Source organism: Bradyrhizobium sp. WSM1253, assembly GCF_000244935.1.
GTDB lineage: Bacteria > Pseudomonadota > Alphaproteobacteria > Rhizobiales > Xanthobacteraceae > Bradyrhizobium > Bradyrhizobium canariense.
The window spans coordinates 5,636,149-5,747,460 of record NZ_JH600073.1 but is presented as its reverse complement, the minus strand read 5'-3'; the positions used below and the strand labels follow the sequence as shown (position 1 = coordinate 5,747,460).

Annotated in this window: 83 protein-coding genes, 11 pseudogenes and 1 riboswitch (1 of these 95 only partly in view); of the genes and pseudogenes, 28 read left to right on the top strand and 66 right to left on the bottom strand. The window is 58.7% G+C overall.

All coding sequences use genetic code 11. The features are described 5' to 3' along the window. Positions 1 to 583 (top strand): transposase (locus BRA1253DRAFT_RS45405; RefSeq protein ID WP_245285978.1); only part of this gene is annotated, 583 nt, incomplete at its 5' end. A gap of 507 nt (positions 584 to 1,090) precedes the next feature. Here the strand turns inward: BRA1253DRAFT_RS45405 and BRA1253DRAFT_RS41870 are convergent. The 3 genes from BRA1253DRAFT_RS41870 to BRA1253DRAFT_RS28375 all read right to left on the bottom strand — a co-directional run bounded on the left by BRA1253DRAFT_RS41870 (position 1,091) and on the right by BRA1253DRAFT_RS28375 (position 5,279). After that, entirely contained in the window at positions 1,091 to 2,110 is a 1,020-nt protein-coding gene (locus BRA1253DRAFT_RS41870; RefSeq protein ID WP_007600090.1) for a hypothetical protein, read from the bottom strand. A gap of 729 nt (positions 2,111 to 2,839) precedes the next feature. Then, positions 2,840 to 4,231 (bottom strand): PLP-dependent aminotransferase family protein, encoded by a 1,392-nt coding sequence (locus BRA1253DRAFT_RS28380; protein ID WP_007600089.1) that lies wholly within the window; start codon positions 4,229 to 4,231, stop codon positions 2,840 to 2,842. A 115-nt stretch (positions 4,232 to 4,346) separates the two neighbouring features. Continuing rightward, positions 4,347 to 5,279 (bottom strand): hypothetical protein, encoded by a 933-nt coding sequence (locus BRA1253DRAFT_RS28375; RefSeq protein WP_007600088.1) that lies wholly within the window; start codon positions 5,277 to 5,279, stop codon positions 4,347 to 4,349. 1,271 nt (positions 5,280 to 6,550) lie between these two features. On the opposite strand from BRA1253DRAFT_RS28375, the gene BRA1253DRAFT_RS28370 reads away from it, so the two are divergent. Further along, positions 6,551 to 7,450 (top strand): dihydrodipicolinate synthase family protein, encoded by a 900-nt coding sequence (locus BRA1253DRAFT_RS28370; RefSeq protein ID WP_007600085.1) that lies wholly within the window; start codon positions 6,551 to 6,553, stop codon positions 7,448 to 7,450. A gap of 216 nt (positions 7,451 to 7,666) precedes the next feature. Here BRA1253DRAFT_RS28370 and BRA1253DRAFT_RS45905 read toward each other — a convergent pair whose 3' ends face one another. The 3 genes and pseudogenes from BRA1253DRAFT_RS45905 to BRA1253DRAFT_RS28360 all read right to left on the bottom strand — a co-directional run bounded on the left by BRA1253DRAFT_RS45905 (position 7,667) and on the right by BRA1253DRAFT_RS28360 (position 10,176). After that, positions 7,667 to 7,966 carry a transposase gene (locus BRA1253DRAFT_RS45905; protein ID WP_256375809.1) on the bottom strand — a complete coding sequence of 100 codons (300 nt, stop codon included), beginning with the start codon at positions 7,964 to 7,966 and terminating at the stop codon, positions 7,667 to 7,669. Next, positions 7,918 to 8,837, bottom strand: a pseudogene (locus BRA1253DRAFT_RS28365) (transposase). Before BRA1253DRAFT_RS28365 ends, BRA1253DRAFT_RS45905 begins: the two are co-directional and overlap by 49 nt. 370 nt (positions 8,838 to 9,207) lie before the next feature. Next, the gene (locus BRA1253DRAFT_RS28360) at positions 9,208 to 10,176 is read right to left on the bottom strand and encodes a hypothetical protein (RefSeq protein ID WP_035994076.1); all 969 of its coding nucleotides are present in this window, start codon (positions 10,174 to 10,176) and stop codon (positions 9,208 to 9,210) included. A 1,509-nt stretch (positions 10,177 to 11,685) separates the two neighbouring features. Here BRA1253DRAFT_RS28360 and BRA1253DRAFT_RS28355 point away from each other — a divergent pair. The 5 genes and pseudogenes from BRA1253DRAFT_RS28355 to BRA1253DRAFT_RS28335 all read left to right on the top strand — a co-directional run bounded on the left by BRA1253DRAFT_RS28355 (position 11,686) and on the right by BRA1253DRAFT_RS28335 (position 20,209). After that, a complete protein-coding gene (locus tag BRA1253DRAFT_RS28355; RefSeq protein ID WP_007600081.1) occupies positions 11,686 to 13,119 on the top strand; it encodes an MATE family efflux transporter in 1,434 nt (477 codons plus the stop codon). Between the two features lie 1,142 nt (positions 13,120 to 14,261). Continuing rightward, entirely contained in the window at positions 14,262 to 15,512 is a 1,251-nt protein-coding gene (gene ectB, locus BRA1253DRAFT_RS28350; RefSeq protein ID WP_035995452.1) for a diaminobutyrate--2-oxoglutarate transaminase, read from the top strand. Next, positions 15,512 to 16,348 carry a 2OG-Fe(II) oxygenase gene (locus BRA1253DRAFT_RS28345; RefSeq protein ID WP_007600078.1) on the top strand — a complete coding sequence of 279 codons (837 nt, stop codon included), beginning with the start codon at positions 15,512 to 15,514 and terminating at the stop codon, positions 16,346 to 16,348. The genes ectB and BRA1253DRAFT_RS28345 overlap by 1 nt, the downstream gene beginning before the upstream one ends. A gap of 261 nt (positions 16,349 to 16,609) precedes the next feature. Beyond that, a pseudogene (locus BRA1253DRAFT_RS28340) lies at positions 16,610 to 17,648 on the top strand (IS5 family transposase). Between the two features lie 923 nt (positions 17,649 to 18,571). Next, a complete protein-coding gene (locus BRA1253DRAFT_RS28335) occupies positions 18,572 to 20,209 on the top strand; it encodes a class I adenylate-forming enzyme family protein (protein WP_007600072.1) in 1,638 nt (545 codons plus the stop codon). Between the two features lie 155 nt (positions 20,210 to 20,364). On the opposite strand, the pseudogene BRA1253DRAFT_RS28330 reads toward BRA1253DRAFT_RS28335, so the two are convergent. Next, positions 20,365 to 21,654 (bottom strand): annotated as a pseudogene (locus tag BRA1253DRAFT_RS28330) (cation:dicarboxylate symporter family transporter). Between the two features lie 572 nt (positions 21,655 to 22,226). Between BRA1253DRAFT_RS28330 and BRA1253DRAFT_RS45400 the strand changes: the two are divergent. Together BRA1253DRAFT_RS45400 and BRA1253DRAFT_RS28320 are read left to right on the top strand one after the other, a co-directional pair. Continuing rightward, a complete protein-coding gene (locus BRA1253DRAFT_RS45400) occupies positions 22,227 to 22,442 on the top strand; it encodes a hypothetical protein (protein ID WP_245285977.1) in 216 nt (71 codons plus the stop codon). Positions 22,443 to 22,540: 98 nt separating this feature from the next. After that, positions 22,541 to 23,064, top strand: a pseudogene (locus BRA1253DRAFT_RS28320) (transposase); the annotation flags it as partial. Between the two features lie 452 nt (positions 23,065 to 23,516). On the opposite strand, the gene dctA reads toward BRA1253DRAFT_RS28320, so the two are convergent. Next, complete coding sequence (gene dctA, locus BRA1253DRAFT_RS28315; RefSeq protein ID WP_035995447.1) at positions 23,517 to 24,812, bottom strand: C4-dicarboxylate transporter DctA; 1,296 nt, start codon at positions 24,810 to 24,812, stop codon at positions 23,517 to 23,519. Between the two features lie 539 nt (positions 24,813 to 25,351). Continuing rightward, a complete protein-coding gene (locus BRA1253DRAFT_RS28310; RefSeq protein ID WP_007600069.1) occupies positions 25,352 to 26,566 on the bottom strand; it encodes a TlpA disulfide reductase family protein in 1,215 nt (404 codons plus the stop codon). 628 nt (positions 26,567 to 27,194) lie between these two features. Here BRA1253DRAFT_RS28310 and BRA1253DRAFT_RS28305 point away from each other — a divergent pair. Together BRA1253DRAFT_RS28305 and sugE are read left to right on the top strand one after the other, a co-directional pair. Further along, entirely contained in the window at positions 27,195 to 28,085 is an 891-nt protein-coding gene (locus BRA1253DRAFT_RS28305; protein ID WP_007600068.1) for a radical SAM/SPASM domain-containing protein, read from the top strand. 91 nt (positions 28,086 to 28,176) lie between these two features. Then, positions 28,177 to 28,491, top strand: coding sequence for a quaternary ammonium compound efflux SMR transporter SugE (gene sugE / locus BRA1253DRAFT_RS28300; protein ID WP_007600067.1), 315 nt, complete (start codon positions 28,177 to 28,179; stop codon positions 28,489 to 28,491). A gap of 672 nt (positions 28,492 to 29,163) precedes the next feature. Here sugE and BRA1253DRAFT_RS41865 read toward each other — a convergent pair. The 6 genes from BRA1253DRAFT_RS41865 to BRA1253DRAFT_RS28270 form a co-directional block, all read right to left on the bottom strand. Further along, positions 29,164 to 29,685, bottom strand: coding sequence for a thermonuclease family protein (locus tag BRA1253DRAFT_RS41865; protein WP_007605661.1), 522 nt, complete (start codon positions 29,683 to 29,685; stop codon positions 29,164 to 29,166). 433 nt (positions 29,686 to 30,118) lie between these two features. Next, positions 30,119 to 30,871 (bottom strand): energy-coupling factor ABC transporter permease, encoded by a 753-nt coding sequence (locus BRA1253DRAFT_RS28285; protein WP_007600065.1) that lies wholly within the window; start codon positions 30,869 to 30,871, stop codon positions 30,119 to 30,121. A 1,561-nt stretch (positions 30,872 to 32,432) separates the two neighbouring features. After that, positions 32,433 to 32,963, bottom strand: coding sequence for a hypothetical protein (locus BRA1253DRAFT_RS28280; protein ID WP_245285976.1), 531 nt, complete (start codon positions 32,961 to 32,963; stop codon positions 32,433 to 32,435). A 572-nt stretch (positions 32,964 to 33,535) separates the two neighbouring features. Beyond that, positions 33,536 to 33,832 carry a ferredoxin family protein gene (locus BRA1253DRAFT_RS41855; RefSeq protein WP_007600062.1) on the bottom strand — a complete coding sequence of 99 codons (297 nt, stop codon included), beginning with the start codon at positions 33,830 to 33,832 and terminating at the stop codon, positions 33,536 to 33,538. A gap of 40 nt (positions 33,833 to 33,872) precedes the next feature. Further along, positions 33,873 to 35,180, bottom strand: coding sequence for an FAD-binding protein (locus BRA1253DRAFT_RS28275; protein ID WP_007600053.1), 1,308 nt, complete (start codon positions 35,178 to 35,180; stop codon positions 33,873 to 33,875). A gap of 11 nt (positions 35,181 to 35,191) precedes the next feature. Next, on the bottom strand, positions 35,192 to 36,307 hold the full coding sequence (locus tag BRA1253DRAFT_RS28270; RefSeq protein WP_007600052.1) for an electron transfer flavoprotein subunit alpha/FixB family protein: 1,116 nt from the start codon (positions 36,305 to 36,307) through the stop codon (positions 35,192 to 35,194). Positions 36,308 to 36,730: 423 nt separating this feature from the next. Between BRA1253DRAFT_RS28270 and BRA1253DRAFT_RS44590 the strand changes: the two genes are divergently transcribed. Further along, positions 36,731 to 37,318: a hypothetical protein gene (locus BRA1253DRAFT_RS44590; protein WP_198288265.1), complete on the top strand. Its 588-nt coding sequence runs from the start codon at positions 36,731 to 36,733 to the stop codon at positions 37,316 to 37,318. Between the two features lie 136 nt (positions 37,319 to 37,454). Here the strand turns inward: BRA1253DRAFT_RS44590 and nifW are convergent, their stop codons facing one another. The 4 genes from nifW to nifH all read right to left on the bottom strand — a co-directional run bounded on the left by nifW (position 37,455) and on the right by nifH (position 40,169). Further along, positions 37,455 to 37,787 (bottom strand): nitrogenase stabilizing/protective protein NifW, encoded by a 333-nt coding sequence (gene nifW / locus BRA1253DRAFT_RS28265; protein ID WP_007600046.1) that lies wholly within the window; start codon positions 37,785 to 37,787, stop codon positions 37,455 to 37,457. A gap of 50 nt (positions 37,788 to 37,837) precedes the next feature. Beyond that, positions 37,838 to 38,014 carry a hypothetical protein gene (locus BRA1253DRAFT_RS43775; RefSeq protein ID WP_157158627.1) on the bottom strand — a complete coding sequence of 59 codons (177 nt, stop codon included), beginning with the start codon at positions 38,012 to 38,014 and terminating at the stop codon, positions 37,838 to 37,840. Between the two features lie 469 nt (positions 38,015 to 38,483). Continuing rightward, positions 38,484 to 39,212 carry a nitrogen fixation protein NifQ gene (locus BRA1253DRAFT_RS28255; RefSeq protein WP_007600045.1) on the bottom strand — a complete coding sequence of 243 codons (729 nt, stop codon included), beginning with the start codon at positions 39,210 to 39,212 and terminating at the stop codon, positions 38,484 to 38,486. Between the two features lie 66 nt (positions 39,213 to 39,278). Continuing rightward, positions 39,279 to 40,169, bottom strand: a complete 891-nt coding sequence (gene nifH / locus BRA1253DRAFT_RS28250; RefSeq protein WP_007600043.1) for a nitrogenase iron protein — start codon at positions 40,167 to 40,169, stop codon at positions 39,279 to 39,281. A gap of 530 nt (positions 40,170 to 40,699) precedes the next feature. On the opposite strand from nifH, the gene BRA1253DRAFT_RS28245 reads away from it, so the two are divergent. Then, positions 40,700 to 41,254, top strand: a complete 555-nt coding sequence (locus BRA1253DRAFT_RS28245; RefSeq protein ID WP_007600041.1) for a peroxiredoxin — start codon at positions 40,700 to 40,702, stop codon at positions 41,252 to 41,254. A gap of 124 nt (positions 41,255 to 41,378) precedes the next feature. Here BRA1253DRAFT_RS28245 and BRA1253DRAFT_RS45900 read toward each other — a convergent pair whose 3' ends face one another. From BRA1253DRAFT_RS45900 to BRA1253DRAFT_RS28200, 11 genes are all read right to left on the bottom strand, one after another. Beyond that, positions 41,379 to 41,501, bottom strand: coding sequence for a hypothetical protein (locus tag BRA1253DRAFT_RS45900; protein WP_256375808.1), 123 nt, complete (start codon positions 41,499 to 41,501; stop codon positions 41,379 to 41,381). Between the two features lie 1,545 nt (positions 41,502 to 43,046). Continuing rightward, positions 43,047 to 43,313 (bottom strand): hypothetical protein, encoded by a 267-nt coding sequence (locus BRA1253DRAFT_RS28240; protein WP_007600038.1) that lies wholly within the window; start codon positions 43,311 to 43,313, stop codon positions 43,047 to 43,049. Between the two features lie 10 nt (positions 43,314 to 43,323). Continuing rightward, entirely contained in the window at positions 43,324 to 43,683 is a 360-nt protein-coding gene (locus BRA1253DRAFT_RS28235) for a hypothetical protein (RefSeq protein ID WP_007600036.1), read from the bottom strand. Positions 43,684 to 43,694: 11 nt separating this feature from the next. Then, the gene (locus BRA1253DRAFT_RS28230; RefSeq protein WP_007600034.1) at positions 43,695 to 43,934 is read right to left on the bottom strand and encodes a nitrogen fixation protein NifZ; all 240 of its coding nucleotides are present in this window, start codon (positions 43,932 to 43,934) and stop codon (positions 43,695 to 43,697) included. After that, positions 43,931 to 44,251 (bottom strand): nitrogen fixation protein NifZ, encoded by a 321-nt coding sequence (locus tag BRA1253DRAFT_RS28225; protein WP_007600033.1) that lies wholly within the window; start codon positions 44,249 to 44,251, stop codon positions 43,931 to 43,933. Before BRA1253DRAFT_RS28225 ends, BRA1253DRAFT_RS28230 begins: the two co-directional genes overlap by 4 nt. A 126-nt stretch (positions 44,252 to 44,377) precedes the next feature. Next, positions 44,378 to 44,602 (bottom strand): 4Fe-4S binding protein, encoded by a 225-nt coding sequence (locus BRA1253DRAFT_RS41845; RefSeq protein ID WP_007600032.1) that lies wholly within the window; start codon positions 44,600 to 44,602, stop codon positions 44,378 to 44,380. A 15-nt stretch (positions 44,603 to 44,617) separates the two neighbouring features. Next, the gene (gene nifB / locus BRA1253DRAFT_RS28220; RefSeq protein WP_007600031.1) at positions 44,618 to 46,171 is read right to left on the bottom strand and encodes a nitrogenase cofactor biosynthesis protein NifB; all 1,554 of its coding nucleotides are present in this window, start codon (positions 46,169 to 46,171) and stop codon (positions 44,618 to 44,620) included. 859 nt (positions 46,172 to 47,030) lie between these two features. Then, positions 47,031 to 47,255 carry a putative nitrogen fixation protein NifT gene (gene nifT / locus BRA1253DRAFT_RS28215; RefSeq protein ID WP_007600030.1) on the bottom strand — a complete coding sequence of 75 codons (225 nt, stop codon included), beginning with the start codon at positions 47,253 to 47,255 and terminating at the stop codon, positions 47,031 to 47,033. After that, positions 47,252 to 48,463, bottom strand: a complete 1,212-nt coding sequence (gene nifS, locus BRA1253DRAFT_RS28210) for a cysteine desulfurase NifS (protein WP_007600029.1) — start codon at positions 48,461 to 48,463, stop codon at positions 47,252 to 47,254. Before nifS ends, nifT begins: the two co-directional genes overlap by 4 nt. After that, positions 48,464 to 48,757, bottom strand: a complete 294-nt coding sequence (locus BRA1253DRAFT_RS28205; protein ID WP_007600028.1) for a NifU family protein — start codon at positions 48,755 to 48,757, stop codon at positions 48,464 to 48,466. A gap of 39 nt (positions 48,758 to 48,796) precedes the next feature. Beyond that, positions 48,797 to 49,117 (bottom strand): iron-sulfur cluster assembly accessory protein, encoded by a 321-nt coding sequence (locus BRA1253DRAFT_RS28200; RefSeq protein ID WP_007600027.1) that lies wholly within the window; start codon positions 49,115 to 49,117, stop codon positions 48,797 to 48,799. Between the two features lie 324 nt (positions 49,118 to 49,441). Here BRA1253DRAFT_RS28200 and BRA1253DRAFT_RS28195 point away from each other — a divergent pair, with 324 nt between their 5' ends. Then, entirely contained in the window at positions 49,442 to 50,032 is a 591-nt protein-coding gene (locus BRA1253DRAFT_RS28195; RefSeq protein ID WP_007600026.1) for a hypothetical protein, read from the top strand. Positions 50,033 to 50,263: 231 nt separating this feature from the next. On the opposite strand, the gene BRA1253DRAFT_RS45390 is transcribed toward BRA1253DRAFT_RS28195, so the two are convergent. The 15 genes and pseudogenes from BRA1253DRAFT_RS45390 to BRA1253DRAFT_RS28120 form a co-directional block, all read right to left on the bottom strand. Next, positions 50,264 to 50,542, bottom strand: coding sequence for a hypothetical protein (locus tag BRA1253DRAFT_RS45390; protein ID WP_035994071.1), 279 nt, complete (start codon positions 50,540 to 50,542; stop codon positions 50,264 to 50,266). Between the two features lie 127 nt (positions 50,543 to 50,669). Beyond that, positions 50,670 to 51,417, bottom strand: a pseudogene (locus BRA1253DRAFT_RS46265) (Asd/ArgC dimerization domain-containing protein); the annotation flags it as partial. Positions 51,418 to 52,169: 752 nt separating this feature from the next. Beyond that, on the bottom strand, positions 52,170 to 53,330 hold the full coding sequence (locus BRA1253DRAFT_RS28185) for a TlpA disulfide reductase family protein (RefSeq protein ID WP_007600025.1): 1,161 nt from the start codon (positions 53,328 to 53,330) through the stop codon (positions 52,170 to 52,172). Positions 53,331 to 54,315: 985 nt separating this feature from the next. Further along, the gene (fdxB, locus tag BRA1253DRAFT_RS28180) at positions 54,316 to 54,600 is read right to left on the bottom strand and encodes a ferredoxin III, nif-specific (protein WP_007600024.1); all 285 of its coding nucleotides are present in this window, start codon (positions 54,598 to 54,600) and stop codon (positions 54,316 to 54,318) included. 13 nt (positions 54,601 to 54,613) lie between these two features. After that, entirely contained in the window at positions 54,614 to 54,814 is a 201-nt protein-coding gene (locus tag BRA1253DRAFT_RS28175; protein WP_007600023.1) for a CCE_0567 family metalloprotein, read from the bottom strand. A 7-nt stretch (positions 54,815 to 54,821) separates the two neighbouring features. Continuing rightward, positions 54,822 to 55,292 (bottom strand): NifX-associated nitrogen fixation protein, encoded by a 471-nt coding sequence (locus BRA1253DRAFT_RS28170; protein WP_035995434.1) that lies wholly within the window; start codon positions 55,290 to 55,292, stop codon positions 54,822 to 54,824. Between the two features lie 15 nt (positions 55,293 to 55,307). After that, positions 55,308 to 55,697, bottom strand: a pseudogene (gene nifX, locus BRA1253DRAFT_RS28165) (nitrogen fixation protein NifX); the annotation flags it as partial. A 22-nt stretch (positions 55,698 to 55,719) separates the two neighbouring features. After that, positions 55,720 to 57,102, bottom strand: coding sequence for a nitrogenase iron-molybdenum cofactor biosynthesis protein NifN (nifN, locus tag BRA1253DRAFT_RS28160; protein ID WP_007600021.1), 1,383 nt, complete (start codon positions 57,100 to 57,102; stop codon positions 55,720 to 55,722). 5 nt (positions 57,103 to 57,107) lie between these two features. After that, positions 57,108 to 58,751 carry a nitrogenase iron-molybdenum cofactor biosynthesis protein NifE gene (gene nifE, locus BRA1253DRAFT_RS28155; RefSeq protein ID WP_007600015.1) on the bottom strand — a complete coding sequence of 548 codons (1,644 nt, stop codon included), beginning with the start codon at positions 58,749 to 58,751 and terminating at the stop codon, positions 57,108 to 57,110. A gap of 115 nt (positions 58,752 to 58,866) precedes the next feature. Beyond that, positions 58,867 to 60,426, bottom strand: coding sequence for a nitrogenase molybdenum-iron protein subunit beta (gene nifK, locus BRA1253DRAFT_RS28150; RefSeq protein ID WP_007600014.1), 1,560 nt, complete (start codon positions 60,424 to 60,426; stop codon positions 58,867 to 58,869). Positions 60,427 to 60,507: 81 nt separating this feature from the next. Continuing rightward, positions 60,508 to 62,010 carry a nitrogenase molybdenum-iron protein alpha chain gene (gene nifD / locus BRA1253DRAFT_RS28145; RefSeq protein ID WP_007600010.1) on the bottom strand — a complete coding sequence of 501 codons (1,503 nt, stop codon included), beginning with the start codon at positions 62,008 to 62,010 and terminating at the stop codon, positions 60,508 to 60,510. A gap of 1,526 nt (positions 62,011 to 63,536) precedes the next feature. Next, on the bottom strand, positions 63,537 to 64,001 hold the full coding sequence (locus BRA1253DRAFT_RS43770; RefSeq protein ID WP_157158626.1) for a hypothetical protein: 465 nt from the start codon (positions 63,999 to 64,001) through the stop codon (positions 63,537 to 63,539). 345 nt (positions 64,002 to 64,346) lie between these two features. Next, positions 64,347 to 64,559 carry a hypothetical protein gene (locus BRA1253DRAFT_RS28130; protein ID WP_007600007.1) on the bottom strand — a complete coding sequence of 71 codons (213 nt, stop codon included), beginning with the start codon at positions 64,557 to 64,559 and terminating at the stop codon, positions 64,347 to 64,349. 22 nt (positions 64,560 to 64,581) lie between these two features. After that, positions 64,582 to 64,980 carry a helix-turn-helix domain-containing protein gene (locus BRA1253DRAFT_RS28125; RefSeq protein WP_245285974.1) on the bottom strand — a complete coding sequence of 133 codons (399 nt, stop codon included), beginning with the start codon at positions 64,978 to 64,980 and terminating at the stop codon, positions 64,582 to 64,584. A gap of 202 nt (positions 64,981 to 65,182) precedes the next feature. Further along, a complete protein-coding gene (locus BRA1253DRAFT_RS28120; protein ID WP_157158625.1) occupies positions 65,183 to 65,629 on the bottom strand; it encodes a hypothetical protein in 447 nt (148 codons plus the stop codon). 1,836 nt (positions 65,630 to 67,465) lie between these two features. On the opposite strand from BRA1253DRAFT_RS28120, the gene BRA1253DRAFT_RS45375 reads away from it, so the two are divergent. Both BRA1253DRAFT_RS45375 and BRA1253DRAFT_RS45370 read left to right on the top strand, forming a co-directional pair. Further along, positions 67,466 to 68,002 carry a cytochrome-c peroxidase gene (locus BRA1253DRAFT_RS45375; RefSeq protein WP_245285973.1) on the top strand — a complete coding sequence of 179 codons (537 nt, stop codon included), beginning with the start codon at positions 67,466 to 67,468 and terminating at the stop codon, positions 68,000 to 68,002. Continuing rightward, positions 67,938 to 68,531, top strand: coding sequence for a cytochrome-c peroxidase (locus BRA1253DRAFT_RS45370; protein WP_371261338.1), 594 nt, complete (start codon positions 67,938 to 67,940; stop codon positions 68,529 to 68,531). Before BRA1253DRAFT_RS45375 ends, BRA1253DRAFT_RS45370 begins: the two co-directional genes overlap by 65 nt. An 819-nt stretch (positions 68,532 to 69,350) precedes the next feature. Here the strand turns inward: BRA1253DRAFT_RS45370 and metE are convergent. From metE to BRA1253DRAFT_RS28100, 3 genes are all read right to left on the bottom strand, one after another. Further along, the gene (metE, locus tag BRA1253DRAFT_RS28110) at positions 69,351 to 71,666 is read right to left on the bottom strand and encodes a 5-methyltetrahydropteroyltriglutamate--homocysteine S-methyltransferase (RefSeq protein ID WP_007600002.1); all 2,316 of its coding nucleotides are present in this window, start codon (positions 71,664 to 71,666) and stop codon (positions 69,351 to 69,353) included. A gap of 98 nt (positions 71,667 to 71,764) precedes the next feature. Then, positions 71,765 to 71,965: riboswitch (cobalamin riboswitch) on the bottom strand. 788 nt (positions 71,966 to 72,753) lie between these two features. Continuing rightward, on the bottom strand, positions 72,754 to 72,957 hold the full coding sequence (locus BRA1253DRAFT_RS41835) for a 4Fe-4S binding protein (RefSeq protein ID WP_007600001.1): 204 nt from the start codon (positions 72,955 to 72,957) through the stop codon (positions 72,754 to 72,756). A 580-nt stretch (positions 72,958 to 73,537) separates the two neighbouring features. Further along, entirely contained in the window at positions 73,538 to 74,752 is a 1,215-nt protein-coding gene (locus BRA1253DRAFT_RS28100) for an EAL domain-containing protein (RefSeq protein WP_007600000.1), read from the bottom strand. A gap of 617 nt (positions 74,753 to 75,369) precedes the next feature. On the opposite strand from BRA1253DRAFT_RS28100, the gene BRA1253DRAFT_RS28095 reads away from it, so the two are divergent. Next, positions 75,370 to 75,828 (top strand): GNAT family N-acetyltransferase, encoded by a 459-nt coding sequence (locus BRA1253DRAFT_RS28095; RefSeq protein WP_245285971.1) that lies wholly within the window; start codon positions 75,370 to 75,372, stop codon positions 75,826 to 75,828. A 183-nt stretch (positions 75,829 to 76,011) separates the two neighbouring features. Here BRA1253DRAFT_RS28095 and BRA1253DRAFT_RS46260 read toward each other — a convergent pair whose 3' ends face one another. The 6 genes from BRA1253DRAFT_RS46260 to BRA1253DRAFT_RS28070 form a co-directional block, all read right to left on the bottom strand. Next, a complete protein-coding gene (locus BRA1253DRAFT_RS46260; protein ID WP_371261337.1) occupies positions 76,012 to 77,085 on the bottom strand; it encodes an SMP-30/gluconolactonase/LRE family protein in 1,074 nt (357 codons plus the stop codon). A gap of 167 nt (positions 77,086 to 77,252) precedes the next feature. Then, positions 77,253 to 78,080 carry a citryl-CoA lyase gene (locus BRA1253DRAFT_RS28090; RefSeq protein WP_007599998.1) on the bottom strand — a complete coding sequence of 276 codons (828 nt, stop codon included), beginning with the start codon at positions 78,078 to 78,080 and terminating at the stop codon, positions 77,253 to 77,255. Between the two features lie 55 nt (positions 78,081 to 78,135). Further along, a complete protein-coding gene (locus BRA1253DRAFT_RS28085) occupies positions 78,136 to 79,401 on the bottom strand; it encodes a CaiB/BaiF CoA-transferase family protein (protein ID WP_007599997.1) in 1,266 nt (421 codons plus the stop codon). 50 nt (positions 79,402 to 79,451) lie between these two features. After that, positions 79,452 to 80,474 carry an ABC transporter substrate-binding protein gene (locus BRA1253DRAFT_RS28080; protein ID WP_007599995.1) on the bottom strand — a complete coding sequence of 341 codons (1,023 nt, stop codon included), beginning with the start codon at positions 80,472 to 80,474 and terminating at the stop codon, positions 79,452 to 79,454. A 33-nt stretch (positions 80,475 to 80,507) separates the two neighbouring features. Next, entirely contained in the window at positions 80,508 to 81,281 is a 774-nt protein-coding gene (locus tag BRA1253DRAFT_RS28075; protein WP_007599993.1) for an ABC transporter permease, read from the bottom strand. Continuing rightward, entirely contained in the window at positions 81,265 to 82,056 is a 792-nt protein-coding gene (locus BRA1253DRAFT_RS28070; RefSeq protein WP_007599991.1) for an ABC transporter ATP-binding protein, read from the bottom strand. The genes BRA1253DRAFT_RS28075 and BRA1253DRAFT_RS28070 overlap by 17 nt, the downstream gene beginning before the upstream one ends. A 170-nt stretch (positions 82,057 to 82,226) precedes the next feature. Between BRA1253DRAFT_RS28070 and BRA1253DRAFT_RS28065 the strand changes: the two genes are divergently transcribed. From BRA1253DRAFT_RS28065 to BRA1253DRAFT_RS28055, 3 genes and pseudogenes are all read left to right on the top strand, one after another. Continuing rightward, a complete protein-coding gene (locus BRA1253DRAFT_RS28065; protein ID WP_007599990.1) occupies positions 82,227 to 82,916 on the top strand; it encodes an IclR family transcriptional regulator in 690 nt (229 codons plus the stop codon). Positions 82,917 to 83,344: 428 nt separating this feature from the next. After that, on the top strand, positions 83,345 to 84,208 hold the full coding sequence (locus BRA1253DRAFT_RS28060) for a tyrosine-type recombinase/integrase (RefSeq protein ID WP_007599989.1): 864 nt from the start codon (positions 83,345 to 83,347) through the stop codon (positions 84,206 to 84,208). A 22-nt stretch (positions 84,209 to 84,230) separates the two neighbouring features. After that, positions 84,231 to 85,445, top strand: a pseudogene (locus tag BRA1253DRAFT_RS28055) (IS91 family transposase). Positions 85,446 to 86,062: 617 nt separating this feature from the next. Here BRA1253DRAFT_RS28055 and BRA1253DRAFT_RS41825 read toward each other — a convergent pair. Continuing rightward, positions 86,063 to 86,368, bottom strand: a complete 306-nt coding sequence (locus BRA1253DRAFT_RS41825) for a hypothetical protein (RefSeq protein ID WP_007599988.1) — start codon at positions 86,366 to 86,368, stop codon at positions 86,063 to 86,065. A 1,768-nt stretch (positions 86,369 to 88,136) separates the two neighbouring features. Between BRA1253DRAFT_RS41825 and BRA1253DRAFT_RS43765 the strand changes: the two are divergent. From BRA1253DRAFT_RS43765 to BRA1253DRAFT_RS28015, 5 genes and pseudogenes are all read left to right on the top strand, one after another. After that, positions 88,137 to 88,446: pseudogene (locus BRA1253DRAFT_RS43765) on the top strand (transposase); the annotation flags it as partial. Between the two features lie 876 nt (positions 88,447 to 89,322). Next, positions 89,323 to 90,528, top strand: coding sequence for an MFS transporter (locus BRA1253DRAFT_RS28035; RefSeq protein ID WP_007599985.1), 1,206 nt, complete (start codon positions 89,323 to 89,325; stop codon positions 90,526 to 90,528). A 1,573-nt stretch (positions 90,529 to 92,101) separates the two neighbouring features. Next, positions 92,102 to 93,157: a LysR family transcriptional regulator gene (locus tag BRA1253DRAFT_RS28025; protein WP_007599983.1), complete on the top strand. Its 1,056-nt coding sequence runs from the start codon at positions 92,102 to 92,104 to the stop codon at positions 93,155 to 93,157. 99 nt (positions 93,158 to 93,256) lie between these two features. Continuing rightward, positions 93,257 to 94,657 carry an aspartate ammonia-lyase gene (locus BRA1253DRAFT_RS28020; protein ID WP_007599982.1) on the top strand — a complete coding sequence of 467 codons (1,401 nt, stop codon included), beginning with the start codon at positions 93,257 to 93,259 and terminating at the stop codon, positions 94,655 to 94,657. Positions 94,658 to 95,731: 1,074 nt separating this feature from the next. After that, positions 95,732 to 96,135 (top strand): annotated as a pseudogene (locus BRA1253DRAFT_RS28015) (IS630 family transposase); the annotation flags it as partial. Between the two features lie 86 nt (positions 96,136 to 96,221). Here BRA1253DRAFT_RS28015 and BRA1253DRAFT_RS28010 read toward each other — a convergent pair. Then, complete coding sequence (locus BRA1253DRAFT_RS28010; RefSeq protein WP_007599980.1) at positions 96,222 to 97,640, bottom strand: MATE family efflux transporter; 1,419 nt, start codon at positions 97,638 to 97,640, stop codon at positions 96,222 to 96,224. Positions 97,641 to 98,346: 706 nt separating this feature from the next. Between BRA1253DRAFT_RS28010 and queD the strand changes: the two genes are divergently transcribed. Beyond that, positions 98,347 to 98,709 (top strand): 6-carboxytetrahydropterin synthase QueD, encoded by a 363-nt coding sequence (gene queD, locus BRA1253DRAFT_RS28005; protein ID WP_007599979.1) that lies wholly within the window; start codon positions 98,347 to 98,349, stop codon positions 98,707 to 98,709. Positions 98,710 to 100,069: 1,360 nt separating this feature from the next. Here the strand turns inward: queD and BRA1253DRAFT_RS28000 are convergent. Both BRA1253DRAFT_RS28000 and BRA1253DRAFT_RS45365 read right to left on the bottom strand, forming a co-directional pair. Beyond that, positions 100,070 to 103,174, bottom strand: a complete 3,105-nt coding sequence (locus BRA1253DRAFT_RS28000) for an efflux RND transporter permease subunit (protein WP_007599978.1) — start codon at positions 103,172 to 103,174, stop codon at positions 100,070 to 100,072. A gap of 828 nt (positions 103,175 to 104,002) precedes the next feature. Beyond that, on the bottom strand, positions 104,003 to 104,455 hold the full coding sequence (locus tag BRA1253DRAFT_RS45365; protein ID WP_245285970.1) for a hypothetical protein: 453 nt from the start codon (positions 104,453 to 104,455) through the stop codon (positions 104,003 to 104,005). A gap of 195 nt (positions 104,456 to 104,650) precedes the next feature. On the opposite strand from BRA1253DRAFT_RS45365, the pseudogene BRA1253DRAFT_RS43760 reads away from it, so the two are divergent. Continuing rightward, positions 104,651 to 104,812, top strand: a pseudogene (locus BRA1253DRAFT_RS43760) (IS256 family transposase); the annotation flags it as partial. 797 nt (positions 104,813 to 105,609) lie between these two features. After that, on the top strand, positions 105,610 to 107,313 hold the full coding sequence (locus BRA1253DRAFT_RS27980; protein WP_007599977.1) for a recombinase family protein: 1,704 nt from the start codon (positions 105,610 to 105,612) through the stop codon (positions 107,311 to 107,313). On the opposite strand, the pseudogene BRA1253DRAFT_RS45360 reads toward BRA1253DRAFT_RS27980, so the two are convergent. The 8 genes and pseudogenes from BRA1253DRAFT_RS45360 to ruvC all read right to left on the bottom strand — a co-directional run. Then, positions 107,286 to 107,384 (bottom strand): annotated as a pseudogene (locus BRA1253DRAFT_RS45360) (4-hydroxybenzoyl-CoA thioesterase); the annotation flags it as partial. The gene BRA1253DRAFT_RS27980 and the pseudogene BRA1253DRAFT_RS45360 sit on opposite strands and share 28 nt — an antisense overlap. Continuing rightward, entirely contained in the window at positions 107,381 to 107,752 is a 372-nt protein-coding gene (locus BRA1253DRAFT_RS27975) for a type II toxin-antitoxin system VapC family toxin (RefSeq protein WP_007599975.1), read from the bottom strand. The gene BRA1253DRAFT_RS27975 and the pseudogene BRA1253DRAFT_RS45360, both read right to left, overlap by 4 nt. Further along, entirely contained in the window at positions 107,749 to 107,940 is a 192-nt protein-coding gene (locus tag BRA1253DRAFT_RS27970) for a type II toxin-antitoxin system VapB family antitoxin (RefSeq protein WP_007599974.1), read from the bottom strand. The genes BRA1253DRAFT_RS27975 and BRA1253DRAFT_RS27970 overlap by 4 nt, the downstream gene beginning before the upstream one ends. Positions 107,941 to 107,990: 50 nt before the next feature. Beyond that, positions 107,991 to 108,908, bottom strand: a complete 918-nt coding sequence (locus BRA1253DRAFT_RS27965; RefSeq protein ID WP_007599973.1) for a metallophosphoesterase — start codon at positions 108,906 to 108,908, stop codon at positions 107,991 to 107,993. A gap of 129 nt (positions 108,909 to 109,037) precedes the next feature. Beyond that, positions 109,038 to 110,090 (bottom strand): Holliday junction branch migration DNA helicase RuvB, encoded by a 1,053-nt coding sequence (gene ruvB, locus BRA1253DRAFT_RS27960; RefSeq protein ID WP_007599972.1) that lies wholly within the window; start codon positions 110,088 to 110,090, stop codon positions 109,038 to 109,040. Next, complete coding sequence (locus BRA1253DRAFT_RS27955; RefSeq protein ID WP_245285969.1) at positions 110,087 to 110,563, bottom strand: hypothetical protein; 477 nt, start codon at positions 110,561 to 110,563, stop codon at positions 110,087 to 110,089. The genes ruvB and BRA1253DRAFT_RS27955 overlap by 4 nt, the downstream gene beginning before the upstream one ends. Before the next feature lie 50 nt (positions 110,564 to 110,613). Continuing rightward, the gene (gene ruvA / locus BRA1253DRAFT_RS27950) at positions 110,614 to 111,231 is read right to left on the bottom strand and encodes a Holliday junction branch migration protein RuvA (protein WP_007599970.1); all 618 of its coding nucleotides are present in this window, start codon (positions 111,229 to 111,231) and stop codon (positions 110,614 to 110,616) included. Beyond that, a protein-coding gene (gene ruvC, locus BRA1253DRAFT_RS27945) for a crossover junction endodeoxyribonuclease RuvC (RefSeq protein ID WP_007599969.1) crosses the window boundary here: on the bottom strand, positions 111,228 to 111,312 show its 3' end. Its footprint extends 443 nt past the window's final position; 85 of the gene's 528 nt are visible here — the last part of the coding sequence; its start codon lies beyond the right edge, outside the window; it ends in the stop codon at positions 111,228 to 111,230. The genes ruvA and ruvC overlap by 4 nt, the downstream gene beginning before the upstream one ends.

The window sequence follows — 111,312 nt, the reverse complement described above, 5'->3', positions numbered from 1 at the left end:
GGCGACGATCCGAGCTCTCTCGGCTTCCGAACGTACGCGGCGCCCCGATGGTCCTTCAAGAACCTCCAGCCGGCTCACCGACCCCCTCGTTGAGCCGTCCAAATGGACGTCCTTTTTGCTGTCCAATCCCATCCCAAACCTCCGTCCAAGCCGGAGGCTTCTTTCGCACGTTCATTCGAATTCTGAAGCAAGGGTATCGGCTTCGCGCTTACATTTTGCCGAGTTCGGAGTTATTGTTGGGCAAGGCCGACAAAGGGTGGATGGTTTGGTGCAAATGTTGGACGATGATCAGTTATCGCTGCCGACTACGGCGCGCATGGCGCTGGCAGCGCTTGTGAACCAGATGAAGGAAGTCGACCGGCAGATTGAAGCTATCGAGCGAGAGTTAGCTCAGATCCAGAGAGCGCATCCAGTGGCGAGGTTGCTTGCTTCCATCCCGGGCGTCGGCCCCATAACGGCTACAGCCCTTGCTGCCACCGTTCCCGATCCAACCATGTTCCGTTCCGAGCGGGAGTTCGCAGCTTGGCTCGGCCTAACGCCAAGGCAGAACTCAACTGGTGGAAAAGATCGGCTGGCCACATAACGAAGCAGGGAGATTCCTATCTTAGGCACTTGCTGGTCATCGGAGCACGTCGTGCTCCTTCAAAATCCCGATGATCTGTTCTTCCGTAAACCGCTTGCGCTTCATGGTCTAGTCCTCGTCTTGGGCCAGAACGAACTTCACTGGATTAAGGCGGAGGGGCAAGGTCACAGGAGTAGAACTTCACGAACGTGGCGCATGGACAGCCTCTCTGTCGGCATCTCGATCCTCTGCGGTTGGGCAAACGACCAACGTAGCCGGGTTGCAGACTGTCACCGGAGCGCGCCTCCACGTTGCCCCCCGATCGATCGCTGGAAATCGCGATCAGGATCCGCTAGAAACGGTGATCACGATGCTCCGGAACTGCGCGGTGCCAGCTGCCCACACGAGATCGGAGCAGCCGACGTGATCTCGACAAGAGCAAAAGCAAGCGCGGCGTCTCCGCCCAATTGCGCCGATGTTCTTGCCGACTGAGACATCTGAGAGCTACTCAGAAGCAACTTCGACTATCTATCTATCAAAGTGGCTACTGAGTAACTCAGCAACCTGATCTGAACGATCAACGCCAGAAGTAAGTTGTGCATCATATAGCCCCCCCGTGTTCGCAATGTTAAATTCTAGTACATAAGGATAAGCCATATCTATGCCAACGAAATTGATTCCGTGCGCCATCATTTTTTGACCAACCAGCTCCGCAAGCTCTACTTCACGAGAATGCAAATCGACTCGAACCAACCTTCCTCCTTGCGTAATATTCGACCTGTGATCGTCTGGAGAGCTTGCGCGGCCATGCCAGGCGACCACCTTTCCGCACACGACAATGATGCGCTTTTCCCCTTGAGCCACTTCCGGGATATGTTGCTGAAGAATAGCGTACTCAGCTTTGAAGCCACGTACCCCATGGCCGAGTTCGTGTTTGCGGTGTTCGGCGACGGCGCCAAATTCGTCGAGCGCGATAGTGTTTCCGGTGAGGCACTGGAGAATTGTTCGAACATTTGGTCCATTTGGAGAGAGCAAGAATACGTTTTGCCCGCCAAAGGCATTGGGGGGCTTGGCGACCCAACAGTCATCTGAGGCCTGCCGATAGCGTTCCCACAGGAGCGAAAAATCGTTCGAGATATACGAGACTGCCCTATTCTCTTTTGGTACGACATAGCCGAGCGCGTGTTTTGTGTCGAGAAACGTCAGGCCTTCAACGCTGTTGACGAAGTTGACATGTTGGGAAGCTAGCCACAACATTTGCCAAACATCTCGCGCCACGAGAGGATGAGGTGGAGTCATGACCCAGATCAGCTGGCATTCGTCTATAAAGTACGCGCGTCGATCTCCGTGTGCCGCACATCCCGGATAGTACGGTTCGCCGTCTTCTGGCACCCGCACTCCTCGTGCGAAACAACGGTAGTCGTCCGCCGCAATGGTATTAACGTCTCCTAGAATAACCTCCCAGCCGAGACGGCGGAAAGCATTGCTGATAGGCGCATCATTTTCGCCCAGGCAATCGAGGTGCCTAGTCAGTATAAGCAATCTCATGACGTTCTCCTAACCAGATTGGCAAACAGTGTACTAGCTGCATGCTCCAAGAGCGCGATGGGGCCGAACGGTCTACACCTCACTCGCTCGAACGAACCTGCTCTCGCGGGCCTAGCTAGAGCATCGCTCTTGCCGAATCCTGAATGGCAAATGCTGTGCCAGCGCTCGCTCACCCCGTAAGTACTTGATCTTGGTTGCGAACTAGCGCAGCGACCAAACGACCAAGAAGTGTCTTACACCCGACACCGTTCGCGCTGTTGTCCTAATCAAAACACTGCTCGCAAGCCCCTCAAGCGGGATCTTCGTTGGTACACGGTTCGAGGACCTCATTACCGTCTGCCGGTTCTTTAGGCTTCAGTCGTATCGCACGAAAAACGCTCGCTCTCGGCCGATCGAAATTGCGTATGTCTCACGCTTTACTTGCTATCCGTCCGTACTCTGCAAGAGATCCGTGTCCACGCAAATCAACAGGCCTACAGGATCACCTGGCGAGACGCTCTAGTTTAAGTGCTGGAGCTGTTGGCACAACGCAAACCTCGGAATGAGGGATGTCATTGGGGCAGAGCGCGCGAAGTCTCGGCCGGCTCTTGTTGAATTGGCATTACACAACACCGACGTAGCGCCGGACCTGTCCGCGCCAAAACGCATAGCGGCTACCGCAGAGTGATGAATGCCGGCTGTAGGCACTCGCGATAAATTCTGGACAGTTATCCTCTGGCCAATATTCTACTATGCGACAGAAACAACGTTCACCGGGTGGCGCCTCAGGATATCGTAAAGAGTCTGAAGGACATCAGAGAGCTCTTTGAGATTCTTCGGCGCACCAAGGCAGATGCGGACTGCACCGGGTTCGGTGTCTCCCACCGCGGAGGCGATGCGCGGGGTTACAAGGATGCTGCGAGCTCGTGCAGCGACGGCAAATTGATCTGCAGACCACCCTTGTGGCAATGGCAACCAGCCGTAGAAGGCTGGGAACTGAAGCCTTTCGGCTTTCGGAAACACGTCCAGAAATGCCCGATACCGCTCAAGCGCCTGCAGGCGCCGCTCACGCAGGAGTTCCTCGAGCTTACCACGCTCGATCAACCGCAACACCGTCTCGCTCACCATCGGAGCCACGAACCAGGCGGATGCGTGGAGGAGGAGCTCGGCTTGAGCAACGTAAGCCGTCGGAACTGTCAATGTGCCGAGCCGAAACGCAGGCGCAAGGCATTTGGAGTAGGACGTGACGTAGAAGGTGCGGATTGGTGCCAAAGAGGCGATCGGCACAGGACGCTCGGTGAAGAAACAACCGTAAACGTCATCCTCTATGACGGCGAGATCAAGCTCCTCCGCGACTTCAGCGATACTTTGCCGGCGAGCAAGGCTCATGGTGCGAGCCGTCGGGCTCTGCAAAGTCGGCATGCAGTAGAGCACCCGCGCCTTGGACGTGCGGCAGGCCTGTTTCAGTGCCCCTGGGTCCAGTCCCTCCCCATCCATCTCCACAGGGACCAAGTTGAGGTGGCTAGCAGCGGCGATGGCTTTGAACCCAGAATAGGTGTAGGCATCCACCAATACACTGTCACCGGGCTTTGCCACCAGACGCAGGGCGACGTCTATCGCATGCTGAGCACCATTGCACAGGAACAAGCGTGCCGTCTCAACCGTGAAGGTTGTATCAGACAACGAGGCTGCGATGATTTCGCGGTGTCTTCGGATGCCGCCATGTGGATGGTAGCCCAGCAGAGGTGCAAGATCACGCTCGCGCACCACCTCGCCAAATAGCGCGGACAAGATCTGCGTTTCGCTACCTTGGGCAGGCACATTCAACGCTAAATTGACCGGTTCATGCCTTGTTGATGCCACCTCGCCACCAGCCGCGGAACGCCGCCGGACAAAAGTGCCCTGCCCGACATGGCCGCTGACGATGCCGCGCTGTTCGGCTTCCTGATAGGCTTTGCTGACGGTGCCGACAGAAAGATTGAGCTCTCGTGCCAAGTCACGGTGCGGCGCTAGGCGGTCGCCATCGGACAGGCGGCCGTCGGCGATATCCTGCTCCAGAGCACCGACGAGGGCAAGGTAACGCGGCCCATCGGCGGCGAGTTTCCGTGGCCGCCATCGAGAAGATGTCCCGTCCAAGCTCACGTCCCGCGCTCCTTTCCTTCGGTCTCATCGCCTGCTAGACATGAAGATGGCCTGTTCTACGTCGTCGACCCCTGGTACGGCACTGCTGTAGCTAGTGCGTTCCGTGCAAATGGTTTTAGGTGGCGCGCACTGAAGCCTCTATATCGGACAACACGAGAGGCAGCTTCGGGGCCAGCTCCCTGTTGTTTTGTTCGATGAACCGGACAAATTCTTCATCATACGTGCTCACACAATTGAGCTTTCCGAGCACTGCGCCCGATAGCACGGGAATTGATGACAGATCCACGACCGTGCGCGGCTCCAATCTGAGAAGCGCGTCCTGAAGCGTGGCTTCGTATTCATCATTGAGATCGGCGGTCGCAATAACAACGATGGACCGCGGTTCGCGTGCGGAGCCCATGTCTGCCGGGCGCATGAGCGCCACTTCCACATCAGTCTGGCGACGTAGGCGTTTCCGAAGGTTCTTAGGGTTCCTCGTTACGACGACAGTGGAGCGGAAAGGCTCTCCGACCCCGCTACTAATCAGCCCGCGACCGAGCATACCCCCCCCGACGATGTAGAGGCGGTCGGCTGGTTCTCCACTTGTAAATCGACTCCCTATTATATCTCGGACGATCTGATCGTAGTTGAGCGATGCGATGAACCGCCGTCGTTTGCGCACGGCGCGACCGGTATTTATTCCCGACCGTGCGACCTGGAGAATCGGAAACGCCGAACTAACAAATTCGATGGCTTTCGTGAGCTGCTGGCTAATGTAACTCTCCCCAAGAATTTGAGAATGAGCACCGGATGCAAGCTCGGCGACGCGACGCGTGATAGCAGTTACACCTTCAATCCGTCTGAAGGAAAAATCAGAAAATATCGTGCTAACCACATGCCGTAGCTCGGCTTCTTCACCGTAGACCTCCACTCGCGCGCACGTCGCAAATAGCAGAATGCCACTCCGTCCAAGCCCGCTCGCAAGTGGTTTAACCTCTGCTGAAAGTTGCGCGATCGCGAGGGGCGGCGCCATCTGATGATCAATATAACAGCCAAGCAGGTCGCTCATCTTTGATCCTGTAGTTAGTTTAATCTCAAGTGGGTTCAGTGGAAACGCTCTCAATATCGACGTTCTTCGAGCACCGTTCTTCGCCGGGATGTAAGACGGTGTATTTCATGCAAAGATGGCGCCCTTCTTTCGCGCGCCGCGGTTAGCAGCTAGAGCACGATTAGCATCGCTGCCTACGCTTCTGTTGAAGTCGACACGGCCGACAACGATGCTTCGGAAGCTAAGGACTTGTCGGCAACTCGTGGCATGTGGGAGCCTTTTCATGAAGCGATTTCACGCTGGTTGGCAGCTGGTGCCGCCCTGCAACGAGGAAATCCAAAAGTCATGCCAACTACGAGCAAAGACAGCTCAGAGACCGATTTCCGCACATCACCCAAGTGCTTGCATGGGCGTGCTGCAGGACGCCGCGCCAAGCACCTCCAAGTCGTCAACCCGACAAACTCGACAATTCGTCGGGTTGTGGGCATTCCCTTCCCTAGCGATCCGAGCTCCCGGGAGTTCCAAACCGCGCCGCACCGTCCGGTCTCCGATCAACATAGCACCCAGGGATTCTCTGCTGCTGCGCACCCAAATAGTGGTGTCGGCAAAGGACGCTTCGCGCGGCGAGAAATCATCGCACCAACGGTCAACATTGGTTCGTGACCACAAAGAGGTGATGCCTCAACATAGACTCGAAGATGTGCAACTTCGGCCTGTGTGCGTCAATTCGCTATTGAGCGCGTCTCGGATCGTCGCCAAGTAGGTCGGGACGACATTGCACGACATCTTAGGAACATTCCATTCCCGAGAGCAGTCGTTCGCCAGCGCGCCGATGCAACGTTTTTCTTGACCTGGAACTAGGCGATCCCGATGTGCCACCGTCGGAAATTGACCGCCGCGATCAACAGGACGGCCGATGTGTCCTACTCTTCTTTGTCCTGGGCGAACGAAAGCGCGCGCGGGCTGGACGCCTGTCGGATCGATGGATGTCCAATGGACTATGTTACCGGATGAGTGAACAACGGCGTTCTTGCCGCCCGCGACCTTTGGATCCAATCCATTTTGCATTCTGCAGATGAACAGCACGCTGCCAAGATTAGCGGTCTATGATTGAGCCAACTTGGTGGACAGTAGTTTGTCATCGGGCGTGTCGAGCTGCCGAATGGCGAAGAGGCCGCCCGTCTACACCGAGCGTTACTCCAGATAGTTTATCGGCTATTGGTCTTCTCGGTTCGCTCGCCGCCTTGGCACGCTTACTTTCATCCACATCTCCTAACTGAGGATTACAGATCATGACTGGTACAAACTGGAGCGGTATTTTCCCTGTTCTCGTCACTCCGTTCGGCGCCGATGGCTCCATCAATGAGTCCCGATACAAGGCGCTCATCGACGAAGCCATTACCAATGGGGCACAGGGCATCGTGGCGGCTGGCAGCACTGGCGAATTTTATGCACTTACCAGGCACGAGCGCGCGCGCCTCTACAAGTTGACGGTTGATCATGTGGCCAAGCGCGTGCCAGTACTGGCAGGCGTCGCCGACTTGCGTGTAGAAGACGTACTTGAAGCATGTCAGTCAGCGGTCGCTGCGGGCTGCGCAGGCGGCATGATCCTTCCACCCATCTACGCTATGCCGAGCCCGCGTGAGATCGTTGCTTTCTTCGAGTACATCTCCCGAAACACATCGTTGCCGCTGATGCTCTACAACAGCCCCCGCCGCGCGGGCGTTGACATCACCCCGGCTCTTGTAGAGCAGCTCTCTGCGGTGCCAACTGTGGTCGCTATCAAAGACAGCTCCGGCCTTATTAATCAGGTAACTGAGCTTGTGCAGCGCGTGGGCAATAGAGTTCGTGTTTTCGTCGGCTACGAGACCATGATCGTTCCGGCCCGCTCCGTCGGGGCCCACGGCGTCGTCGCCATGGCCCACCAAATCGCCGGTCCGTTGATCCGCGACTACTGGATTAAGGCACTCACTGGCGATAAATCGTTGGATGCCCTCGGCTGTGACGTCTTCGCCTTCTACCGTTGCTTCCAGTCCGGGGCCTATTACGCCGCCATCAAAGAGACGATGAGCCAGCTCGGCCGTAACGCCGGTGACCCGCGCCTGCCGTTGCTGCCGTTGGCAGCCGAGCAGAAAGAGGCCATCGCGAAGATCATCGCCGACGCCGGTCTTGCTCGCTGGGCCCGCGCTTGAGGAGAGGCATCATGCGGTCCAATCCGATCGTTCGGGAGAGCGACGGCTATCTCGCGGAGCCGACCAGAAAACAGGTCGGCTTTCAAGAACGAACATGTTCCCGAAAGCGTGACGAGCCCCCGGTAACGCTTGAGTTTTGGATGGAGGCGGTTTGTGTTTCGTGGCGTGGTGTAGCTGGCGGCGGGTCACCACGTTCGCCGGCGAGAGCCGGGCTGGTCAGCTGGCGATCGCCGTGAGGCTGACATTCGGATCATCGCTCAACGGCGCGATGGTTTCCAGTGTCATGTAACGGGCGCGCTGGACGGCCCATTCATCGTTCTGTTCGAGCAGGATCGCGCCGATGAGGCGGACGATGGCATCCTCATTGGGGAAGATGCCGACCACCTCGGTCCGCCGCTTGATCTCGCCGTTGAGGCGCTCGATCGGGTTGGTGGAGTGCAGCTTGGTGCGGTGCTGCGGCGGGAACGTCATGTAGGCCAGCACGTCGGTCTCGGCCTCGTCCAGGAAGCCGGCCAACTTCGGCAGCTTGGGGCGGAGCTGATCGGCGACCTTGCGCCACTAGGTTCGCGCGGCCTCGGCATTGTCCTGTGCGAATGCTGTGGCGCAATGAAGGCGGAGACGACGCGCCGGCCGCTCTTGCCGGCATGCGCCAGCGCGTTGCGCATGAAGTGGACGCGGCAGCGCTGCCAGCTGGCGTTGAGCACCTTGGCTACGGTGGCCTTGATGCCCTCATGGGCGTCGGAGACGACCAGCTTGACGCCGCGCAGGCCGCGGCGGGCAAGCTTGCGCAGGAAAGCGGTCCAGAACGTCTCGGCTCGGACGGCCGATGTCCATGCCCAGAACCTCGCGCCGGCCGTCGCTGTTGACGCCGACCCGACAATCACCGCGACTGCGACGATGCGGCCATTCTGGCGCACCTTCACGTACGTGGCGTCGATCCACAGATACGGCCAGTCGCCCTCGATCGGGCGGGCGAGGAACGCCTTCACCTTATCGTAGAGTCGGCTCACCTGGCTCTTGGAGATGCCGGTCATGCCCATGGCCTGCACCAGATCGTCGACCGAGCGGGTCGAAACGCCCTGCACATAGGCCTCCTGCACCACGGCGGTGAGCGCCTTCTCGGCAATGCGGCGCGCCCCAGGAAGCCTGGGAAGTAGGAGCCCTTGCGCAGCTTGGGGATGCGCAGCTCGAAGGCGCCGGCACGGGTCTCCCAGATCCGGTCGCGGTAACCGTTGCGCTGGGCCAGGCGTTCGGGATTCTTCTCGCCATAGGCCGCCCCGGTCTGGCCTCCCACTTCCAGCTCCATCAGACGCTGGGCGGCAAAGCCGATCATCTCGCGCAGCAGATCGGCGTCGGGGGTCTTCTCTACCAGCGTGCGCAAGTTCATCATGTCGTCGGTCATCGGTGGTTCCTCTGGCGTGTCGCAACCCGATCCTACCGGAGAACTGCCGGTGACCACCGCAAAGCCGCCCGCCCGCTACGGCGCTATCGGGGGCGCGCGCCGGGCGGCTTTGCTCTACCGAACTACACCACCACCGGGGACACGACCTGGAGGCGTCAGGCCGCGACTTTCCTGCACCGATTGCTGAGGCAGCAAAGCTGGCTTCACGAATCTGTCAATCTGTTCGATCACTGCGTTCATTTGAGACACGCAAGTTTGGCGGCCCGCAAGAGTCTGGGAAATAAGAGTGTCAGCGAAACGAATCCACTAATAAGCAGCTCTTCAGTTCGGGCGCGGTCGTGAGATGCGACCATTCTCATCTCGGCACAATCTTTCCGATGCCACGATCTCGAGCCTTTCGAAGCGCCAACTCTGCAAGTGCCAAGTCCGCAATGGCAAACCCGCGGAAGCCAAAGAAGGCCCTGGTTGGGGCAACACGCTGCGGTGAATTAAGAGCAAAATGGACAAGGTCATGCCGAAATGTTGCACATTTGATGTATCGGTCCGATGCATCCACCGGTCCGGGGGATTGCTCTAGCGCGTCTGTCACAAGTATATCGAAAGCAGTAAACGTTTCCGCATGCCAACTTCTGCCCCCATCTACAGCCGAAACGAAGCACGACATTGGTAGCAATCGAGCATCCAAGAACGATTTCAATCCGGACGAACTCGGAACCATGCTCACCACGATCTCGCTTTTCCTCAACAAAGCATCAGGATCGCTCGTGATGATCGGAACAAGCTGCCTTTCACAAGCTGCAGCTGCAGCTCTCTCAGCAGAGCGGAGAGTTCGACTTAGGAGATGGATCGTGCGGAGCGACGGAAACAAATCGGCAAACGCCTCGATGTGGCTAAGCGCCTGCAACCCACAGCCGACCAAGCCTATACTCGTGGGTGTTTCAGGTGCGAGATGGTGGGCTGCGGCAGCAGATACCGCAGCTGTCCTCATCAGTGTGACCGAATTTCCGTCGAGAACGGCGATAGGCACGCCCGTTTTGTAATCGCTCACACAAATCACGGCGTTAACCGTCGATCTCTCCAGACTTCGCTCGTTAGGAATAGCCGCGACCCATTTCATTGTGGCCAGACCGCTGGTCCTAGATGCCGCACTCATCGAGCTGAACGATGAACTCGAATCAATGGCGATCGTCGACTTCGGCAAACCAACGTTACCGCCAGCCGCATTGTCGCGAAAGACAGCAAGGATCGCCTCTCGCGCCTCTCGAGGCGAAATTTGCAGGGCTTGGACGTCAGCGTTCGACAGGTACAGAAGCTCGGAGGACATCTCTCTGGTGCTTTCGCTTGTGGAGTTGGACCGGAGCCGTGCCACGAAAACAGTCCGGAAACAAGAATGCAATGCCAACGGCTAAACTGCTGTACTCCCAGAGAGGTCCCTTTGACTCTGGCTAGCCTTGATATCGTTAGCTCTGCCAAAGCGTCGTACTCGACGCGCCAGAGCCAGAAGCAAACCTGCCGGAGAGGCATTTCTAGTCGGGAGCACAGGACCCAGGGCAAGCTCAGCCGGAAAGCCGCAGTCTGATGGAACGGTAAGCAGCCAGTTGCGCCACACCTCGCGCGTCCTCCGAGATCTCGAGGATTGAGGCGAATCAAACTCGCATTCGTCGACGAAAGTCGGCCTGATCGACCGGTACCGCCGACGCGGGCCGTAAGACACTTTGTGCCGCGGGCCCAGTACTCGCCCGAACCAACGAGGGTGACCGGCGAAACCGTCTGTCGAAGGGGAGTAATCAAGGAGGGGACTATCAGGACAACGCTTTACCGGGTCGCGTGCTTGTGTGAGAGATCTTATCATATTCTTCTCGAGAATAAGCGAGTGCAGTGAACCGTCTCGCCAGTGCGTCAGTCGGCTCAGAAACTACCATACACGTCGTCACTGCCAGGCCCGCGGTGGACGCTGTCCAGTGGGTGGCTGGGCATTAAGGATCGAGCAGGTCTTCTCGGAGGGAATTCAGTGGCGTCTGCTCGCGATCGAACACAGACGAACTTCCACTTCAGAGACCTACCGAAAACGATGCTTTAGCGGTCCGTGATATACGCGACGCACAGATCGGGGCGGACCTCCGTCTCCGCGCTCGGAGAGACCTTCAGAGCAACTTAAGTATTACCTGCAGACGCATGCGCCGATCCCGTCGCCTTAGTCTGATCCCACTCCACGCAAGAACTCCTCCAAGACATCGCCAAGCGCTAGAGAAACACTAGAGCGCTTGTCAGCAGGCCAGCAAGTACGATTGTTAGGTCATTTGTCTACATTGTACGCCAATTCCGATCGTCAGGTGTACGACATTTTGTCGGCCTCACGACGTCTCCTCTTCCGAAAGATTGCACAAGCACCACTCGTAGGATGGCACGAGCTTTGAACAACACCGTTTAGCATCGGGCGTCGCAGCGAACGACCGCTCACAAGGTTGGCGCCGCGAGTTCGCGCAGTCATTTAGATCTACGCGCTGTTGTAACCGCACGAGTGTACCGAATGATCAGTCCCGCGATAGTCAGAGCGCATCGGTGCAAGCGGCCCCGCGATCGGCTAGTCAGACGTAGCAGGCACCGCGCTTGTGCTTGCGTATCAAAGTGAACGGGGCGATGGAGGCACAAGAAACATGTTCTTATTGGTGATCCGGCACGTACCGATGCAAATGGGACGAGTGGGTTCGGCTCGTTGGTGCCTGTTATGTACCCGAACGTTTGCGCGACGGCAGGTCGCCCGGCATCGGCTGACGTTGCATTCTGGCAGCCAAAGAGGCTTCGCACACGCACATTCGGTAGCATGTTCGTCATGACCAATAAAATACACGGAACGAGGTCAGCTTCGGCTTCTCACGATCCAACTGAACGAGCGACGAGCTATCAGGTCCCTCGCGAGCTTTTCGACACTGCCAAACTCGCCTTGCCTATGGTCTTGGGACAGCTTGGGCAGATCGCGATGATGGCTACCGACCTAGTCCTTATTGCGCGCATTGGAATCGACGAGCTCGCTGCGGCGGCATTGGCCAGCAGAATCTACCTTGTTGTCATTACTCTGGGCATGGGCCTGCTGGCGGCGATCGCACCTTTTGCAGCGCAGGCGTTTGGAGCGCATAATCTCAATCGAGTACGGCGCTCCCTGCGTACGGGGCTCTGGGCCGCGTCTATGCTATCGCTTCCCACCATCGCGATCGGATTGTGCGGAGAACCAATACTGATACTCGTTGGGCAACCAGCCGAGGTCGCGCGACTCGCCCAGCAATATCTGCTCGGACTCGCTTGGGGCGCGGCACCAGCGCTATTGTTTCTGCCTGTGCGGAGTTGCATCGCCGCAGTTAACCGACCAGCGCCAATCTTGTGGATTACGCTCGCCGCCATACCCATGAATGCCTTGCTCGTCTATCTCCTGACAGATGGCAGGCTTGGCTTGCCGCGGCTGGGGCTGTTTGGAGCTGGGCTTGCAACAACCCTGGTAAACTGTGCGACTTTCTTGGCCGGCTTGTCTTTGATCACGATGCTTCGGCCGTTACGTAACTATCAAATGGTTGCCCACCTCGGATGTTTCGATTGGCCACTGATGAGAGAGCTGATTGTGATCGGGGCTCCGATCTCGCTCTCATTTCTATTGGAGTCCGGAGCTTGGTCTGCCTCGGTCCTGCTGATAGGCGTCATCGGCACCCAGGCACTCGCGGCGCACCAGATAGCGTTCCAGATTGCCGTGGTTTTGCTAAGTATTGCGGACGGCATTAGCATGGCAGCGACAGTGCGCGTCGCACAAGCCGTCGGACGCAATCACCGCCACGGTATCAAACGGGCAGGGCTCGTCGCCATGCTCCTGGGGGTCGTGATCATCGCGATCCTGACGCTCGTCGTCGTCGTCGCCCGTTTTGAGATTGCCGGGTTCTTTCTGGGGCAGCCGGGCGCTCAGGACGGGACGATCGGAATGGCTGCGAGCCTTCTTTTGATCGCCGCAACCTCATTCGTGACAGCTGGATTATGCAGCATTGCAACAGGCGGATTGCGAGGAATGAAGGACACACGGGTACCGCTTCTGTTCGCCGGGATTTCCTATTGGATAATCGGCTTTTCCCTTAGCTACACGCTTAGTTTGAAGCTTGGCCTGAACGCTGTTGGAGTCTGGATTGGCTTATCAATCGGAGCGGCAGTCCACGCCGCATTGCTAGTATCGCGATTCTACCTGCTGGCGAGCAACATCAGTCTTCAAGCTGGGGAGCCGATTCGATGAGCGCACGAGTTCAGACGCTCTGCGGATTTCACCCTTCAGCTACTTCTCTTCCGCAATGCGCGGTGCTCACTTTCTGTGTGCTCTCGCAGCTAAAACCAACAGTTCCGCCGCACGCTCGCCTGACTTGCAACTGCCGAGAACGTTACGTGCAGAACAATCAGCGATCAACACTGTTCTTATTGGGCCATCTTCGAACTGCCCCTCATCGCGCTGCATCTCCTTCAAGATCCACTGGTACGGAGCACCCAGGCGCGGAAACTGGCCTTTGATCTTATGCGATGAGGAGTGGACCGACAACGCGTTGGGGTTCGCCACAGAGGGCCGAAGCCCGTCGTTAAGGGTCGGATCTTCTGGTATGTACGAGGGAGCCACAACGGTGAGCACGCGGCGACGCTCCATGTTGAGATGACTTTCGCAAAGGCGCCTCGCCAGTCTGGTATAGCACGCCGTCTACTGGCGAGGTCAACGGCCGGAGCCCCGGAAAATCGATGGTGTGCATTCGAACTCAGCAATCTAGAGATCTTGCAGTCTTCCAAGCGATGCCGCTGGAGCTTGCGCGCATGGCAAAGTTAAACCGATTTTGGTCTCCCGCATCTGGCCAGCGTTCCGTTTGCAGCCGACCTCATAGAACGTTCAAGGTCGCGACCGCCCGGGATTTCCTGCCCAAGGTGGACTACCTCCAGGTCTCGCCGCCACATAATGCCGAAAGTTTGCACTCCAGGAGCTTGATGAAAGCAGCCAGCTATGGTCGTCGACGATTCGGGGCGGCCAAGACGGTCACGAACTTGCATCTTGGGTGACTAGTTGAGTAGGACGAGCCGTTCAGGTCTGAGAACCTGTGTGCTTGACGACCATTGCTCAAAGAAGATCATCTTTGCGGACACGATGCGTAGTTGCTGCTGCTGTGTGCCAAGCGCTTTTCGGCCCATTGATCGCTTTAAAAAACGCGGCTGCCGGATGATAGACGACTGCCCTGTCCGAAGCGACCGTGTGTTAGTGACATACGTAACGCGAATGGCCGTAAGAAGACCTACCAGCCTCAATAGGTTCGCCGGAACCATTTCTCGTGTAGGTAAGAGAGGCACGAGTCAAATAATCTGTCAGTCTCGCCAAATCCGAACGGAGATCAGATGGGCACCACGATGAATCTCGACATTTTCGCAGCACATGAGTCCAACGTTCGCCGTTATGCGCGGTCTTTTCCAACGGTGTTTACAAAGGCCCGTGGGGCGACGATCTGGGACGAGATGGGTAAGGAATATATTGATTTCCTCGTAGGGTCCGGGGCGCTCAACTACGGGCATAACAATCCAGATATCGTCGGACCTGCGATTGAATATCTCAGCGGCGGAAATATTCTCTTGTCGCTAGATATGTATACAGCCGCGAAACGCGATTTCATTGAAGCATTTGTCGACTCGATTCTGAAGCCGAGGGGCCTCTCTTACAAGATTCAGTTTCCTGGCCCGACCGGTACCAACGCGAACGAAGCGGCGCTTGCACTGGCCCGAAAGTATACCGGCCGCTCGACCGTTATGGCGTTCACCAATGCCTTCCACGGTATGTCTCTCGGCTCACTAGCAGTATCGGGCTCTGCATCGACCAGGAACCTGGGCGGCGTTGCTCGGCAGGATGTGATCCGCGTTCCCTATGAGAATTATCCAAACCCGGCATTCGATTCCGCAAGTTACATCGACTATTTATTGGAGGACCCGGGGAGCGGCATTGAAAAGCCCGCGGCAATCATTCTGGAGACCATCCAGGCGGAAGGCGGCATGAACACCGCATCCCCGGCTTGGCTTGCGGAAATTCAGCGCATTTGCCGAAAGCACAGCGTTGTTTTGATCGTTGATGACATTCAAGCAGGTGCCGGACGAACGGGCGACTTCTTCTCGTTCGAGTCCGCAAAAATCGAACCAGATATTGTGTGCCTTTCAAAGTCCCTAAGCGGCTCTGGTAATCCGTTATCCGTCGTGCTGATTCGCCCCGACATGGACATATGGAATCCCGGGGAACACAGCGGGACATTCAGAGGTAACAATCTCGCGTTTGTGACCGCGACGGCCATGTGCAAAATGTGGTCCAACAAGCAGTTTACTGCAGGTGTCGAGCGGACGGGGCTCAAGCTGCAAGAACACCTTGACCATCTCCTTGAGAAATATCCTACCATCATCGAGCAAAAGCGTGGCCGCGGTCTGATGACGGGCCTCAAATTCCGCTCACGGGACGTTGTTGGTCGCGTACATGATCTCGCGTTTAAAAACGGTTTGCTCATCGAATCTTCAGGACCAAATAGGGACGTCATCAAGGTCCTACCGCCGATCACTATTGCGCATACCGAACTAGATCATGCTATCGCGATCCTCGACCACGCAGTACAGGAGCAAAGCTAATGATGACAACGCAAGCATCTCAAACGCCGACGATCTCACCTCTCGCGATCAAAGAGCGAACCGGCTCGATCAGCACCGCTGAGATCATCTCAGTTATGAAGGGTGAGATCACTGCCGTGCACATCAAAAATGGATTCAGTGTCGAAGTAGGCGACGAGATCACCGCGAACTTTACTGCTAATGGCGGTCTCAAGGAAAGGAAAGACGGAGTACCCGGACAATATGTCGGGGCATCCCATTACAGGAAGGATGCTTCCGCCTATTTCGCAGAGGCGGAAGAGGCGCGACCGTTCGTAGATGCGCTTTTTGCGAATTTGGCTGATCCGGTGCACGGATTGTTCGAGGCGTTAAGGCGGGAGCTCCACAATCAAAAAATTGAATTGAGGCTTTCCCGTTCAAAGCACGGCCAAGCCAACCTGTGTCGCGCCGTCTGCTGGTCTGGTAGCGGAACCTATGCCTTGGAGCCTCACGATGACGCTGCTCAAGTGCTTTGCGGCGGCAGCGACTACGATATTTCGTCGGTGGCGAACAACACCATCGTAGCTCTGAATTTCTATCCTAGCGTTGCCGAGCAAGGGGGTAATTTGCGCATCTGGAGCCATAAGCCTACCGTGAAGGATCGAAAGTCTCAGGGTGTTGAGACTACGGGCTATCCCTACTCCGACGCATATCTGAAGCACATCCCTTGTCATGACTTCGAGCTAAAGGCGGGGGATATTGCAGTTCTCGATGGCGGATTCATTCACGGCGTCACGCCATTCACCCGAAATCGGCGGCTGGTCCTGAACAGCTTCTTCGGGTTTGCACGGCCGGACCTTGTACTTTGGTGGACCTGAAAGCGGGCCACCTCGCCTGCGACTGGGGCAAGATGTGAACAGTCTAGTCACCCGTTAGGCAGCATTCCTCGGCGACTCGCATCAGCGAACCTAGTCGTCCGTGAACAAGGCTCTAAGCGATTGAGCAGGAGTCAGTTTTCCGGTTGCGGCGGCATTTGAGATTGCAGGGATTGGGGGCTTGAGGCCCCCAAATCTTGCAATTGTCGTTTGTGGATTCCCTTTCGCTGCGGGCCATGATTCTGTGGTGCATCGGAGGGGCCGATGCGACCGAAGAAGCACAGGACGACGGGATCGAACGATCTGTTCCGGGCGCGGCTGGACCAGATCACCAACATGAAGCACGAGCTGGCCGGCCGCTCTAGAGCGAGAATGGCCGGCCCGGGATCGAGACCCGGTTCATGATCGGGCTGCTGTTGCTCAAGCACACTTACGGGCTGTCCGATGAGGGCGTTTGCGAGCGCTGGGTTCACGACCCGTATTTCCAGTTCTTCACCGGGCAAGAGTTCTTTCAGCATGCCTTCCCGCACGAGCGCTCGGACCTGAGCCATTGGCGCAAGCGGCTCGGCGCTGCTGCTGGCGGAGGGCCTGCGGGTGGCGCACGAGGCCGGCGCGTTACGCCGCTAGGACCTCAAGCGCGTCGCGGTCGATACCACGGTGCAGCCGAAGGCTATCACCTTCCCCACCGATGCCAAGCTGTTGCATCCGGCGATCAAGGGGCTCAACCGCCTGGCGAGAAGGCACGGTGTCAGGCTGCGGCAATCCTATTCTCGTGTGGCCAAGACCGCCGCGATGATGGCGGGCCGCTACGCCCATGCCAGACTGTTCAGCCGGCATCGGCGGCAGTTGCGCATTCTGCGCAGCCGGCTCGGCCGGATCATCCGCGACATCCGCCGCAGGATCGAGGGCCAGCCGGCACTCGAGGAGGCATTCGCCCTCCCGCTAGGCCTGGCCGTGCAAATCCGCTCGCAGCAGCAGCGCCAGCGCGGCTGGAAGCTTTATTCCTTCCATGCCCCGGAGGTGGAATGCATCGGCAAGGGCAAGGCCGCCGCGCCTTACGAGTTCGGCGTGAAGGCCTCCATCGTCACCAACAACCGCCGGGCGCCCGGTGGCCTGTTCGTGCTGCACGCCAAGTCGCTGCCGATAATCCCTTACCCTGCGGGACGGACGCCGCCAACGTCGTGCTCTCAGCAGTCGGTCACAACTTCCGCCGTATCCTTGGCTCAGAGAACTCTTGTGCCTGTTCCTGATCCAGCTATCGCATACGTTTGCCCGTCCAGTCTCGCTCAATTCGCCTTCTTAACGGACGACAACCTAGCTTACGAAAACCCGGAACCTCGGTCCCATTGAGGTTCAACTAAGGTTCAAACGCCTCCGGCGGCAATGCCGAAGGCCTCTTGGCAATTTAAGGAGCCGCTCTGGGTTCTGCTTCTGCTCATCTGAAAAACACTGGCCAACTCCGCTGCGCACCCTTAACCCGCCCCCTCGGTGCGGTACGGCTTTGACGGATCGCTCACGCGTGGGTCTTTTGGCTGCTTCGTGCGCACCAACCCTCTGAATGAGTAGACAAACAGGCGGTTTTTCTGCCGTCGGACGAGGCGGCGCTCGAGTGGCGGATCCTTCTCGATGCAGAGGCCGCGGTGTGCTTGGGGCACGACCAGCTGTTGCGAGTTCGGACTAGACGATTGCCACAAACAGTAACGCCGCGGGCGAGCGGCTTTGAGATCGTCGCCAGCGGCTCCCTCGTGACGATCGGGTCGGTGACACCACACTGGTTCGAAGGAATTAATCAATTTGGGAAGCACGATTGAACCTCCGCGCGTTAGTGGAGAAGCGGGCGCCAATCTGCTACGCGAGAGATGCCTTTTCCCGCGCACCAGCAAGTGGAGTTGGAAGTGAAGGCACAGGCGGCGTTCCCTCCGAGCCAGTCGGTTCAGCTGCACGAGGAGCAAGATGGTGGATCGCGGCTGGAAGTTGATCCTGTTCGCATCCGTGGGCACCATCCACTGCAGTCGGCATCCACATCGGCCTGCTACTCGTTAACGGCATGCCCCTTTGAGCGCCGCTGTGTGGCATTCGATTTGCTCACCAGAGTAGGTAGTGCCCCGATCACTATCGACAATGTACGCTCCACTACTAGCTCGCAGGCTAACGGACTTATCGAAGGGAATTGTCGCGCCAGCTTAGCCCAGCCTTTCATTGTCTCCTAACCCGAGGTTCATGATAATGTCTTCTAAAAACTGGACATCAAGCAAGCTGCACGACCGCATGGCACACGCGCTGCGCAGGAGCGACGCACTGGAGGCCGCATATGAAGCCACAACAGTGGGACAGCTTGTGTCGATGCGGGCGTTAACACACGGCTCCACAACCGCCATTGATGTGTTCGAGCGCGATGAGCGCGCGAGCTACTCCGAGATGGATCGGAGATCCAACCGTTGTGCGCATGGGCTGCGCGCATTCGGAGTGCGGAAGGGCGATCGCGTCGGGATGATGCTGCCCAATCGGATCGAATGGCCCATCCTGTGGTTCGCGCTTGCAAAGCTCGGCGCGGTGATGGTCCCTATCAACATGTGCTACACGCCAAGGGAGATCGCGCACATTTTGGATGAGAGCCAGGCCAAATTCGCCATAGTCGACGAATCTGCATGGCCAGTATTTTGCGCGATGGATCCTTGGCCGCAAGAGCTTATAAATGCGCAAGTGATCACCGTCGGTCAAGATTCCAGCGGGACAGCGATCAGTTTGCGCCAATTGCTCAAGGATAGCGATGATTCTCCGGTGGACGAGGATGTCCAGCCTGAGGACCTGTTAACCATACAATATACCTCGGGGACGACAGGCTTTCCCAAAGGCTGCATGCTGACGCACGACTATTGGGGAGTGTGTTCGTCCGTAGTTGCCTTCCTTAATCCTCACAAGAGGTATCTGAGTTGGGCGTCCTCATCCTATATGAGTTGGCCCTTCATTCTTTTGAACTCATATCGACAGGGCGGGACGGTGTACGTCGCCCAACAATTGGATCCATCGCGGTTCATGCATTGGCTGGCGACATTTCGCATCGAGTGGTGTGCGCTTCCGAGACTCGTCGCGGATGCCGCCTACGATGTACCGACATGTCTGAGAAAGGTGTGGCAGTACGACGGGTGGCGCGGCGAAACGGTACGTCGCTATCGCGAGCACTTTCGCGTGCACGGTTATAACCCCTATGGAATGACGGAAATAGGAAACGGCACGCAAATGCCTCCAGATCTCGCAGAAATGAATGAGGCTGGCTCGGTCGGGATTCGCTCTCCCTTTCGGGAGTTGCTCTTGGTGAACGATGATGGAAGCCCTACTTTAGAGGGCGAAGTTGGCGAGCTGTGGGTAAGGGGACGTGGAATCTTCAAGGGCTATTGGAACAGGCCGGAGACGAACGTCAACAGCTTTGACGGCGAATGGTTTAAAACGGGTGATCTATTACGGCGCGACGAACTCGGCTTTTATTGGTTCGTGGGACGTAGGACGGACACCATCCGCCGGTTTACGGAAAATATTGCTGCGTACGAGGTGGAGACTATTATTCGCGAGCTCCCCGAGGTCGCCGATGTGGCCGCGGTCCCTGTTCCCGATGAGAGGTGGGGCCAGGAAGTCAAGGTTTACGTCGAGCTGAAAAGCCGAGGCGTTGGAGCCGACCTGCAGGTCGAGTGCATTCTCGCGCATGCGCGTGCTCGGCTTGCTGAATTCAAGGTGCCACGGTACATCGCGTTTATCCCGAGGCTTCCGAGGACCGTCACTAGCAACAAGGTACTCAAACATGAGCTGATAGCCATCAGTGACCCGTTATTGAAGACGTATGACTGTGAGGAGAAACGCTGGCGCTGAAGCCGCTGTTTTCGTTCAGATGCGCACGCAGAGGTGGCTCGAGCCATTCAGCCGTGAAAGCGGTTCCGAGTCTCCCCGCAGGGACGCTCCCGTTTGGACACTTGGTTTGCAGCTTCAGGCCTCGAAGCTCTTCAATTTATCTCCAGGGTTCCTCGTTAAAAAACGGCGCGTTTCCCTCCCGACATCAGATCGCGGTAAGGAAACGACGCGACAGCGGACCACCAGCACACATATACCGCGGCAATACCGCTCCCGATAATGTTAGTAAGCGTGCGCGCCTCTCTCATAAACTTGGGACAAGCTCAGGACTGATCACCGTCAACGGTGCGGCCAGGGTGGAGAAACCAGTACCGGTAACACCGCTTGGGCCCTTCGAGGTGAGTATTGCCACAACCAGTTTCGTGAGCTGCTGCCGAAGTTGAGTTCGACCCCGAGCGCCTGCGCGATGAACAACGTCGCCAACGTCATGTAAATGTTGGTCCCAGCGAAATTGAAAGAGTATCCGGTCAGGACCACTAGTCTAGGCCCACGAGCGGCTTGGAACAGCCCCGCCGTTCGAGTTTTTCCATCAACTGCGGCAGTGCGCTTTCGGACGACGACGTTCCGAGCACCATCAACAGCTCATCCTTGATGTAGACGATGACCTTTAGATTAGAAAAACCGACCAAGCGCAGGATCGGGCCAAGCACAATGATCACGAAGAGCCCAGCTGTCAAATAGAACAGCGCAACCAATCCGATGAGTCTACCGAGCGCGGACGGTCCGAATTCGCCGCTGGTGTAGCCCATCGCGTCAACCGCCTCGGTCGGCGCTGTCTTCATCACGATCCTAATGACACCAAACACGCGTGCGCAGCGTCGTCAACCAGACACCGCGCATCCGCTCACCCCCTCGCCAAAGCGTCGTCAGCGAGAACCCGAATAGGGTGGCAAACAGCAGCACCTGTAGCACGTCGGCTCGCGCCAGGGCGCCAACCACGCTATCCGGAATGATATTGAGGAGGAAATCGACCGCTTTCTGCCCATCCGCCTTTTTGACGTAATTGGCTACCGAGGCGGCATCAGCCTTGGGAGCGAGCCCACGACCGGCCTGAACGAGATTGCCCATCACGAGACCCAGGACGAGCGCGAAGGTTGATACGATCTCGAAGTAAAGCAGCGCCTTGACGCCGACTCGGCCGACCTTTCGTGCATCCTGAACGTGCGCAACTCCGGATACAACGGTACAGAAGATGATCGGCGCCATCACCATTTTGATCAGCTTGATGAAACTGTCACCAAGCGCTTTAACCCACCTACTCGTCCCCACAGCAGGCCACAACCAGCCAACGAGAATGCTAATCAGCATCGCGATGAGCACCTGAATGTAAAGAACATTGTACCACGGGCCAGATGGCTGGAACAGGGCGTCGGCTTTGCAGAGCGGCGCTGGCGGTCAATGTACATCATGCTCGACCCGGCGCCGTGGTATCAGAGATGGGTCACAATGAAGGTACGGCTTCGCTCAGCTGGTCTTTCGGTGAGCGGCACAGGGAGTCTGAACGCCCCAGATGGTCCCGTCCATTGCTGGCGGATTGGCGCCTCTCCCGAATCAGCTTGTGGTCGACGCGAAGCGAAGTTCTAAATCACGTCTGAGAGCAGCGATAGAAAACTTGAAAAAGCTTCCTTGAGAGTCAGCTACTTCGCGCTCATGCACATAGGACAACGCCAGCTCTACCGCTGATACTCGATCGACATTCGAACGTCCTGCGCCGCCCGAAGCGCCCTGATACGCTCCGCTATACTCGTGTCTTGCGTAGTACAAAGCGAGTTGACCATCGGCTTTTCTATGGCAACAGCCGCGCTCTAGATTTCTTTCTTGCTAGGGATGCCTACGATCTTATTGTGTCAGACCGGTCACGCTTCAAGGCCGAGGCCATGGGCAGCAAGGACGAAAAAAGACCCAAATCGAGGCATTTGGATCGCCAGGTAGTAGGAAACTGCCGAGCGCCACAAAGCGCCATTGCAAGAACCGTGACATGCCGCGGCCCGCGACATTCGACATCGATAAGCTGCCGGGCACCCCCAACTTGACCGCATTAGAGGCGGCCACGGTCATCCGGCGCGCGCCCGGTGCACTCGAGCAATGGCGGCGCGACCCGAACCACCCGCTGAAATGGCGCTACGTCGATGGCCGCCACCCTATCGAACAGATGCAGTGCGTAACTATCTGGCAAGTGCGACAAAACCACTAAGGCCCCTCAGCCGCATAATTCTCACGGAGACGCCCGAGGAGCTCGGCCTTGATCGGTCAGCGGATTCGTCAACTGCAGGCGCGCGATTTTCCCGACCCTTCTGGAAGGCAGCCGGTGAGGTCTGGCCGAAAACGTGTCTGCAGCGCGGCTGGGTGCACAAGACCGCCAACGTACTTGCCAAGCTACCCAAGAGCCAAACGCCCTTTTGCAGGAGATCTCGATGGGCGAAATCAAGGTCACAGCCGAGCTGGCGTTCGACGCCTTCATCGAGAGCTACACGCTGAAATACGAGAAAACCGCCGACTGCCTGCGCGAGGATCGACACACGCTGCTGACTTTCTACGACTTCCTGGCCGAGCATTGGAAACACCTACGCACGACCAACCCCATCGAAGGCACCTTCGCCACCCTGTGCCACCGCACCATCCGATCGAAGGGCTGCCTAGCCAACAAGACCGCGCTCGCGATGGTCTTCAAACTGGTCGCGGGCGCGCAGAGAAGCTGGCGCCGCCTCGACGGTCATAACCAGTTCTCAAAGCTCGTGCTCGGTGTGAAATTCAAGGACGGGGATCGAGGTCATCGCCAAGTCACCGACCGCCAGCCCACGACCGCCGCCGCCTAACCGGCTCAGGCCGTCACCAAACTTTGGCGATAGCTCTCTCCCAAGCACAGGGCCATGGACCTCTACAGCGGTGTTCTCAAGGACGTTCGCTTTGATGACAACGATAGCCTCACGCGCGCTGCAACGTCTCGACCCAACCATCTTATCGGAAGCGATGTCGTAGTTCGTAAACTGATGAACTGTGACCTTCGCCACAGGGTTCTCCTGCTGCCTGATCCTCGCGCTTTAGTCCACGATGAGTTCGCCATGCACGACCGTCATCCGAATCGGCGATTCTAGCTACTAAGCCTAGATCATGCGTGATCTAAATGATGCTCATAAGGGAAACGGTCGAGCCGGCTCGCTTTCGACACATGTCTCCACCGGATGGTCGCCTGCTACCAGTCAGGATTGAACGGTACGGCTTTGTTGGCCCGAGGCATTCGTCGGCGATCTAGGCTGAGCTCGCACATTTATTTTAACTGCGCGTGTAGCGAAACATTATCGAGTTCGCCTTCCCACCAGGACACGAACACCGCTGCAATACCGTTCCCGATGATGTTGGTAAGCGCACGCACCTCGCTCATGAACTTATCGATCGAGAATACGATCGCAATGCCAGGGACAAGCTCAGGACTGACCACCGTCAAGGTCGCTGCCAGGGTGACAAAGCCGGCACCGGTAACACCGCTTGCGCCTTTTGAGGTGAGCATCGCCACAATAAGTATCGTGAGCTGCTGGCCGAAATTGAGATCGACCCCGAGCGCTTGCGCGATGAACAAGGTCGCCAACGTCATGTAAATGTTCGTCCCATCCAAATTGAAAGAGTATCCTGTCGGCACCACAAGGCCAACGACCGCCTTCGAACAGCCGAGCCGTTCCAGTTTTTCCATCAACTGCGGCAGCGCGCTTTCGGATGACGATGTTCCGAGCACGATCAGCAGCTCATCCTTGATGTACCTGATGAACTTTAGAATAGAAAAGCCTACCAAGCGCGCGATCAGGCCAAGCACAATGATCACAAAGAGCCCGGCTGTCACATAAAACAGGGCAACCAATCCGAGGAGTTTACCGAGCGCGGACGGTCCGAATTCGCCGATAGTGTAGGCCATGGCGCCGAACGCCCCGATCGGCGCTGCCTTCATTACGATCCTAATGACTCCAAACACCGCTTGTGCAGCATCGTCAACCAGACCGCGCATCCGCTCACCCCCCTCTGCAAGCGCCATCAGGGAGAACCCGAATAGGATGGCAAACAGTAGCACCTGGAGCACGTCACCTCGGGCCAAGGCGCCAACTACACTATCCGGAATGATATTGAGGAGGAAATCGACCGTCTTCTGCGCTTCCGCCGTCTTGACGTAGTTGGCGACGGCCGCGGCATCCCCCTTGGGAGCGAGCCCATGACCGACCTGAGCGAGATTGCCCATCAAAAGACCCAGGATGAGCGCGAAGGTTGATACGATCTCGAAGTAAAGTAGCGCCTTGACGCCGACTCGGCCGACCTTTCGTGCATCCTGAACATGCGAAATCCCGGAGACAACAGTGCAGAAGATGATCGGCGCGATCACCATCTTGATCAGCTTGATGAACCCATCACCAAGCGCTTTGACCCAGCTACTCGTCCCCACAGCGGGCCATAGCCAGCCAACGAGAATGCCAATCAGGATCGCTATAAGTACCTGGACGTATAGCACTTTGTACCAGGGCCCAGATTTCCGAAACAGGGCGGCGGGTTTGACAGAGCGGCGCTGGCGCTGATTGTACATCATGCTGGCCGCCGCGCCGTGCTCGCAAAGAGGGCGCTCAATGAAGGTACAGCTTCGCTCAGTGTTCCTTCACTGGGGGGCGCAGGGGAATCTGACGTCTCCGAACAGCACAGTCCACAGCCGCGGACTGGCGCCTCTCCCGAATCGGCTTGCCGTCCACACGGAACGAAGTTCTGAACCGCTTCCAAGAGCAGCGAAAGAACGTTGAGAAAGCTTCCTTGAGAGCTGGAAAGCATCAGCGTCACCACCCATTTCTATCTTTTTGGTTGTTCGAAGATGCCATCCAGCATCTTCTAGGACGCCAATCTTAGCAGCCGTCGACCACTCTTCACTTCAGCAGGCACTCTCGCCGCTATCGCGTCGGAGCGACCAACCTTGAGGAAACACTCGCCATCAGAACTCATGGTGGTGCGGCCTCCCCTACGTTCACCGGCTCGCGCCTCCTGTCCTCACTTCATGTGAATGCCCCGACATTCCCACGAGGCTTCGATTTCGATCGCAAAACCACGAGGCCGAAAAGACATGCCAAGCAGCATTGCTCACGCTGCCTCCCTTGGCGATCTCGGTTCCGGTTTTTCGAGAGCCGTGTTTTGCGGGGCTGAACAGCACTCCTCGGAAGAGAGCTTCTCAGTCCTGTAGCTCGCCAAGGCCTGGACGGAGCGCTGCACGGCGTCCCGTTTCGCTAGATCGGAGGCAGGCGCTGCATCCAGCCACTTCAGCGCCACCTCGACCAATTCCATCGCGCGGTCCCTCTTACCGGTCTCGTAATAGTACTGAGCGACCGCCCCGTACGACAGGAACTTCGCGCCTTCGCTGCCTTGGGGCGGATTCGCCGCCAATATGTGTTCGGAGAGCTCCTTGCCCATGGCAAAGCGCTCCGCATGTGGAAAATCGGAGTAGTCCTTTGCGGGGTCGAACAGTTGTCGGATCGCGACGCTCATCCAAACCACGGACTTCTTCTCGATTGCGTCGCGAACTAAAAGGCGCAACACCGGCAGGCCAGCCCCTAGGTCGCGTATCTTGTGAAGCAACAATTCCGAGTGAAGCCCACGGAAGGTGACCTCGTCCGGCATTGCCGCAAGGGCCTCCTCGATAGCTGAAAGGGCTGCCGGCCAATCCTTTCTCTTCATGGCGGGGTCGAGTCTGCCAAAGATCGGCTCCACCAGAGCTCTCTTCCGCGATAGCTCACGCTTTCTGCGTCGGCCCGTGTTTATCCTTTCCGCATCCAGCGCTTTGGCGTCAGCGCTCATTGCCCAGGATCCGTTCAGAATTTTGGGCAAGGCATGATCGAGCTGCGCCGGATGGCCAATAAAGGCGATGCGGCCGTCACGGTCAACGACGAATGACGTGGGCATCCCGACAGAAAAGCTTGGATCCAGCCAAAGCTTGTTCATTTCGCCGGCGTAGTCGAATGCGATTGCGTAGTTCAGACTTGGCAAACTTTTTGTCAACCAAGCCTCCAAGCTGGCTCGTGCTTCGTTTTCCGTCGAAGCTTGTTCATGAGCCGCGATGCCCACCACCTCAACTCCGTTGTTCCTGTATTTGTCTTGCAGGACCACCAGATTTGGCATCGAGGCGATACATGGTCCGCACCACGTCGCCCAAAATTCGAGGATGTATACTTTCCCACGTTCGAACTTTCTAACGGGCTGGCCGCGTAGCCAGTTCTCCACTTTGATCGAGGGGGCCCGCGAACCGACGCTCAGCAGGTTCGCCGCCCCGACTTGACTTGCGCTCTCAGTCAGACTGGTCATTGCTCAAATTCGCTTTACCTGGCTCTGCGGAGAAAATAGCAAGTCGCATGCCAGCCAGCGCTCATTGAAATTTCGCATTTTTTGTATCATTCCTGTCGAGCTTGCGACGCATGTCGCATATCCGACCAGCTGCTTGGAGCTTCTCAGGCAATCAGTCGGTCGGAGGTTCTTGACGCGCCTGGGGGCGGCGGCAACGGCCTCACATTTCATAGGAAGGCTGCCATTCAATTGATTTCGAAAGAGCTTGAATCGTACATAGCGTCATATTGTACGCTATCGATCGCAGTTGCGCCTCCGTTGTGCCATTGCGAAGACAGTTGTCGCGGATGCGTCGGTTTATGGATCATACCGCCAATGGAATGAGTGATGCTTGTTGGAATAAGCGAGAGGTTAGATCGCCGCGGTCGATGCACGTGCACTCGGCAGCCACCAGGTCCTGCTGGACTGGGGCGCTAAGGTGAGTGAGCCTTCGGCGCTGTCTTCATCTATCGGGGCCGCGGCTTGCGACCGTGCCGTGCCGCAGGGATGGGCGACGCACCGGGAATGATGCATGAGCGAACCGGATGAGGGAGGCAACGCGAGGGTGCCCCCTCAAAGATCTCTTTGTTCTTAATAGCGGAGCGCGGACTTGGATAATATACAATCGATGACTGCACAGGAGCTGCGCTCTGCAATTAGTGGCGGCAGGGTCTTGGAGGTAACCACGACAACCGGCTGTGTCGTCGGATGTTCTTATTGCCAGCAGGACAAGTTCGCCGAACGGCAAAGAGCTATATCCGACGTGAAGCATCTTTCTTTGCAAGATTTCAAGCGGTGCCTGGCGCGCGTACCAGCAACTGTGGACATCAGCTTTTCCGGGTATTCGGAGCCTTGGCTCAATCCGGCTTGCACCGAAATGGTTGAGCATGCCTACGCGTGCGGCCATGGAATCCGGATTTTCACAACCCTCGTAGGAATGAATGGGCGGGATCTAAGACGCTTGCGTGCGTTGCAGTTCCGCGGTTTCCTGGTGCACGTTTTTGACGACGGTACGCATATGGACAGTGGTCTCGTCAGGCGCAACTATGTCGATTTGGTGCGTCAACTTGTTGATGCCGGCATTTCGTCACTGCTCTTCATAGTCATGGGCGAGGTGCATCCCGAACTAGTCGACATAATACCTGACGAAGCGCTCGTTCGCTCGCGTCCCCCGCGCAGCAGGCCTGCGAGCGGCGAGCTTAGGATGGTTGAAGCACGACAGCCAATCGTTGGAGCGCTGACATGTCCTGACGAACGGCAATATCGGAATGTTCTTCTCCCAAACGGCGACGTTACTTTCTGCTGCATGGATTTTGAGCGACGGCACGTTCTGGGCAACCTTCTCCGCGACAGACACAAGGATCTCTTCGAAGGGGCAACATTTGGCAAGATTGCCAGTCGCATGAACGGCGCGGACGGTTTTCTGCTTTGTCGAACATGTGAATTCGCCGAGCCACTGAGGTCGGAATGCTCATCCTTGAGAGCAGTTGACCCTAACTGATCGAAACGAATCGGGAGCCCAGGCGAGGACGGCCTTGCCGCTCATCATCACATCAGCCGCGGGGACGACCCCGCCATGAACGGAGGTCGCCATGGCCTGGAGCATTTTGTTGGTCGCCGGCCTCCTGGAAGTCGCCTGGGCAATTGGCCTCAAATACACCGAGGGCTTTACCAAGCTCGTTCCGTCCGTGCTCACGCTCGTGGCCATGGCTGGCAGCGTGATCCTGCTCGGCCTCGCTCTGAAGACGCTGCCCATTGGAACTGCCTATGCGGTCTGGACCGGCATCGGCGCGGTCGGCACCGCGGCGCTCGGCATCATCCTGTTCGGGGAGCCGGCCGCCGCGTTTCGCTTTGCCAGCATCGGACTGATCGTGGCCGGCATTGTCGGGCTGAAGCTCGTGTCCTGACGAAGACGTCGAAAGCATTGACCCCACTAGGTCAACGCCGCAAGGATCGGAGACTTGCCGCCGTGATTGTCCGGCATGGACAATTGAGTTGGGCGCGTTCCAGCGCACCGCCGAGGGCGCTGCGCCGACAACGGCCCCGGTGATACTGTGGCCGAAGAAAGTCGCCGTAAACCAGATGCCGATGCAGGCCCTCTGGGCCGAGACCCGTTGACCGCTAGCCTCAGTGTCGCAACGCGAACGCCCATGGTGAGGACGATACGCCCGTCGGCAACCGGCGTGCCCACGGCCATGGCGTCTGGCCCGATGTACCACGCGGAGCGGCACGAACAATTCGCCACCGAACTCGCGAATACGAATAGAACAGTAATGGATCCCAGGTATGCCGCTGATGCTCCGGGGCGCCAGCTAAGAAAGTTCGCTTGCCCGAGTCATACGATGTCTGCCCTACGGAGCTGCAGGGGAGAAGATGCATCACAGAACGATATGATCGGCAGAGCGTCTTCATTTGCTCCGAACTGCTTCCGACCATCCCGCCCAAGAGTACGAGACCATCCTACTCGTTGAGCATGGTTGGGGCGGCAGTGGTGAACTTGACTCACTCCCGATCGAGCCAGCTCGCCCGTGACTGTCATCTCACGCGGAGCAACCGCGTATTCTGGTGTAGGGTAGCCATCAAGGATGTGCGTTCGCGTCGTCAGAACAGCTGGCTGGTCGACCACCCAACCGAATGCAGGCTCGATATAACCAAGGTACGGCAAAGCTGCCCGCCCATAAGCCCAGCCCGGCACGATCGGCCGCGCGTTGCGCAGCATAGTATCGTCCCCTGGAGTATTGCTTCCAATCGAGCACGAGACCGTTGCGCACCAACCATTCTCCAATATCGGTGCCACCAGCTGAACAGGTCGCTATCGTCCGTCCACACTCATCCTCCAGGACTGGCACGCAACTGACTTCGCGATCTTCAACGAAGCTTTCAAGATCGCGCGCGGCCCTGAGGCCACATTGATATGGATTACCCTTGATATCTCGGCACATTTGGGTCTCATCCGGCGCGTCAATGCCCCAGAGTCGAACGCGTGTTCTGTTGATTTCAAGGGTGTCGGTGCTGATGACCTTTGCCGGCCCCGTCAGCCCGCCGGCCAGGACGATGCTGAACAGTGCGAGCATGGTCAACACCACGATCAAGCCTGGCATGGCGATTTTCTTTGTCGGACCGCAACCATTCCCGACGAGCGCAGCAGAGCGCTGCCAAGTGGCCAAAGGCGCTCGATCGCAGCAGTGCTAATGTTCCGTAGGTAAGATCGCTCGACAGATGATTCCTCCTGAATCAGCAGCGCACCCCTCCCCTCACCTCCAACCTCGCCCGCGATGCTGTGCGACCCGGCTGCTGCGCTGAGCGAATCGGGCCCGTGCTCCACGTCATTGCGGCAGTCCGCCTCGGCTGCATCGCGCACCGGCAGGACGCACTCCGTCGTGTGCGTCCGCTGATTAGCGACGAGGCAGGCGCAGACGGCCGGCCGCAAGTCGGCGTGATAAGATTTCCCGGTGGCCTTGTCCGAAATGAGCATAAGCTCGGCCGCCTTTCTGGCACCGATAGCAGCAAGCACGCGCCGTCCGCGGTCGCTGCTCACGGCAACTGTAAGGGAAAGCGTATGCATCGCTTGAGCAAAACGGGCGCTCCGACGGCCATCGTTGTTATCAGCGGCAACATGCCTTCTACAGGCGGTTGGCGACAACTCCGCCCGCAGTCACGCCGCCCAACTTGTTTCGCGAGCGCCAGCACAGCCATCTCAACCTCTAGCTGGACGAGGGACACAAGTGCGTAGGAAACCCCGAACCATGCGATGTTATAGAGATTGGCGGCGCCGAAGCCCGCGCCGTAGAGGGCCCAAAACGTGACGCAGACAACGATACCAGACTGATACGCCGTCGAGAGGGCAAGCGCCTTGCTGTACTGCAGATCGCGATGCGCGGTGTTGGACGGGATGAGCCGACTGGCGAGCGCCTGCATCGCAAACAACGGCACCAGAAGCGTCGTGGCATTCATACCAAATTGCGGCAGGTCGGCCGGAACAAAGAGTATGTTTTCCAGCAACAGGCCGAGCGCAAGACCAAACGCAGCCGCCGCCGCGCCGAACAACAGAAACAGCATCGAGCCGGGGACGAAGCGCACCTCGGAGACGCCAACCGCAAAGTGCGGCAGGATCTCGAAGAACATGAACACAAGCGTCGCGGCGATGGCTTGCAGGGCAAATGACAGAGCGCCCCGCTCGCGGATAGCCTCGACCAGAAGCTTGGCGGCGACGCAGCACGTCGCAAGGCCTATGGCGTAGCTCAACACAAGCTTGGCGCCTGTTACTATTCCCGGTTCGATATGCATGGTCCAGGTCCATCTTGCCTTTTTACTCGGGCCTTGTGTGGAGACCGCTCGAAACGGCATTTCAGTTTCCGCACCTGGGTCGACCGCTAACGTCCTGCTTCCGCCATGTCGGACCGGGTGTGCACATAGCCTCCGCTCGGTCTGCGGGACTTCGATAGCAACAGCTATGCCACCCCCGCCACCGCGCTTAAGCCTCTGATTGCGCATTGAAACGTTCCGTCCCCGCAAGGCTCGCCGTGTGAGTTAGCTGACATACTCTGGATGAAATTGGACACACATGGGTGCCCCGTCTTTGCTCAACCTGTGCCGTTTCGAACAATCGTTCTACCTCCCTCCTTGAATCGGAAATCCTGCGGCCGCCGGCGCGAAGACACCCTTTGCACGCGAACTAGCCGAGCGCGGCCGACCGCGCGAGGACCCAAGGGCATTCTCCAGCTGATCGGCGATGCGCTCCTGGTCCAGCAGCGTGTGGCGGGCCGCGCAGCCAGTGCCGAGAAGCCCGACGCACTCTGGGCAAGCCGGCGCTGGAGCGGCTCTATTCGCGCCTGAAAGACGGATACGAATTGAAGGAGCGGCTTGAGATGCTCCAGCGCAAACTGCGGGCCATCTCCGGAACGGCCAACGCGCCGACGGGCATCATCGAGACACGGCGCTCGCTGCGTCTGGACGGGTTATAGTCGTGCTGATCGCGATGGAAGTTGCGATCGGATGCGGTCAGACTATTGCAGCAGCTCAGTGAAGTGCGGCTGGTCACAGCACGCGAGGCGCTTTCCTGGCGTCTGAGCGGGCCTACTAACGTATCAGGCCCGGTAGTTGCGCGGAACACGCTGTTCGGCGCACGCGGCGGCGTGTTTTGGCCAAGCCTTCGCCGTGCTCGTGCACGCGAGGTTCGACGAAATCCCGGTGCGGCTCGCAACCCAGCAAATAGGCGAGGCGACTTCCGGCGCAATTCTCCGGAAATCGATCAACGATCATGAGTGTATGGCAGACGCGCGGCAGAGCGTTCACCCCGACGATCCAGCGTGACCCGAGAAGACCCTTTGTCAGTTTGCGGCGGACCGCCACTGAGCTTGTCCGCTGTTGCCGAGTAGCTCGCGGAATACTTGCCCTTCCCCCGTCGTTCGCCAGCGCGCGGCCAGTGATGACCGGAACAAGGACGGTCGATTTCACCAGAGCGCCTCGCTATGAGCGATCGCCTTTCGCCGCTTTGACACATCGCCGCGGCTCGGTCGACGTCTCCTTCGGTGATTTCCCTTGCTTGGCTGTTAGCGAAAGGCTCCAGGATCGAGGAGCGCAGCGCACCGCGCGTGCTACAACTGAACATGAAAGCTCCGAACCGCGGTCCTCGGGTTGACTAACGCGACGGTCGCCGAGCTATACGCGCTCGGGACTGCCATGGAGCGTGCATGGCAGCTCCGCGTCAGCGATAAACGGACGACAAGGAGCTGCGCCGCGAATTTCAAGCGGTTTTGACCTCGCAAGCAGGCGCCGAGATATCCGACGTCGCTGTTGCCTGTAGACATTCCATCTGCAGGGATTGTCCTCAAAGCGCCCTCGCCACTCACGTGCGGGCGGCAACTTCCCCCAAATCCACTTCTGAACAGAACCCGCCATGGCGATGCTTAGCTGGCTCGTTCAGAAGGCCGGCGAGCCTGAGGCCTTCAAGGACTCCTTCGAGCCGCTGCTCGCGAACGATTGCGGCGAGCAGCGAAACGGCCTCCTCCCGATGGACGGTGAAGCCGACGTCAGGCGCTCGCTGAACCAAGAGGTCCATCAAGGTCGGAAGTTCAGCAACGTGGTCGCGTAAGGTCGAGACCACATCATTGGCGAGATAGGTCGCCAAATCCCCTTTCGCCGGCGGATCAAAGTCCAACTCGACCGCGGCGCGCTTCTCGATTGCCTCTCGTATCAACTCGCGCTGGCTTCGTGCATTCATCGAGAGCATGAACGCCGCATCCGCGAGCTTCTCGCGCGGCAAGCTTCTCAGTTCGACTATGCGAGCCTGGATGTCGCCAATCGAACTCTCACGCCCTGCATCTGCTCGCCACGCGTTAGCTCCTGCCCTGCTCTTTTGTACCCGAACCATCGTCATGCTCTCCGGCGGACGATATATCCCGGCGATACAGCGGAATGGAAGTGCAAAGTTGTGTGGTGCATGCGCGCAGTCCGCCTGACGAACGCGGAACCGGCGGTCGCGCGAAGGACTCAGAATGCGCTATTTTCGTGATGCGCTCGTGCTTTTCTAGTCTACAAGGCGCGGGATGGCATGTTGTCGGGTCGTGGCTACGGCGAGCGAAGGCCTGCTTCCAACATTCCGTCAGTAGGTGATAAGCAGCGAGCCGGTGGCGGCGGGCGGATCACCGCCAACCTTCCAGGGAGGACGAAACCGGCCAGATATTCCGGAAGACAACCAGACCGTTGACCAGATCCGAGACGGACGACGTTGCGTTTGCACCCTTGCTTCGGATCCGCTCGCTTTGGCTATGTTCGGGAATATTATAGCGGAAACCGAAAACTGCGTTTGTCCACATGCAAGGGCCCGCCGGGTAGATGGAAAGATTGGGACACCGGTTGAACGTGACCGGGTTAACGCCGATTTCACGCGTGATTTAGTTGCATCGCGAGAACGACGTAGCCGCCGTGGCAGGGCTCTCACCCGAAGTTTTAACCGAACTTGAATAGGACACCGTAACCGCCGCGTGGGTAACTCCACTCGATATCACCACTTTCTTCGCAGATCACCCTGCAGGTGCCGCATTCGATACACCCGTCGACTGTCACCTCAACATGACCTTTATCGCTGAGCTCGTAGCACCGTGCAGGACAGGCCTTCAACATCGACAAGAGCCGCGAGGATGGCGTGGTGTGCGGACGCACCTTGATATGGGCACGGCCGGAATCGACAAGATAACGGTTGTAGAATAGTTTATCCTCGACACGTTGGGATGGCTCGCTCGGCATTGTTTCTGGCTCCGTCGTTCGTCGTTGTCTTAGGTTTGAATCACCGCCAGGCTCGGGCAATGCGCAGGGCATCGCTAAACAGCCCACTCCAAGACCGCGCCTTGATGAACGAGCTCAGCATCAGCTTCTCTTTCTCGAGCTTTGGTGTGCCGTCGACGCGCACGTAATCCTGCATCGCCCTGGAGAAGAGCTGCGGATATGTGAGAAAGAAGTTCTGCGAGTGGGTATGCATGAGTGCCGGCATATCCTTGTACTTCTTCAGGTCCTTGATCACAAAAGAATCAGTTAGCATTTTCTTGTAAAGTGAAAGATTTTTGGCCGTCATCGGATCTTTTCGCGATCTGATAAGGCAGATCGCTTCCGCCGCGATACGGCCCGACGTCATCGCCAAATTGGACCCCTCGCGATGGATGGCGTTGTTAAGTTGGGCGGCGTCTCCGACGACCACCCAGCCCTCCCCGCAAAGCTGCGGGATTGCCCTGTACCCACCTTCGGGGATCAAGTGCGCGGAATATTCCTTGACCTCCGAACTTTCGATGAGCGGCGCGACGGATGGGTGACGCTTGAAACCCTCGAGCAGGCCGTAAGGCGTCTCGCCGGTACGCTGGAAGTCGGCAACAAGACAGCCAATACCGAGCGAGATGCATTCCTTGTTGGAATAAATGAAGCCCATACCGGTCATGCCGCGGGAGATGGTTCCGACCGCTTCGATGACGAGCCCCTCGTCGCCTTTGAGATTGAAGCGAGCGTCGATTGTCTCGCGTGACAAAAAATGCATCTCCTTAACCGCGAGTGCGACCTTGTCCGGTTTCGGCCGCCCTCTTAAGCCCGCGCCCGTCCCGAGCACTCCGTTCACCCCCTCGGCCAGCACGACAACATCTGCATGGATTTCACCCCCATCGCGGTCTGTGCGCACCCCGACGACCCTGCCATAGGAATCCTGGAGGAGCTCGGTCACCGTGGTCTCGCACAGCACTGTAGCGCCGGCGTCGCGGACCTTCTGCGACAACCATTTATCGAACTGGGCGCGGATGATGGTGTAGCGGTTCGGCTTCTCCTCGTTGAAATCATCGGATCGATAGTGAATCCCGGTGTGCGAACGCTCGTCCAGGATCCAGAAGCGTTGCTCGACTAGATGCCGCTCAAGCGGCGCATCTTCTCGGAAGTTCGGGATCAGCTTCTCCAGCATGTCGGCATAAAGGATGGCCCCTTGCACGTTCTTCGACCCGGAATACTCGCCGCGTTCCAACTGCAGCACTTTCAGCCCCCGCTCGGCCATTGTAAGCGCCGCCGCGTTCCCGCCCATGCCAGCACCGACGACGATGGCGTCGAATCTTTCCTGAATCATAACAAGCTCCCCTAGCCAGCGATGCGGTCGTGCGAGTGCGGCGATAGCTGCGCGCGGAATGCAGAGGTCAATGCCGGCAACAGTCGAATAGCGTCGGTGACGATGCCGATATGGGCGAAGTCGAAGATCGGAGCGTTCTTGTCAGTGTTGATGGCAACGATGAGGTCGCCGCCCTCCACGCCGACGCGATGCTGGATAGCGCCGGAAATGCCGGCCGCGATATAGAGCTTTGGCCGGATGGTTTTCCCGGTCTGGCCGATTTGTCGGTCCGAGGTGGCCCAGCCCTTCTGGACCAGCGGCCGCGAGCAGCCATATTCGGCGCCAAGCACGTCCGCGAGCTGGTGTACCAGTTGGAAATTTTCAGGCGATCCCAGACCGAGCCCTCCAGCGACGACCACGTCGGCATAGGCAAGGTTGGACTTTGTAGAATCGCGGTCTGGCAGGAATGACAGGACCTTTGTGACGATATCTTCTTCTACAAGCCCGAGCGGATGCGAGATGACGCGCGAGACGGCGCCTTTCACGCGCTTGGGCATCGGCATCACGCGCGGACGGACGGTTGCCATCTGTGGACGATAATTGAGTGTGTAGATCGTGCACAACAGTGAGCCGCCAAACGTCGGCCGGGTCGCTGCAAGCGAGCCGTCGGCATCGACATCGAGCTCGGTGCAGTCGGCAGTTAGGCCGGTGAGCAGTGTGGTGGCCACTGAGCCGGCGAGATCACGGCCGAGTGTTGTTGCCCCTAGGAGTAGGATTTCCGGCTTATAAGTGTTGACCAGCTCTGACAGGGCCTTCGTATAGGACTGGTTGCGATAATCGGCCAAGAGATTGTCCGCGACGATATATGCGAGGTCGGCGCCGTAGCAGAAGGATTCGGCGACCGCCTGCTGCGTTGTCTCCCCGACCGGGCCGATGACAACCGCGGCGAGGTCAACATTGAGCTTGTCGGCGAGCCGGCGGCCGGCCCCCATCAGCTCCCATGAGACGGGGTGCACAACCCCGCGTTCCTGCTCGATGAAAACCCAGACGTGCTTATACGGCTTAAATCGCTCGGGCAGTTCCCTCTTGGTCGCCGCGCGACCACCACCCGCGGCCGGAGCTGCACTTTTCGGTGCGGTGCTCATCATCTGTACTCCCATTCGCATTCAGTAGCGGCTCGCCAGCGGCGCATGCTCCGCCTCCAGGTTGGAATTTGCGCTTGAAGATCTCTTCAGTTAAGCGTCGGGCCGGATGCCGGCCGGCATCGCGACAGCACCGCGTGGCAGCAGCGCGGGGCCGACACAGCCGTTGCTGGATCTTGACGACGAGCCCGGAAGCATGCGCTTCCGGTTCGTTCCGGATGCGGCATTCTGGGACGACGGTTTGGTTCCCGGCACTGCTAAGGCACCGACCGGGCCGGTCACGCGTGCCGATCGATTGGTCCTCCTCATTTTAGAGATGCAACCGAGGTGCAACAGATCGAGGACCTGCGAGGGGCTCGGCTGGTACGATTGTCGGCCGCGTCGTTGCCGGTGGAAGCGCGATCTCATTGCTCCGAGTGCGCTTGTTTCTTGCCGATCATAGCGACAGGCCCGCAACTCCTGGCGAGGACAGGAGGGGCGGCGCTCAAGGCGCCCGGTCAACAGCGCCGCACGGCCGGCGTTGTTGAGCAACGGCTCTCCCCGCGAAACCTCGGCCACGGATCGGCCAACGGGGGCGCACGAATCAAACGCACCTTTCAGCTCAGCCAGGTATGCGACCATCGCTTTGGCGTCGCGACGCATTATGGTGCCGGCAGGCAGCGCGCGCGAACCTGCGCGGCTTCAAAAATACAATCGATGCGGACCAAGACGTGCATGCGCTGCTCCAGACTAGCTGAGCATATGTCAGCAATTGTCGTACCAATTGCGCAGGCGATGAAAATTGACCGCTATTTCACAATCTTACTGAAGAACGAAGTCGGATTGGCGGCCTCTCACGAGGTCGAAACATTCGAGATCGTACTGACTCGTGTCCGGAATGCGACAGAAGACACTCATCTGAACATTGCTGAGTTTTCCGCGCAACATGTGCGGTCCCGCTGCCGGCACATGATTGCAGGAGATAGCTACACCTGCGTACCAGCTCGAAAGGATGGAAATATCGGCGGTGAATCGTGATTGGCCCCTAAGGAGCCGTGGTGATGAACTGCGGATCCGCGAGGGCAACTGCAACTTTCCGCTTGAATTCGAAGCCATGGCTTGCTGTGAGGCTCTTGGGACCTTCACGGTCCAGAGCACGACATATAAGCTCAATTCACTCCAACAAATCGAGCTGGACCAATGCGGGATGCTTGTTCGCTTGTGGTGCGGTCGCATCCTTTAGCACCTTGAATACGCGCTGTTCGATCGGCGAGGACGTGACGAAGTCGGCATAGGCGCGCTCAAGCGTGGCCCTGCAACGCGCGGCGATCTCAGGATCAGATGCACCGGTCAACTCCTCGCCTGCGAGATATTGGCCCATGCGGCGCAGGATATGAAGCCGCGCCACATCGACGATTTTCGCATCGTACTCGACGCCGAGCAGTGCAAAAAAATCCTCTGCCGCAGAGGCCTTGTTCAATCGTGCAAGGATCCCATCCGTCGTCATTCTCAACCTCCATCTCGATCCGCGCCCAGAAACGACCAGGCTGGAATGTTTCAACCCGATCGCGCGACGCGCGTGGCTGATTCGCTGGTGACGAGCGAGCTCTCGTGAATGTCGCGCCAGATCGCCACCACCGTTTCCTGCGCAACCAGACCTTGGTGCTCGATGGCATGCTTGCGGACGGGCGCGGAGATGGTTTCGCTTTGCTCGGCGCCGAAAGAAAGTTGCACGACAGCAGCAAGGTGATCGCGGCGAACCCTGAATGCTTGCCATTACAATCCGGAGGGAGCGCTCGGGCGGCCCCGAGTCGAGCCCTTCGTAGCTGCGCCGGGCCCTTTAACAGCCCGTGGACGTGGATGCCGGATTCATTGGTAAAGACATGCTCGTCGACAATCGCCTTGTTAAGCGGCACGGTACGGGACGCAGGGGCTGTACCGACGACCGCGGTTTTTTCCAGTTCGGATAGCAGCACGCCGGTATCACCGCAACGGAGCTGTCTGAGTGCGACGGCAACTTCCTTCAGCGGCGCATTGTCGGCTCCTCGAGCTATCAACCCACGATCATCAGACGCCGCCTCGACCCTAGGTCGGGTGCGCGCAATCGTTCGCCCCGACCTGTTTACACCCTCCATGCGACAGGTGGCCGAAAGCTCGTAGGATATACCCGCAATGGCGCCAAAGAGGGGTATCAATAATGAACTCAGCCTTTCAAGCTTGGGACGGCTTGGACGGCGTCATCAAGGCGGCGCAGATGATCCCGCCGACGTCCGGCCATCCGGCTCTCCCCGCTCTCTTCGCCGAAGCAAAGATCAAAATCATTGCATTCCGTGCAGACCGGCGTGGTACACATCACCAGGCCGTCATCTTCGCATAGCATGCGATAGAAGAAGCGCTTCCAGCGCATGTTCTTCGTATTGCGAGCCGCCAGCGGCCCGAAATGGCGCATGAGGACACGGGACAATTCATCCCGCTTCCGCAGGCCGAGATCTTCCCACAAGTGATTAGGCTCCATGGCGCGCCGCGCGATCATCGTCGCGAGCCAGCCGCCAACCTCGCCACGAGTGGAACGTTGCGCAAGCAGGAGGTCGCGTACCATAACTGTCTCGTCAGGCGCCGGTAAGGCGGACTGATCGCGCCAGGTATAGCTCCTGACCGGGGTGGATGGGAAGTATTGCACCAACAGCGCATTGAGCTCCTGGTTGGTCAAGCCAGCCCGCTCGGGAAGTTGGCCGCCATCCATGGCTGATGTGGCCAGAATGCAAGCGAGCACATGGTGATCGAAGTCATCATTGTCGCTGATGTCGACTTCTGCCGGATGGCGCCCGGTCAGAAGCTGGTAGAGCTCACTCGCGTCGCGCTGCTCGGCGGCGTGAGCTACCGATACGCGAGATGAGATCGTGTCGGCCGTTTTTGCTTGTGTGCCGATCATAACTTTCGCACAGCTTCTGAGTGGACGATGTCGGCCTTCCCGGATCGAGAAGGCCGACAACATGAACTATGCCGAAATAGCGGCAAGCTCGGCAGCGGTCTTGCCGACCTGGCTCTCGTCGACGGGCTTGATGATGCCGTGCTCCATGAGCATATCTTCGAGCTCGTCCATGCTGATTGGCGTCGGGATAGCGCCTTGTCCGGCATTATTGTGGATCTTGGTCGCGAGATTGCGATAGTGATCCGCCTGCTTGGAGTCCGGCGCGTATTCCAGCACGGTCATTCGGCGCAGCTCCGCGTGCTGCACGACATTGTCGCGCGGCACGAAGTAGATCAGCCGGCTGCCGAGCTTCTTGGCAAGAGCATCGGCAAGCTCCAGCTCCTTGTCGGTCTGCCGCTCGTTGCAGATCAGGCCGCCGAGACGCACGCCGCCGGAATTCGCATACTTCAGAATACCCTTCGAGATGTTGTTGGCGGCATACATCGCCATCATCTCGCCGGACATCACGATGTAGATTTCCTGTGCCTTATTCTCACGGATAGGCATCGCGAAGCCGCCGCAGACGACGTCGCCGAGCACGTCGTAAGAGACGTAGTCAATGTCCTCATAAGCGCCATTCTCTTCCAGAAAGTTGATGGACGTGATCACGCCCCGTCCGGCGCAGCCGACCCCCGGCTCCGGACCACCGGACTCGACGCATCGAATGTCCCTGTAGCCGAGCTTGATGACGTCTTCGATTTCGAGGTCCTCGACGCTGCCGGCATTCGCCGCCAGGCTCAGAATGGTGTCTTGCGCTTTGGCGTGCAGGATGAGGCGAGTCGAGTCCGCTTTGGGATCACAGCCGACGATCAGAATCCTTTGGCCCAGCTCAGCAAGGGCCGCCAGCGTATTTTGCGACGTCGTCGATTTGCCGATGCCACCCTTGCCATAAAACGCGATTTGTCTCAGCGAAGACATGTTGCTCTCCATCAACCGATTGCTAATTTTTCGCGCCGAATGCGCGAGCCTGTTTCTCTCGTAGAAACCATGGGCACACGAGTTTCGGGAAGGAGGCCATCGCTCGCCATCAGCGTCGGCGTGCCCTCAGCCCTCGCTCGTTGTTGCTCCATCCAGTTAGCAACTGGCGTGCCATTTCCTTCGCACCTGCATTAAGCCTCTGATAACCCTCGACTAACAGCGTGGACTCGGACGCCAGCGTGCTGTGGCGGACCGGACAGCTGCAAGGGCTCTGACAGAAACCCGACAAAGCCTCGGCGCTCGGATTCCACTGCGAGCGCCGGCCAAGGAGCACAAACGGGAAATCCCGCGCCTTACGCCCGAGACAATTGAGGAGACGACATGTTGCAGATCTGGGCTCGAGGACGTCGCCAACATCAAAGGCGAATGTTCCACGAGGGCATGGCGGGCACTTGCCGCCAGATCGGGTGGCATATTGCTTGCTCAGTCGCTGAAGGCTGTTCCGTGAGACCCGATGTTGTGAGGACAATATGCTTGGAATTGGAAGTAAGTTGCCGCCGTTCGACATCATAGGCGTGAAGCCCGGCTTTCACCTGCAGGAGGAGGACGGGCAAAGCGCTTTCGAGACGCTGACTGAGAGAAGTTTCCCCGGCAAATGGAAAGTCATCTTCTTTTACCCGAAGGATTTCACATTCGTCTGCCCGACCGAAATCGCCGAGTTTGCCCGCCTGACGAAGGATTTCGCCGATCGCGACGCAATCGTGCTTGGTGGGTCGACCGATAACGAGTTTTGCAAGCTCGCCTGGCGGCGTGACCACAAGGACCTGCACCGTCTATCCATCTGGCAGTTTGCCGACACCAAGGGCGCACTGGTCGATGGCCTTGGAGTGCGCTCGCGTGATGGCATCGCACATCGCTATACCTTCATCGTCGATCCTGAGAACACGATCCAGCATGTCTACGCGACTAGCCCCAATGTCGGCCGCAGCCCCACCGATACGTTACGTGTTCTGGATGCGATACAGACTGATGAGCTCTGCCCTTGCAACCGCGAAATCGGCGGCGACACGCTTAAAATTGCCTGAGGCAACATATCGATCGTGCAGTTGGACGAGCGTTCCGGCCGCGGGACGTCAGACGCAATCGTTCTTCGATGATTTCAGGTGAGACGATGCTGCCGCAACACTGCTAGCGAGTGCGACCCGCAATTCAGTTCTCTTTACCGGTCATGAACTCTGACGCCGCCGCCGCGATATTCGCGCGGCGGTCGCGGCGGCGATATCCACGGTCTCGATCACGACGATGAACATCGTTCACGGCCGCTTTGCTCACCTCACATCATCCGAACACAAGCGGATGCCGGCGCGGCTGCCCATGAACATACAAACGCTTGTACGCTTCTGCGCCTGCCGGACGCACATCTCCCGCCGGAGTTCCTTATACTTCGTCGTGGGCCGGACCGCGGTCTCTTTTGTCTGCGGCTTACCGGCATGCAACTTCAAGGGGTCGATCCAGCGCCCACGGGTCGGAAAGAGGGTACCAATCTCTCCTCTTGGGGCATTCTAGGTTTCAGTCGCCGCGCCTTGAGCAGGGTGGACGCAGCGGCAGATGGCTTAGCGGCGAACGAGGTGTGCCTGCCGTCGATCGACGCGCTCGCACACCGTATTTTCCGGGCCCGGCAAATCTATATTCAGCGCCTAAGCAGCACGTTGCGACGAGCGATTCGCTTGAGTCGCTGATTGAACACGACAATCGGTCGGGTTTAGGTCAAGTAACCGGATCGACGGAGAAACCGGTCAGCTCGTTCGCCGCACGACCTAACCGTCGGCGCCGAGCCTGAGACGATCAACTGGCCGGCAATCGCACGCCGCCTGACGATCTCGATCATCACGCCGGTCGATTTCCGAAGCTGAATCCCATCTCAGCGCTGGTGGCCCAAGCCAATCCCCAAGGTAGACGCTTTCTGCCTTAGGGAGCCTTCGGATCGCTTCATAAGCTTTGAAACTCTAGCTACAGGGGTGCGGGCCCTTGAGTGCGCCTTGAGCAGCTTGACCTCGTCCTTACTATATTCTTTGCGCTTGGTGCTTTTCGCCACGTCATGTTCTCCGATTTCGCTTTGCACATCTATCTGCAGCGCCTTGTTTTTGAAAACCGCCGCAACTGCTTCCCATTACCATATCAATGACCATCGGCAACTATTCAAGCTGGCTTTTATCTTCCAGATAAGAACATGAACTACACGCGAATTTGTTCTCTGTCCTTCTGTATCTTTGTCCGCGTGACAAACCCGATTCCCGACGCACGCCAGGCGGTTCAACATGGAAGCACGCTATCGAGACAGGGATGATCGTTTCGGTCCTTCAAAAAACAACTCGAAAGCGCTTCTTGCTTAAATACATCAACTTCACTCAAGAAGACGTTTCGCAGAGCAATATTCAGGCGTGGAGTAGCGCTGGATCGGCCAGGACGATCGTTGTGCTCCCGCGCATGATAAACCGGCCTTCACGAGTGTATGGCGTTACCGCGCGAAGAACGAACGTCCTCTCATACCTGCTGGGGTTCTGCGGAACTAGGTCGAGTAGTCACAAATGCGAATCCTGCGACGGCTGAGGTTTTCTTCGTCAGCAGATCGAGCACGGCTTGCTCTTCCTCATTTGACCGCCGCAGTATTCTTGATCGAAGGGGCCACGTAGAGATAGCCAGGAAATTCCATCCCCAGCGAACAAGATGCGAAACCATCGCCTGCCCCATGTCATGGACCCGATGAACGAGCGAGCGACCTGATCGTGATGTTTCGCCAGGCCGGGCACGACGGCATGGCAAACAACCCGCGGGCCTAGCGCCCTGTGAGCCTGGCACCGGCAGGCGATTGCTTGATCACGACATGGCAGAGCGCTTGGCCAGCACAATGCCGCTGGCGCGCCGCGGATCATTCGTGATCTGTGCACATTGATCTCCGCAGTCGAGTAAATGCAGGTCGAACTGGCCAAACCGGCGGAACGGAGTGTGCGTCATGTCGGAGGCGTTGCAACAAATCCAGGCAAGATGTGGAAATTTCTGCCGGAGCGTCAGGCAAGGCTCAGAGCCTGTGTCAATAGCGGCGAGCGTCTGCTCGATCATGGTCAATTCGCCTTGGCGCACCATCCACAAATCCTCATCGCCAGAATAAACGTTCAGGATCGGCATTCAGAACCGTTGTCGCCAAGCCAAGCCGTTGATGGGTCGAATGCCACTCCCAGACGTCCTTACCGTGATCTTTGCGGAACAGCTGCCATGCCGCCCCCGTCCTGTCGTGGCGCAGCAGCGCGATCTCGACGAGGCCGCCCTCCGCATTGATATTGCCTGAGCAACACGGGCTCTCGACTAGATAGCCGCCAGGAACCGCAGTCACCTCTGGCGAGACATATCGATAGCGCTCGCGCTTCGTGAGTGCGCGCACGATTCGCCACCGGTCGAGCTCGTTGGGATGGGCAGGCAAGCCGGCATGATGTCTTCTGATGATTGCCGCGTTCATTGCGCAATCTCCTAGAGTGCAGAGATTTCTGCCTCGATGCAGCCAACCACCAACTGCTTGCCGAAATCGACCATATAAATGAATAGGTTCGCTTCCGTATGGCGACCGATCTGGACGATCTCACCAACGTGCCCGACGCTGACCAGACACTCTTCCGGCGACGCGTCGGGAAAGGAACCGTCGTTGAGCAGATCTATCGCCGCCTTGACACGTTGGCCTGACTGGTATCTTGGCAGTCTTGGTTCGATCATCGGGATGCCGCTCCTGGCAAGGAAGGCTCCTCGCCTTCGCGGCTTCGCCTGACTAGATCGAGCTCCTTGCCTTTCATGCCGACGCGATAGCCGGAGCCGAGGAATTCGACCCCATAGATATAAAATTGTTGTAGGAACGTGCCGATCGAGACGACATAGCCAAGCTCACCTTTCTTGACCAGAACCTCACCAATCTCCTTGCCCACATAAGTGCCGTCGTTGCGGATGGTGCGGTTGGCCCGCACCTTGTCGCCATAGTCAAACAAGGGGGCGTCCGTCAGCTCGACGATCTCACTATCGCGGGCGATGTTGCTCATGCTGTCGTCCCCGTTCCACAGTTCGATACAACGTCTCGCACAGCCGCGGCCGCCGCCCGTCAATGCGGAGCATCAACCGCCCGAGTTTCTGAACCGCTAGTGTTGTCATGACATCCATCGTGGCCCTCAAGCAGGCTCCTGGTGACGCGGCAGCGCCGCGTCGAGCACGCATGTATTGTCAACGGGGCAAACCGCCACGCATTGTGGCTCGTCAAAGTAGCCGGCGCACTCGGTGCATTTCTCAGGATCAATCAGGAAAACGCCGGCTCGCTCGGAAATAGCGAGGTTCGGGCATTGCGTTTCGCACGCCGAACAGCCCGTGCATTGCGACGCGATGATCTTGAACGGCATTACTTGAACCCATCCTCAGGCGGCGGAAGTCAGCGCGTTGGAGCGGGCCGCTGCATCGACCCTTTCAACGTGATGGATCTTCCCCTCATTGACTTTATCGAGATAGAGTTTGAACCAGGCGGTGACCGAGCCATCGATGAACTCGCAGCCGTACCGATCGACCGGCTCTATGCCGGCCTTGATCAATTCGGCCTTCGGGCAGCCGCCGATCTTTGACACGAATATGGCGTGGCAATCCTTGATGGCGCCGATGGCCATTTCGAGCTTGCTGTCCTCGCCATGACCACCTTGGCAATAGGAATGGATTGCTCGATGACAAACGTATTTTGCGCCTGAAGTCGAGAGCTCGTAGACCTGGAACTCCTTGGCATGACCGAAGTGCTGGTTGATCAATCCCGAGCCCTTGGTTGCAACCGCCACCAGCACCTTGATTTCGCTGGACGCGCTGGCGAGCCGCGCAAGCGCCTCCTGCTTGGCCACAAGGTTCGCGGTGCGCGCCTTCTCAACCTTAGCCTGATACTCCTTCCGGGCCTGCTCGTCGTATTTGATGTCCATCGCCATGATTTTTTCCATGGTGAACTCCGCGCCGCGGTCCTCCCCGAGCAGTCCGACGGCGTCGGCCCGGCACTGGCGACAGTGACGCATCATGTTCATCTCGCTTTCGCAGCTATCCTGCAATGCTACCACTTCCTGTGCAGTCGGGCCGCGTTGCCCCCTGAGGCCGAAGACGGTCCCATGCTCCGGCGACGATATCAGCGGCATCACGTTATGCAGGAAGGCGCCGCGCGACTTCACGGCCTTGTTAACATCGACCAGATGCTGATCGTTAATCCCCGGGATCATCACCGAGTTGACCTTGCACAGGACGCCGCGCGCGGTGAGCATCTCCAGCCCTTGGAGCTGTCGATTGCTGAGTATTCTTGCGGCTTCAATGCCGGTGCAGCGCTTGTGGCCGTAAAAGATCCACGGATGGATCTTTGCACCAATTTCGGGGTCGATCATGTTGATCGTGATCGTCACGTGGTCGACCTTGAGTCTCGCGATTGTGTCGACATGATCGGGTAGCGCAAGGCCGTTCGTCGAGAGGCACAGCTTGAGATCTGGCGCGAGCCTATTGACGAGCTCGAATGTCCTGAATGTCTTGTCCGGGTTCGCGAGCGGATCGCCAGGACCGGCAACGCCGACCACGCTCATCTGAGGGATCGCGGAAGCGACCGCCAGCACCTTCTTGGCGGCCTCAATCGGCGTCAACTTTTCACTGACAATGCCAGGACGCGATTCGTTAGCGCAATCGTACTTACGATTGCAGTAATTGCATTGGATATTGCAGGCGGGTGCGACGGCGACATGCATGCGGGCATAATGGTGGTGCGCCTCCTCGCTGTAACACGGATGGTTCTTCACCTTTTCCCAGATCTCAATTGGCAGATTGGCGATGCCAGCCTGAGATCCGCAGCTTGCCTTACCGCTGCCACCGATCGTACCGCAGCCCTTGTGCGTCGCCATGACTTGCATGGTCTCGCTGATCTCGCCGCCGCAGGATACCTGGTGTTGCGCTGAAGTACTCATTGTTCCAATTCTCTTCGCAAGCCGAACCCTTTCGGCAAGCATCCCCAGAGTCTTTCTGGAAAGGCAAGAGCAACTGGCGTGCCATTCCTGCAGGATGAATTTAACAGTTCGCTTTCAAGCACTTAGCTACGCCCTGGTCGATTGTTAGCTTTATCAATTCATGTTGGAAAGCTGACAGGGGTTGCGATCACAACAGCGCTGACACCATTGTTTTGAGGCCCGGCAGGCTTTCAGCTATGGCTTCGGCAAACGGCAGGCGGGTGGCGTCGTTTGAAAGTTGATCTTTCGTCAGAACGTGACGCCTAGGCAAAGCACAATCCGCAAAAGACGTCCGGGGCGCTTTCAAGGACAGGTTGATAAGGCGAGCCTAGAAGCAGAGAAAGCAGTCCTGTGACTGACCTATGCCATGGAAGATCACGCGGACCCCTGCGTGATGCTCCGGAAGGGCATTGTCAACCAGGTGAAGAGAAACGCCCGCTCGCCAGGGTCAGGGATCATCACGAAGGTTGATACTTCTGAGCCTGCGATCTGGGCCGGCGCGCGACTCAACCATTCAAAGCTGAACCTTATGGAGTCCAGCCATTGGCCTGACGCTGTTAAGACGCGCGGAATGCAACGAGCGGCCTGGCGGCCGCCGAACAGGGGAGGTCGCGAAGGCCTCCCCCACCAACGCCATCCCGCTGGCCGGATGCCTCGATGCTGCGCCCCGGCCAAGATACTGCCTTTGGCAGCGCGCGGCAGCACGATCTTGGTTCCGAACAAGGCTGCATGGGCTGTCGCGTTGACCGGTACGCGCTCACCGCGCCCGCCAAGACTTCCCTGGACATCCCGGTTTGACGACGTCCATAGACACGGAGTTTCATTTTTCGGTTGCTTCGCCGCCGCGCTTCTTGGCGTTTATGGTGATTGGTAGGGTGGTGTCGCTCGCCATCGCCGGTAGGTCGAGCACCCAGCCGTTTGCGATTTTAATCCAACCACCCCACAGCGTCTCGTGCTCCCAGCCGACGATCGGCTCCTCAAGATCTTTCTTGGGTACATAAATCGAAAGGCCTGTCTCAGGCGAACGACGAATCATGACCTTCATAGGGGCTCTGCAGGTTGCGAACTCTCGCCCGCACGCTCCTGACACGCACGCAACAGGGCTCTCTGTTCGGAAGTAATGTGCGCGAGGACTTGCAGCACACGATCGATCTCATCCAGCGCCGTCTCTCGCGAGAGCGAGAAGCGAACCGCACCGCGCAAAAACGCCGGCGCTACTCTCATCGCGCGCAGGACATGGGACGGCTCCATCGAGCCGCACGCGCAGGCTGAACCGAGGGAGGTGGCAATTCCGTCACGATTCAGGTGGTGGACGATGGCCTCCGCTTCGAGACGCTCGAAGGCAATGTTAGAGGTATTTGGCAGGCGGTTTTTGATATCACCAAGCACGATGCAACCGCCGAGCGCGAGAATGCCGCGCTCCAGCCGGTCGCGAAGGGCGCAAATCTGGATCTGATCTTGTATGAGGTGTGCCGCCGCGAGTTCCGCCGCCTTGCCGAGCCCAACAATGCCTGGGACGTTTTCGGTGCCAGCGCGGCGACGCCGCTCTTGCACGCCGCCGAAGATCAGCGGCCGGAACTTAATGTCCTTGCGGACATACAGCGCGCCGATGCCCTTCGGACCATGGAGCTTGTGGCCGGAGAGCGACAGCATATCGATGTCCGTCGTCTTCAGGTCAATGGGAATCCGCCCGACGGCCTGGACTGCATCCGTGTGAAAGAGCGCGCCGACTGAGCGCGCCATCTTGGCGAGGGACTTCACCGGAAAGATCGTACCGGTCTCATTATTCGCCCACATGATCGAGGCGACTGACGTACGCTCCGACAAGGCATTGCCATAACTCTCGATGTCCAATCGACCGCTTGCATCGACCGGAATGACATGGATCTTGATTCCTCGTCGGCCCAGCTCCTCGGCAAGAGACAGCACGGCCGAATGCTCAACGGCGGTTGTGACGATCTCGTCGCGTCCTTCCTGCACGGCGAGCGCGGACAGGATCGCAGTGTTGTCAGATTCCGTCGCGCCGGAGGTGAAAACGATTTCGTGATCGAATGCCGCGCCAATGAGAGCCTGCACATTTCGGCGCGCCTGCGTCAATGCGGGTGCAACCTCAATGCCGAATGCATGCCCGGACGACGCATTGCCGAATTGCCCAGAGAAGAACGGCAGCATCGCGGCGACCACCAAAGGATGTGCAGGGGTCGTGGCGTTATTGTCCAGGTAAATCGGACGCACGGAGAGTTCGCTCTGCATTTAAGCCCTCACTTTGGCAGCTCCGGGGAACGGGATCAGGCGGGCAAACTTTCCGAGCCGCTCGATCAGGCGCGCCTGAATAGCCGCGAGCGTCGTGCCCGCAAGCTTGCATACCCTGCAAGCGCCGGTTAGCCCGACCATGATCTTGTCGCCGTCTATTGCGACGAGCCCACAATGTCCCCGATCGCGCCTGAGGCTTGGCCGACTCTCATCGAGCACGGCGCGGACAATCCGCTCGCGATCGGAAGGCTCGATAGTCCGAGACTGCTTCGTAGGTTCAGCCTTCAGGCCCATGTTCGATGCTCATTCCATTGCCAAGCGTACCAAGGCGACTCAGCTGAACGATTTGCCGCATGAACAGCTCGATTTGGCATTTGGGTTATCGAAGCGGAATCCTGATCCTTCGAGCGACACCACGAAATCGATCGTGGTGCCGTTGAGATGCGCCCGGCTCGCGTTGTCGACAAAGACTTTAATCCCGCCCTGCTCGAACACGGTCTCATCGGAGCTTGGCTCATGAGCAAGACCCATTTTATATGTGAATCCCTGGCAGCCGCCGCCTTCGATCATGATCCGCAAACCGGTTGCCGGCTGCGCTGTCGAGGAGATTGCGGCCTTCAGTGCGTTGATGGCGCTATTCGTTAGGTTGATCATCTCTGGCTCGTTCTCAGTTCTCTCGCAAAGCACAAATGGCAAATCCCATGCCAGTCGAGATGCAGATGAAACCAGCTTCTATTGCAGAGGCCCACCATTCGATTTGCGACCTGTCGGGTTCGCGACAGGCGGTTTTCCGGCAGCAGGATGTCATGCGTGCGAGGCCTCGTGATGGTGACAGCAGGTATCCCCGCAAATCGCGCCAAGCCGCCGTTTACGCTCTACGTCGCTGCAGACATCGCGGACGGCAAACAACTTGCAGGAAGGTAGGGGCACGTCGCATTGGGCGACCCGTGCACACCACAAATTGATGAGGAGACTTCCATGACCTCAATCGACAACACCGCTCTTGGCCCGCTGGACAAGGAGGGGCGATTGCTGAATGCGGTGCTTAAGAGTGAAACAACGAAGTCCGGGCGATTTGGGTTTCGAGGCGACATCGCGCTGAAGTTCCAAGCCCAGCTCGCCGACGAAAAACGACCGCCGGATTATTCCATCGAACAAGTTCTTGCAATTGCACAAGAAGGCGAACCAGCCATCCCAGTCCTTGCCGGATATCTGCATTCTTTCGCTTATCTACCCGAGGCCGCGAAGGTGCTGGATGGCAGGCTGAGCCCCAACGGCAGCTATTTCATCTTCTGCAACAACATTGATCTGCTCGCGAAGTACCTCACAAAAATAGGCGACATCACCTTCCGCATTCTGCCTTGCAACGAATCAACCGTATGGAAGGAGATGATGGACCTCGCCGGCATTGACAAGAACGACCTCAAGAAGCTCGGTACCGCCGCGAGGCTCGACTACTTGCTTGATGCGGCCAAGGAAATCGATGGATCATACACGGAGATCTCATACGAGGACGGCCTAGCCAAAATGGAGCCGGTGAAGAACAGAAGCGAAAACCGCCCAGTCTGAGGCATCGCCTCAGACCCCTTTTCTCGCCAGCTCGACAGTCCGCCGCAAGGAGATTCACTGCAAACGCTTCGCCTGCGGCGGGCTCTTTCAAACCTTGGCCATGCACTTCCGGCCCAGCTTTTCGAGCAGATGACAGGCCCACTCTGCTGGTCGTGTGTTGACCAACAGCACTGTCGTCATCACGCTGAGGCCGGCTTACCGCGACGGTCCGACCGAGCGGGTCTATCGTGATCAGGACATTCCAAATCTGACCGGTTCATGGTCGCGGTCACACTTCAAAGGCTGATCGACGGTGTGTGGATTGGCTTTGGCGTTGCGCTCCAGGCCTTTGCCGGCCTGAGATGTCGCGCGAGGAGCGATCACTATGCTGATGTTCACGGAAGGGCCGCCGGTGATCCGGACATTCCGGGACTGCGCGATGTCCGTGCTGCGGAAGCCGGCGGCATCCGCGACTGCAGCGACCACGGCTGGATGCAGAACTCGCGCCGACCCGGATGCGCGGTAGCGCACGTGCGAAATCGCCCGATAGAATCCGGCGCAGGGAGTGTGGAGGACGGAGTGGTCGCCAAAAGGGGTGGAGGTGCTGGCAACTGTGTAGCAGTGCCCGAGTTCCCGTCGCGGTAATCAGCAGCACCCGCGACATCGGATGCCCTGAGGGATCGCTGAGGTCCTTGTGGATGCGGCCGACCAGAACATCACCCTGGCCAGCGGCGGCGATTGGTATCGGACCTCGTTTTTGGTGCGGTCGGACGACCTTCACGCCGGGCGCTTGCGCCATGAACGGGCGCACATGCTCCTCGCTGATCGGCTTCTCGCATTCGAAGTTGATGGGCGCGCAGCACGGGTACGCGGATGCAGGTCACACCAGTCACGATTATCCCGTCCGAGAAGATCTTGAAAGTTGGCAATTGAGATTGACACGCGTGAATTTCAGGAACCTTTTCCTTCGCAGCGGCGCCGGCCCCGCTGGTGACCCGCTAAGTTGCGCTTATCACGCGCTTGATGCGATTCTTCTGGTGCGATGATGCCCTTGCGGTCGCGGACGCGGCCGCATTGATCTCGAGGATCACCAGCGGCAGGTTCGGATCCATTCGGAAAGCGGAGGAGTTGTCGACCACGACAGCGCCTGCCCTGACCGCGATCGGCGCGTCCGTTTTGGAGATGCCGTTGCCGTCCGAGAACAGGGCGATGTCGTCAGCTCCTCGATCACGACGCCCTTGCTCCAGAACGACATCGTCTTGCCGGGCGAGCGGGAGCTGGCCAGCGCTTCAGCCTGCCAAAGCGAAAGCCGCGGCTGTCCGTGGAGGCGAGAATTCGGCGCCCCCCCGCCGCCGGTGACCGCCGACAATCGCGAGCACGGGATCGTTACTCACATTTTCCTCCATTTCCGTTTGAGCATGATCTGGTCGGAAACTCGGATTCCACTCTTCCGGATCAGCCTCTGCAGACAACAAAAAAGTGCGGGACCAATGGCGGCGGGGCTTCGGTAGAGCTGGTGCGTTCAGTGGACGAGTAGGCGCGCATGCCTCTCCGGGCCCCGAAGGCCGTGGTGGTCTTGGTCGCGCGTTTGGTGATCGTGAGCATGACCGCTACTTGTGCGGTATGCTTCGCAAGAATTGATGTTGAAGAGTTACTGATCGATGGTTTGAAGCATTCGAGATCCGACACTCTCAAGTCGCCTTCAGCATTTTCTGAACCGACCACCTCCTTTTTTTAAGAACAACACGTTCTGTTCATTATGCTAGCCCAATAGAACATGGGATCGACGTCTGGGGCGGCGCAACCGGTAGGAGACTGCCAGATCGAACCTCGATGCTGCATTTAAGTTCTTCGAAGGGGCGGTTTGTGCCGGAAACGGCAAACATAACTGCGTGAGTAATGCTCGATGTGAGTAGCAGATCGATAGTGTCGAGCTACAAACCTGAGTATGTAAAAACGGCGGAGCCGGCATCCCTTGAATACAAGCACTAACGAGACACCCAGCAACGAAGAGCCGCAGGGCGTGGCATCGCTCGTTGTCGGCCAGGTTTTCCTTGTGGCCTGCGTGTCGCAATCGCCCTGAATGATTCTGCTGGTGGCGAGCGATTCGAAGGCGCTAATTGGGCCCGATGGTGCGTCTTCTGATTAACATTTCTCTTCATGTCTCCTCCTGCGGCTGGACGTTGGGAGCCCCAGGAGACTTCTCTCGCGGAACCGAACAAGATCCGCCGCAAGAAACCTTCTCGTCCCTGTAGTTGGCCAAGGCTTGGAGCAGCCGTGGCATATAATACTTCTTCGCACGCTCCGCTGGCAATTCCGGCATAGCTTTCGGATCGTCTAGCCACGTCATCGCCCGCTCGATCAGCTCGATCGCATGTTGCTTGTCACCACTCTCGTGGTAGTACTGAGCGACCACCATATAGGAAGAGCAGTTGAGGCCGCCGAAGGCCTGCCCAGGATTGAGGATATGTTCCGAAACATCCCTGCCGATCGCAAAGCGTTCCGCACGCGGGAGGTGCGTGTTGTCGTTCTCCGCATCAAAGAGTTGCCTCATCGCGCCAACCAGCGCACTCAAAGCCTCTGACTGTGTCTCAATCGCATCTCGAACCAGTTGGCGTAAGACCTGGAAACCAGTCGCCGTGTCGCGCATTTTGTGAAGCAACAGATGCGCATGAATCTCCCGGAAGTGGAGATTGTCCGGCGTCGCGGCAATGCCCTCTTCGACGGCTAATAGCGCTGTCGGCCAGTCCTTTGCTTCCATCGCCGCTCCAATTCTCCGGTGCATTGAGCGTTCGCGCGCTAGGCGCTGGCCTTCCGCAATCCGTTTCGCATCAGCGAATTTAGCTTGATAGCTGCTGCGCCAAGTGCCGTTTATTATTTTCGGCAAGACGTCGTCGAGTGTGATCGGATGACCGATATAGGCAATGTGGCCGTCGCGATCGACGACGAACGATGTCGGAATCCCAACAGATGAGCTGGCATCCATCCAAAGCTTGTTCATTTCGCCCGTACTGTCGAACCCGATTCGATAGTTCAAATTTGAGAACTTCTCAGTCAACCATACGTCCAGCTTGGTACGAGCCTCATCCGCCGTTGGTGCTTGTTCGCTAGCCGCGACTCCGACGACCTCAAGCCCCTCGTCTTTGTATTTTGCTTGCAGCTCAATGAGATGGGGCATCGCCTCCTCACATGGACCGCACCAACTTGCCCAAAATTCGACGATGTACACTCCCCCTGGCTGGAACTTCGTAAGGGGGGCGCCACGCAGCCAGTTCTCGACTTTGAGCGAAGGAGCCGGGGTCGCCATGCACAGCACCATCTCTTCTCCAAAGTCAGTTGTTGCGAGAGCTTGTCTTTACACTGAGTTAGCAATCACCGTGCCAGGCGCTCCGCGCGCACTAAGCACATGAAAAAGCTTTGAGAAACATCCACACGCCCAATAGGTCCACTGTAGACTGACATGCTTTGCGTGAGCGTTAGATTTCGGGCACGCATCGCGCCCTTGCGGTCACCAAAACGCGAATGCGCATCCCCGAGCCGCGACGTAGGCTTCGCCGTAACGCTCGGCGGCGGGCTCAGGGCGCTGAGCGAGTTAAGGATCACCCCTTAACTGCAGCGCGATCTAGCCGGGGTGCCCAAGGCCGCTCACATCGCCTGCCGAGTGTCTGTTGATCTGGCGCAAAGGCGTAGACTGCGCGCGCAGCCCTGAACAAGGCGATGCTAGCCAGCCGACAGGCTACTCACGAGCATTTCTGCCGCACTGATGGGCGGTGACCTGTCCATTGATTGGCACGTGCATTGATCAGTTCGACCCAGCGCTCCCGTGTTATGCGGGTTGCCTTGGACGTGCGGTTCCGGACAATCTCAAATAGGGTGGCCGCGTACTGGCTGCTCCAACCTGGCTGGGGGCATGGTGGAGCAGAGTTAGCCGCGCGTACTCAATACAGTGAGAACGACGTGAAACCATGCAGAATTCGCAACCAAAGTCACCTAGCCCATCAACTCCTTGCGCCGCGGTTACTGTGGTCCGCGAGCACGAGACGGCGCGGTCGTGTCATTTGATCATTTGACCGATCCCCCCGAAGGACAGCCAATAGTCCATGTTCGGGCACGGTCAGCTCAGGAAAGCTGGGTTGGCGCCAACAGAGCAGGTTGGATGTCGCACGTTGGCGAATAGCAAATGAATCTCCGACTGGACTTCGATATTTAACATCGCACCGTAGATGTCGTCCGCTCGATACCGGATCTCCCGACTTGCCTTCATCTCTGGCAAAGCAGCCCTATTGATAGCGAAGAAAGTCGCTTCAACCCCGTGGCGCGTGCGTCTGACAGTTTGTTGGACACACCCGCGAGCAGGCGCTGCAGCCGATGCAAGCGCCTTCGTCATTCAGCACCATGATTTTTTTTTCGAGCTCATCGTCCTCCTCATCGAGATCGATGATTTGGCCAGCCTCGCTTAGCCCCTTCAGCGTCATGACCTCGCGGCCGCAAACCTTATAGCAGCGGCCGCAGCCGATGCACTTCTTGAGATCGATAGAAACCAGGTAATCCGGCTCCCAACTGCGGCCGTCTCGGGTCCTAAATGACATGGCTTGAGATCCGCTATGCTTTGTCTAGCGCTTGGAGATTTTGGCGCTTGCTTTCGAGCTCGCTGAAGGCAGCGTGGGCCTTCTGCGCCACACTCAGGATCGAGCACCAGTTGACCGGCAGCTCCTCGGAGAGGTCGTGGAGGTCCATCTTGGCTTGGGTCGCCTTCGCCGACAGCTTCTTTATTTCCGCTTTCAGCGCTTCAACATCGCTCATGCTTGCCTCAATAATTCGCCACTTCCGGGAACTTACGGATCATCTCAACGCCACTATTGACGAATTTGTCGCCTTGATCAGCGAGATCAGAGAAATGGTCGAAACCAAAGCGATGTACGTCGCGCAGCTGCTTGCTCACGACAACGAGCCGGCCGCCGATCAAGACGATCCGACCGAACCCTTCGTTGTGCATCTTCAGCATTGGGGAGATCATCACTCCGGTCGCCTTCTCGATCGAGAGCGCAACCGCGTGAAAGAACAGCTCCAGCCGCCATGTCGTCTCGGGGTCGGGATTGCCGACAATAGGCAGCGCACGGCGCTTGTGCTTGTCGAGTACGTAGGATTCGAGCAAATCGAGATCCTCCTTGCCCTCCCAGGCACCGTGGGAGTCCTGGGCGCGCCAGATCTTGACGAGCTCTTTCAGAAATGGCGGCTCCGCCGCCGCGGGGGCTGGAGTGACTTCGGACGTATCTCCCATCCTCGTTCCTTCAGTTTCGAAATCCACTGTACGTTCCGGGTCTTTGGCGAGCAGCTTCCGGAGCCAGGGCGGCGGCGAGCCCTTCAGCACGGTTTCGAGTTTGACGCAAAGTTCATCGATGGGCTCTGGTTGCAGCACCTTCATCGGATGGATCTTGCTCGCGACGACTCGTGCAGCACCCGAGCCGCCGATCGCCGCAACATAGAGGATTGCGCAGTCCCTGATCGCCTCGATCTTGGGCGCTAGCTTATCCTCATTGCCGTCTTCCGTGAGGTCACCACCGAACTGGATCGCCTCAATAAACCGATGCCCCTCCGGGCCGACCTCGTAGATCGCGATGTTCTTGGCCCAGCCGAAGTGCGCATCGACATGCTTCAAGTCCTGAGTGGCAAATGCAACTTTCATCCGTGTTGTTTTCTCTCCCTGCTCAATGCAACCGAGGCGAAACGACCTGCAGGCCAGAGTTGGTGAATCGCCAGCTGTCAGGCGTCGGCCGATGGTTGATCTCTCGGTCGGTGATAATGAGATTGGCGATGTCAAAGATCAGGTCGCGCGTGCCGCGATAACCAACCATTGTGAGGTGCGCAGCGCCAAGGCGATCGAACATGGGAAAGCCCACCCGGAAGAATGGAACATTGAGTCGCGAAGCCGCCTGGCGACCATGTGAATGGGACATCAAGAGGTCGCAGTCACGCGTCCTGGCAAGCTCTTCAAGATCCTCCAGATCGCCGATCAGGACGTCCTCGGTCCTGACTCGCTGCAGCACCGGTGAGTTCGTCGTCGTCACCGCAGCAGTGACCTGCGCCCCCATCTCATGGAGCGAGCTGGAGAGATCAAATAGCAAGTCCGGCTCGGCGCCGATCGCGAGCTTGCGGCCGCCGATATGGAAATGAGCATCCAGCATGGCGTCTGCCAGCTGTCCACGCTGCCGGCGATACTTCGAGGGTACTGACCGGCCGGTGATCTGGCTCAAGAACGCCATAAATTCGTCGTTTGGGATAAGGCCACAGAGCCGCTCGAATAGACGGAACGGCGCGCCTGTCCGCACCTGCATGGTCTCGGCCGCACGGCGCATTTGCGCGCCGATCGCGATCGTCCAGGCCACCTGCCCCATGGTCGCAATTTCGTCCACTCCAATCCCCCCGATCGTAGTCGGCGTGAATTCGTCGGGGATGTGGCCGTCCAGCGAACCTGCAAGGTCCGGCAGGAAGGAGGGCTTGAGACCGAAATCCTCAAAGATCGTGCGAAGCTCGTCGAGGTCGCCGGGCGTGAGGTGGCACCCAGGTAGCACGTTAACGCGGGACGCATCGCGCGGTCTCGCTGGGTCGAACGGAGTCACAAGCACCTCGATCATCCGCGCCACCGTCTTGCCCCAGCCATCCTGCAAGGCATCCTTGAAATCCGGAGTCGAGACGTAGACAAGGGGGAGCTTTTCGAGCTGCGGGTGCTTCTGTCGGATCAACCGGATGAAGGCTTCGACGTCATCGCCGTTGGTTTCGGTGACCCCAGTTGAATTGATGCCAATGATCTCGGGCTCGATGCGATTGTAGATGTTGAGGATTGCCTGTTCGAGATTCTCGTGGCCGCCGAGCACGGTCGCAACCTCGCTCATAGCAGTTGTCTGCATCGGCACGGCTTCATTGAAATGGCGCACGAACAGCGTCAGCCCAAAGGAGGCGCAACCTTGCGGGCCGTGCAAAAGCGGCATCGCGCCGCGCAACCCCATGAAGGCAAACGCGCCGCCGATCGGCTGACTCATCTTGAGCGGATTGACCGAACAGGCTTTCTTCGAGGTAGTGACGATCGCCATGTCCCCTACTCCGCCGCCTGCAGTGCCGCCGGCTGGAGATCGGAAGGAATGTCCTTACAAGCAATGCAACGCCCGCTGGAACTGGTGAACGGCTTGGTGGGCTCGCCGAGCTTCGGGCCATGCGGCGCAATCGCGCTCTCACCCTCGCTGGCCTCAGCTTGATTGGAAAAACTTATCGTCCTGACGCTGTTCCTGCTCGGGTCCCGAACTGGATCCGCGGCTTGCGCATGCATCTGCGCAGCCGTCCTTGCCTGAAGATTCCGGTCGAACTCATCCCATGGCGCGGCTTGGCGGAGCTGATCCCATATCGGATTGTAGAGCGCCTTCTCGATCTCCTCCATGAGCTTGAGAATCCCGACATAGCCCATATAGGCGTGGCAGCGCTCCTGGTTGATATCGAGCCACGGCATCGCCGCCTTTAGCGCGACGAATTGCGACTTGCCGCCCGAGAGCATGATATCGGCTTTTGCGTCCTTGAGCATCTTGTAGATCTCGCGAGGCGACATGTCCTCGATCATATGGGCGTCCTGGCCCATTAATTCCTTGATACGTTCCTTGTCCTTCTTGGTCGATTTCTTCACGGACGTGCCGACGATCTCGAGCCCGGCCTCCTGCAAGGCGGCCACCATCGACCAGGATTTCACACCGCCGGTGATGAGAACAACCCTCTTGCCGGCAAAGCGCGGCTTGAAACGTTCAATCGCAGCCCAGGCCTTGGTCTCTTCTCGTGCGATCAGGGCGTGCGTGCGTTCCATCAGCTCAGCCGGCGCACCACTCTCGATCAGCATGCGCGCGAGCTGGCGGAGTGAATCGCTGGTATCCTCAATACCGTAGAAGGAGCCTTCAAAAAACGGGATGCCGTAGCGCTGCCTCATCTTGCGTGCGACGTTGATCATTGCCCTTGAGCAAACCATCATCGCGGCTTTGGCTCGGTGCGAATAAGCGACCTCGCGATACTTGCCGTCCCCCGAGATGCACGACAGGATCCGAATTCCGAGCTCATCGAGCAGGGGCTTGACCTGCCAGAGCTCGCCGGACAGATTGTATTCGCCGATGATGTTGACATCATACGGCGTCGTGTAATCGGGCTCTCCGGTACCGATGACATGCTCCAGCAGTGCTTCGCCAGCAAGCTTGTTACCAAGATTCTTCGACCCGACAAATCCCGGTGAATTGATGGGAATGACCGGTTTGCCGAATTTGGCGGAGGCCGCCTTGCAGACCATATCGATGTCGTCACCGATCATTGCGGGCACGCATGTCTGGTAGACGAAGATGGCCTGCGGGTCGTATTTCTCTGTGATCTCCTTGACTGCCCTGTACAGCCGCTTCTCGCCGCCGAAGACGATATCGGTCTCGCTCATGTCTGTGGTGAAGCTTCTGCGCCACAGATCGGAGCCGGACGAGACCGAACCACGATTGTCCCAGGAATTGCCCTCACAGGCGATTGGACCATGCACAAGATGGGCGACATCGGTGAAGGGCTGCAGCGCGACTTTGGCGCCATCGAAGGCACATCCGCCGGCGGCGCCGCCCGGCTTGAGCTGCTTGGTGCAACCATTCTTACGCTCGACCTTCGACTTGCTCGCGTTCTTGGCGCAGCCCGGTTCGTTAAAGACGTCCTGTATGGTCGTGGGAAGCGAAGTCATGGTGTCTCTCTCGGGGATGTCAACACACCGCAGACCACAAGGATGGCCGGCGGACAACCTGTGATCCCCGCCGCAGCGCCGCTGTTTCTGCGGACGATGAGGCGGGGAGCTTGCCTTAGCGTATGATGTCGAAGCTGTAGTCTGTCTTGCCAACCGAGCTGGTCTTTCGATCGATCTCATCAAAGATCTTGTCGAGAATCTTGACCAGCACATTCATGCTCCCCTGATAGCCCCACACTGGATAACGATGGTGATGATGGCGATCGAAGATGGGAAAGCCGATGCGGATTAGCGGCGTTCCGGTGTCACGCTCGAGATACTTGCCGTAGGTGTTACCGATCAGGAAATCGACCGGCTCTGTGAACAGGAGCGATCGCATGTGCCAGAGATCCTTGCCTGGGAAGGCGCGGCAGTTTTTACCGAATGGCGAGCTCGCGAACAGCGCCTGCATCTTCAGCTCCCACGCCTTACTCGCGTTCGTCGACAGCACGTGGATCGGCTCAGCGCCGAGCTCCAGCAAGAATGCGGCCAGGCCATAGCAGAGGTCTGGATCGCCGTAGATCGCGAACTTCTTGCCGTGAACATGCGCGCTGGAGTCAGCCATTGCGTCTACCAGACGCCCACGCTCCTGCTCCAGTGCATTTGGAATTGCCTTGTTGGTGATACGCGACAGTGTCATCAGGAAATCGTCCGTGGCGCTGATGCCCAGCGGGTGATTGAAAGCGACGACCTCCTGATCGTGCCCTTTGATGAAGGACAACGTCTTCTCCGTGCAATATTGCTGCATGGAAATGGTTGCCTTGGCGTGGACGGCGTTCGCGGCATCCTTTAATGTAGTGCCCCCATCATACATGCGGAACTCGCCGTCCGTGGGGGTATCGAACACGTCACTGTTATCCGCGAGGATGGTGTAGCCGATGCCCATCAGCTCGAAGATACGCTTTATCTCACGGACATTCCCGACAGTGTAGCCGTCGAAGCCACCGATGAAGTTGATCGTGTTGTTCGCTTTGCGCTCGAGTTTTGGGGCCGTGCCGGCTTTGCCATCCCAGAAATGCTCGAGGATGCCCTTGAGCGTGTTGTCGTAGCCAGTAACGTGGCTGCCGACGAACGCAGGAGTGTGAGCGAATGGTACGTCGTAGTCCGCTGGGACTGAACCTTTTTCCTTTGATGTTTTGATGAAGGCATTGAGATCGTCGCCGATGACTTCCGCCATGCAGGTCGTGGCGACCGCGATCATCTTCGGCTTGTACATGTTATAGCTGTTGGCAAGCCCGTCGGTAAGATTGTTAAGCCCGCCGAACACGGCCGCGTCTTCCGTCATGGACGAGGAGACGCACGAGGTCGGCTCCTTGAAGTGCCGTGACAGATGGCTGCGATAATACGCGACGCAGCCCTGTGAGCCGTGGACGAACGGCAGTGTGCGCTCGAACCCGAGGGCGGCGAACACCGCACCCAGCGGCTGGCAAGCCTTCGCCGGATTAACGGTTAGCGCCTCGCGGGCGAAGTTCTTCTCGCGGTACTCGGATGTCTTGGACCATTCTTTGATGCGATCGACGTCGGCGGGATCATGCGGATTCTCAAATAGCGCCTTCTTCTTGGCCAGCATCTGCTGGTATTCGTCTCCCCGGAAAAGCTCAGAGTGGTCGAGTATGTGTTCGGCGTTCTGTGTCATCATGGCACTCTTTGGGTTCTTGCGTTCGTTCTCCTGCCATTCCCCTCCTCTGCGGAAAGAAACGGCCCGGGCTCGGCCTTCCTATTCCGCTGCCATGAGGCTCGGCTGCGGAGCGTCCTTCCAAGGCGCGGTGGTCTTCCCCCAGATCGGGGAGTTAATCGCCATGTCCATGTCGCGGGCGAAGATCGCGAAGCCGTCATAGCCGTGGTAAGGACCCGAGTAGTCCCAGGAATGCATTTGGCGGAACGGCACGCCCATTTTTTGGAAGACGTATTTTTCCTTGATACCGGAGCCGACCAGGTCTGGCCGGATCTTTTCGACGAAGCGCTCGAATTCGTAGCCGGTGACATCGTCGTAGATCAGCGTGCCATCTTTGACGTAGTGCTGGGCGGTGCGTTGGTAGTCATCGTTATGCCCGAACTCATAGCCCGTGCCGACAACATCCATGCCGAGGTCCTCATAGGCGCCGATGACGTGGCGAGGACGTAAGCCGCCGACGAACAGCATTACCGTCTTGCCTTCAAGCCGCGGCCGGTATTTCGCGGTCACAGCATCGACAAGCGGTTGATATTTCGCGATGACGCGTTCGGCGCCTTGCTTGATCTTGTCATCGAAGAAGCTTGCAATTTTTCGCAGCGACTCCGCGATTTTGGAAGGACCGAAGAAGTTGTACTCGCACCAGGGAATCCCGAATTTTTCCTCCATGTGCCGTGAGATGTAGTTCATCGAGCGATAGCAATGCAGTATGTTGAGCTTTGCCTTCGGCGTCGCCTCCAATTCAGCGAGAGATCCATCCCCGGACCACTGGGCGATTACGCGTAGGCCCATTTCTTCCAGCAGGATTCGTGACGACCATGCGTCGCCGCCGATGTTGTAGTCGCCGATGATCGCAACATCATATGGCGTCGGTTCAAATTTAGGGCTGGTCTCTGGGGCGCTCTTGTCAAAGATCCAATCCCGAACGGCGTCGTTCGCGATGTGATGGCCGAGCGATTGCGACACGCCACGGAAGCCCTCGCACCGCACAGGCACGATGGTTTTGCCGCCATATTCCTTCGACTTTTCTCGGGAGACCGCCTCGATATCGTCACCGATCAAGCCAATCGGACATTCGGACTGAATGGTGATGCCCCTGTTGAGAGGAAATAGCTCCTGGAGCTCATCGATGAGTTTCGTGACCTTTTTATCGCCGCCGAACACGATGTCCTTCTCCTGAAAATCGGAGGTGAACTGCAGTGTCACGAACGTGTCGATGCCGGTCGTCCCGACGTAGTAGTTGCGCCGCGAGCCCCACGAGTACTGACCGCAGCCGACCGGACCGTGGCTGATGTGGATCATGTCCTTGATGGGTCCCCAGACCACGCCCTTGGAGCCCGCATAGGCGCAGCCGCGGATGGTCATCACGCCGGGAATGGACTTGATATTCGACTTGACGCCACAATCCGACTTCCCCGCCTCGTGAACACTGAGATGCTTGGCGCGCCTTTTGGCGGTCTTCTCGGGGTAGACCGTCAACACCTCATCGATTAGCTGCTTGTTGCGCGCCTTGATCTCTGCAACGCTTTGGGTAGGTGCTCGGCTCATACAGGTTTCCTTTTCGATTGTGGTCTCAACAAGAAGCGACGCTTTTGCGGTCGACCGACGGATTTCCGATCCGGCGTTCAGGTAAGCGTGCAATCTGCGTGGGCGGTCCTACCGATCGCAACTTCGCGACGTTCATGCCGCAGCGGTCGTTCACGATCATGTAGCTCATCTCGGCTGAGCGGTTAGGAGCGCCATGTGTGACGCTGTCTATCGATGACCAAGACGCTTCTCGGTGAAGTCATGCCTGCTCTCCAGCGGTTGGTCATATCGGCTTCTTTATTCACTCGCGTGCGATCACGGGGCATGTCCCTGTGCATGGGATGCAAAGGACTAACAGCCGCCTCCTGCGCAGGGGTCTGCAACGAGTGTGCCAGCGCCGGTTGAATAAAAAAAGCAACGTTTATAGAGCTAGATAGCTGCCGGATGCGGATTGTTATAAACCTGACCCTCTCTGCCACCAACAAGCGTAGCCGCAACGCCCTGTCTGAAACAAAACAATCGGATACGCTCTGCACCAGCGGCGTGGCTGGAGTCTGGCCGCGCCGACGTCACTCCAATGCGCAGCCTTGCTTCGTACGCGCCGATCCAACGATCGCAAACACCATCCGTTCGAAGCGGATTTCAGCGCGGTTAGATGTGCCCATCGTGCTCGCGATCCCACCCCCAGCAAGAATCGCATCGAGCGCTCCACCACCTGCTGCAGATGTCTCCACAAGAACTCAGTTGCCCAGCAGCAGTCCTCTCCCATTTCCGCATGGTCTCTCGCTCCGACGTTCTTTTATTTGATACTGCGGAGAGGCGCGCTCGGAGGGGCGAACAGCTGACGCCGTGGAGAGCACGTAAGCTGATCAATTCCCAAGCAGCGCGGTAGGTTAAACTCCGCAAACGGTCACCCTGGGCTTGCCCGGATTTGAACTTGCCGGCTACGACACAGGGCGCTTCCGCATCAAACAATCTGCAGCTTTTGCGTTCGGCGTAGTTCGACAAAGGGGAACATCGGATTCTGACGCGTCAGACAGTTTGAGCGAATTCACGGAAAGGCCGGCAGCTTCGCAAGTGTCGGCAGTCGAGATAAGGCAGGTCGAATGCGGACCACTGGTCGATTTATCCTTTCTCGTTCCAGGACAGGATCGAAATTCCTTACGCTTACCTCCGTTGCGTGGTGTATCAATCGCCATTGAAACCAGTTTTGCTAACGCGCTCCGCCAGCCTTTTTGCAGAACAGCGCGCCGATGGTCCCCTTGAACGGTATTTTTCTTGCCCAGGTAATTTATGGTAAAAAGGGCCAAGACCTCGGACCGAAGTGCTCAGGTGCGGATTTCACGCATTACAACGTTCGTAAATTGGTGCATCACCACTGTTCCGGCGGTAATAGCGCTTGGGTTCATGGGACTTGCGCTCAAGGACATACCCATCACGGCGCTGTCGAATGCAAATCCTGAGATTATCCAGGTTGCCATTCTGAGCGTTTATATTTCGTGCTGGGCTTACGGGACCAGCATCGACACGAAAATCCAGGGTGGAATCTATGCGGACGACCCACAGGGAGGACGTGTCCGGACCGGATCAATTGCTGCTGTCGCCTTTCTCGCGGTTGTTTCAGTCATTTTGCGTCCTGAATGAGATGGAGGAGAAGTTGACGTTAGAACCGGCCATCGGGCGTGAGGGATCCCGAAAGCCCAGGGGTCGGCGCCGGCGTTCTTCAAGATGATCAGCTTCGGCTTCCGTGACGGACCCTGTTCGTCGATGCCGCGCTTCGCGAGGAATATGAACGGCTCCACTTCGAAAATCGACGCCGCCACAGATCGGTTACTTGCCGCATTGAAGCTCGAGGGAGGGACGAAGAAAGTATCGCCCAATCGCTCATCTTGAACATCACCGAGCACCGGCAGTTCGGGATCGGACTCATCGCTGCCATCGTCGCGCTTTCCGCTTTGATCCGCATGTCCGTTGGACTGGTTGGAATGATTCCACTTGGTACCTTCTGCCAACCATCATCGCCTTCTAGGTTCGGCATCACTACGCCTGGGGCCATCCTGAACCTCGTCTTTGGCTTGACCGCGCTCAGCTAAATTGATTCTCCGTGTCAGTGCCGATTGTCCTCGAAATCCGCATTGGACGCCATGTCACGGCATTCGGTACTTGGGCTGGCGAAGACTCCAGCCGGGATCCCGCTCTAACGATGTCTGCCCTCTGGATGGAAGATGCCCGTCATGCAAGCGGAGATCATCTCCTCCGAATCGGTCGCTCTGCCTCGCGCGCCTTTCGCTTCTGTAGGGACGAGTTGGCTGCTGCACTAAGCCGCCGCGTCGGTTCACGACCTAGCGTTAGACCCGTTAATCTTCCCTTTTGAGCTTCTCGCGCTCCTGCTGAAGCGCTTCGGTCTCTCGGGCGACCTCGCGTCCTTCGCCCAGTTGTTCCTGGAAACGCTGGCGGGCCTCGGCGAGAACAGCGGGGGCGAAGGATTCAGTCAGCCGAATCTCGATTGCAGATTGGGCACTGCAGGGTGAGTTCATGGGCCCTTTTGCCGCCGTCGGGTTAGATGTCATGAACCCTCCATTTCGGCAGCTCTTAGGCCCGAATAAACGTGATCCGGCCCCCTTCGCCACGCTTCCGATGTGGCTTTATCTTTATTTCGACGTCCTGATCGAACACCGCCAGCATGCGCAGCAGCTTCTCCACGGAAACCAACTTGGACTGCCCTTGAAGCAGCTTGGAGATGTTGGACTGCTTCACGCCGACGAGCTTCGCGGCTTCGGTCTGAGTGATCTCCCGCTCCGCCATCAACCGCTTCAGTGTACAATGAGGGCTGCCTTGAGTTGGTACTCGTCCGCGTTCGGGAGGCGGTTGGCGGGCAACTTCTTCCTCGTGCTCATGATCGGGCTGCGTTTGTTCCGTGTTGATAGCTTCCGCGTCGCGCAGGCGCTGCCATGCGAGGCCAGATCGTCCCATATGCGGATCGGCGGCCAAAAGAGCTGCTGATCGGACCGCGTGAAGGTCAATTTGAACGCTCTACCGCGCTCGAGTGCCTTCGGAGTTTTGGCTTAACTTGTTGCGGGTGTGCTCGTCTTGGGGGACGGCATATATCGGCCGGGGACCACATATGTGTGTGCTTAAGAGTATGGACAGTATTCGTGTGCACGCGCCTGCGGAATTCAGCGTAAGACACGCGTCACTTCCATAGAAGAGATTCTGGCCAGTCTGTGAACTCCAACTCGAAGCTACGTAGGCCGGTGGGTTTTGTCGTGAATTTAAGAGTCTTCCCTGAAAGGTCGGCCAATGAACCAGATGCGAATGTGAAAACTGTCGTGCCGGAAGTTGCGACCCCAATGCCTTGCTCGCCTTCCATGCTAGAGAAGTCGGTCGCCTCGGAGAGTTGCCCAAGTGCAACTCCCTCCAGCGCGTGGTGAAATTCCATGGAGGCCAAGTATGTCCCTTTGTCAGCAGCCCACTCGCTGACCGACACTGCTGTGATCCCCGCGTCGGTCAAGAGACCACCTTCGATCCGGCAGCCATATTGAACGGTGAGAATAATCCGCTCATTCCGAACTCCGGCCGGCTCTCGATCGGCGGCAGTGATCGTGCACGCGTACCGCCTTGTTTCCGCAACCGCCCCCATGCCTAGCCCGATCCACTCGAGAGCGGAACATAGTACAAAAGCGAGAGCGGGTCTTATCATTCGACTGCACCTGATCTGAAAAATCGTTCCCTGCTCTGTACAATCTGACGCTACGGGCGATTCAAGCTCCTTCGATCGCTCTGCCGGATCAACGTTACTCAGGTGACTGCGGTGTCGCAGAAGCGAGGCGAGCGGTATCCCCCGGCAGTGCCCTTGGATGGGGCCGGAACGATTTCATTATCGATGCGCAGCGGGCAGCACGTCGGTGAACCAAGGCTATGGGCCGAGCTTTTCAGGTCGGCGGCGGCCATGAGGGGCGCGACGGCCCGCGGCGCCGGAGCGCTACATTCCTGACCCAGGCGCAGGCGCTCTGTGAGCGGACGCTATTTAACGCGGAATGCTCCCGCGGCACAGGTCCCGAAATTTTGCTTCACAATCTCAATGTAAAAGGAAATGTGGCCGAGACGAGCCGTTCAAAGGCAGACTGCCGCTCAAGCAGACGCTCTTCGAGCATCTTACGCTGGAGATCATCTAGCTCGCTTTGAAGCCTACTGCGACAACGCCAAATGTCATTCCGTACAGATCTGATCTCATTCAAGCGCTCGTCAATCGAAGCCATCACGGATACCGTATCCAACTTAAACCAGCCATGGACGAGTGCTCAATCACGTCCTTCCTCGCTAACACGCCGATAGATCTCAGGACTTGGGCCATCCGCGGACATGATGTCACGATCTCCTCCCAACGTGTCCTCTTGTATCGGCGTCTTTCAACGCAAGAGCACGAAGTAGCGGTTGCTCCTGCAGAAGTTCAGCTAATCGCCCTCAGCCCGCAAGATTTCAAAAGCTAGCAGCAGCCCGTGAGTGGGCCGACTAGGTAATCCAACCAACACCCGCCGGATCAGGGGTCAGGCCGGTCCCTGTCGAATTGGAGTAGCGATTAATCGGACGGTCGCACCGTCAAACTCTGGGCAGCCGCGCCTTTCAGACTTGAGCACGGCAATTGCCATGCCAGCGAACCTCAGGTGGAATTGAAACAAGCCATGTTCGGTTCTGAGGCTCGTCCTTACAAACGAGCCGGGCTTCGTGGTGACGGCGCGCCAGAGCGGCCTGGATATAAGTCGGAGAGGCTTCAGTCGGCTGGGCTCGGCGAAATCGTGAACGATGCGCACCGCCGGGCGCCTCTCAGTGTCTCGCCCAGCTGCGTAGGTCTTGTTACCGCCGTTCCCGCGTGCGGCCGGCAAGCTGGCAAGCGAACTTCACCACAAGCATCTGCGATCACCTCTAGCCGGGCCTGGCGCCTTGTAGCATCTGTGACACTGAATGTAGTGATCACACCAAGACATCAGACTTTGTTTGTTCGTCCGGACCCGTTCTACAACTAAATCAGCAACTTGCATCTCGGACGCAACTGGCATCGCAGTTGCTAATTGTCCAATGACACCGTGAGCGCTGAGCGCGGCCAGCGGAGTAAGACGGATACATCAACTTTGCGGGAGCGTATTGGCCAGCCAATCGCTCGATGGATCACCGATGCGGCCACCGGACAGCTTCCTGCTTGCAACACACTTGTTGTTGTCAGATCGACCATCACGCCGAACGTTGAGGCGCTAGGCTGAACCAACAGAAAGGCCGCGATCTAAGCTCAAAGCGAACTCGCGATCACGTAAGCCCCTCAAGCCCGTGCGTGAACGCCGGCGGCCAGCTGCAAAGTCGCACATTTTGATGCAGCCTCGCTTCAGATGATCCGCTGCATGCTGCGCCGGACCGTCGAGGAACGCGTGGCATCGCTTTCGACGGTTTCCTCGTTTAACAATCAGAACTAATGAGGCGGTGTATGAACATGTCAATCCCGGAGCTTCGGCTTGTCGCTGAAGCATCTATTTTAGCTATTGGGCTGCTGATGTCGTCAGGAGCTAACGCCGGCGATGATCTGATGAGAAACGCCAAGCAGATCTTCCATCCAATCCCCTCGGTCATTCCTGCAGTAAAAGACAATCCGGTGACGCATGGAAAGGTCGAGCTTGGCAAGATGCTGTTCTTCGATCCGCGGCTATCGGCGAGCGGAATCATTAGCTGCAATACGTGCCACAATCTCGGCACCGGCGGAGTCGATGCCGGTCCGACCTCCGTTGGTCACGGCTGGAAGGTCGGCCTGCGCCGGGCCCCAACTGTCTACAACGCAGTGTTCAATGCGGCGCAATTTTGGGACGGACGCGCCGCGGACCTCAAGGCAAGCCACCGGCCCTGTGCAGGCGAGTGCCGAAATGAATGCGACTCCAGATCATGTGCTCGGTCTCTTGAACTCAATGCCCGGCTATGTCGTCTTGTTCAACAACGCTTTTCCGAACGAAGCGAGACCGGTCACCTTTGAAAATTTTGCGAAGGCGATCGAGGCTTTTGAAGCGACTCTCATTACACCTGCGGCTCCATTCGATCAGTATCTGGAGGGCAATACACATGCTCTCGATGATCAGCAGAAGTCAGGGTTGGCACTGTTTATGGCGAAGGGATGTTCCTCTTGCCACAATGGTATCAATCTCGGTGGACAGGCCTACTTCCCGTTCGGCGTGATGAAAAAGCCGGACGCCAGCGTGCTTCCGGACGCCGATAAGGGTCGGTTTGCGGTCACCAGGGCGGTCGGCGACGAATATGTCTTCCGCGCGGCGCCATTGCGAAACGTCGCGTTGCGAGCCCCTTACTTTCATTCGGGACAGGTTTGGAGCCTGAAGCAAGCTGTTGCCCTGATGAGTGAAATCCAGCTCGGCACCAAGCTTAGCGATAGAGAGGAAAACGACATTATCTCATTTCTGAATTCGCTGACCGGTCGGCTGCCTAAGATCGAATATCCGATACTGCCGACGCGCACCAACACGACACCAAAGCCTTCAATAGACAGATAGCCTTAGCAGCACCGGCCCTCATGCCCTGCCGAACAGCAACAGATGCGCTCCAAGAACCCGGGGTCCCGCAATGACGCCAAAATGAATGATCCCCTGCTGTCACTGATAAGCAGGCACATAAAAAGCCGCCCGGCCTCAATGCGAGGCCGGGCGAAAGTCACGCGGGAGCGACGCTGCTTTCCGCATCGTTCCAGCTTTCGTCGGTAGGGAGGACTACCGGCGATCGACTTACGACGAGGGCACTCGCCGTCAAACAACAAGAAGCGGATATCGCTCTGCACAACTTAGCGAGCCGCTTGCCTTCCGCTCCTGTCGTAAACTTCAGGACTTGCTCACCACTTGCCAGCTGTCCGGTTGGCACGGGCAGCGCCTTGACGGAGCTGGGATCCATCGCGCAGGCGGTTTGACTGCCGAGCCCTGAAACAACCGTCAGTTTGCCGTCACGCGCCAGTATTTTGGCACCGCCGAATACCAGCAAATCTTCCCGAAGACCGCGCGAAGGCGCAAATTAGGTATGAAATTCCGCAAGGGCGGTAAAATAGATTGTTGTGATGGGACGCATCCATGGGATGGATAAATGAAGCGATAGGATCGTGGTTCGCGTCGAGCGCAAGTGACTGGGAATATGTCACCTAATCGGTATGGCCGGCATGCGGTCGTCCGCCGGATTCGAGCTTGTCGCCGCTGTATGCGATCGCCTCCGCCGGGGCAAACCGGCATTCGTAGGCGCTGGAAACTTTGGAAGCTCGCAAGGTTATCGCGAGCTCCCAAAGCGCGTTCATCTTATTCACAGATAGGTTGGCGACACGCTCCGTACGATCATGCCTCGGCCCGCAACTCGCGTGCGGCGGCCACCATATTGACGAGCGCGGGACGCACCTCCTCCCATCTTCGAGTTTTCAGTCCGCAGTCGGGATTGATCCAGAGCTGCCGATCGGAAACCCGCTGCCGCGCCAACACAATCAGCTGCTTGATCTCGGCTGCTGCGGGAATGCGCGGTGAATGAATGTCATAGACGCCCGGCCCGATTTCATTAGGATATTTGTAGCTCTTGAAAGCGTCGAGCAATTCCATTTTGGAGCGCGACGCCTCGATTGAAATGACGTCGGCATCCATTGCTGCGATCGCATCGATGATTTCGTTGAACTCGGAATAGCACATGTGCGTATGGATCTGAGTTCCGTCAGCGACAGCGGAGGAGCAAACACGGAAACTGTCCACTGCCCAATCTAGATAGTCCTTCCAGTGCGATTTGCGCAGTGGCAATCCCTCCCGCAACGCAGCCTCGTCGATCTGGATCATGGTCGCTCCAGCCGCCTCAAGGTCGATGACCTCGTCTCGGATCGCGAGAGCGATCTGTCGGCATGTCTCGCTCCGCGGGATGTCGTCACGGACAAACGACCAGTTCAGGATCGTCACCGGTCCGGTCAGCATAGCCTTGACGGGTTTTTTGGTCAGAGACTGCGCATGTCGCCACCATTTAACGGTCATGGGCTTCGGGCGGGAGACATCTCCAAACAGGATAGGAGGACGAACGCACCGCGAGCCATAAGACTGAACCCAGCCGTGCTTGGTGAATGCGAAACCCAACAGCTGCTCGCCAAAGTATTGAACCATGTCATTGCGCTCGAACTCACCGTGTACGAGCACGTCCAGGCCGATATCTTCCTGCCAATGCACGGTATGGGCTGTCTCCGCTTTCAGAAGCTGCTCGTACTGCGTGTCATTCAGCGCTCCCCGCGCATGAGCTGCACGCGCATTGCGGACGTCCGCCGTTTGCGGGAAAGATCCGATGGTTGTGGTTGGAAACATCGGCAATGCGAAGGCGACGCGCTGGACGTCGGCGCGCTGGGTGAACGCACTGCGACGGCGACGCATGCTATCGTCGATCGCGGCCATTCGTCCGGCGACGTTCGCACTGTGGATCTTCGGCGATGTTTCGCGGGTGACGGATGCATCCTCTGAGAGCGTGAGTTCATCGGCCACGTCGGCAGCATGGCCAGCCAGCGCTTTGCCCAATATCGAAAGTTCCTTGATCTTCTGCACTGAGAACGCCAACCACGTCTTCAGATTGGGATCGAGATCGATCTCTAGTTCAATATCGGTCGGAACATGAAGCAGCGAGCAGGAGGGGGCAATCTGAACACGGTCCCTGCCCAGTTTTTTGACCATAGGAGCAAGTTGGTCGAGTAGCGCCGGCAGATTAGAGCGCCACACGTTGCGACCATCAACGACACCGAGCGAGACCACTAGATCTCTACCTGCTCTGGCGACAATCGCGTCCAACTGGTCAGGTGCACGAACCAGGTCGACATGAACCCCGGCAACGGGCAAGGCCAATACTGTTTCAAGATTGTCGCCGACAGCCCCGAAGTATGTGGCCAGCATGATTTTAAGCGCCGGCACGGCCTTAGCGAAATGAGCATAGGCCCGGCGGACAGCGGCCCGAGATGCTTCGTCGACGTCCATCACTAGGCATGGCTCGTCGAGCTGAACCCATTCAGCGCCGCGCGAGGCTAGTTCGCGGAGAACATCGACATAGACGGGGAGGAGTCGATCAAGCAGCGACAGCGGATTGAATGCGGGATTTACGCTTTTGCCGAGCTTCAGGAAAGTGACTGGGCCCACTAGGACGGGCCGCGTCTGATAACCGAGGCTTCTTGCCTCCTCATATTCCTCGATCGGCTTCCGAGAGGCATACTTAAAGATCTGATCCTGGTGAAATTCCGGCACCATGTAGTGATAGTTCGTATCGAACCACTTCGTCATCTCCTGTGCGGCTACGCCGGGCCCATGCTGAGCGTGACCACCGTCTTGAGCGCCACGCGCCATGGTGAAGTAGGTTTTGAGCGACACAGGACCTTCGTTCCAGCCGTAAACGTCGGGAATGGCGCCGACCATTAGGCTGGTATCGAGCACATGGTCGTAGAGCGAGAAGTCATTCGAAGGAATGACGGTCGCACCGCGGGATTTTTGCCGTGCCCAATTAGCGGCACGAAGTCCACTCCCCGCCTCGAGGAGCTCGGCTTCGCTAGATTTTCCCGCCCAGTAGCTCTCGAGCGCGAATTTGAGTTCGCGTCGTGGGCCGATGCGTGACGTCCCCAGTGTGGCAACGGGAAGCGAAAGGATTGACATAGCTTAGACCCCATGTTGGGGCAAAGGCCATGGCGGACGCAGACAGCGAACATCGCGTGAGCGACAACTGCTTGGCGCACACCGGGACGCCCCGCCCGTGGACGATATCTTGTCGAGGCAGGTCTCCTGGCTCACGGGTCGTCGCTGCTGTCCGGCCTTCCCGAAGCCGCATGGCTTCAGTGACTTCGTTGGACAGCGGCTCGCCGCTTACAGTTGCGGGGGCAGCGCCGGCATTGCACCGGCTTCCCTCTTAGCTCCGGATCAAACGAAATCCGGAGACCGCGACGGCTTGAATTATGCGCACGAGGATCGATGCGTCAACCTACCGATTCTCGCTGCGATATTGCCCAAGCGATTACGAGCGCACTAGGCAGGTAAGACGGTCTTGCTCGCGGCCTAGTGAACACGCCCGGATCTGTGGAGGCTCCGCTTTTGAAATGCATTCGCTCCCTGCTCGCGTAACGGTTGAGCTCCACCACCGGAACGAACCCGGGCGGCTTTCGGTATCTGTGTGATCGCGAGGAGGCGACCTTTTCCGTCAGCAACTTTTCGAACCTGCGCGTCAGGAAGGTGCGATCATCCTCGGCCGGCATCCGTTTGGTCACAGCCCACGAGGCTCCCTAGAAATTTCGAAAGCCGGATTGCTCCAGGACCGAACGGATGATCAGGTCGGCTCCTTGGTGTTCGGCGGGCCCGCGACCAGGCACGAGGTCGTCCGCCTCCGTGAGGTTGGCCAAGATGATCTTCTCGGTGCACTAGGTGTTCACGTGCTCAGCGACTTTTGCGCCGGCTTCGATGCGTCCGTGGCCGCTCGACGCCGGGTCTGCCTCGCCTCGACTCGCCGCCAGTGACGATAGGCCGTAACGCGGCCACTGAGCATCGAGGGCCTTGTCCTTGTTCGTGACAAATTCGACGGTGTCCTCCGACAGAGCCCTTTGAGGGGTTCCTCGGCGTCGCTCAGCGTCTTAAGCTGATAACGATGTTAATCGACCTCGATGCGCCCCATGCGGTCGTGGTCTCCTCAAGGTCCCACATCTACAACTTCGTTCGCGAAATCGAGCGATGAGGCCTTTTGGTCGCGGGCTGCCTATCCTGTCTTGGACGGGACACAGGTGTCAGGGACCGGACAGACCACCGCGCATTGCGGCGTGTCGCAATGGCCCTCGCACTCCGTACATTTTTTGGCATCGATAACGTAAATGTCACGCTTCAGACTGATCGCCGCGTTGGGACACTCGAACTCACATGCGCCACAAACGGTGCATTGCGAAGCGACGATCTTGTAAGCCATGCCTTCCGACTCCTTAGGCGAGCGATGCCATGGGCGATCCCTTTCAAATGCCGTGCCAAACGCAGACGCGCTCAATGTTGGGCAATTTGCCCAATTCGGCTGTCCCGGGTCTGAGACCATGTTGCGTCTGCGACAGCAACAGGTCGCTTCAATTTCAGGCTACGAGCTATCGGGCCCTCTTGCGAGAGTCAGTCGCGACTTGACGCTGGAAGCGTCCGTCGGTTTGTTTGGCACGTCAGCGCGGGGGCAAGCGAGGCTGACGCTTCCTCCACCGGCGGCGACAAAAACCCGCGAACGGACGCAGGTCTACGTCGGATCTCGGCAAACCTCCGGTCACACACCCCGACTGGAGGTTTGTGCAAGCCTCGCTCATGGCTGCAACGCTAGCTGCGCGGAGGACTCGCTGGAGGCTTGCCAAAACGGGCTTGTGGTATAACAAGCTTCGGAGGGAAATGAAGTGCTGCGGGACGAGCGACACTGGCCTTGCAGACCGACTGAATTGCGCTCAGCCTCATGCCTGGTGCCGAGTAGGCATGGCGGTGCTCGCGAGCGTCGCTTGGCCGCACTCAGCCACTCACAACTATTTTGGACGAGCTGGAGCAGGGTTGAAAGATGACTGTGCAAATTGCTTCAGTGGCATGGCTTTTCCGAACAGATGGCCCTGCGCAAGGTCGAAGCCGAGTTCGGCCACAGCGATTAGGTCAGCCTGGCTCTCCACACCTTCGGCGACGGTGCGCACATTGTACTCTTTGGCTAGATCGACGATATGGCGGCACACCGTTCGCTTGAGGGGCCCATTCGCGCAGCCGCCGACGAACTGACGATCTACTTTCAATTTCATGAACGGGAATTTTGTCATCCCCATCAGCTGCGGCCAATTGGCACCGACATTGTCGATTGCAAGGCCAATGTTGTGAAAGCGAACCTCACGCGCAACCTCGACCAGGAGATCTAGGTTCTGGATCGCTTCCACGCTCTCGATTTCAATCGTCAAACCGCCGAAAGCGGCGTGCGACGGCATGCGCCGACAGAGATCGCGTACCGCCTGCGGGTCAATCAGGAATGCTGCCGGGAGATTGATGGAGAGATCGATCGAAGTTTGCTGCTCCAGAAGATACTGCCAATCCTTGATCGCGCGGTCGATCACGAACTGCGACAAGTTCCTAAAATGCGGATCGTGAGATTCCGGGATGAAATAGGCCGGTGGAACAACGCCCCAGGTCGGGTGCCGCATTCGCACATGAGCCTCGGCGCCGCGGCGGCTAAGGGTACACGCGTCAAACTTCGGCTCATACCAGAGCTCAAGCCAGCCAGCGTGTAAGGCTTCTCCGACATGGACCGCGGGACGGGGCGCCGGCTCTCTTGGCAAGAGCATGCCGATCCGATCGCGCAACGTCTCGGCTGCAAACGGCGCCCTGAGCGGCGGCAGCATAGCAAGTCCATATTCACTACCGACCTGCTGCACTGCCGCCATGATGATCGACTCGCGCGCTCCGAACGCCAGCACTCGGCCTGCAAACTCTTCGCATACCAGTATCTCGAGCAATCGTCCAGGCTCGATGCGGTCCGAGCCAATGCCGAGCAGGATCAGATCAGGGAACTCCGTGCGGAGTACGTGCGGCAACTCGTCAGCAGTCCTGCATTCGCTGATAACAAACCCCATATCCTCCAGCACATCCCGTAGAAAGGCGCGCAGATGCCGCTTGCCGACGGCCAGGCACGCCCGCGGTCGCACCTTACGTTGCCCGAAGATCACAGGTTTCCCTCCGACCAGTTCGGCCTGCCCATGTTCCATCGCAACCACTCCTGTTCCGTGACGGTGCCTTAAACGAGGAGCGAAGGTCCAAACAAGCTGTGCTTCCCGATATCTTTCGATTGTTCGAGATAAGCTTAAGATAGTGCATTGGTGTGCAAAATCTTTCGCCATCTTGCTCAGACGATTTTATCGGACGCACGCGTATGATACCTGTCGCGCTTCGCTCAAGTACGAGTGACGCACGCGAGGTGGGAATCTCTCCTTCGCACGCACCGAGCTGACGCTCTATGGCGCTGCGATCATCGTGGCGCACGATTTATTGAAGCGAGTAGTTCGTGAGCGACGATCGGCAATCACTCTTACGAATGTTTGATCGGCATGACCGGCGTGTGCCGTGATATGTTTTCCAATCGAAGGCAGTCCATCATGAGTTCGCAGCTGCTCAAGCCGCAGTCGATTCTGAGAACGGCAATGGCTTGCAATTACCTCAGCTCTGTTGCCTATAGCGAGTGTGGACGTGCTGCTTCCTACCGAGCCTGATAGTTGCTCTCAATTGCGTTTTCTGTATCCTCCTGAGCATGAATTTCCCCCAGAGGGCCAGGTCGGGTGTTCGTGTTGGTGCTGAAGGGCAAGGCACGTCCAGCGCGGGCACGGCTTTGCGCAAGAGCGTGCCAGGAGATGAGAACGCGGTCGCAAAAGCGGTCGAAGAGCTACTTTCCGAGTTAGGTGGCCCCGGACCGGAGTTCAGCCTTCAAGGCGCGAAGCAGGCGGCGTTGCGCCTGATTCAGGATCCCGAACAGGGCTTCATTTTTGTCGTTGAGGAACAAGGCACCGGGCAGATTGTAGGGGTAGCTAGCATCTCGGCCGTACAGGCCGTGAGAGCAGCCGGAGCGTACGGCGTGCTTCAGGAGCTATGGATTTCTCGTGACTTCCGGAGCTCTGACTGCGGTCGGCATCTGCTCGAGGCGGTAGATTCGGAGGCGAAGCGACGCGGCTGGCAGATGATTGAGGTTACGTTGCCTCCGGATGGTTATCCGGCCCTAGAACGGGTACGCCACTTCTACGAGGAGAGGGGCTATCGGGTTGGAGGATTGCGCGCGCGCAAGAGGCTCTGACAGTAGTACGACCTCTGCGCCACACACTTAAAGCGCTCTGGGCTAGCGTGCTATCGGTAAAGTCCTTCAAGCAGTAAATCCTGGGCTTGTTGCTTCTCAAAACGAACGCTTCACGCGTGCGTCGCGGCCAAGCATGATCGAGAACCTTGACGCTGATGCGGTGCTGACTCCCACCGCGAGCGGTTACCTCTTCGGCCTTCTTGGCGAGAACGTTCGAAAATATCGGCGATCAATCATTCTGCGTTGTGGGAAGCGATACCGCGACCCGCCCGACCAAAAGGCGACAGGTCGGCGGCGCCCGTTCCGGGCGGAGCCCGACCCAGCATTACAAATCCTTCTTTTGCGCTTCCCATGCAGTGCGATTACCGGCTCTGGTTTGAGATCACCGCACACAAACGCCATCCATTCGTCACCAATTACATTCTCTCGGCGACTGGCTAGCCAGTCGTCTACCACACTCATTCCTGCAGCTTGGTGCGGCGGACCGGCGCGTGAAAAGATTCCGCACCACCTTGCCACGCCTGCTGGCGAATTTCGAGGAAGGTGAGCGAGATCAGCCATCACACTGATCCGGTAGAAGATTCCGTAATGAGCAATGCGCCGAGTGCCGCGTCCAATACGACATTCGTGCAGCTTCCACCCTGCGCAGGACTGGATGCAAGCGGACCGCTTTCGCCGTTTGGCCCCACCGAAGACGTGGCCGAGGGAATCATGCGCGACAAAGAGCCTCCCTTTTTGATCGACCGTCAGTCCGTCAGGACCGCTCGTCGCGAAGAACCAGCTGAATCGTCCGACTTTCCCCACGCCATCACGCATCAGCGGTACGCGCCAGATGCAATTGTCGCGCGTCATTGCAACGTACATTACGGTCTCGTCCGGACTGAGCACCAGGCCATTCGGGCCCGGGCCATTAGAAATCAAGCAGTCGATCCGGCCGTCAGGGCACAGTCGAAATGCCCGGCCGGTACGATCGTGCAATCCAGTCTGGCCCTGATTGGTGAAAGAGATGTCGCGTTTGGTCGCGATATGCAGGTCGTTGCAGCCTCTGAAGGACTCGGAATTGCGGTGGCCCAGCAACGGCCGGATGGTCCCTCTCTGTCGATCGAGCTCCAGGAGACCGTTGATATAGTCGGACACGAGCACCCGGCCGTCCGGAGCAACCTTCAGACGTTCGGCCAGCCGTCGTATTCGATGATCAAAGACCAGACGCCCTCCGGTGAAATCCGGAAATGCGGCCGAAGGGGATCTCGACGACATAGAGATTCCCGGACTGGTCGAACGACGGTCCCTCGATGAAACAATCTACTGGATATGCCCCGCGGTTCGCGTCTGCCCATTCCGAAGAAACACCCGGGCGACGAAACTCCGCCGGCATCGACGAGAACACGCTGGTCTCCATCAGCTTGGGCGGGTTTTCGAGATGCTTATGATGCGCCTTCCAGCCTGCGACGCGGCTGGCCCTCGTATTTGTAGCCGAACTGCTTGGGCATTGGGCCCTTGTTGCGATCGTTGCGCCCAGTTTGCTCCCAGGCGTGAGCCAGGATTCCGACCGCGCGCGACAAGCAGAAGATCCCCCGCGCGAGCGGAGAGGCGAAGCCCAGTTCGCCGTAAATGACCGCCGTCGCGCCATCGATGTTCATCGGAATGAGCTTGCTCTTGCGCTGTTGCATCACCCGCTCGATCGCGCGAGCGGCCTTGGCATAATCGCCGCCGACACTGCCCTCGTCAGCTGCGGCATCCACCAGCGCCAATAGCGGGGCCGCGCGCGGGTCGACTGGATGAAACCGGTGGCCGAAGCCCGGCAGATATTTGCTGCGGGTTGCGGTGAAATGGTCGATTGCAGCGCCAGCGGCCTGCTCGATCTCTCGCCCTTGGCGCCGTCGCAGCACATCCTCGTAGAGTTCGATAGCCTGCTCCCCTGCTCCGCCATGCACGTCATCGAGCGTGTTGATTGCCGAGGCCATTGCGCCATTCAGGGGCAGGCCGCAGCTCACCGCCATTTGGGCAATTGCAATGGAGGGCGCGTGCGGACCGTGGTCAACGGATCCAACCAGCGCAGCTTGCAGCAGCTGCTCCTGTGCTGGCGTCGGCAGATTGCCACGCAACATCAGCCAGATCATGGCGGGAAAGGAAACGCGGCCTATCAAATCTTCAATTGGATAACCCCGATAGGCGATGCGACCTGGCGCGATATCGCAAATGGAGGTTCGCCACCAACTGGCCGCTTGCTGTCTCAGTTCTTCTTCGCTCATTTCCAGTTCCGTCCTTTCAACCTGCCGATTGCCAACCGACGCAAGCCGTCGGATGTCATGATATCGGTCCGTCCGTGGCTACGCGGACGGGCAGGAAATCAGCCTCTCCTTGCTTTGGCGTCCCGACGGCTCGGCTTGAGACCAGTTGCTCAACCTCCGCATACGAATAGCCGAGCCGCTGCAGCCATCGCTCAGTGTCTGCTCCGAGCGTCGCAGGTGGTGAAGGCACCGAAAACTCCTCATCCAGCCGGAACCCCGGCCGCGTGATTCGTAACGGCTGCGCACCGTCTTGTTCTGGCGCCAAAGTCTCGACGAATCCGCGCTCAAGGACCTGTGGCTGCTGCAACACTTGCGAGACCGTCAGCACACGGCCGGCAGGGACACCAGCCAGATTCATTTGGGCCTCCCATTCCTCAGCGGGCTTGCAACTCAATGCCTTGTTCAACTCCGCGCTCAGCGCAGCGCGGTTGACCTTGCGCATCTCGCGTCCAGCAAAGCGTGGATCCGCCTTCAGGTCCGGTCGGTCGATCAGGTCGCATAGGGCTTGGTACTGCTTCTGCTCGTTGGCGGAAATGTTCAGCGGGCCCGTTGCGGTGCGGAACGTGCCGGAGGGAGCCGCGGTAAAGTTCTCGTTGCCGATGGGCTGCGGCTCGATCCCGGCGTTCAGGTGGTTGGAGACGACCCATCCCATCGCCGCAATGGTGGCCTCGAGCAGGGACACGTCGATGAACCGACCCCGTTGCCTATGCCGCTGGTCGACCAGAGCCGCGGCGATAGCAAACGCAGCAGTCAGTCCCGCAATCGTGTCCGAGATCGGAAAGCCCGTGCGCAGGGGAGCCGAGGCTATATCGCCGGTGACGCTCATGGCTCCGGAGAGACCCTGGACGATCTGGTCATAGGCCGGACGGGCGGACCACGGTCCGCTCTGCCCAAAGCCGGAGATCGCGCAGTAGACCAGACGCGGGTTCAGCCTGACAAGCACATCAAAGCCGAGGCCAAGGCGTTCCATCACCTTCGGCCGGAAGTTTTCGAGCACCACGTCGGCATCCTTGACCAGTCGCAAGAACACCTCGCGGCCCGCTTCCGATTTCAGGTCCAGTGCAATCGATTGCTTGCCGGCGTTCACAGCAACAAACGAGAGTCCCTGCAGGCGCTCCGCTCTTTGCGGATCCGCGCCGAGGCGCCGCGCCAGGTCGCCGCCGTTCGGATTTTCCACCTTAATGACCTCCGCGCCAAGGCGCGCAAGATGGTAACCGCAGAACGGACCCGCCAACACGTTTGACAGGTCGAGAACGCGGATACCGGCTAGCGGCAGAGACATCTGAAGAGCCTTCTTGTAGGTGATCCAATAGCGAGCGCTTAGTACGCAACTTATTTCAGTTGCTGCGCAGCACGTTCCGCGAATCGATTCGTGAAGGTCTTGATCAGGTCGATCTTTGCGGCTGCGATCTTCGGATCAAAGTCGCCTAGGACAGCCAGCGGGATCTTGGCCGCGTCGATGTCCATCTGACCGGTTGGCGAGAACAGCGCTTTCGACGCGTTGATGATCTCGATGTTCACCTCGCGATTGTCGGTCTTGTATGCAGGAGGCATCGCGTCGACGAGCTGCTCCGCCGTAACCGTGTTGATCCAGCGATGAGTTTTGAACAAGGCGTTGACGAGGCGCTGGACCGTTTCCGGATTTTTGTCGATGAAGGACTGCTGAAGGTAAAGGCACGCGGTCGGATAGATTCCGCCAAAGGCCTGCCTTGAGCCTTCGACCGTGCGCGCGTCGAACAGCGGTGTCGCACTCTTCTTGCGCGCGAGAAGGGTCGCAATCGGATCGAAATAGACGAGCGCGTCGATATTCTTGGCCTCGAGCGCCACCATGCCGGGTGCACCACTGCCAACCGCGATGATGCTTACATCGCGCGAGCCCAATCCCGACTTCTTGATGTAGTAGCGCGCCATGGTATCGGTCGAGGACCCCGGCGCCGTGATCCCGAGCTTCAGGCCCTTCAGACCGGCACCCGTCTTGACCTTGTCAGCGAGGTCGCCGCGGACACCGAGCAACACGCCGGGAATGTCATTGAGCAGGAACACGCAGGAAATTTGCTTGCCTTGGGCCTGCATCTGAATGGTGTGATCATAAAAGCCGACGGTCCCGTCCACCGAGCCGCCGATCAACGCCTGCAAAGCCTTCGAGCCACCGGCCTGGAAGTTCTCGACGGTCACGTCAACCCCTTCTTCCTTGAAGGCGCCCAGCTTCACGCCAAGTTCGAGAGGCATATAGTTGAGGATCTGTGACCCCACTGCGATCTTCAATTTTGTCTTCTCGGGCTCGGCGGCATAAGTCGAGATGACCGGGAATGCGGCTATCGCGATGACCAGCATCAGTCGTGGAAAAGCGTGCATGGGAAACTCCATGAGAATGGGAGAGCGGTACGATCAGGCTTCGTGGGCAGGTGCGGGCCGCCAGACCAGGAGCCGTTTTTCCGCGCGGTCGACAATGGCATCGAGAGCAACGACGAAGGCGGAGAGGACGATGATTCCTGCGAACACTCCGGTCGCGTCGAGGACGCCCTCGGCCTGCGCAATCAGGTGCCCCAATCCCGCGGACGAACCGAGATATTCGGCGACCACTGCTCCCATCACAGCCATGCCGACCGACACCCGCAGGCTCGACAGGATCCACGTGGTGGCGGACGGTAGGTAGACATGGCGCAGCAGGGAGGACTTCGATGCACGTAGCAGGCGCGCATTCGCGAGCACGACCGGATTGACCTCGCGAACGCCCTGAAAGGTGTTGAAAAAAGCGACGAAGAGAACCAGCGTCACGCCCAGCGCGACCTTGGAGGTGAGGCCCAATCCGAACCAGATGACAAAAATGGGCCCCAGCAAGATGCGCGGGATCGCATTGAACACCTTGATGAAGGGCTGAAGGACCTCGGCCGCAAACGGGCTTAAGCCCAACCAGATACCAAGCGCCGTGCCGATCCCGATACCAGCCAGGAAAGACAGGACCGTCTCCAGCAGTGTTATGCTGACATCGGTCCAGAAGTCGGCCGTTGACGTCCACTCTCCGATCCTTGCGATGAGTGTCGACGGGGCCGGAAAGAAGAACGGGTCGATCAACCCGGCCCGCACGCCCAATTCCCAGATCAGGATCAGCCCAAGCACGATGGCGAACTGCGTGAGAGCGACCTTACCCCTGCGTGGCATAGCTTTTCTCCACTTCGGCGCCGAGCAGCGACCAGATTTCACGGTAAAGCGCGACGAACTCGTCGGTGGTCTGTAGCGCGGAGAGGTCGCGGGGACGAGGCAGCGTGATCCGGACATCGCCAACCATGCGGCTCGCGGGACCGGCAGACATCACAACGACGCGGTCCGCCAGCGTGATCGCCTCATCGAGGTCATGGGTGATGAAAACCAGTGAGCGCCGGTCCGCCTGCCAGAGGTCGAGCAGGATACGGTGCATGAGGCGACGGGTGTGAACGTCCAGCGCTGAGAAAGGCTCATCCATCAGGACGATCTTCGGCTGCATGATCAGGGTCTGCGTCATGGCGACCCGCTTGCGCTGGCCGCCGGACAATTGGTGCGGATAACGCTCCTCGAACCCTTTCAAGCCAACCTTGGCGAGCCAGGGCCGCGCCTGCTCGCGCGCTTTCGCGATCGAGCTGCCCTGAAACACCAGCCCGAGGCCGACATTGTCCTGGGCTGTTTTCCAGGGCAGCAGCCCTTCCTGTTGCAGCATGTAGCCGGACTGACCGTTCAGGCCCCTAAGCGATTTGCCGAAAATGCGAACCTCGCCGGCGGCCGGCTTCAGCAGTCCGGTGACAGTATTGAGAATAGTCGATTTTCCGCAGCCGGTCGGCCCGACTACTGCAACGAATTCGGTTTCGCCGACCTGGAGGTTCATGCTTTTCACGGCAGTGAAGTCGCCGAAGCGAATCATCACGTCGCGCAGGTCGACGGCAAGTGCCGGCTGCCCTTCCATTGTTTCGCTCCGCAGAACCTGTTCTAAGCGTCAAAACAGGTAACTGGCGCTACATCCGGAGTCAATTGCATTCTGCAACATAGAACCCAGATGGGCATTGAATACTGGACTTTCTATCCATTCTGGATATTTGTTCTGCACGACAGAACACGATGACGAGGACTGTATCAATGGCAAAGACAGGGGTTGATGCGGTCGGGCGCGCCCTGGCGATCCTCAAGGCCTTCGGCGCTGAGCGCGCAGCCATGACGCTGACCGAGATTGCCGAGGCGACCGACTTCTACAAGAGCACGGTCCTTCGCCTTGCCGCATCCCTGGAAGCGGACGGATTCCTGGTGCGGGGGACCGACCGGCTATTTCGACCCGGACCGGAGCTATGGCGCCTTGGGGCGCTCTATCAGCGTGGGCTGGACCTCGGTGACCTGATCAGACCCTCGCTCCATCGTCTGGTCGAAGCAACCGGAGAGACCGCATCCTTCTACATCGCGGAGGGCGATGAGCGCATTTGCCTTTATCGCGTTAATTCTCCGCGTTCCGTCCGGCATCACCTCGAAGAAGGACAACGATTGCCGATTGATCGCGGCGCTGCGGGCCGCGTTCTTACCGCTTACCGCGATTTTGCATTAGCTGATGGAAAGAAGATCAGAGATCGTGGCTTCTACATCTCGATCGGCGAGCGTGATCCTGAGGTTGCGGCCGCAGCGGTGCCCGTAATCGATGTCTATGGCAAATTGCGGGGCGCGCTCTCAGTCTCCGCCATTCGCACTCGCTTTGATGCAGATGCTCGGAAATCTGCCGTTGAAGTGCTGAAGTCCGAGGCTAAAGCGCTGATTGGTTTGCTGCCTGCAACTGAGCGCTGAGCTACAATGGCAGCGTTCTGTTTATAACGCACAGCTCAGCGGGTGCCGCAATGGCCTCTCCTGAGCGTAGCGCGCATTTCTCGCATTGTTGCGGCCTGCAGATCATCCTCGATCTCGACGCCACCCATCCCTACACGGACATCAGGAGGGAGGCTTCTTCAAGGCTATTACGCTGCTCGTGTGATGTGTGCTGGTGCGCGTGTTCTGGAGCCGTCATGGCCTGACGGCCAAGCTGCGGCGCGCCGACATCGATGCAAGCGCGGTTAGGACGGTTCGCGGATTGTGCGGCCTAAAGCCGGATGGGGTTAGACCGAATCGATTTGGGATTGAACGAAGCCGCTGTCGCGGCGTGCGTGGCGAGGTGGCGTAGATCGCCTCCTGGCTGAGAGGATGTGGGTGTTGGAGCCCCCCTCAGACAGGGTATTGAGATGGCCGATTTGAGCCCTCTTCGCCGCCGCATGATCGAGGACATGACAGTCCGCAATCTGTCGCCGGCGACGCAGCGATCCTACATCAGCGCGGTTTCGAAGTTCAGCCGCTATCTCGGCCGATCGCCTGAGCGGTTGGAGCTGGAAGACGTCTGGGCCTTCCAGGTGCATCTGGTCTCGACCGACATCTCATGGCCCGCGCTGAACCAGATCATCGTCTGTGCGCTACGGTTTTTCTACGGCGTCACGCTCGGCGAGGCGCTCATCCCGGAGCGCATTCCCTATGCGCGAGAGCCCCGCAAGCTGCCGGTCGTTCTCAGCGCCGACGAAGTGGTGCAGTTCCTCGAGGCGGTGTCGAGCCTGAAGAGCCGCGCCGCGCTCACCACCGCCTATGCGGCCGGCCCCAGGGCCTCCGAGGTCGCGGGACAGCGGATCGAAGACATCGACAGCACCCGCGGTGTCATCCAGGTGCGCCACGGCAAAGGCGCGAAGGATCGCAACGTGATGCTGTCGTCCCAACTGCTCGGCATCCTGCGCACCTACTGGCGGCTCGCCCGGCCGCGGCTTTATCTGTTCCCTGGGCGTGACGAAGGTCACCCGATTGATCCGACCGTGTCGCATGCCGCCTGCCGCTCGGCGGTCAAGGCTGCGGGCCTGACCAAGCGCGTCACGCTGCACACGCTGTGCCACAGCTTCGCGACACATCTTCTGGAGAACGGAATCGACATCCGGATCATCCAGGTTCTGCTCGGGCACAATAATCCGTCGTCGACGGCGCGCTACACGCAGGTCGCCAACCATACGATCCGGGCGACCCAGAGCCCGCTCGACCGCCTGTCGCTGGAGGTGACGCCACCGGCATGACAACGGCTCCGGGATCCGGCTTATGCCCCCCGACGTCCGTCCGCACCGACCCGCCATTGACATTGCCGATATCTTGCGCCGGCATGGCGACGCCTATCGTCGTGACCATGCCGGTCATCACGGTCGCGTCGAGCGGCGGGTGATGAGCGCCATTGTTGGGTGCCGAACCGAGGCGCTCGGCGGCCGCGTCGAGGCCCGCAATGACTGCGGCATGACGCGGATCGCCTATAATTCCTGCCGGAATTGGCATTGTCCGAAGTGTCAGGGGCCAGCCCGAGCCGCGTGCCTTGCCGCGCGAGAAGCCGACCTGCTGCCGGTTCCCTACTTCCACGTCGTCTTTACGCTTCCTGCACCGATCGCCGCGATTGCTTTCCAAAACAAGGCGGTCGTCTATGCCATCCTGTTAAGGCCGCCGCCGAGGCGATGACCGACGCTTGCTGCCAATCCGCGCCGGCTCGGCGCGGAGATCGGCGGCGTCGCGGTCCTGCACACCTGGGGACAAGCGCTAACTCATCATCCCCACATTCACTGTGTCGTGCCGGGCGGCGGCCCGTCACCTGATGGAACACGCTGGATCGCCAGCCGACCGAACTTCTTCCTGGCCGTCAAACCGCTGTCCCGGCTCTTTCGCTGGCTTTTTCTCAAACGCCTGATCGGGGCCTTCAACGCCGGCGCTTTGCGCTTCTTCGGCGATCTTCTCTTGCCGAACTCGACACTTTCGCTGGTCGCATCAAAGCCATGCAGCGCGTCAACTGGGTTGCTTACGCCAAGCGGCCCTTCGGCGGACCCGCACAGGTGCTGGCCTATCTCGGCCGATATACCCATCGCGTCGCGATCGCCAACAGCCGGCTCGTCGCACCCGACAACGATCATGTTGCCTTCACATGGAAGGATTACCGCCAGGACGGCGCGACAAAGATCATGAAGCTCAAGCCCGACGAGTTCATTCGCCGCTTCCTGCTTCATACGCTGCCCGACGGTTTCCATCGCATCCGCCACTTCGGCTTCATGGCCAACCAATCGCGCTGCCAAGCTCGGCCTTTGCCGCGAACTTCTCGATCATGAGACAGCCCCAAACGACAGCCAGCCGCCGCCTGTGGATTTGGAAGCTCAAACCTGGGCCGAAGTTCCTGCCTCTCCCGATTGTGGTGGCGTCATGCGCATCATTGAGCGCTTTCGACACAGCTTCAGACGCTCCAGCCCTCGAACATCACCGTTCCGATGCGACACATCGTGAGCCAAGTCATGCCGTGCACGACGATCATCATTCGTCATTTCGCTCCCAGCGTCTCGATCATCGCGGACGATGTCGACTCCGTGCTTTCACACTCCGCGACAACAACGGTCCGATGCAGCAAAATGCCTATCGCGATCTCCAGTGAAGCGCGTCTGATCTCAACTCTTCCCCGATTGCGCACATCTCGTGTCTCTGCCTCACGCGCCGAGCCAGCAGATCGGGCCTTCCGATCTCGAACGTGCTGCATGCTCTGGTCCTCGTCTTCGGCCAGAACGAACTTCAAACTGGATTAAGCCCGAGGGGCAGGGTCAACCACCCACGCCTTCCTCGGCGGTGCAAAATCCATGCGCCAGATTCGTGTGGGCGTCGGCGGCGCCACTACAACGATCGCGTAGTTGCGCCCCAGCGCATCCAGTACGAGGGCAACCTATGGCGTGAGGACACCACGCGGCAATCCTCAGCGCGCGGCAATCCTCAGATGGGCTGTGACGGGCGTCTCTTGGAGACTCGTACGACTCTCACGGCTACTCGCCGTTCCCAGCCGGTGGTCGGCCGCAGTCGACTCTTCTGGCGCGATTTGGCGGATTGTTAGCAAAGTTGCGCGACTGTCCGACCGCCTACATCTGTTCGTCGGAGCCGTGGCCTCTCGCGAGATCCCGTGTCCGTTGCATCGTGCGGGAAAAATATTCGTCGCGCTCGCGGCGCACGCGCTCTTGATGCGCTCTGAAATTCGCGACTCGTTTGCTGATGTGCTCTCGCTCGGAGGTGTCCCAGCTCAACCGCGGGGGAGAATCGGGTGGGGAAGCTTTTGCGATTGGCGCGATGGGTGCTATCAGCTTTGGAATAGGCGCTACGCTCCGTGCGCGTTCTACGAGTGCCGCGGATTGTTGAACCAGCGCCTCCAGTTCCTTCTTCCAGTTCATCTTCCATGTTCTCCGAACGGTCATGGGAGCATGCTAATTTGGTGCGGTACGCTCGTCCAGCTACCCCTTTTGGTAGTTGCGAGGCCGCGGCTTGTCCGCAAAATAGTGGCCGATGAGTCATTTGGGCCGATGAATTCGCGGCTTCCCTGCTAGGAGAACCCACCCACGTGACCTTCGTCACCCAAGTGACGCAACAGGATGGAAGATCAGAACGATGCGACCTGGGTCAAACCCGTCGGCTGTGCCTGGTCTCTGGCATGAAAGCATGATCGCCCAGGCTCGCCATACTCGAACTCCTCAAGCGAACTACGCTGACGCCGAAGCAGCGGAGATTGTGCGTCAGTGCGCGAATCGTTGCCGCCCGAATGGTCCGACCAGAACTACTCTACAGTATTGCTCAAATGGGAGACGGGAGTGGCGAGCGGTGTTGTGAAATGCGACGAATGGTTTCGGCTTTCATTCAGCCGGATGGGAGCGGCTGCGGGAAGGGCAGGCAGTCTCTTACGAGCTTAAAGTCGACCCGAGGCGTGGTAAAAGCAGTGCGGAAAATCTGCGTGTCTGATTTCATGTCGTAGGCGTCTGGCCTCAGCCCCCCGCCCAAGTCTGGCGCTTACCTCGGAACGACCCCCGCCGCTCTAAGCACTGGGGTCGTTTCATTTCTCGCCAATTTTCGACGTTTCGCGGGTCCGAATACAAGAGAACGTAGCTAGCGATGCTCGCTAGCGCATCGCCTCTTTGTCCCGTTTGGTAGACGGGTAACAGTCAGTCCGCCCGCTCGTCATAGCGCGATTTGCAGGCGCTCGCGAGCGGCTTATTGGTCGGAAGGTTATCCTCGCCGATCATCCTGGACTGGAGGTGGTGGCGCCGGCGCTGATCAAACCCGATACCGTGCTGCGGCGCGAGTTCAACAGTGTGGACCAACGAAGGGATGGGAAAGCTAAGTAAGGACTCTCGAGTCGAGAGGGCTACGATATCAGGCTATTGCTGCGCGAGCTCCCTTCGCCGGACGTTGGATCCGGTCAAAGTCGCCAGCCTCGAGGGCTCACAACCAGGCAATTCGTAGATTCTGGGCAGGCTCGTCAACCCACTCCATCAGGAGCCTTCGGGGATCTCGGGGAGCACGACGCCGCACCTGCGGCCGCGTTTGTGCATGCGCTCGCCGCGCTCTTTGCTCAGCCACACGCCTGGCGCGTACGCTGAAGCTGCAACCGCGTAGTCGCCCTTCAAGTGCTGGATGATCCTCGCCGAGTAACGATAGCTCGTCACGCAGCGGCGATGATCGTTTACCTTCACATCAATAATTGTCGGGGCAGGGCTGGATTGACTTTACCTTAATTGGGCGGGGCCATCTTTGGTTGAGTGCTCGTCCAGTCGCCACGCCATTATGGGATCGCTCTCCGCCCTAGAGCCTCTCGTCCTGGAGGTTGGCAATCCTCTTGGCGCAGCGAACCGGCTAGAACTGAAAATCGCATTTTTAGATGCACGAAGGCAATGCCGAACTCACCTATCGGAATTCCAAGGGGATTTTGCTGAGCCGGGACATTTCAGGCGTCCACCACCGATCCGTGCCCCTCGTAGTCTAATTTATGTAACCGCGGAACGTTTCGTCCATCATTAGGGCTTCGCACGGACCAACATACGGCCCGTTGGCATCGCGCGTTGAAGCCTACTTGGGGATTCAAAGCCGGAGCGGCTGCTAGCATCAATGCTAAAGCTCGATCCGTCCTCCTAATTCAGCCAGCGCATGCGACAGCACCTTGAAACATCGCGCTTCCGATCGGCATCAAGCGTCGGCGCCTATCTGGGTCTTACGCCTCGACGCAACCACTCTGGCGAAACTGGGCAAGGTATCACGATGGGGCGACCGTCTTCTCCCAACCTACCTGTACGAGGCGGCGATCGTCCTGCTTCATCGAACGAAGAAATGGTCCTCTCTTAAGGCTTGGGGCATGAAGCTCGCTAAGCGGATTGGCATGCGAAAGGCAAAGGTCGCCATCGCGCGCAAACTCGCCATCCCTCCTCACTGTATCTGGGTCTACGGCACATCGTTCGACTGGGGCCAGGGGAAGGAAGCCTGATCCGATCTTGTAGAGTTCCTGGTCCGGTCTGCCGGACTGGCGATGTCCCGCTGGGACCGTGTTGTGGCGACCTCGGTCAATCAGGTGGTGGCGGCTCGTCCGCACTCCGCTGCAAACGTTGAGGCGCCCGACCCCGACATCATCATAAGGCGCTGCGCGACCTCGGAAAGGACCATGATCCCAGCGAAGACCTTAACCAGCCCCGGCGATCCAATGCACGTATCAGCCGGCCCGCGCCGTCTCCGCAATCCGGACCAGCTCCGACGGCGCGAGCACTACCACCGTGCCGTGGGCGAGTTCAGAAATGTAAGTTTGACAACAAACCGCAATTAAAGGGCCGATTGACACCCAGCGCGCGCGTACGCAGGCGAGGCAATGGCGGCTCCCCGGAGATCATGATCCCCGAGCGCCCTGCTAAAGCTGCCGAAGCAGTGCCGGGACATTGTGAGTGAGACCTCCTCTTCGGTGTTGGCAGCTCGGCAATCTGCAGGCCGTCCGAGCGCACGAAAGGCATCACGATGCTATTGCACCGTCCGTTTGGGGGGCGAAGCGCAGCGCCTGGTGGCGGGCGACGCAGCTCTTCGAGTAAGGTCAGGCCCTCTTTCACGATGCCAGCCGGAACGACAGTCCCACTCAGGACGCCAGTCGGAGGACACCGAGTGCCGTTTGTCGTGTGTCAACTATCAACTCTCGCAGTTGATGGAGAGAACGACCCATGCGACCGTAACGATCGGATACCACCGATGCAGGTCGATCAACATCCGGAGAGACGCCCATGCCATGCGGCGCCACGCCCATGGTTGAAAAATGCGTACAAGCAGCGGCTGATCATCGACAAATGAAACGGGCGGATCCTTCGTACAGTGATGTTTAATAATGACGAGTGACGGCACAGAATCTTCGCTCCGCATCTGGCTCGCCGTCATCGTGCTAGGCATCGCCTCGTTTCACATCGTGTTGGCAGAGATAGCACCTATCGGGCTGTTGTCTCAGATTGCTCGCGACCTCGGACGAGATCAGGCAGCGGTCGGGCTCACGGTGGCCCTCTATGCCTGGATCGGTGCTGCCAGCGCTCTGTTGTCGCCCGTTCTGCTTCAGAAGTTTCCTCGCAAGCCGCTAGTCATCGCCTTAACTATTATCCTTTCCGCAACAACGTTTGCGGCGACGATGTCTCACACTTTCGAAGGGTTGTTGCTGGCACGCACGGTGGGCGCTGTCGTTCACGGTTTCTATTGGGCCATGGCGGCTGTGGTTGCGTCTAAGATTGCGCCGTCCCGCAGTATGGGTGTTGCGACGGCAATCGTATTCGGCGGGATCTCGATGGCGACCGTTGTTGGCGTGCCGCTCGCGAACTTCGTCGGTCAGGTGAGCGGATGGCGTGCAGCGTTCAGATTAATTGGCGCCATCGGACTGATCACCTCAGCCCTGATGGTGGCAGTTCTTCCGAAAATGCAGGCCGGGACGCCAGCGGGATGGAGAGAGCTTGGATCAGTCTGCCGCAGGCATGACCTGTTGGGGATCTATGCCGTAACGACATTCATGGCGGCGGCGCATTTCGGGGCGTACACATTTATAGAACCATTTCTCAACGAGATTCCAAACGTTGCCCAAGTCATGATTGGCGCGCTGTTGTTCGGCTTTGGCGGAGCAGGATTCCTGGGGAACATCCTGGCGGGCGTCCTCATCGACCGCTTCATGAAGCCCATCATTACTGCGGGGCTGCTTGCTCTGTGTCTGGCGCTCGTTGGCCTTGGATGGTTTGGTCCCCAGTTGGGGACAGGCCGGGTCCTTGTCTTGCTGGTCATCTGGGGCGCGGCCGTCGCGGCGCTGTTCGCGGGACTCCAGACCTGGATCCTACGCGCCGCCGGTTCGACAGTGATGACTGCTGCCGCGATGCACTCGGCGGTCATCAATTCGGCCATCGGCTTCGGAGCCGTCCTTGGCGCCCAGGTGTTGACTGTAGCCGGCCCATCAGGAGTGATGCTGGCAGCTGGTATGGTCGTCATCATCCCTCTGCTGATAGTTCTCCCGCAAGCGGCCCCAGAGGGTGATCTAAAAAAGGGGGCGTTGCTTGATGGATAACGCCGCAGCCGTGCGCACGGCGCGGATCGCCGCGTGCCCTACCACGAATGTCGCACGAAACCTTCCGCTGGTACGCGAGCTTTGGACCAAAATGTTCGTGCAGCCCGGCGGACCGGTCGAAGGGGGTGAAACACCACGCCAGGCCTTGCCCGAGAACTCGTTGAGGAACTCGGCATCGAAGTTTCTGGCGATGTACGCGAACATCTCGGGGGATTGCGCCGTTGCGGCATTGCGAGGAGCATTCGGTCGAGCGGTCTACCGCACTGCGGGACACTTTTGCACTCTTTCCACACAACAATGTCTCTGTCCTGAGATTACCCCGCATTCTAGCATCATAATTGACGCTACCCGACAGACGGGCAAGCTCGCCTTCTTCATCCCGTGAGCGTCCTCACGCTGGCGTGTGACGCGACTTCTCGATGATCGGTCCTATCGCGCTCAACCGAAGGCGCTCTTTGCTGGCTCTTCCGAGGCGCTGCCGAGCAGCTGAGCCATCATCGCCTTCCTGCGCGAAATGAGCAAGCTGATGACGTCTACTTGCGTGCTTTCCTGATTGAGCGCTCACCAGCATCACAATGGCATTCCAGCCAGCGACTTCGATCAATTGCGTCCTTAGACCCACTGGGATCTCAAAGCCATGGTCTAGAACTGGGCTTAGTGTCAATGAACTCGCATGATGGTGCCGAAGACGAGACGCAAGATCGGCGCGGCCTCTAGATCAAGTTTACGCTCTTGAGCGCATTGTGGCAGGTCGCTTCACTCGTTTCGGGATGGCCGTCGCATTGGATCATCGGCCGGTGGTGGGACGTGTCTGCGGATACCCATATCCGCGAACTCGCAGGCACCTACACATCGATGCCCGCGTCGGCCAAAACCACAGGCTCAAGAGGGAGCTCATGCGCGGCGGCCTTCGCATCAACTTCTGACCTCGTGGACAAAGGCGGCGCACTCATCGTTGACAAGAGAGAGGCGCGGCTACGTCCATGATCCAATAGGTGCGTGCACGAAAATCGAGCTGTTCCAGAAGCTCCTAAAATCGGGCTGCAGGGCGGAGGACTCAAAACTGCGGACCGCGGAGCGGCTCGCTAGTTTGGTGGCGGTCGTCTGCCCTCTCAGCTGGCGCGTCCTCTGGCTCATCATGCTCGATCGTACGGCCCGGACGCATCACCGAAGATCGCCTTCACGGACACCGAGATCGTATTGCCCGATGAACTCATCAAGGACGTCGGCATTCAACGAGGTCGCCTTGGAACCCCCGCATTCTACTTGACCGAACTTGCACAATTGGGTGGCGACCTGGCCAGGGCCGCAGATCCGCCACCCGGAAATGTTGTCATCTGGCGCGGACTCTCCAGACACACCGGATCGAACTCTGCGCCGAAATTGGAGCGGTTGGAAATGTCGATAAATGAAGTGTCATCGAACAGTTCCACCGCTGCGGCTTTGGAATCGGCTGTTTGCGCAGTAAGCGCGAGTTTCCGGTGCGCCAACCTGTCGAGTAGATTGACTCGCCGCAACTGAGAAAACGGACTAGTGGCACACCCGATAAAAATCCATTAGCGTTAGGCTTCCTATGTTTAGTTTGCCTGATTTGCGTGTACTGGAAGTCGCGGCCGTCGTCATCGAAGAGGGCAGCATGAGCGCGGCCGGCCTCAGACTTGGCATCACTCAATCGGCCGTTTCACAAGCGATGAAGCGCGCGGAGGCGCATATTGGCGCGTCCCTCGTCCGTCGCGATCGTCGTCCCCTTGGGCCCACGGAGGCGGGGCAAGCTCTGCTCACCCACATGCGCGAGATAACCCTGCGCGTCGGACGAGCTGTCGAGGAAATGCGGGCCGCCGCAGCGCGTCCCGAACGCGAGGACCTTCGGCTCGGGATGATCGACACGTTCGCGTCCACAGTGGGACCACTGTTGGTCCGCAGCCTCATGGCGGGTTCAATCGCGCTTCGCGTGAGCGCATATTCGGGGCTGGTACCCGCGCATGCCGAGGCATTGATGCGCAACGAGATCGATGCAGCTGTCACATCGGATCCAATGGAGGGCGTTGACGAAGTTACCCGCTTACCCCTATTGCGCGAGCCATTCCTCCTGGTAGCACCGATTGCCTGGGCGGATACTCTTCGCGATCGTCTACTGGACGACCTACTACTCGAGCACCGACTTATCCGCTACACCGCGCGTTCGCACATGGGAACGCAAATTGAACGTCATCTCCGGCGTCTAAGGATAGAGCATCCGCAGACGATGTCGTTCGACACGTCGGACTCGCTGCTCTCGATGGTCGCCAATGGCATGGGCGTGGCGATTACAACACCCCTGTGCATATTGCAGGCTGCCGTCCATCGACCGGCGCTCGAAGTCATGCCATTGCCGGCGACCGGCCTCTCGCGCACGATCGCGTTGGTGACTAAGCAAGGCGGATTAGGCACGTTGGCTGCGCGAATAGCGGATGATACTCGTGTGCTCCTGCGGAACTGGACCTTGCCCCAGATCGCGGCTCAAATTCCCTGGATGGCTCGTTCCGTCGGCAGCATCGTGTTGGATCCGCTCGCTCACGAGGACGCCGCCTGCCGGTGCGTTGCGGGTGGCTCCACCCGGACTCTCGACGAACAGTATAACCCTAATTAATCATACTTATCAGCCTCCATAACATCTCCGATCTTAGCTTTAACTCTCGCCCGTCTTCGGAGAGAGTTGTTTGCGTAGCGTCCGAACCCGGGATCAGAGATGTCAGCGACTCGCACCGAAATAGACAGTCTAGGAACGCGCGAGCTGCCGCTGCGCGCCCTGTACGGCTTGGCCTCCCTGCGTGGGAGCGAGAACTTCGACATCTCACTCCAGAAGCTCGGTGATCAGCCGGCACTTCTTCGGGCACTAGCGCGCATCAAGCGCGCTGCCGCGGCGGCGAACCGTGAGCTCGGAGCCCTCGACGCCAAAGTAGCAGGAGCACTAATCGCGGCTGCGGACGAGGTCATTGCTGGTAAACACGATGGGCAGTTTATCATCGATTTGCTCGAAGGCTCCGGCGGTACATCGATCAACATGAACATGAACGAGGTTCTGGCGAACCGGGCCCTGCAAATTGTCGGTGAAAAGCCCGGCCGGTACGACGTGATCCACCCAAATGATCACGTGAACCTATGCCAGTCGACGAACGATGTGCTGCCCTCGGCGCTCAAGTTGGCGGCGCACGAAAGGTCCGGCGATCTGGTGGGTGCGCTGGAACAGGTGGCGGCCGCTCTTTCGGAGCGGGCCATTGTATTCGCTGACGTATTGCGCGTCGGCCGCACATGCATGCAGGCCGCCCAGCCGATGACGCTCGGTCAGGCGTTCGGCGGTTACGCATCAGCGATCAAGCGGCTCTCCTTGAAGCTGTCGGTGGCGCGCCAGGAATTGATGGTGCTTCCCCTCGGAGGTACTGCGATTGGCACCGGGCTCGGAGCAGTGCCGGGCTATCGCCGTGCCGTCTATGGACATCTTGCGGCAATCTTGGGCCACGCCGTACGCCCAGGCGACGACATGTTCGATGCCATGCAGAACGCCGACGCCTTCGCACGCGTGTCGTCGGAAATCCGCATCGCAGCAGAGGTAATGGCGAAAATCGCCTCTGACCTGATCATCCTTTCCTCTGGGCCAAATACGGGGCTTGGCGAATTGCGGTTGCCCGCTCTCCAGCCCGGTTCTTCGATCATGCCAGGTAAACTCAATCCAGTCCTGCCGATGATGATCCAGCAAGTTGCGTTCGCTATCGTGGGCAACGACGCCGCAGTATCTCTCTCAGCGTTGAGCGGCCAACTCGAAATCAATCACTTCGAGCCAGTCATCGCCTCGCGCCTGTTCGATTCGATCGAGCTTTTGACGCGATCGGCCAGAATATTTGCCGACCAATGCATCTCGGGGATCCGGGCAGACCGGGAACGGTCGCTCAGCAACTTGATGCAATCTTCGGCTCTTGCGACCGTGTTCGTACGGCGCCTTGGTTATGAACAGGTATCGACACTTGTGCTTACAGCCGCTGAGCAAATGCGGCCCTTCATCGAAATCGCGATCGACCGCGGACTTCTGAACCGTAGCGCGGTTTTGCAGATGCTGCACGAGAGCACCCGTTATCGCGAGAATGCCGCATGAGCCGCGATTCTGCACTTGCCCTTGTACGCGAAGGGCTCACGAGCATGCCGCGAGTCGATGCACAACGCCAGAGGATCAACCTACGAAGGTCATGCCACAGCCAACTCGCCATCGCCCTGTCTCCAACCCGATGCGGCAGATGAGACGATGCGCCGCGATGGAGAGGCCGCTTGTTCATAGGTCAGTGCTCCGGCCTCTCTTCAAGTCGTGCTTATACGGACGCGCCTGGCCGTAGTGCCAGGGGCAGTGATGGGCAAAGTCAGCAAACACGTAAGACATCGTCGATAACGTATTCTAACCGTTCGCGTGGGGCCGTCCTGGCCTTCGCCAATCTTCACATCCTGTTCGGCCGGTAGCCCGATCAAGATGTGCAAGTTCTCCGATAGCTGGTTACGGCCTGATTCACCTGATGATACATTCACGAGGCGTGATCGAGTCCCGCAGGTTCGAACACGGGCCCAACATTTTTTCGTTCGTTCGCTGCCGTATTCAAGACGGCACTGAGGCACGCGAAATCCATCCGATGCCGAGAGGCAGCTGCGCGCGTCAGAATCTCATCCGTCGTATCGACTGGGCCCAGCTGAAGTTTCCCCACTCCCAGCCGTTGTTTATGTCGTATGCGACATTCGGTTTGAGTATAAGGTAAGGTCAATCAAGATGCTCTGGCTGTAGGCCTTGTCGATGACCGTGCCAGTGTTTACCTGGTTTGTAGCAAAAGTTAGCATCACCTTTTGTATTGGCGCCTTTGCATTTAGCTGCTTGCCATAGAGTGGCAAAGCGCAAAGGGGGTTCGCATTTCCATTCACCAATTCGGAAACGCCGCATGTTACTGGTGTGACAGTCAGTTCTCGATTGAGATCCCCCCGCTTCACGGCCGACCACATTGCCACTGCCTTGGGGCGCTTCGACTTCCCGCCTTTGGGCGATATCAATGCCGTAAGAGCTGACGCCCTTAATTTGGCCGTTAGGGCGCGCAATCGGGCCGCCAAGCAGTTTGGAGTGGCGATCAGCACGGCGATCGGCTGGATGAAGCGGGTCGATGAGACCGGCAGCGTTGCTCGGGGCCAGATGGGTTGGAAAACCATTACCTTTCTGGCGGCCCTGCGCCATGACCGGATCGACGCGCCATGGTTCATCGAGGGACCAATCATGGCGTGAGCTTCCGGATCTATGTGGAGAAGGTTCTCCTGCCGACCCTTCGGCCCGGCGACATCGTCGTCCCGGACAATCTCGGCAGCCACAAAAGCAAAGCCGTGCGCCAGCTCATCCGCTTCGCCGGAGCAAAGCTCTTCTTCCTGCCAAAATACTCACCCGACCTGAACCCCATCGAACAAGTCTTTGCCAAACTCAAGCATCTGCTCCGCAAGGCAGCCGCACGAACCGTCGATGCGGTCTGCGCCGCCATCGGCGAACTCCTTTATGCATTTACACCCGAAGAATGCGCCAACTACCTCAAAAACTCAGGCTATCGAAGCTAGTCCCATCACGCTTTAACGGCGAGCCTCCCAGGAGGCTAGCGCCCAATGCTCTGTACCTCGATCATATCCGTTCTCAGCTCAACCCGCTATCCCGATCGCTCTTGAGGACCGTGCCGGAGCGCTCGTCTGAGCTCGCCGAACTGGTTGAACATGACGATGAGAGCGATTATTCCGGCGCCAAGCTCTGCGAGCGCTTGACTGGCTAACAGTCCGTTAAAACCCGCTACCAGCGGGAATAACAGTACGGCCGGTATGAAGAGATACCCCTGCCTGGCCAAGGACACAATTGCACTGAGGCGCGCTCTCCCAAATGACTGAAGCATTGCCGTCACGAAACTCTGCACCCCAAACAGTCCAAAGAAGAGATGGAACACGATGCAGGTCGAGACGGCAAGTTCGGTGACGTACTCGTTATCGCTAAATAGGCTCACCAAAGGCCTCGCAAAAATCACAACGGCCGCAGAATACAGCACCGAGAATGCGATCGTCACGAAGAGCATGAACTTCGCAGCCCTCAATATATGAGCATAGTCGCGTGCGCCCCAACCGAAACCCAGGATAGCTTGAGCGCCAATACAGAACCCGGTGATAGGCAGTGCGCCGACCATCAAGATACGCACAGCTATTCCAACCGCGGCGATGGAATCGTCGCCGAACGGCGCAGCAGCTCCGTACAAGAGCATAACGGCAAGAGCAGATAAGATACTCGTCATTGTCGCCGGCGCGCCTACCAACGCGAGCTGTCTGATGCGATCTGCTCGCAATGATATGTGAGATATCCTGACGAGAACCGTCCCGCCAAGCTTCGTAAAATACGCGATATACAGTCCGACAGCAGAGATCTGAGACACCAGCGTTGCGAGGGCTGCGCCTCGCACGCCAAGGTCAAGTGAAAATATGAAGACGGGATCAAGCACAGCGTTCAGGATAAACGCGGTCATCATCACCCACATGCTAAATCGTGTATAGCCTTCGGCTCTTACAATGAACCCGCTGACTGTATTTAGTAGCATCGGGGTGTACCCCAACAAAACCGTTCCCGCGTAGTCGAGCGCCACGGGCATGATGGTTGGGGTAGCTCCGAGCGTTGCAAATATCCCTCGCAGATTTGGAAGCAGAGTGAGGGTGACTGTGATACCGATCGGAGCGGCGAGCGCGAGTGCCGTGCTTGCGCCTCGACTCGCTTCTAGGTACTCACGAGCGCCCAGATGACGAGATATGAACGACGCTGCTCCAACACCGATCCCCTGTCCGGCTGCGGCGAGCAGGACCACGATCGGCAAGGTCATGCTAACAGCTGCGATCGCCTGCGCGCCTAGGGCGCCAACAAAGATCGCATTGACGACCTGCTGCAGCGCATGGATCGATAATCCAACAACAGACGGAATGGCGAGCCGCAGGATAAGACTCAAGAGATTCTGGTCCGATAGATCGACGTGCTGTTTTTTCTTTGGCATCACATTGCGCTTGCTGTCGAGGGCGATTTCTGTATTCGGTCCATTCACGGACGAGTGAACTTTTCCAAATTCGACGATGGCGTACTCAGCGCAATCCTCTCCGGATCTGCTCTGGCACGCCGTGATCGCCTGGATATGTTGACGTTTTCAAAGCTGATTTTTGCCTGGGCATACGCCTCCCGTCAGTTGTAGCGAATACTGACTGAGGTGTTCGAGGGTAGCCCCCAGGTTCTGCTAGTCATATTGTGCCGTTCCGCCCTTTGGTTGAGCATCGTGTCGGTTGCGTTCACTTCTCGGGATGATGATCGGCGGGGAAACGCGGCCAGACCCTAGAGCCTCAAGTTGGTTTTGGCATCTACCGGATCTTGTAGTAGACGCTCCATCATCTGCATGGCACAAGCAATGAACGTGCTCAGAACCACTGTGGTGGTTCGATGATGTCCTGCAATCTGTACACGATATCGGGTTCCTCAGCGCGATCGAGACGAACGGCAGGCTGCCGGCCCCGGCCAGCGTGGTGATTGGATTTGCGTCAGTAAATCGCGCCGCGCTGGCCGTCACTCGCGGACACGAACTGAAAATTCGTGTGGCCGCAACCGGCAGCCTGCCAGACCGGTTCGATGAGCGTGGCTTGGACAATTTCTGCTTCGATCGAAAGACCGCCCTGACGCCGTCGAGCGGCGGGCTATCTCGTACTGCTTGGCTCAGCCGAAATGGCGGCTCAGCGTGCAGTCCCACAAACACTCGGCATCACATGAAGATATCGCAAGCATTTAAGTTCGAGGCAGCGCACCGACTTCCAAACGTCCCGCAGACACATCGCTGTCATCGGGTGCATGGTCATTCCTATCGCGTCGAGGTCGTGCTGAACGGGGCCGTCGATCCGCACACCGGATTCGTAATGGATTTCTTCAACATGGAGGAAGCGTTTGGCCTTCTTATAAAGAAGCTCGATCACCATTGCCTGAACGACGTCCCGGGACTGGAAAGTCCGACGGCGGAAAATATCGCCATCTGGATCTGGGAGCACGCGAAACCGCGCCTCGCCCAACTCTCGAGCGTGAGGGTGTACGAGACGACGGATAGTTGGGCGGAATATGACGGGCCCGATCGCTGAATTCAGCGCTCATTTGGGACTGTGTCGATGCGGCGCGCCTGTCGTTCTTCGGCTCAGAAGCGGACTTGCTCGATCTGCGATTCGGCTCTTCATCCGCCTCGCCCGCGGCCAGATTTCCGCGCTCACAGAAGAGCCCTTGATCCGACGGGAGCGCCCGGTTTGGCTATGATGACACCCATCACGTGACCGCATTCGAAAAGCTTCCGGCCAAACGATTCGGAATCCCGCGTTGTGCTAACCGCCGGAACGATTTGAGGGGATTTGTCCTGAGGAGCGAATTCGATGCTGATTGTACCGGCGAGACGACCCGCCATCCCGGACGCTGCGGCTGGGCGACTTCGTGCTGCAGCAGGTCGGCGCTAGCCGCCAATGCGAGGAGCACGGGTGGATGCAAGATCGCGCAACCCGCATGTGCGCGAGCTCGCCGTAGACATCGCCGTCAATACCCCCCGTTCGACACTTCGACGGGCGAAGCCTCAATTGAAGCTGGCGAGGTGCCGGACTCGCGCGTCCGCGCTGACTGGTCACGGATGCATCCCTTGGCCGACTGGTTATTTCCACCCAGCCGATAGCTGCGGACGTAAACCGGACGAACAGCTGTCCACAGGAACCGATGCCTCGCCCCGCCGCATCCGATTGAGTGCAGTCAGGCCCGCACCGACCGCGGGTTCATCCCGGGAGCCTACGATCCCCAAACCTTAGCCGAAATGGCGGCCGCGCTCGAGCAACCGCCGGACTATCGCGCCTTGCGCCGGCTCGTTGCGCGCCCAGAATTCGCGCGAATTGAATTTCTTGGCAACTATCCTAAGCCTGCAGCACATCAGCGGTCTCTTTTCAGACAGCAAGCGCAGCGCGGTCAGGAAGTGAATAATTCTCCAAAATGGGTACGCCACTCATTCGGGGAACATGGATTCTGTCCCTGTCCCGGACGACGTCAATCTTGCGAGTTATGCTGTCCTGATGTCCGGCAAATCACGTGGCGGTGGCCTGCTCGATCAGGTAACAACAGCATCCGCCTGTCGGAGCAGAAACGGATCCGCGACGCGCTCTTCGCCGAACACATGATTCCCCCCAAGGTTCGCACCACCGGTTTGAAGGTCCGGACGCGCAAGGGCCCGTGAAACTCTCCCAGGCATCCGTCGCTCACCACATCTGCACAATGAAGCGGCCGTTATTTGGTCGCGATGTAGTCCTTCACCTCGGGCAAGCAGTAGATCGAGACGAAGCGCAGCAGCCGCGGATCATCCTTCCTGTCCGCCGCCATGAACTGCAGGCACCCAGTGCGATCAAGTTACCGCGGTCGGCGAGCAGCGCCCCTAGCTAGCGGAGCGATCGAGCAAACCCGAGTTGATCGCTAGGATCATCGCTTGGCCAGGTGGGCATCGGATGCTCCGATGCAGGCGAGCTCGGCGGCGTTCTGGACGTGATCGGAACTCGCGTCGGCGCGGTGATCCGACGCGATCGCGACATAGAGCGCCGGCAGCACGAAAAGCGTGAACAGCGTGCCGATGGACATGCCCGCGACGACCACGAGCCCGATCGAGAAGCGGCTCGCGGCGCCAGCACCCGTTGCGGTCAACAAAGGTAAGAGGCCCGTGACCATCGCCGCCGTGGTCATCAAGATTGGACGGAGGCGGACGCGCGCCGCCATCTCGATGGCCGAGCGGGGATCGAGTCTCTCCTTGAGCTGCAGCTGATTGGCGAACTGGACCATCAGAATACCGTGCTTGGATATCAGCCCAGCCAATGTCAACAGTCCGATTTGGGTGTAGATGTTCATCGTCGCCAAGCCAAAGAATAGCGGGATTAAGGCGCCGGCGATTGCCATGGGAACGCTGAACATGATGATGAGGGGATCGCGCAGACTTTCGAACTGCGCCGCAAGCACCAAGAAAATGACGATGAGTGCAAACGCAAAGGTGATGACCAGTTTGTTACCCTCCTGCACATATTGACGGGCGTCCCCGAGGAAGTCGTGGCTGAACTCTGCGGGCAGTTTCATTGCCTCGCTCTCGAGGAAGTCCACAGCCTGACCGATCGTGACGCCGGGCATCGGTACGGCTTGGAAGGTCGCGGAGTTGAGCTGGTTGTAGTGGGTGAGTGCGTTCGGATCGGTCGCAGTCTCGATGGAGACCACGGTCGATAGCGGCAGCATCGAGCCCGCCGCTGCCTTGACATAATAGCTCCCAAGTGATTCCGGCGTCAGGCGTTTCTCGCGCGGCACCTGCGGGATCACTTCGTAGGAGCGACCCTGCAGGTTGAAGCGATTGACGTAGTTTCCGCCAAGGAGGGTCGCGAGCGCGCTACCGACGTTCTGCATGGTGATGCCAAGGTCGCTCGCCTTGGATCGATCGACCTTGATTCGCACCCCCGGCTGGTTGAACTCAAGGTCAGAGTCGCTGACCATGAACAGACCGCTCTCGCGCGCGACATCCTTCAGCTTCGACATCTGCTCGTAGATGTACTGGAAACCGAGCGTCGACTTGATCACCATCTGCACTGGTAAGCCGCCCGAACCGCCCGGAAGCGGCGGCAAGCTAAAGGCAAATGCGTTGATGCCTTCCAGTTTGGACAGCTCGGCCTGGACCAGCGATTTCAGAGCGATCGATGAGCGCTTGCGCTCGGCCCAAGGCTTAAGCAACATCCCGGCCATGCCGCCCTGCGGACCGCTGATGCCGTTGAGCACGAAGCGAAAATCCGTCTCGGGAAACTTCTGGAGTGCCTTGTCGAGCTTGGCGCCGTAATAATCCAGGTAATCAATATTGGCGTATTTCGGCGCTTTTGTCAGTGCGAATACGATACCCTGATCCTCCTCGGGTGCGAGTTCCTTGGAAGTATGCATATACAGAAAGGCGACGAGGCCCAGCATGGTCAGCGCAAACAGCCCGGTAATCGGGCGATAGTCGAGCGAGCGGTCGAGCTTGCGGCCGTACCAGCGCGTCACGGCGCTGAACACACGATTCACAAACTTTGCAAACCGCCCCTCTTCAGCGCTCTTCAGGAAGACCGCGCACATCATGGGCGACAGCGTCAACGCGATCACGCCCGACACGATCACCGAACCCGCCAGTGTAAACGCGAATTCGCGGAACAGCGCGCCGGTGAGGCCGCCGAGAAAGCCGATGGGGGCGTACACGGCGGCCAACGTAATCGTCATGGAGAGGACGGGGCCGACGATCTCGCCCGCGCCATTTGTAGCAGCCTGCGCGGGCGACGCACCTTCTTCCATATGGCGATGAACGTTCTCCACCACGACGATTGCGTCGTCAACCACGAGACCGATCGCAAGCACCATCGCAAGGAGGGTCAGCAGATTGAATGAGAACCCTAGCGCCAGCATCATACTGTAGACGCCAATAATGGACAGCGGAATGGTGACGACCGGAATGATGACAGACCGCAGGGAGGCCAGGAACAGGAAGATCACCAACATCACGATCGCGACGGCCTCAAGGAGCGTCTTCTCCACCTCATCTATCGATGATTGGATGAACTTGGTGGAGTCGTAGGCCACTTCCATCTTCAGCGATGGCGGCAGGCTGCGCTTCATTTCTGGAAGCAGTGCCCGAACGCCTCGCGCTATGTTCAGTGGATTACCTTCTGGGCTCGCCTGCACGGCGACGAAGATCGCGTGTTCGCCGTTCATCGCGACGCTGGCGTTTGTGCTCTGCGCCGCAAGCTCGACTGTCGCGATGTCCTCCATGCGCACAAAGCCGCCGTCGTTGGCTTTGACGATCATGCGCTTGAAGTCATCAACACTCCGCAGATCAGTGTTGACCGTGACGTCGGAGAGAGTGAAATAGCCCTTAGTCTGGCCGGCCGCAGCCTGGAAGTTGTTGGCCGCGATTGCAGCCGAAACATCAGCTGCCGACACGCCGTGGCCCGCCATTCTCGCGGGATCGAGCCATAACCGCATCGCAAAAGTCTGGCCGCCGAGGATGTCTGCTGCTGCGACGCCGTCTACAGTTGACATAATCGGTTGCACCACGCGCGAGAGATAGTCGGAGATCGCGCTGGCCGTCAGTTCTTCGCTGGAGAAGGCGATATACATGACAGCTGTAGTCTGACCGGCAGATTTGGTGACGACCGGATCGTTCGATTCCTTAGGGATTAAATATTTGACCGAGTTGACCTTGGAGAGCACTTCAGTGAGCGCCTCGTTGGGCTCGAAATTGAGCTTGATATAGACCTGGATCGTCGAGGCACCGAGCACCGAGGAGGACGTAATGTAATCAACGCCTTCGGCCGAAGCGAGCGCTTGCTCAAGGGGCGTGGTGATGAACCCCTGGATCATGTCGGCGGAGGCGCCAGGATAAGAGGTTGTGATATTGACGACCGTGTTGGTCAGCTTAGGATACTGCCGGATTGGCAAAACGGTGGCCGCACCAATGCCGGTCAGCAGGATCAGGAGACTGACGACGATAGACAATATCGGACGTTTGATGAAGAGCTCGGTAAATGCCATCGCGATGCTCGCATTCAAGAGACTGACGGAAATTCGCCAGTAAGCCAGGCTACAGCAACAGTCATCAACGCGGCGACTGTGGGTAGGGGCACCTTCTCAGGGTAGAGGCCCCATGTTTCTCTTAAGCTAGCAACCGCCCCGGGGGGCCGGCTCGAACCAGTAGAGCTGAGCCTCTGGGCAAAGCCGCAGACAATGTAAAGAGTCAGCTCCGTCGTAGCAGCCGATGTCCAAGATGACTGGGTCTTGCTTCTGGAGGGAGCACACAATGTGCTGATGGACCTCCAACGCGGAAGTGGGCTGACGTATTTCCATTTAACCTCGTCCCACGCCTCAATGGCAGCAATGCCTTGCAGCACACTTATCAACTCAGCTTAGGATTTCGCGCCGCCCCACCCTTCGGACGATCCAGCTTCGACGCCGAAACTACAGACAAGCCGACGGGCAGCTCAACTCTACAGAGGTAAGCGGGGGATATAGAACGGGTTGCATAACCTATACCAACGTTTGTCGACGAGCGACGCCCGCATGAGCCGCGCGAGACTTGTGATGTTGCTCGAGAGCACAGGCGTTTCCCTTCGGTCTTGTGCTTCACGATGAACCGGCCATCTCGGGTCCGCCCGCAAAGTAAGTGAACCCCAGGAAGGCGAAGGTCTCGGCCACCGCTCGCTGCGCGGCTGACGCGGGAGGGCCGCGAACCGCGCCAAACTCGATCAACCGGGTTTTGTCCGCATGGAGCGTCGGCCAGTCGCGCCTTGAGGGCCAAGAGCATTTCCTGGGTATCTGCCTTGCTCTCGAAGCCGATGACGAAGTCGTGCGCAAAGCGCACGGTCACAACGCGACGCGTGCATGGCGACCACTCCAGTGGTCGACCCAGAGATCGAGGATGTAATGCAGGAAGATGTTGGAAAGGAGCGGACTGATCCTGCCCTTTGCGGCGTGTGTCTTGCTTCTCGCCGCTCTCAAGAACGCCAGCTCGCAGCCGCAGCTCGATGAGCTGCAGGATACGAGGATCGGCAATCCTGTGCGCCACCATCCGCAGCAGCCACTCGTGGTCGACCGAATCGAAGACACTGGATATGTCATGATAGCCGGATGCAGGGCATCAAGCTCCATCTGAGGATTCCGCCCCGGCCGGAAGCCGTAGGAGAACCCGAGGAATTCGACCTCATAGGCGGCGCTCAACACCTCGGCCACCGCGCTTTGGACGATCTTGTCCTCTAGCGGCCGGCACACCGAGAGGCCGCCTACCCCCGTCGGCTTGGGGATGTAGACGCGCCGCACCGGCTGTAGCCGGTAGGGACAGTGTGGACCCGTGCCCAGAGATCGCGGATTGGTCCGTGAGCCCCTCTTCGTACTTTGCCTCCGTTATCCCATCGACCTCCGCGCCGGCCTGCCGGCTTTTGTCGGCGAAACGCCCGAAGCAGATCGTCTTTGTCGATGTGGTGCGGCAAGGCTGTGAACCGGTTTGGACATATGGTCGGCATGTTCCCCAAGGAGAAGGCCATGGTTCGCCTCATTGGAGCGGTCCTGCTCGAACAGAACGATGAATGGGCCGTCCAGCGTGCCCGTTACATGACGCTGGAAACCATCGCGCCTTTGAGCGATGATTCGAGCGTCAGCCTTCCGGCTGCCAGCTGACCGGGCCCGGCTCTCTTGCCGGCGAACCGGTTGCCCGAGCGCCAGTTACAGCATGCTGAGAAACACGAGTATTTCTGACAGTGCTTTTCGCGCCCTACTGCGGAGCTCACGAAGACGCGATTGCTAGCTCTTGGAGCCTCGACGCAAGAGCGATCGAACAAGCGGAATAAGAAAAGACCCAATCATCGAAGGCTCCTTGGGCTCGGACCACCGCGTCTGGGCTGAACGTACAGTTCGCCGGGCTCTGCGGCAGCCACTACAATCTGTGGGGAACCGAGGACGGCTCCTACGCACCGGGCACCCGCACCCGCACCCGCACCCGCACCCGCACCCGCACCCGCACCCGCACCCGCACCCGCACCCGCACCCGCACCCGATAACAAACTTACGCCGCCGCCACCCGCAAGTATTTTTACTCCGCTTTGCTTAGCATTTCTACTCTGGACTACGCGCCTCATCGCCAGGAATGCCCTCACGCACGCTGCGGCACTTGACGAATTTCATTTTCATTCGACGCTGCCGAAGCCAGCATGAGGGACGCGTTGCGAGTAATCGCTGCGGCTTGGCCGTAGCGCAGCGCGGAAATTTACGCTAGCTTCCGCTCGCGAGTTTGCAAATGCCTACCCGCATCCGATCTTTAAGACAACGAGCGACCATTCGACCGCTTGCCCCCTCCCATCCTCAGAGCTGGGATAATCCGGACAATGAGGAAATCTGGTTTGAGTTGGCGCGCGCCATCGGACGTCAGATCGCACGGGATGAAAATCATGGCTCGGGGCAGCCGATAGAGGACCGGCATGACGACACCGTCATCGAAGAAAACGGCCGTAATATACGCGCGCTATTCGAGCGACATGCAAAGGGCGAGCTCGATTGACGGTCAGCTGTTACTCTGCCGCAAGGTCGCATTGCGCAACAACCTCGATGTCGTCGGCGAGTTTGTGGATGCCGCAAAATCTGGTCTTACCGAAGGTGCGCGGGACGGCTATCAGCGCTTGCTCAACGGTGTGCGAAGCCGGCAGTTTGACGTAGTCGTCGTTGAGCATTTCGACCGCTTGTCGCGCGATCCCGCAACCATCCAGCGTCTCAAGCAGGTTTTCGAGTTCAACGGCGTTGAGCTGATGGATCAGAAAGGAGTCTACGCGACCGCCACTGACATTAGCATCGCAAGTCTGTACAACACGATTTACAAGCCGCAGCTCGCCGAAAAGGTTCGGCGCGGCCATGACAACGCTGTTGCGAACGGAAGAATTCCGGGCTCATACGCCTATGGTTATCGGCCGAGGCCGGGCGCGCCCGGCGAGCGCGTAATCGATGAGAACGAAGCAAAGATTGTGCTCCGCATCTTCAAAGAATATGCAGCGGGCCGCTCGACCCGAACTATCGCCGCTGACCTCACCCGCGAAGGCGTGCCCTCACCAGGGGCAACTCGTCACAAGAACAAGGCGGGTCGCACCACCTGGAACCATCAGTGCATCACAGGCGGTCGGCATGGTCGCGGCATTATCGGCAACGAACTATACATCGGCGAGATACATTGGAACGTTCGCTCGACAATTCTTAACCCAGAGACGCAGAAGAAACAGAAGCGCTGCAATCCAGCAGAACGCCACATTATCGTCAAAAAGCCAGAGCTGCGGATCGTTCCGCAAGGGCTCTGGGATCTAGCGCAGAAGGTTCGTAGGGTGCGCGCGGTATCTATGTTCGGACCGACTGGCCAGCCGCGGCGTCGCGCCGTGAGTCCGCGCAACAATGAGCACCCGCTTGCCGGTGTGCTCCGGTGTGGCGTCTGCAATGGCCATATGCGAATCGCTCAATCCTCGCGTAACGGTGCGCCGCGCGCGGCATGCGCGAGCGCGCATCAGCGGGGCACCTGCGAGCACACCCGTAGCTTTGATATGGACGTTCTGCTCGAGGATGCTTCCGAAAAAATCCAGGTGAAATTGCTTTCGCCGAAAGCCATTGAAGAGGCGATGCGTACTTGGAAGGAGGAGCGCAAAAACGATCGGAACAATGGCAGCGAACACAATAAGCTAGAGCGTCGACGCCGCGTATTGACTACCGAGATCGAACGCCTCTCTTATGCCATCGCAAATAGCCGCCGCAAGCCGGACGAATTGCTCAAGCGGATCGATGAGTGCGACCTGGAGCGGGAAAGCGTTGAAGAGCGCTTGCGGCTGCTGGGCGGTGGCGGCGAAAATTTAGTTGGCTTCGATCGCCCGAAATTCAGTGACCGATACTCCTCGGAGGTTAGAAGGCTTATCACCGCGCTCAAAACCAATCCGAAGGCGATCGAAACTCGCATTGCCTTCCGCAACTTGATTGAATGCATAGTAGTGCATCCGGTTCGCAAGCGGATGCCCTACGAATATACGCCCTACCTGAACAGCTCCGCGCTTTACGGAAAGAACCTTTTTCCCGAAAACCGCAGCAAGGAGCGAGAGATCAGCACGTTTGCATACTACGACAATGGCAAGCCAGGGAAATCCGTGTCCTCGTAATAGACGCGGACCTGCATGCGGTGGCGGCCGTCGCGGATCTCGCCGTCGAGATGAGACATCGGCGTACTCATTGGATATCGGCAGCCAATTTCAACGACCGAGCTGCCGCAAGCAATCGCTTGTCACGTGTCCAGATTGTTGCCTCGACTGTCAACATCGTCGATGCGAGCAAGTGGGCATCGACACACCCAATGCCCAATCCGGACAACTTTCGCTTAACGATAAACTCTAAGACTTCGCTATTGCTGGCGATCGTCGCCTTAGGGAGGAGGTTCAGTTCATCAAGCATGTCAGAAGCCTTCGACACGCGCCCCAGGAGCAATTCGCCGATCACGAACGGATGAATAACGATGTCACCGTGATCGAGGAGGCCAGCAAGCCGTCCATCCGTGCGGCGGAAGTGGTCGATCCAGATCGACGTGTCCGCCAGGACTTTCACTTGGGCCGGCGGCGCGGCGGAGCCTTGGCGTTGGGTTCGGTACCTCCCATCCGCGCGAGACGGCGTGCGGCCTCCCGTTCAACGAAGGCTATCAAGGCTTCCCTAACGACGGCTGCCTTTTCGCTGACGCCAGCAAATTCCTGCGCCTTGGCAAAAAGCTCGTCGTCTATCGCGATCGTCGTTCTCATGGGGCACCTCTACATCGAATATAGCATCATTTGATGCAGAATTCCATGCCTTAGATCACCACCGGCCCCCGCCCCAGCGTCACCTCGACGATCTCCGGCGGCACGCCGACGCGGACCGGCATAAGGCTGCAACCGAGGCCGCCGGAAACGATGAGGTCGCATTTGAGCCGGAAGTGACCATAGGCGAGCCGCAGGCCATGCTGCCGCGAAACTGCCGGCGACCCGCCGAGCAGGCGGATCTGGCCGCCATGGGTGTGGCCGGACAGTTGCAGCGCGACGCGGGCGGGCACGCGCGGCGCGATATTGGGCTCATGCGCGAGCAGGATGATCGGCGCATCGTCGGTGGCCTTGGCAAGCGTCGCGTCGAGATCGTCAGCGCCGAAGCGTCCCGTGCTCCGGAAGCGGCGCGCCGGCAGAAAGGCGAGCTGATCGCCGAGGCCAGCGAGCCAGAACGCGCGGCCGTCCTTGGCGAGCCGCACGACGTCGTTCTCGTAGACAGGAATGCCGGCCGCCTCCAGCGCGCGATGCGCGACCGTCGGCCCGTGCCCCACCTGCTGCACGGTCCTGTCCGCCCAATAATCATGATTGCCCATGACGGCATGGACGCCGAGCGGCGCTTTCAGACCGGCCAGCACCTTGGCCCATTCGTTCGCCGGAATGATGCGCGTGACCTGGTGCAAGCCGGCGACATAGTCGCCGAGCAGCACGATGATATCCGCGTTCAGTGCGTTGGTGCGCTCGACGATGGAATCGATCCGCTCCAGTGACATCCAGGGATCGCAGGCATGGATGTCGGCGATCACGGCGATCTTCAGCGGAAAGTCCGCGGGCCATTGCCGCGGCGTCGGATGATAGCGGGTGACGCGAAGCCGCAGGACCGGCTCGACGCCGACGCCATAGGCCGCGGTCGATACGCCGAGGGCGGACAGGCCGCCGATGGAACGGAAGAAATGACGGCGCGTGATCATGGCAGCCCGATCGTGATGCGGCTTCTTGATGCGATCCTATTGGAGCGGAAATGGGGTGGGTTTGTGCAGACCCTCTGCACGAGATCACCGGAAATTCATGACGGCGCGAGCAGTCTGCAGTTGCGTAGATCAGTCGTCGCTCTCGTCGGTGCCGAACAGGCCGATCTGTGCCGCCGCATCGCGCGAGGGCTCGCTGATGCCGAGATGGCGGAAGGCGTGCGAGGTGAGCAGGCGGCCGCGCGGGGTCCGCTGCAGATAGCCGCATTGGATCAGATAGGGCTCGATGATGTCTTCGATCGCATCGCGCGGCTCCGACAATGCAGCGGCCATCGTCTCGACGCCGACCGGGCCGCCGCCATAGTTCTGAGCGATGGTCGTGAGGTAGCGGCGGTCCATCGCGTCGAGGCCGGCGGCGTCGACCTCGAGCGCGCTCAGCGCGTGATCGGCAATCTTGCGATCGATCCTGTCGGCATCGGCCGCCGAAGCAAAATCGCGCACGCGGCGCAACAGCCGGCCGGCGATACGCGGCGTCCCACGGGCGCGTCGCGCGATCTCGTTGGCGCCATCCGCGCTCATGCCGACGTTGAGCACGCGGGCGCCCCGGGTGACGATGCTTTCCAGCTCCTCGATGGTGTAGAAATTGAGCCGGATCGGAATGCCGAAGCGGTCGCGCAAGGGATTGGTGAGCAGGCCGGCGCGCGTGGTGGCGCCGACAAGGGTGAATTTCGACAACTCGATCTTCACCGAGCGCGCCGCCGGGCCCTCGCCGATGATGAGGTCGAGCTGGAAATCCTCCATCGCGGGATAAAGCACTTCTTCCACCGCCGGGCTCAGGCGATGGATCTCGTCGATGAACAGCACATCGCGCTCTTCGAGATTGGTGAGGAGTGCTGCGAGATCGCCGGCCTTGGCGATCACCGGGCCTGATGTGGCGCGAAAGCCGACGCCGAGCTCCTTGGCCACGATCTGCGCCAGCGTGGTCTTGCCGAGGCCCGGCGGGCCGACGAACAGCACGTGATCCAGCGCCTCGCCGCGCTTGCGCGCCGCCTCGATGAAGATGGACAGATTCTTGCGCGCCTGCTGCTGGCCGACGAAGTCGGACAGCGATTGCGGGCGCAGCGCAGTGTCGCCGACATCATCGCTGCGGCGCTCGGGCGTGACCATGCGGGGAGGCGTGCTCATGCGGGCAGGATAACACGGTGCAGCGGTTTCGCGAGCCACCAGCACAGGCTCGCCGGGATGACAGCGACGACGGCGAGCATGGCGGAAAGCTTCAGCGCCTCAGGCGCGGAACGGACACTCGGCAAGATCACCGCCGAGGTTTCGGAGGGCACAACGAACATGCCAAACCCGACGAACCCGGCGGCGGCCACGGCCGCGGCGAGCCACGCCATCCAGATCATGTTGAGGTCGGCGTAGACCGCGGCAAGCGCGAAGATCAAGCCGGCGGCGACTGCGGGAAGGAACGAGGCGAGAACCGTGGCGATGGCCAGCAGCACGATCGCGATCGAAACCAGGGTGCGCAGTGCTTCCAGCTCGACGAGCGCAAGAAACATCTGCAGCACCGCGGCCCCGAGCGTGGTCACCATCACCGAAACCAGCGCGGCGACCGTCAGCGGCCCCACAATGGAGAAGATCACGACGATACCGGCCACGCGCGAAAGGCGACGAAAAAGACCGGCGACGGGATTGGCGCGAGCCGCACTCACTTCGACAGCTCCTTCAGGCCCAGCCGGATGAGCTGCGCAGTCTCGGCGCTCTCGCCCGCGCTGCGCGAGGCCGATGCGATCGCGGCCGCAGCCTGCGGCTGGCCGTAGCCGAGATTGACCAGTGCGGAGATCGCATCCGCGACCGGCCGCGGGGCGCGCTGGTCATCGACAGCGCCGGCGAGGTGCACGACCGCCGGATCGACATTGGAGAAGGCCGGCGCCTTGTCCTTCAATTCGGTGACGATGCGCTCGGCGACCTTGGGACCGACACCGGGCGTGCGCGTCACCGCAGCCTTGTCACGCAACGCGATCGCGTTGGCGAGATCGGACGGCTGTAGCGTGCCGAGCACGGCGAGCGCGACCTTGGCGCCGACGCCCTGCACGGTCTGGAGCAGGCGAAACCACTCGCGCTCCTGGTCGCTGCGGAAGCCGAACAGTTTGATCTGATCCTCGCGAACATAGGTCTCGATCGACAGCACGGCGGCCTCGCCCGGCGAGGGCAGATGCTGCAGCGTGCGCGTCGAGCAATGCACCTGATAACCGACACCGCCAACATCAAGGATGACGAAATCCTCGCCGTAGGAATCGATCAGGCCCTTGAGCTTGCCGATCATAAGCCTGCCACCTTCAGCCGCAGCGCGGTGCTCTGGCGATGATGGGCGTGGGTGATGGCGATGGCGAGCGCGTCGGCGGCG

What these genes read in the sequence shown, in the direction of transcription:
- BRA1253DRAFT_RS28225 (WP_007600033.1), bottom strand. Translation starts at nt 44,251, where the DNA reads ATGAGCAACATCGCCCGCGATAGTGAGATCGTCGAGCTGACGGACGCC.
- nifK (WP_007600014.1), bottom strand. Translation starts at nt 60,426, where the DNA reads ATGACACAGAACGCCGAACACATACTCGACCACTCTGAGCTTTTCCGG.
- nifH (WP_007600043.1), bottom strand. Translation starts at nt 40,169, where the DNA reads ATGTCTTCGCTGAGACAAATCGCGTTTTATGGCAAGGGTGGCATCGGC.
- BRA1253DRAFT_RS41845 (WP_007600032.1), bottom strand. Translation starts at nt 44,602, where the DNA reads ATGCCGTTCAAGATCATCGCGTCGCAATGCACGGGCTGTTCGGCGTGC.
- nifB (WP_007600031.1), bottom strand. Translation starts at nt 46,171, where the DNA reads ATGAGTACTTCAGCGCAACACCAGGTATCCTGCGGCGGCGAGATCAGC.
- BRA1253DRAFT_RS27980 (WP_007599977.1), top strand. Translation starts at nt 105,610, where the DNA reads ATGACGACACCGTCATCGAAGAAAACGGCCGTAATATACGCGCGCTAT.
- BRA1253DRAFT_RS28205 (WP_007600028.1), bottom strand. Translation starts at nt 48,757, where the DNA reads ATGGGCCTGAAGGCTGAACCTACGAAGCAGTCTCGGACTATCGAGCCT.
- BRA1253DRAFT_RS28345 (WP_007600078.1), top strand. Translation starts at nt 15,512, where the DNA reads ATGATGACAACGCAAGCATCTCAAACGCCGACGATCTCACCTCTCGCG.
- metE (WP_007600002.1), bottom strand. Translation starts at nt 71,666, where the DNA reads ATGTCAATCCTTTCGCTTCCCGTTGCCACACTGGGGACGTCACGCATC.
- BRA1253DRAFT_RS41870 (WP_007600090.1), bottom strand. Translation starts at nt 2,110, where the DNA reads ATGAGATTGCTTATACTGACTAGGCACCTCGATTGCCTGGGCGAAAAT.
- nifT (WP_007600030.1), bottom strand. Translation starts at nt 47,255, where the DNA reads ATGAAGGTCATGATTCGTCGTTCGCCTGAGACAGGCCTTTCGATTTAT.
- BRA1253DRAFT_RS28270 (WP_007600052.1), bottom strand. Translation starts at nt 36,307, where the DNA reads ATGATGAGCACCGCACCGAAAAGTGCAGCTCCGGCCGCGGGTGGTGGT.
- ectB (WP_035995452.1), top strand. Translation starts at nt 14,262, where the DNA reads ATGAATCTCGACATTTTCGCAGCACATGAGTCCAACGTTCGCCGTTAT.
- BRA1253DRAFT_RS28360 (WP_035994076.1), bottom strand. Translation starts at nt 10,176, where the DNA reads ATGTCCTCCGAGCTTCTGTACCTGTCGAACGCTGACGTCCAAGCCCTG.
- BRA1253DRAFT_RS28240 (WP_007600038.1), bottom strand. Translation starts at nt 43,313, where the DNA reads ATGGTGCGCCAAGGCGAATTGACCATGATCGAGCAGACGCTCGCCGCT.
- BRA1253DRAFT_RS41855 (WP_007600062.1), bottom strand. Translation starts at nt 33,832, where the DNA reads ATGCCGAGCGAGCCATCCCAACGTGTCGAGGATAAACTATTCTACAAC.
- BRA1253DRAFT_RS28130 (WP_007600007.1), bottom strand. Translation starts at nt 64,559, where the DNA reads ATGACATCTAACCCGACGGCGGCAAAAGGGCCCATGAACTCACCCTGC.
- BRA1253DRAFT_RS45375 (WP_245285973.1), top strand. Translation starts at nt 67,466, where the DNA reads ATGAACATGTCAATCCCGGAGCTTCGGCTTGTCGCTGAAGCATCTATT.
- BRA1253DRAFT_RS28085 (WP_007599997.1), bottom strand. Translation starts at nt 79,401, where the DNA reads ATGTCTCTGCCGCTAGCCGGTATCCGCGTTCTCGACCTGTCAAACGTG.
- BRA1253DRAFT_RS41825 (WP_007599988.1), bottom strand. Translation starts at nt 86,368, where the DNA reads ATGAACTGGAAGAAGGAACTGGAGGCGCTGGTTCAACAATCCGCGGCA.
- BRA1253DRAFT_RS28355 (WP_007600081.1), top strand. Translation starts at nt 11,686, where the DNA reads ATGACCAATAAAATACACGGAACGAGGTCAGCTTCGGCTTCTCACGAT.
- BRA1253DRAFT_RS28175 (WP_007600023.1), bottom strand. Translation starts at nt 54,814, where the DNA reads ATGAGCGATGTTGAAGCGCTGAAAGCGGAAATAAAGAAGCTGTCGGCG.
- nifW (WP_007600046.1), bottom strand. Translation starts at nt 37,787, where the DNA reads ATGACGACGGATGGGATCCTTGCACGATTGAACAAGGCCTCTGCGGCA.
- queD (WP_007599979.1), top strand. Translation starts at nt 98,347, where the DNA reads ATGAAGATATCGCAAGCATTTAAGTTCGAGGCAGCGCACCGACTTCCA.
- BRA1253DRAFT_RS28065 (WP_007599990.1), top strand. Translation starts at nt 82,227, where the DNA reads ATGGCAAAGACAGGGGTTGATGCGGTCGGGCGCGCCCTGGCGATCCTC.
- BRA1253DRAFT_RS28310 (WP_007600069.1), bottom strand. Translation starts at nt 26,566, where the DNA reads ATGACCAGTCTGACTGAGAGCGCAAGTCAAGTCGGGGCGGCGAACCTG.
- BRA1253DRAFT_RS28285 (WP_007600065.1), bottom strand. Translation starts at nt 30,871, where the DNA reads ATGCATATCGAACCGGGAATAGTAACAGGCGCCAAGCTTGTGTTGAGC.
- ruvA (WP_007599970.1), bottom strand. Translation starts at nt 111,231, where the DNA reads ATGATCGGCAAGCTCAAGGGCCTGATCGATTCCTACGGCGAGGATTTC.
- ruvB (WP_007599972.1), bottom strand. Translation starts at nt 110,090, where the DNA reads ATGAGCACGCCTCCCCGCATGGTCACGCCCGAGCGCCGCAGCGATGAT.
- BRA1253DRAFT_RS45400 (WP_245285977.1), top strand. Translation starts at nt 22,227, where the DNA reads ATGCCGCGGCCCGCGACATTCGACATCGATAAGCTGCCGGGCACCCCC.
- nifD (WP_007600010.1), bottom strand. Translation starts at nt 62,010, where the DNA reads ATGAGCCGAGCACCTACCCAAAGCGTTGCAGAGATCAAGGCGCGCAAC.
- BRA1253DRAFT_RS28025 (WP_007599983.1), top strand. Translation starts at nt 92,102, where the DNA reads ATGTTTAGTTTGCCTGATTTGCGTGTACTGGAAGTCGCGGCCGTCGTC.
- BRA1253DRAFT_RS28335 (WP_007600072.1), top strand. Translation starts at nt 18,572, where the DNA reads ATGTCTTCTAAAAACTGGACATCAAGCAAGCTGCACGACCGCATGGCA.
- BRA1253DRAFT_RS28090 (WP_007599998.1), bottom strand. Translation starts at nt 78,080, where the DNA reads ATGAGCGAAGAAGAACTGAGACAGCAAGCGGCCAGTTGGTGGCGAACC.
- BRA1253DRAFT_RS46260 (WP_371261337.1), bottom strand. Translation starts at nt 77,085, where the DNA reads ATGTCGTCGAGATCCCCTTCGGCCGCATTTCCGGATTTCACCGGAGGG.
- BRA1253DRAFT_RS28195 (WP_007600026.1), top strand. Translation starts at nt 49,442, where the DNA reads ATGACCTCAATCGACAACACCGCTCTTGGCCCGCTGGACAAGGAGGGG.
- BRA1253DRAFT_RS28275 (WP_007600053.1), bottom strand. Translation starts at nt 35,180, where the DNA reads ATGATTCAGGAAAGATTCGACGCCATCGTCGTCGGTGCTGGCATGGGC.
- BRA1253DRAFT_RS28185 (WP_007600025.1), bottom strand. Translation starts at nt 53,330, where the DNA reads ATGGTGCTGTGCATGGCGACCCCGGCTCCTTCGCTCAAAGTCGAGAAC.
- nifS (WP_007600029.1), bottom strand. Translation starts at nt 48,463, where the DNA reads ATGCAGAGCGAACTCTCCGTGCGTCCGATTTACCTGGACAATAACGCC.
- BRA1253DRAFT_RS28170 (WP_035995434.1), bottom strand. Translation starts at nt 55,292, where the DNA reads ATGGGAGATACGTCCGAAGTCACTCCAGCCCCCGCGGCGGCGGAGCCG.
- BRA1253DRAFT_RS28075 (WP_007599993.1), bottom strand. Translation starts at nt 81,281, where the DNA reads ATGCCACGCAGGGGTAAGGTCGCTCTCACGCAGTTCGCCATCGTGCTT.
- BRA1253DRAFT_RS28080 (WP_007599995.1), bottom strand. Translation starts at nt 80,474, where the DNA reads ATGCACGCTTTTCCACGACTGATGCTGGTCATCGCGATAGCCGCATTC.
- BRA1253DRAFT_RS45370 (WP_371261338.1), top strand. Translation starts at nt 67,938, where the DNA reads ATGCCCGGCTATGTCGTCTTGTTCAACAACGCTTTTCCGAACGAAGCG.
- BRA1253DRAFT_RS28070 (WP_007599991.1), bottom strand. Translation starts at nt 82,056, where the DNA reads ATGGAAGGGCAGCCGGCACTTGCCGTCGACCTGCGCGACGTGATGATT.
- BRA1253DRAFT_RS28230 (WP_007600034.1), bottom strand. Translation starts at nt 43,934, where the DNA reads ATGATCGAACCAAGACTGCCAAGATACCAGTCAGGCCAACGTGTCAAG.
- BRA1253DRAFT_RS28245 (WP_007600041.1), top strand. Translation starts at nt 40,700, where the DNA reads ATGCTTGGAATTGGAAGTAAGTTGCCGCCGTTCGACATCATAGGCGTG.
- BRA1253DRAFT_RS28035 (WP_007599985.1), top strand. Translation starts at nt 89,323, where the DNA reads ATGACGAGTGACGGCACAGAATCTTCGCTCCGCATCTGGCTCGCCGTC.
- BRA1253DRAFT_RS28235 (WP_007600036.1), bottom strand. Translation starts at nt 43,683, where the DNA reads ATGAACGCGGCAATCATCAGAAGACATCATGCCGGCTTGCCTGCCCAT.
- BRA1253DRAFT_RS28100 (WP_007600000.1), bottom strand. Translation starts at nt 74,752, where the DNA reads ATGGAACATGGGCAGGCCGAACTGGTCGGAGGGAAACCTGTGATCTTC.
- BRA1253DRAFT_RS28370 (WP_007600085.1), top strand. Translation starts at nt 6,551, where the DNA reads ATGACTGGTACAAACTGGAGCGGTATTTTCCCTGTTCTCGTCACTCCG.
- BRA1253DRAFT_RS28255 (WP_007600045.1), bottom strand. Translation starts at nt 39,212, where the DNA reads ATGATCGGCACACAAGCAAAAACGGCCGACACGATCTCATCTCGCGTA.
- BRA1253DRAFT_RS27970 (WP_007599974.1), bottom strand. Translation starts at nt 107,940, where the DNA reads ATGAGAACGACGATCGCGATAGACGACGAGCTTTTTGCCAAGGCGCAG.
- BRA1253DRAFT_RS27965 (WP_007599973.1), bottom strand. Translation starts at nt 108,908, where the DNA reads ATGATCACGCGCCGTCATTTCTTCCGTTCCATCGGCGGCCTGTCCGCC.
- nifN (WP_007600021.1), bottom strand. Translation starts at nt 57,102, where the DNA reads ATGGCGATCGTCACTACCTCGAAGAAAGCCTGTTCGGTCAATCCGCTC.
- BRA1253DRAFT_RS28280 (WP_245285976.1), bottom strand. Translation starts at nt 32,963, where the DNA reads ATGACGATGGTTCGGGTACAAAAGAGCAGGGCAGGAGCTAACGCGTGG.
- BRA1253DRAFT_RS28120 (WP_157158625.1), bottom strand. Translation starts at nt 65,629, where the DNA reads ATGGGGGCGGTTGCGGAAACAAGGCGGTACGCGTGCACGATCACTGCC.
- BRA1253DRAFT_RS41865 (WP_007605661.1), bottom strand. Translation starts at nt 29,685, where the DNA reads ATGCCAGGCTTGATCGTGGTGTTGACCATGCTCGCACTGTTCAGCATC.
- sugE (WP_007600067.1), top strand. Translation starts at nt 28,177, where the DNA reads ATGGCCTGGAGCATTTTGTTGGTCGCCGGCCTCCTGGAAGTCGCCTGG.
- BRA1253DRAFT_RS28020 (WP_007599982.1), top strand. Translation starts at nt 93,257, where the DNA reads ATGTCAGCGACTCGCACCGAAATAGACAGTCTAGGAACGCGCGAGCTG.
- BRA1253DRAFT_RS28200 (WP_007600027.1), bottom strand. Translation starts at nt 49,117, where the DNA reads ATGATCAACCTAACGAATAGCGCCATCAACGCACTGAAGGCCGCAATC.
- BRA1253DRAFT_RS41835 (WP_007600001.1), bottom strand. Translation starts at nt 72,957, where the DNA reads ATGGCTTACAAGATCGTCGCTTCGCAATGCACCGTTTGTGGCGCATGT.
- BRA1253DRAFT_RS28000 (WP_007599978.1), bottom strand. Translation starts at nt 103,174, where the DNA reads ATGGCATTTACCGAGCTCTTCATCAAACGTCCGATATTGTCTATCGTC.
- fdxB (WP_007600024.1), bottom strand. Translation starts at nt 54,600, where the DNA reads ATGTCATTTAGGACCCGAGACGGCCGCAGTTGGGAGCCGGATTACCTG.
- nifE (WP_007600015.1), bottom strand. Translation starts at nt 58,751, where the DNA reads ATGACTTCGCTTCCCACGACCATACAGGACGTCTTTAACGAACCGGGC.
- BRA1253DRAFT_RS28060 (WP_007599989.1), top strand. Translation starts at nt 83,345, where the DNA reads ATGGCCGATTTGAGCCCTCTTCGCCGCCGCATGATCGAGGACATGACA.
- dctA (WP_035995447.1), bottom strand. Translation starts at nt 24,812, where the DNA reads ATGTACAATCAGCGCCAGCGCCGCTCTGTCAAACCCGCCGCCCTGTTT.
- BRA1253DRAFT_RS28375 (WP_007600088.1), bottom strand. Translation starts at nt 5,279, where the DNA reads ATGAGCGACCTGCTTGGCTGTTATATTGATCATCAGATGGCGCCGCCC.